This is a genomic window from Eubacterium maltosivorans (genome assembly GCF_002441855.2).
GTDB classification, from domain to species: Bacteria; Bacillota; Clostridia; order Eubacteriales; family Eubacteriaceae; genus Eubacterium; species Eubacterium maltosivorans.
Map to the genome: position 1 here is coordinate 167,518 of NZ_CP029487.1, position 115,343 is coordinate 282,860.

At 50.4% G+C, this 115,343-nt stretch carries 99 protein-coding genes (2 of these 99 only partly in view); 79 read left to right on the plus strand and 20 right to left on the minus strand.

What is annotated here, in order from left to right; genetic code table 11:
• The 4 genes in view from CPZ25_RS00925 to CPZ25_RS00940 are tightly spaced (at most 35 nt apart) and all read left to right on the plus strand, a layout consistent with a single transcriptional unit that may run on beyond the window.
• Positions 1–521, plus strand: the 3' portion of a protein-coding gene (locus CPZ25_RS00925) for a DeoR/GlpR family DNA-binding transcription regulator (protein ID WP_058695044.1). Its footprint begins 244 nt before the window's first position; the window shows 521 of its 765 coding nt (coding positions 245–765); its start codon lies off the left edge, out of view; it ends in the stop codon at positions 519–521.
• A gap of 12 nt (positions 522–533) precedes the next feature.
• Complete coding sequence (locus CPZ25_RS00930) at positions 534–1,832, plus strand: four-carbon acid sugar kinase family protein (protein WP_096919387.1); 1,299 nt, start codon at positions 534–536, stop codon at positions 1,830–1,832.
• Between the two features lie 4 nt (positions 1,833–1,836).
• Positions 1,837–2,856 carry a 4-hydroxythreonine-4-phosphate dehydrogenase PdxA gene (pdxA, locus tag CPZ25_RS00935; protein WP_096919388.1) on the plus strand — a complete coding sequence of 340 codons (1,020 nt, stop codon included), beginning with the start codon at positions 1,837–1,839 and terminating at the stop codon, positions 2,854–2,856.
• A 35-nt stretch (positions 2,857–2,891) separates the two neighbouring features.
• Entirely contained in the window at positions 2,892–3,554 is a 663-nt protein-coding gene (locus CPZ25_RS00940) for a cyclase family protein (RefSeq protein ID WP_096919389.1), read from the plus strand.
• 54 nt (positions 3,555–3,608) lie between these two features.
• Here CPZ25_RS00940 and CPZ25_RS00945 read toward each other — a convergent pair whose 3' ends face one another.
• From CPZ25_RS00945 to CPZ25_RS00960, 4 genes are all read right to left on the minus strand, one after another.
• Positions 3,609–4,832, minus strand: coding sequence for an FprA family A-type flavoprotein (locus tag CPZ25_RS00945; RefSeq protein ID WP_074616157.1), 1,224 nt, complete (start codon positions 4,830–4,832; stop codon positions 3,609–3,611).
• A gap of 3 nt (positions 4,833–4,835) precedes the next feature.
• The gene (locus CPZ25_RS00950) at positions 4,836–6,758 is read right to left on the minus strand and encodes an acyl-CoA dehydrogenase family protein (protein WP_096919390.1); all 1,923 of its coding nucleotides are present in this window, start codon (positions 6,756–6,758) and stop codon (positions 4,836–4,838) included.
• A gap of 82 nt (positions 6,759–6,840) precedes the next feature.
• Entirely contained in the window at positions 6,841–7,245 is a 405-nt protein-coding gene (locus tag CPZ25_RS00955; RefSeq protein WP_074616155.1) for an RrF2 family transcriptional regulator, read from the minus strand.
• Between the two features lie 404 nt (positions 7,246–7,649).
• The gene (locus CPZ25_RS00960; RefSeq protein ID WP_058695039.1) at positions 7,650–8,171 is read right to left on the minus strand and encodes a hypothetical protein; all 522 of its coding nucleotides are present in this window, start codon (positions 8,169–8,171) and stop codon (positions 7,650–7,652) included.
• Positions 8,172–8,391: 220 nt separating this feature from the next.
• Here CPZ25_RS00960 and CPZ25_RS00965 point away from each other — a divergent pair, with 220 nt between their 5' ends.
• From CPZ25_RS00965 to CPZ25_RS20295, 6 genes are all read left to right on the plus strand, one after another.
• Positions 8,392–8,904 (plus strand): HDIG domain-containing metalloprotein, encoded by a 513-nt coding sequence (locus CPZ25_RS00965; RefSeq protein ID WP_058695038.1) that lies wholly within the window; start codon positions 8,392–8,394, stop codon positions 8,902–8,904.
• Positions 8,905–8,949: 45 nt separating this feature from the next.
• The gene (locus CPZ25_RS00970; RefSeq protein WP_074616153.1) at positions 8,950–10,155 is read left to right on the plus strand and encodes an isocitrate/isopropylmalate family dehydrogenase; all 1,206 of its coding nucleotides are present in this window, start codon (positions 8,950–8,952) and stop codon (positions 10,153–10,155) included.
• Positions 10,156–10,283: 128 nt separating this feature from the next.
• Positions 10,284–11,771, plus strand: a complete 1,488-nt coding sequence (gene pap, locus CPZ25_RS00975) for a polyphosphate:AMP phosphotransferase (RefSeq protein ID WP_096919391.1) — start codon at positions 10,284–10,286, stop codon at positions 11,769–11,771.
• A 282-nt stretch (positions 11,772–12,053) separates the two neighbouring features.
• Positions 12,054–15,590 (plus strand): pyruvate:ferredoxin (flavodoxin) oxidoreductase, encoded by a 3,537-nt coding sequence (gene nifJ / locus CPZ25_RS00980; RefSeq protein WP_096919392.1) that lies wholly within the window; start codon positions 12,054–12,056, stop codon positions 15,588–15,590.
• A gap of 146 nt (positions 15,591–15,736) precedes the next feature.
• On the plus strand, positions 15,737–17,218 hold the full coding sequence (locus CPZ25_RS00985) for an NADP-dependent glyceraldehyde-3-phosphate dehydrogenase (RefSeq protein WP_096919393.1): 1,482 nt from the start codon (positions 15,737–15,739) through the stop codon (positions 17,216–17,218).
• Positions 17,219–17,492: 274 nt separating this feature from the next.
• On the plus strand, positions 17,493–17,660 hold the full coding sequence (locus tag CPZ25_RS20295; RefSeq protein WP_013379836.1) for a hypothetical protein: 168 nt from the start codon (positions 17,493–17,495) through the stop codon (positions 17,658–17,660).
• A gap of 49 nt (positions 17,661–17,709) precedes the next feature.
• On the opposite strand, the gene CPZ25_RS00990 is transcribed toward CPZ25_RS20295, so the two are convergent.
• A complete protein-coding gene (locus CPZ25_RS00990) occupies positions 17,710–18,906 on the minus strand; it encodes an aminotransferase class III-fold pyridoxal phosphate-dependent enzyme (RefSeq protein WP_096919394.1) in 1,197 nt (398 codons plus the stop codon).
• A gap of 139 nt (positions 18,907–19,045) precedes the next feature.
• The gene (locus tag CPZ25_RS00995; protein ID WP_013379838.1) at positions 19,046–19,261 is read right to left on the minus strand and encodes a DUF1858 domain-containing protein; all 216 of its coding nucleotides are present in this window, start codon (positions 19,259–19,261) and stop codon (positions 19,046–19,048) included.
• A gap of 169 nt (positions 19,262–19,430) precedes the next feature.
• Between CPZ25_RS00995 and CPZ25_RS01000 the strand changes: the two genes are divergently transcribed.
• From CPZ25_RS01000 to CPZ25_RS20300, 6 genes are all read left to right on the plus strand, one after another.
• Positions 19,431–19,706, plus strand: coding sequence for an HPr family phosphocarrier protein (locus CPZ25_RS01000; RefSeq protein ID WP_038354235.1), 276 nt, complete (start codon positions 19,431–19,433; stop codon positions 19,704–19,706).
• A gap of 106 nt (positions 19,707–19,812) precedes the next feature.
• Positions 19,813–20,568, plus strand: coding sequence for an adenosylcobinamide-GDP ribazoletransferase (gene cobS, locus CPZ25_RS01005; protein ID WP_096919395.1), 756 nt, complete (start codon positions 19,813–19,815; stop codon positions 20,566–20,568).
• A 5-nt stretch (positions 20,569–20,573) separates the two neighbouring features.
• Positions 20,574–22,478: a YgiQ family radical SAM protein gene (locus CPZ25_RS01010; RefSeq protein ID WP_243129329.1), complete on the plus strand. Its 1,905-nt coding sequence runs from the start codon at positions 20,574–20,576 to the stop codon at positions 22,476–22,478.
• Entirely contained in the window at positions 22,444–22,830 is a 387-nt protein-coding gene (locus CPZ25_RS01015) for a metal-dependent transcriptional regulator (RefSeq protein ID WP_013379842.1), read from the plus strand. The genes CPZ25_RS01010 and CPZ25_RS01015 overlap by 35 nt, the downstream gene beginning before the upstream one ends.
• A 99-nt stretch (positions 22,831–22,929) precedes the next feature.
• Entirely contained in the window at positions 22,930–24,264 is a 1,335-nt protein-coding gene (gene rlmD, locus CPZ25_RS01020; protein ID WP_096919397.1) for a 23S rRNA (uracil(1939)-C(5))-methyltransferase RlmD, read from the plus strand.
• A 487-nt stretch (positions 24,265–24,751) separates the two neighbouring features.
• Complete coding sequence (locus CPZ25_RS20300; protein WP_167495130.1) at positions 24,752–25,774, plus strand: GNAT family N-acetyltransferase; 1,023 nt, start codon at positions 24,752–24,754, stop codon at positions 25,772–25,774.
• 48 nt (positions 25,775–25,822) lie between these two features.
• Here the strand turns inward: CPZ25_RS20300 and CPZ25_RS01030 are convergent, their stop codons facing one another.
• The gene (locus CPZ25_RS01030; protein ID WP_058695029.1) at positions 25,823–26,029 is read right to left on the minus strand and encodes a hypothetical protein; all 207 of its coding nucleotides are present in this window, start codon (positions 26,027–26,029) and stop codon (positions 25,823–25,825) included.
• Positions 26,030–26,233: 204 nt separating this feature from the next.
• Here CPZ25_RS01030 and CPZ25_RS01035 point away from each other — a divergent pair, with 204 nt between their 5' ends.
• The gene (locus CPZ25_RS01035) at positions 26,234–27,670 is read left to right on the plus strand and encodes an MFS transporter (protein WP_096919398.1); all 1,437 of its coding nucleotides are present in this window, start codon (positions 26,234–26,236) and stop codon (positions 27,668–27,670) included.
• A 57-nt stretch (positions 27,671–27,727) separates the two neighbouring features.
• On the opposite strand, the gene CPZ25_RS01040 is transcribed toward CPZ25_RS01035, so the two are convergent.
• Positions 27,728–30,925, minus strand: coding sequence for a UvrD-helicase domain-containing protein (locus CPZ25_RS01040; protein ID WP_096919399.1), 3,198 nt, complete (start codon positions 30,923–30,925; stop codon positions 27,728–27,730).
• Between the two features lie 196 nt (positions 30,926–31,121).
• On the opposite strand from CPZ25_RS01040, the gene CPZ25_RS01045 reads away from it, so the two are divergent.
• From CPZ25_RS01045 to CPZ25_RS01170, 26 genes are all read left to right on the plus strand, one after another.
• On the plus strand, positions 31,122–34,160 hold the full coding sequence (locus CPZ25_RS01045) for a bifunctional diguanylate cyclase/phosphodiesterase (protein WP_083336993.1): 3,039 nt from the start codon (positions 31,122–31,124) through the stop codon (positions 34,158–34,160).
• Positions 34,161–34,171: 11 nt separating this feature from the next.
• On the plus strand, positions 34,172–34,687 hold the full coding sequence (locus tag CPZ25_RS01050) for a C-GCAxxG-C-C family protein (RefSeq protein WP_058695026.1): 516 nt from the start codon (positions 34,172–34,174) through the stop codon (positions 34,685–34,687).
• Positions 34,688–34,791: 104 nt separating this feature from the next.
• The gene (locus CPZ25_RS01055) at positions 34,792–36,099 is read left to right on the plus strand and encodes an HdeD family acid-resistance protein (protein ID WP_243129330.1); all 1,308 of its coding nucleotides are present in this window, start codon (positions 34,792–34,794) and stop codon (positions 36,097–36,099) included.
• 108 nt (positions 36,100–36,207) lie between these two features.
• A complete protein-coding gene (locus CPZ25_RS01060; RefSeq protein ID WP_096919401.1) occupies positions 36,208–36,900 on the plus strand; it encodes a tetratricopeptide repeat protein in 693 nt (230 codons plus the stop codon).
• Between the two features lie 10 nt (positions 36,901–36,910).
• The gene (locus CPZ25_RS01065; RefSeq protein ID WP_058695023.1) at positions 36,911–37,120 is read left to right on the plus strand and encodes a hypothetical protein; all 210 of its coding nucleotides are present in this window, start codon (positions 36,911–36,913) and stop codon (positions 37,118–37,120) included.
• 77 nt (positions 37,121–37,197) lie between these two features.
• Positions 37,198–38,046, plus strand: a complete 849-nt coding sequence (locus CPZ25_RS01070; protein WP_096919402.1) for a class I SAM-dependent methyltransferase — start codon at positions 37,198–37,200, stop codon at positions 38,044–38,046.
• 132 nt (positions 38,047–38,178) lie between these two features.
• The gene (locus tag CPZ25_RS01075; protein ID WP_074616139.1) at positions 38,179–39,093 is read left to right on the plus strand and encodes a YitT family protein; all 915 of its coding nucleotides are present in this window, start codon (positions 38,179–38,181) and stop codon (positions 39,091–39,093) included.
• A gap of 9 nt (positions 39,094–39,102) precedes the next feature.
• Positions 39,103–40,185, plus strand: coding sequence for an FAD:protein FMN transferase (locus CPZ25_RS01080; protein WP_096919403.1), 1,083 nt, complete (start codon positions 39,103–39,105; stop codon positions 40,183–40,185).
• 98 nt (positions 40,186–40,283) lie between these two features.
• The gene (locus tag CPZ25_RS01085; protein WP_058695019.1) at positions 40,284–40,775 is read left to right on the plus strand and encodes a hypothetical protein; all 492 of its coding nucleotides are present in this window, start codon (positions 40,284–40,286) and stop codon (positions 40,773–40,775) included.
• A gap of 148 nt (positions 40,776–40,923) precedes the next feature.
• Positions 40,924–41,013 (plus strand): K(+)-transporting ATPase subunit F, encoded by a 90-nt coding sequence (kdpF, locus tag CPZ25_RS21130; RefSeq protein WP_074616136.1) that lies wholly within the window; start codon positions 40,924–40,926, stop codon positions 41,011–41,013.
• Positions 41,010–42,695, plus strand: coding sequence for a potassium-transporting ATPase subunit KdpA (gene kdpA / locus CPZ25_RS01095; RefSeq protein WP_096919404.1), 1,686 nt, complete (start codon positions 41,010–41,012; stop codon positions 42,693–42,695). Before kdpF ends, kdpA begins: the two co-directional genes overlap by 4 nt.
• 17 nt (positions 42,696–42,712) lie before the next feature.
• The gene (gene kdpB / locus CPZ25_RS01100; protein ID WP_096919405.1) at positions 42,713–44,773 is read left to right on the plus strand and encodes a potassium-transporting ATPase subunit KdpB; all 2,061 of its coding nucleotides are present in this window, start codon (positions 42,713–42,715) and stop codon (positions 44,771–44,773) included.
• 10 nt (positions 44,774–44,783) lie between these two features.
• Entirely contained in the window at positions 44,784–45,356 is a 573-nt protein-coding gene (locus tag CPZ25_RS01105; protein ID WP_074616133.1) for a potassium-transporting ATPase subunit C, read from the plus strand.
• 91 nt (positions 45,357–45,447) lie between these two features.
• Positions 45,448–48,171, plus strand: a complete 2,724-nt coding sequence (locus CPZ25_RS01110) for a sensor histidine kinase (protein ID WP_096919406.1) — start codon at positions 45,448–45,450, stop codon at positions 48,169–48,171.
• Entirely contained in the window at positions 48,161–48,856 is a 696-nt protein-coding gene (locus CPZ25_RS01115; protein WP_058695014.1) for a response regulator, read from the plus strand. The genes CPZ25_RS01110 and CPZ25_RS01115 overlap by 11 nt, the downstream gene beginning before the upstream one ends.
• Before the next feature lie 241 nt (positions 48,857–49,097).
• Positions 49,098–50,303, plus strand: coding sequence for a BaiN/RdsA family NAD(P)/FAD-dependent oxidoreductase (locus tag CPZ25_RS01120; RefSeq protein WP_167495131.1), 1,206 nt, complete (start codon positions 49,098–49,100; stop codon positions 50,301–50,303).
• Positions 50,296–51,867, plus strand: coding sequence for an NAD(P)/FAD-dependent oxidoreductase (locus tag CPZ25_RS01125; protein WP_096919408.1), 1,572 nt, complete (start codon positions 50,296–50,298; stop codon positions 51,865–51,867). Before CPZ25_RS01120 ends, CPZ25_RS01125 begins: the two co-directional genes overlap by 8 nt.
• A gap of 121 nt (positions 51,868–51,988) precedes the next feature.
• Positions 51,989–52,201 (plus strand): hypothetical protein, encoded by a 213-nt coding sequence (locus CPZ25_RS01130; RefSeq protein ID WP_074616129.1) that lies wholly within the window; start codon positions 51,989–51,991, stop codon positions 52,199–52,201.
• Positions 52,202–52,542: 341 nt separating this feature from the next.
• Complete coding sequence (locus tag CPZ25_RS01135) at positions 52,543–53,259, plus strand: isoprenyl transferase (protein ID WP_074616128.1); 717 nt, start codon at positions 52,543–52,545, stop codon at positions 53,257–53,259.
• 13 nt (positions 53,260–53,272) lie between these two features.
• Complete coding sequence (locus tag CPZ25_RS01140; RefSeq protein WP_058695008.1) at positions 53,273–54,076, plus strand: phosphatidate cytidylyltransferase; 804 nt, start codon at positions 53,273–53,275, stop codon at positions 54,074–54,076.
• 12 nt (positions 54,077–54,088) lie between these two features.
• Complete coding sequence (locus CPZ25_RS01145; protein WP_058695007.1) at positions 54,089–54,907, plus strand: M50 family metallopeptidase; 819 nt, start codon at positions 54,089–54,091, stop codon at positions 54,905–54,907.
• 287 nt (positions 54,908–55,194) lie between these two features.
• On the plus strand, positions 55,195–56,259 hold the full coding sequence (ispG, locus tag CPZ25_RS01150) for a flavodoxin-dependent (E)-4-hydroxy-3-methylbut-2-enyl-diphosphate synthase (protein ID WP_058695006.1): 1,065 nt from the start codon (positions 55,195–55,197) through the stop codon (positions 56,257–56,259).
• A complete protein-coding gene (locus tag CPZ25_RS01155) occupies positions 56,260–60,369 on the plus strand; it encodes a PolC-type DNA polymerase III (protein WP_096919409.1) in 4,110 nt (1,369 codons plus the stop codon).
• A gap of 475 nt (positions 60,370–60,844) precedes the next feature.
• Positions 60,845–61,741, plus strand: a complete 897-nt coding sequence (gene garR / locus CPZ25_RS01160; protein WP_096919410.1) for a 2-hydroxy-3-oxopropionate reductase — start codon at positions 60,845–60,847, stop codon at positions 61,739–61,741.
• 9 nt (positions 61,742–61,750) lie between these two features.
• On the plus strand, positions 61,751–63,184 hold the full coding sequence (locus tag CPZ25_RS01165; protein ID WP_058696401.1) for a four-carbon acid sugar kinase family protein: 1,434 nt from the start codon (positions 61,751–61,753) through the stop codon (positions 63,182–63,184).
• Positions 63,185–63,355: 171 nt separating this feature from the next.
• Positions 63,356–64,021: a cyclase family protein gene (locus CPZ25_RS01170; RefSeq protein WP_058695003.1), complete on the plus strand. Its 666-nt coding sequence runs from the start codon at positions 63,356–63,358 to the stop codon at positions 64,019–64,021.
• A 65-nt stretch (positions 64,022–64,086) separates the two neighbouring features.
• Here the strand turns inward: CPZ25_RS01170 and CPZ25_RS01175 are convergent, their stop codons facing one another.
• The 8 genes from CPZ25_RS01175 to CPZ25_RS01210 form a co-directional block, all read right to left on the minus strand.
• Positions 64,087–64,809, minus strand: a complete 723-nt coding sequence (locus CPZ25_RS01175; RefSeq protein WP_096919411.1) for a FadR/GntR family transcriptional regulator — start codon at positions 64,807–64,809, stop codon at positions 64,087–64,089.
• Positions 64,810–64,939: 130 nt separating this feature from the next.
• On the minus strand, positions 64,940–65,566 hold the full coding sequence (locus tag CPZ25_RS01180; protein ID WP_058695001.1) for an ABC-2 transporter permease: 627 nt from the start codon (positions 65,564–65,566) through the stop codon (positions 64,940–64,942).
• Between the two features lie 11 nt (positions 65,567–65,577).
• Complete coding sequence (locus CPZ25_RS01185) at positions 65,578–66,213, minus strand: ABC-2 transporter permease (protein WP_096919412.1); 636 nt, start codon at positions 66,211–66,213, stop codon at positions 65,578–65,580.
• On the minus strand, positions 66,210–67,076 hold the full coding sequence (locus tag CPZ25_RS01190) for an ABC transporter ATP-binding protein (protein ID WP_096919413.1): 867 nt from the start codon (positions 67,074–67,076) through the stop codon (positions 66,210–66,212). Before CPZ25_RS01190 ends, CPZ25_RS01185 begins: the two co-directional genes overlap by 4 nt.
• The gene (locus tag CPZ25_RS01195) at positions 67,076–67,453 is read right to left on the minus strand and encodes a GntR family transcriptional regulator (RefSeq protein WP_058694999.1); all 378 of its coding nucleotides are present in this window, start codon (positions 67,451–67,453) and stop codon (positions 67,076–67,078) included. The genes CPZ25_RS01190 and CPZ25_RS01195 overlap by 1 nt, the downstream gene beginning before the upstream one ends.
• A 92-nt stretch (positions 67,454–67,545) precedes the next feature.
• Complete coding sequence (locus tag CPZ25_RS01200) at positions 67,546–68,385, minus strand: ATP-binding protein (RefSeq protein ID WP_096919414.1); 840 nt, start codon at positions 68,383–68,385, stop codon at positions 67,546–67,548.
• Positions 68,382–69,074, minus strand: coding sequence for a helix-turn-helix domain-containing protein (locus tag CPZ25_RS20640; protein ID WP_096919415.1), 693 nt, complete (start codon positions 69,072–69,074; stop codon positions 68,382–68,384). Before CPZ25_RS20640 ends, CPZ25_RS01200 begins: the two co-directional genes overlap by 4 nt.
• Positions 69,075–69,699: 625 nt before the next feature.
• Positions 69,700–70,830, minus strand: coding sequence for a glycerol dehydrogenase (locus tag CPZ25_RS01210; RefSeq protein ID WP_096919416.1), 1,131 nt, complete (start codon positions 70,828–70,830; stop codon positions 69,700–69,702).
• Between the two features lie 148 nt (positions 70,831–70,978).
• Between CPZ25_RS01210 and CPZ25_RS01215 the strand changes: the two genes are divergently transcribed.
• The 12 genes from CPZ25_RS01215 to CPZ25_RS01270 all read left to right on the plus strand — a co-directional run bounded on the left by CPZ25_RS01215 (position 70,979) and on the right by CPZ25_RS01270 (position 84,635).
• Complete coding sequence (locus CPZ25_RS01215) at positions 70,979–71,542, plus strand: GNAT family N-acetyltransferase (RefSeq protein WP_096919417.1); 564 nt, start codon at positions 70,979–70,981, stop codon at positions 71,540–71,542.
• Positions 71,543–71,601: 59 nt separating this feature from the next.
• A complete protein-coding gene (locus tag CPZ25_RS01220; RefSeq protein WP_074616119.1) occupies positions 71,602–72,369 on the plus strand; it encodes a DeoR/GlpR family DNA-binding transcription regulator in 768 nt (255 codons plus the stop codon).
• A 184-nt stretch (positions 72,370–72,553) separates the two neighbouring features.
• Positions 72,554–73,123, plus strand: coding sequence for a glycerol-3-phosphate responsive antiterminator (locus CPZ25_RS01225; RefSeq protein ID WP_083336992.1), 570 nt, complete (start codon positions 72,554–72,556; stop codon positions 73,121–73,123).
• Between the two features lie 15 nt (positions 73,124–73,138).
• A complete protein-coding gene (locus CPZ25_RS01230; RefSeq protein ID WP_096919418.1) occupies positions 73,139–74,287 on the plus strand; it encodes a uroporphyrinogen decarboxylase family protein in 1,149 nt (382 codons plus the stop codon).
• A gap of 33 nt (positions 74,288–74,320) precedes the next feature.
• The gene (locus CPZ25_RS01235) at positions 74,321–75,865 is read left to right on the plus strand and encodes an FGGY-family carbohydrate kinase (protein WP_096919419.1); all 1,545 of its coding nucleotides are present in this window, start codon (positions 74,321–74,323) and stop codon (positions 75,863–75,865) included.
• Positions 75,866–75,884: 19 nt separating this feature from the next.
• Positions 75,885–76,517 carry a cobalamin B12-binding domain-containing protein gene (locus tag CPZ25_RS01240; RefSeq protein ID WP_096919420.1) on the plus strand — a complete coding sequence of 211 codons (633 nt, stop codon included), beginning with the start codon at positions 75,885–75,887 and terminating at the stop codon, positions 76,515–76,517.
• A 531-nt stretch (positions 76,518–77,048) separates the two neighbouring features.
• Entirely contained in the window at positions 77,049–78,542 is a 1,494-nt protein-coding gene (locus tag CPZ25_RS01245; RefSeq protein WP_096919421.1) for an FGGY family carbohydrate kinase, read from the plus strand.
• A 213-nt stretch (positions 78,543–78,755) separates the two neighbouring features.
• On the plus strand, positions 78,756–80,477 hold the full coding sequence (locus CPZ25_RS01250) for an FAD-dependent oxidoreductase (protein ID WP_058694987.1): 1,722 nt from the start codon (positions 78,756–78,758) through the stop codon (positions 80,475–80,477).
• Positions 80,474–81,718 (plus strand): NAD(P)/FAD-dependent oxidoreductase, encoded by a 1,245-nt coding sequence (locus tag CPZ25_RS01255; RefSeq protein WP_096919422.1) that lies wholly within the window; start codon positions 80,474–80,476, stop codon positions 81,716–81,718. Before CPZ25_RS01250 ends, CPZ25_RS01255 begins: the two co-directional genes overlap by 4 nt.
• 6 nt (positions 81,719–81,724) lie before the next feature.
• Entirely contained in the window at positions 81,725–82,090 is a 366-nt protein-coding gene (locus CPZ25_RS01260) for a DUF1667 domain-containing protein (RefSeq protein WP_058694985.1), read from the plus strand.
• An 11-nt stretch (positions 82,091–82,101) separates the two neighbouring features.
• The gene (locus CPZ25_RS01265) at positions 82,102–83,511 is read left to right on the plus strand and encodes an FAD-binding oxidoreductase (protein ID WP_074616114.1); all 1,410 of its coding nucleotides are present in this window, start codon (positions 82,102–82,104) and stop codon (positions 83,509–83,511) included.
• Positions 83,508–84,635 carry an HAD family hydrolase gene (locus CPZ25_RS01270; protein WP_096919423.1) on the plus strand — a complete coding sequence of 376 codons (1,128 nt, stop codon included), beginning with the start codon at positions 83,508–83,510 and terminating at the stop codon, positions 84,633–84,635. Before CPZ25_RS01265 ends, CPZ25_RS01270 begins: the two co-directional genes overlap by 4 nt.
• Before the next feature lie 15 nt (positions 84,636–84,650).
• Here the strand turns inward: CPZ25_RS01270 and CPZ25_RS01275 are convergent, their stop codons facing one another.
• Both CPZ25_RS01275 and CPZ25_RS01280 read right to left on the minus strand, forming a co-directional pair.
• Positions 84,651–85,805, minus strand: coding sequence for an FtsW/RodA/SpoVE family cell cycle protein (locus CPZ25_RS01275; protein ID WP_096919424.1), 1,155 nt, complete (start codon positions 85,803–85,805; stop codon positions 84,651–84,653).
• A 128-nt stretch (positions 85,806–85,933) separates the two neighbouring features.
• Entirely contained in the window at positions 85,934–87,151 is a 1,218-nt protein-coding gene (locus CPZ25_RS01280) for an iron-containing alcohol dehydrogenase (RefSeq protein ID WP_058694981.1), read from the minus strand.
• A 151-nt stretch (positions 87,152–87,302) separates the two neighbouring features.
• Here CPZ25_RS01280 and CPZ25_RS01285 point away from each other — a divergent pair, with 151 nt between their 5' ends.
• The 14 genes from CPZ25_RS01285 (at position 87,303) to fabZ (ending at position 100,354) form a co-directional block, all read left to right on the plus strand.
• On the plus strand, positions 87,303–88,109 hold the full coding sequence (locus tag CPZ25_RS01285; protein ID WP_096919425.1) for an amidohydrolase family protein: 807 nt from the start codon (positions 87,303–87,305) through the stop codon (positions 88,107–88,109).
• A 437-nt stretch (positions 88,110–88,546) separates the two neighbouring features.
• The gene (abc-f, locus tag CPZ25_RS01290; protein ID WP_096919426.1) at positions 88,547–90,034 is read left to right on the plus strand and encodes a ribosomal protection-like ABC-F family protein; all 1,488 of its coding nucleotides are present in this window, start codon (positions 88,547–88,549) and stop codon (positions 90,032–90,034) included.
• A gap of 131 nt (positions 90,035–90,165) precedes the next feature.
• On the plus strand, positions 90,166–90,387 hold the full coding sequence (locus tag CPZ25_RS01295) for an acyl carrier protein (protein WP_013379911.1): 222 nt from the start codon (positions 90,166–90,168) through the stop codon (positions 90,385–90,387).
• A 45-nt stretch (positions 90,388–90,432) separates the two neighbouring features.
• Complete coding sequence (accB, locus tag CPZ25_RS01300; protein ID WP_058694978.1) at positions 90,433–90,882, plus strand: acetyl-CoA carboxylase biotin carboxyl carrier protein; 450 nt, start codon at positions 90,433–90,435, stop codon at positions 90,880–90,882.
• Positions 90,879–92,243, plus strand: a complete 1,365-nt coding sequence (accC, locus tag CPZ25_RS01305; RefSeq protein ID WP_096919427.1) for an acetyl-CoA carboxylase biotin carboxylase subunit — start codon at positions 90,879–90,881, stop codon at positions 92,241–92,243. The genes accB and accC overlap by 4 nt, the downstream gene beginning before the upstream one ends.
• Positions 92,227–93,096, plus strand: a complete 870-nt coding sequence (gene accD / locus CPZ25_RS01310) for an acetyl-CoA carboxylase, carboxyltransferase subunit beta (RefSeq protein ID WP_096919428.1) — start codon at positions 92,227–92,229, stop codon at positions 93,094–93,096. The genes accC and accD overlap by 17 nt, the downstream gene beginning before the upstream one ends.
• The gene (locus CPZ25_RS01315) at positions 93,096–93,902 is read left to right on the plus strand and encodes an acetyl-CoA carboxylase carboxyltransferase subunit alpha (protein ID WP_058694975.1); all 807 of its coding nucleotides are present in this window, start codon (positions 93,096–93,098) and stop codon (positions 93,900–93,902) included. Before accD ends, CPZ25_RS01315 begins: the two co-directional genes overlap by 1 nt.
• Positions 93,903–93,904: 2 nt before the next feature.
• Entirely contained in the window at positions 93,905–94,843 is a 939-nt protein-coding gene (locus tag CPZ25_RS01320; RefSeq protein WP_096919429.1) for a beta-ketoacyl-ACP synthase III, read from the plus strand.
• A 207-nt stretch (positions 94,844–95,050) separates the two neighbouring features.
• Positions 95,051–95,959, plus strand: coding sequence for a nitronate monooxygenase (locus tag CPZ25_RS01325; RefSeq protein ID WP_396133273.1), 909 nt, complete (start codon positions 95,051–95,053; stop codon positions 95,957–95,959).
• On the plus strand, positions 95,943–97,028 hold the full coding sequence (locus CPZ25_RS01330; RefSeq protein ID WP_096919431.1) for an NAD(P)H-dependent flavin oxidoreductase: 1,086 nt from the start codon (positions 95,943–95,945) through the stop codon (positions 97,026–97,028). Before CPZ25_RS01325 ends, CPZ25_RS01330 begins: the two co-directional genes overlap by 17 nt.
• Complete coding sequence (fabD, locus tag CPZ25_RS01335; RefSeq protein WP_096919432.1) at positions 97,025–97,942, plus strand: ACP S-malonyltransferase; 918 nt, start codon at positions 97,025–97,027, stop codon at positions 97,940–97,942. Before CPZ25_RS01330 ends, fabD begins: the two co-directional genes overlap by 4 nt.
• Positions 97,943–97,956: 14 nt before the next feature.
• Positions 97,957–98,694 carry a 3-oxoacyl-[acyl-carrier-protein] reductase gene (fabG, locus tag CPZ25_RS01340; RefSeq protein WP_203226625.1) on the plus strand — a complete coding sequence of 246 codons (738 nt, stop codon included), beginning with the start codon at positions 97,957–97,959 and terminating at the stop codon, positions 98,692–98,694.
• Positions 98,691–99,926: a beta-ketoacyl-ACP synthase II gene (fabF, locus tag CPZ25_RS01345; RefSeq protein ID WP_096919433.1), complete on the plus strand. Its 1,236-nt coding sequence runs from the start codon at positions 98,691–98,693 to the stop codon at positions 99,924–99,926. Before fabG ends, fabF begins: the two co-directional genes overlap by 4 nt.
• A gap of 2 nt (positions 99,927–99,928) precedes the next feature.
• On the plus strand, positions 99,929–100,354 hold the full coding sequence (gene fabZ / locus CPZ25_RS01350; RefSeq protein ID WP_058694969.1) for a 3-hydroxyacyl-ACP dehydratase FabZ: 426 nt from the start codon (positions 99,929–99,931) through the stop codon (positions 100,352–100,354).
• A gap of 46 nt (positions 100,355–100,400) precedes the next feature.
• Here fabZ and CPZ25_RS01355 read toward each other — a convergent pair whose 3' ends face one another.
• On the minus strand, positions 100,401–101,723 hold the full coding sequence (locus tag CPZ25_RS01355) for a GHKL domain-containing protein (protein ID WP_167495132.1): 1,323 nt from the start codon (positions 101,721–101,723) through the stop codon (positions 100,401–100,403).
• A gap of 234 nt (positions 101,724–101,957) precedes the next feature.
• On the opposite strand from CPZ25_RS01355, the gene CPZ25_RS01360 reads away from it, so the two are divergent.
• The 7 genes from CPZ25_RS01360 (at position 101,958) to CPZ25_RS01390 (ending at position 112,546) form a co-directional block, all read left to right on the plus strand.
• Entirely contained in the window at positions 101,958–104,594 is a 2,637-nt protein-coding gene (locus tag CPZ25_RS01360) for a valine--tRNA ligase (RefSeq protein WP_133067080.1), read from the plus strand.
• Between the two features lie 90 nt (positions 104,595–104,684).
• Positions 104,685–105,389, plus strand: a complete 705-nt coding sequence (locus tag CPZ25_RS01365) for a response regulator transcription factor (RefSeq protein ID WP_058694967.1) — start codon at positions 104,685–104,687, stop codon at positions 105,387–105,389.
• Positions 105,379–106,398, plus strand: a complete 1,020-nt coding sequence (locus CPZ25_RS01370; RefSeq protein ID WP_058694966.1) for a sensor histidine kinase — start codon at positions 105,379–105,381, stop codon at positions 106,396–106,398. Before CPZ25_RS01365 ends, CPZ25_RS01370 begins: the two co-directional genes overlap by 11 nt.
• Positions 106,399–106,570: 172 nt before the next feature.
• A complete protein-coding gene (locus CPZ25_RS01375) occupies positions 106,571–107,560 on the plus strand; it encodes an efflux RND transporter periplasmic adaptor subunit (protein ID WP_167495133.1) in 990 nt (329 codons plus the stop codon).
• Positions 107,550–108,278: an ABC transporter ATP-binding protein gene (locus tag CPZ25_RS01380; protein WP_058694964.1), complete on the plus strand. Its 729-nt coding sequence runs from the start codon at positions 107,550–107,552 to the stop codon at positions 108,276–108,278. The genes CPZ25_RS01375 and CPZ25_RS01380 overlap by 11 nt, the downstream gene beginning before the upstream one ends.
• On the plus strand, positions 108,265–109,521 hold the full coding sequence (locus CPZ25_RS01385) for an ABC transporter permease (RefSeq protein WP_058694963.1): 1,257 nt from the start codon (positions 108,265–108,267) through the stop codon (positions 109,519–109,521). The genes CPZ25_RS01380 and CPZ25_RS01385 overlap by 14 nt, the downstream gene beginning before the upstream one ends.
• Positions 109,522–109,858: 337 nt before the next feature.
• Positions 109,859–112,546, plus strand: a complete 2,688-nt coding sequence (locus tag CPZ25_RS01390; protein ID WP_096919437.1) for a calcium-translocating P-type ATPase, PMCA-type — start codon at positions 109,859–109,861, stop codon at positions 112,544–112,546.
• A gap of 47 nt (positions 112,547–112,593) precedes the next feature.
• Here the strand turns inward: CPZ25_RS01390 and CPZ25_RS01395 are convergent, their stop codons facing one another.
• Positions 112,594–113,124, minus strand: coding sequence for a DUF4364 family protein (locus CPZ25_RS01395; protein ID WP_074616098.1), 531 nt, complete (start codon positions 113,122–113,124; stop codon positions 112,594–112,596).
• A gap of 87 nt (positions 113,125–113,211) precedes the next feature.
• Here CPZ25_RS01395 and CPZ25_RS01400 point away from each other — a divergent pair, with 87 nt between their 5' ends.
• The 3 genes from CPZ25_RS01400 to CPZ25_RS01410 all read left to right on the plus strand — a co-directional run.
• Positions 113,212–113,904, plus strand: a complete 693-nt coding sequence (locus CPZ25_RS01400; protein WP_096919438.1) for a 4Fe-4S double cluster binding domain-containing protein — start codon at positions 113,212–113,214, stop codon at positions 113,902–113,904.
• A 23-nt stretch (positions 113,905–113,927) separates the two neighbouring features.
• Positions 113,928–114,605: a DUF975 family protein gene (locus CPZ25_RS01405; protein WP_096919439.1), complete on the plus strand. Its 678-nt coding sequence runs from the start codon at positions 113,928–113,930 to the stop codon at positions 114,603–114,605.
• Positions 114,606–114,708: 103 nt separating this feature from the next.
• A protein-coding gene (locus tag CPZ25_RS01410) for a DUF512 domain-containing protein (protein WP_243129331.1) crosses the window boundary here: on the plus strand, positions 114,709–115,343 show its start. Its footprint extends 664 nt past the window's final position; the window shows 635 of its 1,299 coding nt (coding positions 1–635); its start codon is at positions 114,709–114,711; its stop codon lies off the right edge, out of view.

The following is a 115,343-nucleotide window of genomic DNA, read 5'->3' on the forward strand; positions in this document are numbered from 1 at the left end:
TCGCCAGGGAAGCCGAAAAGCTGGTGGAGGACGGACAGACCATTGTGCTGGACGCCGGCACCACCAATATGGAGCTGGCCCTGCTGCTGGCCCGCGGCACGAAGCAGATCAGCGTGGTGACTGATGATATCCTCATTGCCGCCAGACTGCTGGAAGCGCCCCTTGTGGATGTCCACTGTACCGGCGGCCATGTCCAGAAGGATGTGGGTGTCTGTCTCGGCGGGCACGCCGAAGCCTTTTTTGAGGGTATTAACGCAGACATCGCCTTTCTGGGCGCCAGCGCTGTGGATGTGGAAAAGGGCGTGAGCTCGCCGTCCATGGAAAAGGCGGCGCTGAAGCAGCAGATTCTGGAATGTGCCAGAGAAAAGGTGCTGCTGTCCGACAGCTCAAAGTTTGGCCGGGTCAGCTTTGCCAAAATCTGCGGGATTGACCGCTTTGACCGGATCATAACCGACGCGGGGCTGGACCCCGAGACAGAAGCGCGGCTCTTAGAGACAGAGATCGAATGGATTAAAGCATAAGGGGGAGAGCAGATGACAAGGGCAGTAATCATCGCCGACGATTTGACTGGGGCCAATGTGACCGGGGCTTTGCTCAGGAAAAACGGCTACCGATTCGCGACCTTTCGGCACGGCGCGGCTGTCGGGCCCGGGGTATTATCAGACTATGACGCTGTGGCGGTCAGCACAGACAGCCGGGGCATCGAGCCGGAGGCAGCCTACAGCAAGGTAAAAAGCACAGCGCAGGCCTTTTTGCTGCCCGCGGGCTGCTTTTATCAAAAGCGGATCGACAGCACTTTGAGGGGCAACATCGGTGCCGAAACCGACGGGCTGCTGGACGCCCTCGGCGGCGAAGCTGTCGCCCTTGTCTGCGCGGCTTATCCGGATGTCAAGAAGTTGGTGGCCGGGGGCTACCTTTTAATTGAGGGAAACCTGCTGGAGCGCACCGGGGTCGGCAAGGACCCCAAGTGTCCGGTAACCCTGTCATCGGTCCGGGCGATTCTGGAACAACAAACCCGCTACCCGGTCGGCACTGTTGGTATGGATGTCGTGTCCAGGGGAGCAGGAGCTATCCAGGGAGAAGCGGAAGCGCTTATCCGGCAGGGCACGCGGATCATCAGCTTTGATGCGGTGGCGGGAGAGGACATCACTGCCATTGCCCAGGCGGGCACATCCCTTGGCCGTCCCTTTATCACGGTGGACCCCGGGCCGCTGACATTGGCCTGCCTGAACGCGGGAAAAAAACAGCGCACCCGCAAACGCGTGCTCATGGTCATCGGCAGCGTGGTGCCCATTGTCAGGCAGCAGGCCGAAGCCTTTGAGGCCTTTTTCAAAACCGGGCTGGTGCAGGCCGATGTGCTGGCCCTGCTGGATGAAAACCGCAGCGCCGCCGAAAAACAGCGGATCTTCAGCGCTCTGGACGCGTGCGCGCAGCACAGCGATTTTGTGGGCGTAATGACCGCCAAAAGAAAAGAAGACGTGCTGGACTTAAGGGAAACTGCCGAGCGCTTCGGCTGTAATGTCGAGACCCTGTCCGAACGCATCGGGGCAGCCATCGCCGAGCTGGCCGCCACGTATCTCGAGGCCCACAGCCGCGAGATACAGGCCCTTTATACCAGCGGCGGGGACATTACCCTGGGCGTGTGCGAAGCCCTGGAAAGCGTGGGTATCTGCGTGCTGGATGAGATCGAGCCCTTTACCATGTACGGAGAGCTGATCGGCGGCCCTTACAGCGGCCTGCCCATTGTGACAAAAGGCGGACTGGCCGGAAGGGTGGATACCCTGCGAAACGCCATGTCCTATTTACAGATAAAACTAGCCGAAAAGGAGTAAGAGTATGAAACCAATCATTGCAATACCTATGGGAGACGTGGCGGGCATCGGACCGGAGATTACCGTCCGTGCTCTGGCCGATAAGATGATACAGGAGATTGCCCGCTGCGTGGTCGTGGGCGATAAGGACGTGCTGGAGGACGCCATCCGCGTAAGCGGTGTGGACTTAAGGATTAACTGTATCGAGGAGCCAGAGGACGGCGACTATACGCCTGGTGTCCTAAATCTCATCGACCTTGACAACATCGATATGAACACCCTTAAAATCGGAGAAATCCAGGCCATGACCGGACAGGCGGCCTATGAGTATATCAAAAAAGCCACAGAGCTGTGCCTTGAGCATAAGGCGGACGTGCTGTCCACCACAGCCATCAACAAGGAGTCCCTGAAGCTGGCAGGGGTGCCCTATATCGGACACACCGAGATCGTGGGCGCGCTGACAGGGACAAAGAACCCGCTGACCATGTTCCAGGTCCGGAACCTGCGGGTGTTTTTCCTCACGCGCCACGTCTCGCTGAGAAAGGCCTGTGATTTGGTGACAAAGGACAGCCTGCTCACCTTTATTGACGACTGCGTAAAGGCGCTGCAGGTGCTGGGCGTCGAGAGCCCGAAAATCGCCGTGGCGGGCTTAAATCCCCACAGCGGTGAGCACGGCCTGTTCGGAACCGAGGAGGTAGACCATGTGATCCCCGCGGTTCGGGAGGCAAAGGCCAGGGGCATTGACATCGAGGGCCCCATCGGCGCCGATTCCGTCTTTTACCAGGCTTTAAACGGCCGCTACGACGCGGTGCTCTCCCTGTATCACGATCAGGGGCACATCGCCACAAAGATGGTGGATTTTGAGCGCACCATCTCCATCACCAACGGGATGCCGATCCTCAGAACCTCGGTGGACCACGGCACAGCCCTGGACATCGCGGGCAAGGGCATTGCCAGCCCGGTCAGCATGATTGAGGCCATCCGCCTGGCCGTCGAGTACGCGCCCAATTTTAAGCGCGAATCCCAGAGTTTGCAGGCAGTGTAAGCATTGCAAAAATATATTTAAATACGGGGGTATTTATGATGCAGAAGTTTGAAAAAGTGTTTGACATGTCACAGCCGGTATTTCACAATTGTCCGGGATGGCCCACCTATGAGCTCACAGAGGTGACCTATGAGGCCATTAACCCCAAGGACGGCTTTACGGCGGAAGTCTTTAAGATGAACGCCCACACCGCCACCCATCTGGACGCGCCCTTCCATTTTTTCCCGGAAGGCAAAAAGATTGATGAAATGCCCATTGAAGGCTTCCAGGGCGAAGCACTGATCATTGACCTTCGGGGCATTGCGCCGGATACAGGCATTACCAGCGAGCACCTGAAACCCTACGCGGACAAAATCAAGGAGGGGGACATTGTCCTCATGAACACAGGCTGGTGCAAGAAGAGAGCCATGACAAGGGAATACTATTACCAATGGCCTTACCTCACTGGCGAAGGCGCGGAATGGCTGCATGAAAAAGGTGTGAAGGGTGTTGGCATCGACGGTCTGAGCATTGGCGGATGGGGACCGGATAAGGGGCCGCAGCCCCATGTGGTTCTGCTCTCAAAGGAAGTATGGCTCTTGGAAGAAATCGACTTCCCGGATGAAGTGATGGATTACGAACGGGTTTACTTCTGCTGCTTCCCGCTCAAGCTTCAGGGCTTTGGCGGCGCACCGGCAAGAGCCATTGCCATGGTGTAAAACCGGAGATACAAAAAGATCGGCGCAAAATTGCGCCGATCTTTTTATAATGTCTTATGCTTCGGGTGTTTCCATGGATTCCAGAATCGCGTCCACAAGTCTGTCAAGCTCTTTGGTTTTTTCGGGGTGGAGGGCAGAGGCCATGGACAGGCGGTCATTGATGACAGTCATATCTTTTAATTCATTTTCGACAAATTCCTGCATCAGATCGCCGGAGCAGGGAGCCCAGGAGCCGTTTTCCACAATGGCCACGGTGCGGTTCTGCACGTTCAGGGCCTTCATATCCATGAGGAAGTTATGCATGGCCGGGTAGATGCCGAGGTTGTAGGTCGTAGAGGCCAGAACCAGGTGGCTGTACTTAAAGCTTTCGGAAATGAGCTGGGACACATGCGTGGAGGACACATCATACATGACCACATTGGTCATGCCCCTTTCACAGAGACGCACAGCCAGGGACTGGGCGGCGCTTTCCGTATTGCCGTACATCGACGCGTAGGCGATCATCACACCCTTTTCCTCCGGCACATAGCGGCTCCACAGATCGTATTTTTCGATAAAATACATCAGGTCTTCGCGCCAGACTGGCCCGTGGAGCGGACAGATGAATTTAATCTTGTCCAGAATGCCGGCGGCCTTGCCCAGCAGCAGCTGCACATGGGGGCCATATTTTCCGACGATATTGGTCAGGTAGCGGCGGGCATCGTCAAGCCAGTCGCGGTCAAAATTCACTTCGTCAGCAAAAAGCTTGCCGTCCAGAGCGCCAAAGGTGCCAAAGGCGTCGGCGGAGAAAAGGGCGCCGTTTGTCACGTCAAAGGTAACCATGGCCTCGGGCCAGTGCACCATGGGCGCGAAAACAAAGGTGACGGTGTGCTTGCCGAAAGAGAAAGTATCGCCCTCCTCTACGACAATGCAGTCATGGTCGTCGACATGAAAGCCGAACTGGCGCATAAACAAAAATGCTTTTTCATTGCTGATAATCTTAATTCCCGGGTAGCGGATCAGGATTTCCTCAATGCTGGCCGCGTGGTCAGGCTCAAGATGGTTGATGACAAGGTAATCCAGGGATTCGCCGTCTAAAACAAACTCAAGGTTTTCCAAGAGCTGGCGGCAGGCCGACCAGTCCACTGTGTCAAAGAGTACATTTTTTTCATCGCGCAGAACATAAGCGTTGTAGCTGACGCCGCGCGGAATGGGATAAACATTTTCAAACAGGGCCAGGCGGTGGTCATTGGCCCCAACCCAGATCAGATCCTCGGTTACATTTCTAACTGCATACATTGATTAAGCCTCCTTTTTGGCGATAATAAATTCAGATTTTTCTGCGCCGCACAGCGGGCAGACCCAGTCTTCCGGAACATTTTCAAACAGTGTTCCAGGAGCGATGTCGTTTTCCGGATCGCCCAGATCGGGATTATATTCGTAGCCGCAGCCGCCGCAGATGTAGGTTGGGCCTACGGGCGTTGGTTTTGGAGCCTTTGGCCGTTTAATCTTGACCATTTCAGGGGCTGGTTTTTTCTCGCCGGTGCCCAGGGCTTTGGCCAAAACAGGCAGCACCTCGTTCACATCGCCCACAATGCCGTAGTCACAGTTTTTAAAGATTGGCGCATTGCCGTTACTGTTGATGGCCACAATGGTGGAAGCGTCCTTGATCCCTTTGAGATGCTGGATGGCGCCGGAGATACCGCAGGCGATATACAGGTTGCCTGCAAACTTCTGTCCTGACATTCCCACATAGCGGTTGAGGGGCACGTATTTTAAAGTCTCCGCTACCGGGCGGGAGGAGCCGATGGCAGCCCCCGCAGCCTTTGCCAGATCCTCGATGAGCTTCATGTTTTCCTTGTCGCCAATGCCAACGCCGGCCGAAACCACGCGCTCAGCGTCGACAATAGGGGTGTCCATGGGAATCCCCACAGAGAAATCATAGCCGTCCTTTTCAAGGGCTACGACGAGGGCGTCGACCTTTGCCTGGATATCGCCGTCCTTCAGAATAATGTGCTTGCGAACGCCGGTGATGGGCGCGGGTTTTTTAGGCGCGCTGCCGGAGCCGCCGGCCTTTTTTGGGGGCTTTCCCAGAATGTGGGAGGCGATGACCACACGCTGAATTTCGTTGGTACCCTCATAGATGGTTGTGATCTTAGCGTCGCGGTACATCCGCTCAACCTCCATGCCCTTCAGGTAGCCGGTGCCGCCGAAAATCTGCAGGGCGTCGTTGGTGACTTCCAGAGCAATATCGGAGGCATACTGTTTAGCCATGGCGGATTCCATGCCGTAGGGCTCGTGGTGTTCCTTAAGCTCGGCAGCCTGGTAGACGAGCAGGCGGGCTGTCTGCAGCTTGGTGGCCATGTCCGCGATTTTAAAGGAGATGGCCTGCTGGAAGCCGATGGGCTTGCCAAACTGGACACGCTCTTTGGCGTAGGCCACTGCTTCCTCAAAAGCGCCCTGGGCGATTCCCAGCGCCTGGGAGGCAATACCGATCCGGCCGCCGTCCAGGGTTGCCATGGCAATTTTAAAGCCCTGGCCCTCCTCGCCTAAAAGGTTTTCCTTGGGAACCTTCACATCATTGAAAACCAGCTCGGCAGTGGAGGAGGAGCGGATCCCCAGCTTGTCGTAGTGATCCCCAAAGCTAAAGCCTTCCCAGCCCTTCTCTACAATAAAGGCGGAGATGCCGCGGGTCCCGATATCGGGTGTAGTGACCGCGAAAACAACGTAGGTGTCGGCTTTTGGCGCGTTGGTGATGAAAATTTTATTGCCGTTTAGCAGGTAGTGGTCGCCCTTGTCGATGGCGGTGGTTTCAGTTCCGCCGGCATCGGAGCCCGCGTTTGGTTCTGTCAGGCCAAAGGCGCCGATTTTTTCACCCTTACACAGAGGAATTAAATATTTCTGTTTCTGCGCTTCGTTTCCAAAAGCGGCGATGGGCCAGGTTCCCAGCGAGGTATGGGCCGACAGGATAACGCCGGTTCCGCCATCGACGCGGGAGAGCTCTTCAACCGCGATGGCATAGCTCAAAACATCAAGACCCTGTCCACCGTATTCCTTTTCAAACGGGATACCCATGACGCCCATTTCGCCAAGCTGCCTGATGGCTTCGTCCGGAAACATATTTTCCTTGTCCATCATGAAAGCATGGGGCTTCACTTCTTTTTCAGCAAACTCACGAATTTTCTTGCGCAGGGCTTCATGCTGCTCGGTCGTTTTAAATAACATTATAGATCCTCCTTGAAATATAAATGAATCAATACCTTATATTGGATAATTTTTATCCAATATTGCCGAAAAAACCATGCGGTCACCCGCATTTTAAAATTTCTTCTAAGCTGCTGGCCTTCAATCGGTCGTTGAGCTCTTCCTGGATAACCATGAGGTGATTATGAAAACAACAGCTGCCATGTTTTTCACACCATTCGCAGCGATACCCCGATTCCATACAGGGGGACAGAGAACAGCTTCCATCGATGGCGCACATCAGATCATACAGGGAGATGGCGCGGGTGGGCCTGTTAAGGCTGCATCCGCCTTCGCTGCCGCGGGCAATGCTCACCAGATCAGCGCGTTCCAGTTTCTTGATGATCTTGTAGGCAAAGGCTTTCGGAATCTGCTCCTCGTCAGAAAGCTGGCTCACAGAACGGCGTTCACCGTCGGCCAGGGAACGGACAAGCCTCAATGCATAATCGGTTTCTCTCGTAATCAGCACTAATGTAATCCTTTCAAATTTATAAACTCATTATAGCAATGTGGATAAAAATAGTCAAGTATAAAAAATTGTCATTTTCTTATCGAAAAGTGGGGTGGAGTAGAAGTGATATGAAGCGGCGCAGCCGAGACTGCGCCTTTTATCCAGATAAGAAAAAAGGGCCAGGCGCTTTGGGAAACGGCCGGGAATTTTGCCGCTTTAGTGGAACAGCCGGACACCAGCGAGATAAAATGCCGACTTTAGTGAGGAAGATATCATTGTGAGTGCAGTGCCCGCAGGCCGCTTTTTTCTTCCTTAGGTAAAAGACTCCGTCTCTTGGGATAGACAAATGGAGAATGGAATTCTACATTCTCCATTTAAAAATTACTTTCTAACAATTTATATCCATTCCAGGTTTATTTCAGTCATGCCAGCGGTGTGCAGGGGCAGGCGGTCAGCCGCTCATCGTCTGGCTCGATGGCCTCGCTCACACTGATGGGGTTTTCAAAATGCAGGGCGCCGCCGCAGACGTCGGCATAAACGGTGAGCACGACCATGCCGTCGCCCTCGGGATGCCTGGTATCGTCGCAGATACCGCCCATACGGCAGCGATCCGTCACGTTCAGCTTAAAGTTCTCCGGTATAATCACATTCACGCCGCCATTTCTCACCTCAATGTCCAGGTCATACTGCTTTTTATCGGCCTTCACCTGGGAGAGGTCAACGCTCATGCCGCCGCAGAACACGCCGATCTTCATATCCTGCATGGGCACGTCGCCCACAATTTTATTTTTACCGCCGCAGATCACGCACTGGTCCAGCGCGTTTCCGGTCTTATCCATGCTCTCCTCAAAATCATGGCCTTTTTTCAGAACACAGGCAAAAAAGGCTGTGGAGGCGGCAAAGGTAAAGGCCGCGGTGCCGAGTAACAGGTCCTTAAATTTCATGTTAAATCTCCTTGCATATGGTGTTATGATTAATGATAGCACCTTTTTCTTTAAATTAAAATAGGGGCGCGGGATTCTTAACCGATTTAAGCGAAGATGATGATGAAAACGTTGCTGTATACAATTTTTAATCTAAAATTAAAAAAGTGTGGTATAATAAGCTCAAAGCTTTATTCAGACAGAGTAAGCAAAATAATAAAGAATGTGAGATGCAAAACATTTGGAATACATTTATAAAAGAAAATACAGTGAAGAATTTCTGGAAATCGTAAGCGACATCATCGATCATCCGAAATTTCAGGAGCTGAGAGATATCGACCATCACGGCAACGGGCTTTACGCGCATTCGGTGGCGGTTGGTTACAACTCATACCTCATTGCCAAAAAGCTGGGCCTTGACTATGTCTCGGTGGCGCGGGGCGCGCTGCTGCACGACTTCTTTTTCCAGGACTGGCGCGATAATGAGAAGGACGGCAGAGGCCTTGACCGCATTCGCCAGATGCACGGCTTTAGCCACCCCAAGACGGCCCTTAAAAATGCAAGAAAATATTTTAACATCAATGATAAAGAAGCGGACATGATTGTCAAGCACATGTTCCCGCTTACCATTACCCCGCCCATGCACCGCGAGAGCTGGGTGGTCACGGCAGTGGACAAGGGCGTCGCCATTAAAGAGATGGTTTGCGAGCATACTCCGCGCAAGCTGTACTACAAGTTAAGATTTCAAGACTAGCCTGGCTTAGTTTTATAAATAAAATAGAGATTCTGGAGGAAGACATTGGGTTTGAAACATTTAGAAGAGATTGAAAAAGCAAAAGCACATTTTGGTAAAATTCTGGAAGAGCAGTTCGCGCGCATCGACCGCATGAAGGCCGAAAGCGAATTTGTCGACTACGCGTCTAAAGATCAGATCGTCATCGGGATTGTGGGCGGCGACGGCATCGGCCCTTTCATTACCGCGGAAGCCGAAAAGGTTCTGGCGTTTCTGCTAAAGGATGATGTGGAAAAGGGACGGGTTGTCTTTAAGGAAATCGACGGCCTGACCATCGAAAACCGCGCAGCCTGCGGCAAGGCCATCCCGAACGATGTCCTGGCAGAATTAAAGGAATGTGACGTTATTTTAAAAGGACCAACCACCACCCCGAGAGAAGGGGATAAATGGCCGAACATCGAGAGCGCCAACGTGGCCATGCGCCGCGAGCTGGACCTGTTCGCCAATGTGCGCCCGGTTTCAGTTCCCGAAAAGGGTATTGACTGGACCTTCTACCGTGAAAATACCGAGGGCGGCTACGCGGTCGGCAGCAAGGGTGTCCATGTCAACGACGACCTGGCCATCGATTTTACCGTCACCACCCAGGAGGGCTCAGAGAGAATCATCCGCGCCGCCTTTGACTACGCAAAGAAATCCGGTAAGAATAAGGTGACAGTGGTCACCAAAGCCAATGTCATCAAAACAACCGACGGCAAGTTTTTAGATACCGCCAAGGCCATCGCGAAGGAGTACCCGGAAGTGGAAATGGACGACTGGTACATTGACATCATGACCGCCAAGCTGGTCGATGAAAAACGCCGTTCCCAGTTCAAGGTGATGGTACTGCCCAACCTTTACGGCGATATCCTGACCGATGAGGCGGCCGAGTTCCAGGGCGGCGTTGGCACCGCGGGCTCTGCAAACATCGGCAAGCGCTACGCCATGTTTGAAGCCATCCACGGCTCAGCGCCGAGAATGGTTGACGAGGGACGCGGCCAGTACGCAGACCCGTGCAGCATTATCCGCGCGGCCGGCATGCTGCTCGAACACATCGGCTATATGGACGAAGCCAGAAAGCTCCAGATGGCGCTGGACATCTGCGGCAATTTTGAGAAGAAGCTGGTCATCACCGGCCGCGATACCGGCGCCACCGGTGCGGAATATGCCGAATACCTGATGAATACCCTTTCTCAGGATAATCTGGAAGAAGTGTTTAACAGCTATCAAAAATAAATCAGCATTTGAGAAAAGACTTGTTTAGACGAACAAGTCTTTTTTAGTCGGTTTTTATATAAATTTTAGGTTGGCCGTATATAATAGAAGTGATCGTGCAATAAAATCCCGATGAAGGAGCGATGCGTATGCTCGAAAAATTAAATCTTGATATGGAAATTGAAAAAGCGGTTTATAAGGAAGAAAAAGATGCCCTCTCCCTTAAGCTGGGCGCCCTGCAGCGCCGGATAAAGGAGCTGGGCATACCGGTACTCATTATTTTTGAGGGCTGGGATGCTGCGGGCAAGGGGACGCTGATCAACGACCTGATGATCCCGCTGGACCCCAGAAGCTTTGTGGTATACAACGCCATCCGGCCCAACGATGATGAAATCAACCGGCCCCTGCTGTGGCGCTATTGGACCAAAACGCCGGAAAAGGGACGGATGGTCCTGTTTGACCGCAGCTATTACAGCGATCTGGTTCACCGGCCAAAGCTGGACAAGGGCGAGCTGAAGCGGCTTCTCCACCAGGCCAATGATTTTGAGCAGGTCCTGGCACAAAACGGGACCGTCATCATCAAGTTTTTTATCCACATCAGCCAGAAAGAACAGAAAAAGCGTTTTGAGAAGCTGGAGGAAAACCCGTCCACCAGCTGGCGTGTGACCGAGGAGGACTGGCGTGAGAATAAAAACTACGATAAGCTTTATAAAAAGCTCAACCACGCGCTGGAGGCCACCGACACCGACTGCGGCCCGTGGACACTGGTAGAGGGACACAATAAGGATTACGCCTGCCTGAAAATTTACAATACCCTTGCGTTCCGGCTGGAAAAGGAAATCGAGAAAGTAGAGAACACGGAAAAGCCAGTGCTGCAGCCTCTTATCTCTGCCGGGGACGATCCTTACCGCACCCCGGTGCTGGAATCTGTGGACATGGACAAAAGCATGGACCGGGAGACTTACAGGGAAGAGCTGAAAAAATGCCAGAAAAAGCTGCGGGATCTCGAGTATCAGATCTACAGCCGCCGCATACCTGTTATTATCGGCTTTGAGGGCTGGGACGCCGGAGGCAAGGGCGGGGCCATCAAGCGCCTCTGTGAAAACCTGGACCCCAGAGGCTACCGCGTTTATCCCACTGCCGCGCCCACCAGCGAGGAGCTCTCCCACAACTGGCTCTGGCGCTTCTGGAAAACCGTGCCCAAGCGCGGGCATTTCAGTATCTATGACCGCACCTGGTACGGCCGGGTAATGGTCGAGCCCATCGAGGGTTTCTGCACAGCCGACGATTACAGAAGAGCCTTCCGGGAGATCAACGATTTTGAGCGGCAGCTCACAGACTTTGGGGCAGTGGCGCTCAAGTTCTGGATGAACATCAGCAAGGACGAGCAGGAAAAACGCTTCAAGGAAAGAGAAAACGACCCGGACAAGCAGTGGAAGATCACCGATGAGGACTGGCGCAACCGCGAAAAATGGGACGCCTATGTGGTGGCTGTGGACCGGATGCTGTTAAAAACCTCCACCGAAAACGCGCCATGGATCGTGGTGGAGGGCAATGACAAGTACTATGCCCGGATCAAGGTGCTGAAAACCGTCATCGGGGCCATCGAAAAGAAAATAGCAGAGCTGGACGCCTGAAAAGTGAAAAAAAGCGCTGTTTTAAGCGCGGAGTGAAAAGAATGGCGCTGAAAACCTGTTCAAAACAATGGAGAAGCGTCAAAATTTGTCAAAAAAATACCCGAAATCAAAATTTTACCTGTCAATTTTTTAACAGAGATTTCTGCACGAAAAACAGGACAAAAAATTATCCGAAAAGGTGTGTATACACCCTAATTGAATTGTGTTATAATCGATGAAGGTAAAAATTTGTTATACACAATTAATACATTTTTAAATGCTTAATTTCTAAGGAGGAATATCATGTCCAAAACAATGATGACAATGGATGGGAACCAGGCTGCTGCTCACGTGGCATATGCCTTTACTGAAGTAGCCGGCATCTTCCCAATCACCCCGTCTTCCCCAATGGCTGAACACGTTGATGCCTGGTCTGCACAGGGAAGAAAAAACATTTTTGGAGAAACCGTCAAAGTATCTGAAATGCAGTCTGAAGGGGGCGCCGCTGGTACAGTCCACGGTTCTTTGGCTGCCGGTGCTTTAACAACAACCTTTACAGCTTCTCAGGGTCTTTTATTAATGATCCCGAATATGTATAAAATCGCCGGTGAATTATTACCAGGCGTATTCCATGTATCTGCCCGTACTCTGGCTGCTCACGCTTTATCCATCTTCGGCGACCACGGCGACGTTATGGCTTGCCGCCAGACTGGTTTTGCCATGCTGGCCACCGGTTCTGTACAGGAAGTCATGGATTTAGGCGGCGTTGCGCATTTAGCTGCCATCAAATCAAGAATTCCGTTCTTACACTTCTTCGACGGCTTCAGAACCTCTCACGAAGTTCAGAAGGTTGAAGTCATGGATTATGAAGCTTACAAGAAAATGGTTGACTGGGATGCCATTCAGGCTTTCAGAGACCACGCTTTAAATCCGGAACACCCTGTAACAAGAGGAACCGCCCAGAACGGCGACGTCTTCTTCCAGGCGCGTGAAGCCTGCAACAAATTCTACGACGCTGTTCCAGACATCGTTGCAGAATACATGGACAAAATCTCCGCGGAAACCGGCAGAGAATACCATCCGTTCAACTACTACGGCGATCCGGATGCTGAAAACATCATTGTCGCAATGGGTTCTGTCACAGACTGTATCGAAGAAACCATTGACTACCTGGCAGCACAGGGCGAAAAGGTTGGTGTATTAAAAGTACACTTATTCAGACCTTTCTCTGAAAAATACTTCTTTGAAGCATTACCGAAAAATGTTAAACGCATCTGTGTCTTAGACAGAACAAAAGAACCTGGCGCACTCGGCGATCCTTTATACCAGGATGTCTGCACCATTTTCTACGGCAAGGAAAACGCTCCTTTAATCATCGCCGGCCGCTACGGCTTAAGCTCCAAGGATACCACTCCTGGCCAGATCAAGGCTGTTTACGACAACCTGAAATTAGACACACCGAAAGATAAATTCACCATCGGTATTGTCGATGATGTTACCTTCACAAGCCTTGAAGTAACAGATAACATCCACACTGTTCCAGAAGGAACCAAGGGCTGTAAATTCTGGGGTCTGGGTTCTGACGGTACCGTCGGCGCCAACAAAAACTCCATCAAAATCATCGGTGACCACACCGACTTATACGCTCAGGGCTATTTTGACTATGACTCCAAGAAATCCGGCGGTATCACCGTTTCCCACTTAAGATTCGGTAAACAGCCGATCAAGTCACCATACCTGATCGTTAACTCTGACTTTATCTCCTGCTCGACACAGGCCTATGTACACCAGTATGACCTGTTAAACGGGCTGAAAAAAGGCGGCACATTCTTGCTGAACACTGTTTGGTCAGTCGATGAGCTGGGCGAACGTCTGCCGGCAAGCATGAAACGCTACATGGCTGAAAATGATACACAGTTCTATATCATTAACGCAACCAAGGTTGCAGAAGAAATCGGTCTTGGCCGCAGAACCAACACCATCATGCAGGCAGCTTTCTTCAAACTGGCCGACATCATCCCAATTGACGACGCGGTTAAGTTCATGAAAGAAGGAATCATGAAATCCTACGGTAAGAAGGGTGACAAGATTGTCAATATGAACTACGAAGCTGTTGACGCTGGTATCAACCCGGATATCTTAACCAAGGTAGAAATTCCTGCTGACTGGGCAAACGCACAGGACGAAGCCGTAGAAGTTAAAGACGAACCAAAATTCGTTAAGGAAATCCTGCGCCCGGTTAACCGTTTCGAAGGCAACAGCATCCCTGTTTCCGCTTTCGTCGACAATGAAGACGGTACTTACATGGCTGGTTCTTCCGCTTATGAAAAACGTGGTATCGCTGTAAATGTACCACAGTGGATTCCGGAAAACTGTATCCAGTGTAACCAGTGCTCTTTCGTATGCCCGCACGCTGCGATCCGTCCTGTATTAATGGACGAAGCTGAAAAAGCCGCTGCTCCAGAAGGCTTTGACAGCATTAAAGCCAATGGCAAACAGTTCGATGGCTTACAGTACAGAATCCAGGTGAGCGTATTAGACTGTACAGGCTGCGGCAACTGTGCCGACGCATGCCCGGCTAAGACAAAAGCTCTGGAAATGAAACCTCTTGAAACTCAGGAAAATCAGGTTGCCAACTGGGAATATGCAACAACGGTTCCAGTTAAAGACGACCGCATGAATAAATACACCGTTAAGGGCAGCCAGTTCTGCCAGCCGCTGCTTGAATTCTCCGGCGCCTGTGCTGGTTGTGGTGAAACACCATACATCAAGGCTGTTACCCAGTTATACGGAGACCGCATGATGATCGCCAACGCGACTGGCTGTTCCTCAATCTGGGGTGCATCCACACCGTCCACACCATACTGCAAAAACGCTCAGGGCCAGGGTCCTGCATGGGCAAACTCCTTGTTCGAAGACAATGCAGAATATGGCTTCGGTATGTTACAGGCAAGCAACAAGATCAGAGAAACCATCGCGAACTATCTGACAGCCATCGCGGAAACTGCACCTGAAGCAGTAAAAGCAGCTGCGAACAAATGGATCGAAAACAAAGACGACGCAGAAGGCTCTAAAGCAGCAGCAGCAGAATTAAAAGCCGCTCTGGAAGGCTACTCTGTAGATGACCAGGTACTGGCAGATAAACTGAAATTCGTTAAGGACAACGCAGATCACTATGTCAAGAAGTCCGTATGGGTATTCGGTGGTGACGGCTGGGCTTACGATATCGGATACGGCGGTTTAGACCATGTATTAGCCTCCAAGGAAGACATCAACGTATTCGTTCTGGATACAGAAGTTTACTCCAACACTGGCGGCCAGGCTTCTAAATCTACTCCGACCGGCGCCGTTGCACAGTTCGCAGCATCTGGCGAAAGAATCAAGAAAAAAGACCTTGGTATGATGGCAGCTACCTACGGCTATGTATATGTTGCCCAGGTTGCCATGGGTGCTGACAAGAACCAGTATATGAAGGTTTTACAGGAAGCGGAAGCTTATCCGGGTCCATCCCTGATCATTGCTTACGCGCCATGTATCAACCACGGCATCAAGGGTGGTATGGGCCGTACCCAGTCTCATGAAGCAGATGCTGTTGCATGCGGCTACTGGCACTTATACCGTTACAACCCAATGCTGAAAGCCGAAGGCAAAAATCCATTCACACTGGATTCAAAAGAACCAGACTTCAGCAAATTCCAAGATTTCATTAACAGCGAAGTTCGTTACACCTCATTACGTTTAAGCTTCCCAGAAGTTGCAGACCAGTTATATGCAAAAGCTCAGGAAGAAGCCGAAGAACGCTATGCAGGTTACAAACGCATGGCTGCGCAGGAATTCTAATCCAGGCTAAAAGTACAAAGCCCTCGGACTCCATATGGAATCCGGGGGCTTTTTTATAGTTATTGTGGGTACAGATAAGGTTTTGCGTTTGTCCATTCTCCAAAAGGGTATCTTATAGAGAGAAATACCGAAAGGAGAGAGAAAATATGTTTTTTGACAGAATTTTTGATATAAATGATAAGGATGAACGCGTCTATAAGCGCTACCTGAATGGAGAATGGACAGGCGGCAATGATGAGGGCCAGACCCTTGCCATCAAATCGCCCATCGACGGTTCTCTGGTGGGCAGGATACCGGCCATGAGCAGAGACGAGGTGGACGAGGCCATTGCCAGCACAAAGGACAGCCTTCAGGCATGGGCCGAAATGCCCATCTATGAACGGGCCGAAATTTTCTATACCGCAGCGGACCTGTTTGAAAAGCATCTGGATGAGATGACAGAGGTGCTGGTGCGGGAAGTCGCAAAGGATCTGTCCTCAGCCCGCTCTGAAATTGAGCGTACCGCGGACTTTTTGAGATACACTGCCGACGTGGGAAAAAGCATGGCCGGCGAGGCCATCAGCGGCGATAATTTTCCCGGCGGCACCCGCAACAAGATTTCCTATGTAACGAGGGTGCCTCTTGGCACAGTTCTGGCCATTTCACCCTTTAACTATCCGGTAAATCTGGCCATGTCCAAAATTGCTCCGGCGCTTATCGGCGGCAACACGGTGATTTTAAAGCCCGCGACCCAGGGAGCCATCAGCTCGCTGTATCTGGTGGAAATCCTCAACCGGGCCGGCCTGCCAACCGGCGTGCTGAACACGGTAACCGGCCGTGGCAGTGAAATCGGAGATTATGTGGTCACGCACAAGGGAATTAACTTTATCAACTTTACGGGAAGCACCGAGGTGGGGCGCCATATCTCAAAAATATCCGAGATGGTGCCACTGCTTCTGGAGCTTGGCGGTAAGGACGCCGCAGTGGTTTTACCCGACGCGGATCTGGATTTTGCGGCCGATAACATTGTGTCCGGCGCCTTTTCCTATTCAGGACAGCGCTGTACGGCGGTCAAGCGGATTCTGGTACAGGAGGAAGTGGCAGACGAGCTGGCCGAAAAGCTGAAGGCGCGTGTCGAAAAGCTGAACGTCGGTGATCCCTGGAAAAACGCCGCGGTGGTTCCGCTTATTGATGATCAATCAGCGGATTTTGTCCAGGGACTGGTGGATGACGCGCTCGACAAAGGGGCAGAACTGCTGACCGGCAATAAACGTGAGAAAAACCTGTTTTACCCAACCCTTTTAGATCATGTGACTAAAGACATGGAAATTGCCTGGGAAGAGCCCTTTGGCCCTGTTTTACCCATTATTCGGCTAAAGAGTGTGGAGGAAGCCATCGAGATCGCAAACGCCTCAGAATACGGCCTTCAGTCCTCTGTTTTTACCAATAATATCAATCAGGCCTTCTACATTGCCAACCACCTGGAGGTGGGGACCGTACAGATTAATAATAAAACCGAGCGCGGCCCGGACCATTTCCCGTTTTTGGGTGTAAAAGCCTCAGGCATGGGCACCCAGGGTGTAAAATATTCCATCGAGGCCATGACAAGACCAAAGGCTATGGTGGTTAATATTCAGAAGATCGATTAAGAATTAAACAAAAAAATATCATTTAATATTGAAATTTTATCCGGATTTTGCTATAATAGCCTCAAGCAAAGCATACCAACGGAAGAATGCCCCGGGCAGACTGCTCCACCGCAACTGTGAAAGTCAGATACGTGTTTTGCCAGTTTCGCGTGGAAGCATCAAAGAGGTAAATTTTGAAGAATCTCCACCGAAAACAGGTGGAGGTTCTTTTTTTAGCCCTTCCGGCGGGCCGGAGCCGGGCTGTGAAAATATGAGATGATAGCAGGAGGTAAACATGGATTTTTACAAGGTAGTGACGGCCAATGACCGCAAGTCATTTGAAAAGCAGCTGAATGAAGCCCATGAGGAGGGCTACCATATCAATAAGGACGGCATACAGGTCAACACCAACGGGGTAGGTCTGAACCTGATCTATACGGCAGTCATGTGCCGGAAGTCCTGAGCGGGGATAAAATGAAGCGAGCCCGGCACAGTTTTGTGCCGGGCTCTGATTATGCGGGCTGGTTAAAAAAGCGTTTGAAGTTTTCGACAATCTCATCAATGTTTTTTTCAGTAATGATGAGCGGCGGGTAGATCATCACAAACTGAGGAACCGCCGCGAATTTTTTTACAAGAATTCCCTTTTCCTTCATAAACTGCACAAAGCTGTCTGCGACCGATTCCTTTTTAAAATCAATGAACAGGATCAGCCCTTTGCCTTTAATGCTGAACTTCCGGCCGCAATTGGCCTCAAGGGCCCGCAGCTTACCCTGGAATCGGGTACCCAGCGCCTGGATCTTTTTCGACAAATTTGAGGATTCCATGAAGCCGAGGACAACCTTCAGCATGATATAATTGGGCACATCCTCCAGAACCACCCGGGATTCCTGAATGGCGAAAAGCTTGTTGATCCGCTTTGTCATGGACACAAAGTGTACGGAGCGGTGATTGTACAGGCTGCCGTTATAGACGAGCACATCGGGCTGGATGTCGTAGAGCTTATAGGAAAAAATCGGCCCGGTCCGGTAAAAACCAGCGGTGGAATCATCCCAGATAATGGGAATGTTAAACTTGGCGAGCAGATCCAGGACCGGCTCCAGCAGGTCTTTTTTTGCGATGGAGGCGTCGCTTGTGATAATGGGGTTGATGATACAGCCCGCCAGCGCGCTCCGGTGCTTTTTAAGAATAAGCTTGATGGTTTTGAGCTCCGGAAAGACCGTATTTTTGATACCGTCGATGTTGACCTTTGGGTCGTCGGCGATGAGCTCCTCGAATGAATAAATCTGTCCGGCAAACTCTTCAGGGAAAAGCCCGGGGAGTTTTTCAAGACAGAGAAATTCCGTCTTGCCGCGTTTGGAGGACAATGCCTTGAGCAGACGCGGGTAAGGATTCTCAGAGCTAAAATAGGTTACGGCCAGCTTTTTAGGCAAGTGCGGCTTAAGCTGCGCGTCCAGGTCACTCAGCAGAGACGCCAGATCCACAGGTTTATTCTCCCGTTGGTAGTCTTTAACCATGGCGTTAATATCCCGGTTAATGGTGGGGTTATTATAACCGCAGCTCCAGAGCAGACTGTCTGTGTAAAAGCTGAGGTACATATTTTCATCGGTGTCGGTCAGAGTTTGAAGGCTTCCCTTGGAAATATCAACAATCCCGTCGAAGGAATCCGTCAATTCCGCATTAAACATTTTTTTGGTTTCGTTTTTGCTCATGTTTACCTCCCTCTAAATAGAACTAACCTTATTTTCCCTTAAAACTAAGAAAATGACAAGTGATTTTAATAAATTCCGGAATAACCTGAAATAAAAAAGCGGCGTCCTTAAAAGAACGTCGCTTTTCTTAAGAATTAAATTATTTGGTCGCATCAACAGCGTTTAACGCGTCGTTAATGGAACGAACCATTGCTTCCGGGTCAATGCCGTGGGCAAGACATCCCTGTTCAATATTTTCAAAACGGGCAGCCATGCAGCCAAAGCAATGCATTCCGTATGCCTGGAAAACCGGCACAGAATCAGGATATTTTTCAACGGCTTCTAAGATGCCCATATCTTTTGTTACTTTATCCATATTGTTCACCTCCAAATGGTTATTATAATCATACTATACCCCTATTATATAGTTTGAAAAAGATTTTGGCAAGAGTATAAAGAAAAAAGAAAGCCAATTACTTGAAAAAAATAAGAGGCCGTTGTATAATAGACATGATAGGGGAATTTTCTATAAAGGGGTGTATAATGTGATAACCGACAAAGTAGTGGTACAAAACCGTGCTGGACTCCACGCAAAGCCAGCATCCTTATTTGTACAAACGGCCAATAAGTTCAAGAGCGAAATTTACATCAGTAAAGGCTCAACACGTGTAAACGCTAAAAGCATTATGGGTGTAATGATTTTAGCTGTTCAAAAGGGCGATGAGATCGTAATCGAAGCCTCGGGCGATGATGAAAAGCTCGCGGTCGAAAAGTTAATAGAACTCATTAATAATAAATTCGGTCTGCCCGATGAATCTTAACAAAATGTAAACTAAGAAAAGTATGGATGGGTTCATTCATACTTTTCTTTTGTTAACGCGGCGTTACCGCGCTTTTTTACGATCTTATGACAACAAAGGAGTTTTTATGCGCAAAATACTGATCGCCATTTCCTTTTTTACCCGCTTTCCCATAAAGCTGAAGGATGTGAGCGAGGAAGAATTTTATGATTCAATGATTTTTATGCCGCTCGTGGGCCTTCTGGTTGGAGCGATCCTGTTCGCGGTCTCCTGGGTGTTATCCTATATTCATGTCATCCAGCTGCAGGCCCTCTTTACCATGATCGTCTATATCTGGATTACCGGCGGTCTGCATCTCGACGGCTTTGCCGATACGGTGGACGCCCTGTTCTCAGCCAGAGACCATAAGAAAATGATGGAGATCATGAAGGACAGCCGCCTGGGTTCTTTTGGGGCCATTGGCCTGATCCTGCTATTTCTGACCATCTGGTCCTGCTATACGGTCATTCTGCCGGAAAACCTGCTGATTCTGATCCTCATGCCTGTTATCGGGCGCTACTGCGCCATACAAACCTGCTGCTTCTCAACCTACGCTGAGGGCGGCGGCGGACTGGGGCGCCGGATTGTCGAGATGACCAAGCCCTGGCATGTGGTGCTCTATCTGGTGCTGATCCTGCCCTTTGCCTGGTTTGCCATTGGGCCGGTGGCCTTCTTTGCAGCGCTGGGAACCATGGTCATCGATTTAGGGCTCATGTTTTATTTACAGCGTAAAATCGGCGGCATCACCGGCGATACCATCGGCCTGACCATCGAGCTGACCCAGACCATTTTTCTGGTGGTTCTGGCGGTTATTCAGGCGAATTGGATGCTTCTGGCAGCGTGATGACCATGAAAAATCAATGTTTACCGACCAACCGGCAGGAAATGTGTGACCGTGGCTGGCAAGAGGTTGACTTTGTCCTGGTCACAGGGGACGGCTATGTGGATCACCCCTCCTTTGGGGCGGCGGTGATCTCCCGGGTGCTGGAAAGCCATGGCTACCGGGTGGGCATTATCGCCCAGCCCGACTGGCACAGCGCCGGGGCCTTTGAGGTCTTTGGCCGCCCGCGCCTCGGCTTTATGGTGACAGCCGGGAACCTTGATTCCATGGTCAGCCACTATACCGTCAATAAAAAGAGGCGGAAAAAAGATGTGTATACGCCGGGAGGCGCTGCCTGCCGGCGGCCAGACCGGGCCACCATTGTCTACTGCGGCAAAATACGGGAGACCTATAAGGATGTTCCGCTGATTATCGGCGGGATCGAAGCCAGCCTGCGGCGTTTTGCTCATTACGACTACTGGCAGAACAAGGTGCGGCGCTCGATTCTCTTTGACAGCCGGGCCGATCTTCTGGTCTACGGCATGGGCGAAAAGGCCATTGTCGAGATTGCGGACAGCCTTAATGCCGGCATTCCGGTATCCGAATTAAACTACATTAAAGGTACAGCCTGTATCATTAAAGAAATGCTTTCGGATTGTGTGGAATTGCCGGGCTGCGAAGCGGTGACCGAGGATAAAAAGGCTTATGCCGAAGCGGCAAAAGTCATTCATGGGAGCAATGATCCTTTTAACCCAAGGCCATTTATCCAGGCGACCGGCAACCGGTACCTGTGCCAGAATCCGCCGCAGATGCCGCTGACCGAGGCAGAGATGGATGAAATCTACGGGCTGCCCTATACTTTCCGCCAGTGCGAAAGCTCGCTGGGGGACGGTGTAATTCCAGGAATCGAGGAAATAAAATTCAGTATTACAGCCAACAGGGGCTGTTTTGGAAATTGTCATTTCTGTGCCCTTGCCATTCATCAGGGGCGGTATATCCAAAAGCGGAGCAAGGCCTCCATTGTGGCCGAAGCAAAACGCATGATTAAAGATCCGGATTTTAAGGGCTATATCCATGATATCGGCGGTCCAACCGCTAATTTCAGAAATCCGGCCTGTGAAAAGCAGAAAACAAAAGGCGTCTGCCGGCACAGGGAGTGCCTGTTTCCCAAGCCTTGTGAGAATCTGGACACGGACGAAAGTGAATACCTGGAGGTGCTGCGGGCAGTAAGGCAGCTGCCGGGCGTCAAGAAGGTGTTTGTCCGCTCTGGCATTCGTTACGACTTTCTCCTGAAAGACAAAAATAAAAGCTTTTTTAAAGAACTGGTGAAATACCACGTCAGCGGACAGCTGCGGGTAGCGCCAGAGCATGTGGCGGGGTCTGTGCTCCGCAGCATGGGAAAACCGGACTTCTCGGTTTACGAACGTTTTCACCGGGAATTTGTCCAGTATGATAAACAGTTCAAGACCAATCAATTTGTGGTTCCTTATTTTATAACCGGCCATCCAGGGTGCACCCTGAGCGACGCCATCACCCTGAGTGAGTACATCCGGGATCATGGCGCTGTGCCCGAGCAGGTGCAGGATTTCTATCCGACGCCGGGCAGCATCGCCACAGCCATGTATTATACAGGCTATAATCCCTTTACCATGGAGTCCATGCATATTCCAAAGGATAGGGAAAAGCTGATGCAGCGCGCGTTGATCCAGTACAATCGGCCAGAGAACTATAAGCTGGTTCACGAGGCTTTGATAAAGGCCGGCCGGAGAGACCTGATCGGCAGCCACAAAGGGGCGCTGATCCCCGAAAAACCCCGCGGCGCAAAAATGGCCAAGGGAAAGGCCCCAGAGAAAAAGCCAGGAACCAGAGGTAAAAATAAAAGAAAAAATGGTGGTAAAAATGGAAATGGAAAAAAAACTGACCGAATCAATTGAAGACTATATTGAAACCATATATTTGGATTTTTCGCAGGATAACCGGGGCGTCCGCATCACCGACCTTGCCCAGGCCATGGGGGTGAGCAAGGCCAGCGCCAACGACGCTGTCAAAAAGCTGAAATCCCTGGGTTATGTAGAGCATGAGCGCTATGGCCAGATCTATCTGACCGACAGCGGCGAGGCCATGGGCATCAAAATCTATGAAAAACACTGTATTATTACCAAGTTTTTAAACCAGGTTCTGGATGTCAGCCCTAAGGTGGCAGAAAACGACGCCTGCTGTATCGAGCATATCATCAGCGATGAAACCTTTGAAAAGATGAAAGCTTATCTGAAGGATAACGAATAAAAAAGACCGTGCCGTTCACCGAGAGCGGCGCGGTTTTTTATATGACAGACCAGGCATTTTCTGTTACAATAATCCTAACCGAGAAAGGAAAAGAAACCATTGAAGATAAAAGAGAAAATCACCATCGTGTTAGAGGATATTACCCACAGCGGCGAAGGCGTCGGCCGGGTCGACAATATGATCGTATTTGTGGACGGCGGCGTGCCGGGCGACACAGTGGAAATTGAGATAACCGCCATCAAGAAGACCTATATGACCGGAAAAATAATAAAATTGATTGCCCCCTCCGGGACACGGCAGGAGCCGCCGTGTCTCTATTTTGGGCGCTGCGGCGGCTGCCAGCTCCTGCAGGTGCAGTATGATGCTCAGCTTGCCATCAAGCATAAAATCGTCACCGACGCACTGGAAAGAATCGGCGGGATTAAGGACGTTCCGGTAAACGCCGTGATCGGCATGGAGGTGCCGTACCGCTACCGCAATAAAGCTCAGTTTAAAATCAGCGGTAAAGGCGTGGGCTTTTTCGCCAAGAGAAGCCATCAGATCGTCCCCATCGAAGACTGCCTGACCCAGCCCGAAAGCTGTGCACAGGTCATAGAAACCTTTAACGCGCTGCTGAAAGATGGCTGCTTTGAGCTTTACGACGAGCAGCAGCATACAGGCTTTCTGAGAGGAATTGTCCAGAGAACCAACGAGCAGGGCGAAAATATGATTGTGATCGTGGGAAACGGAAAAAAACTCAAGCATAAAGATAAAATCCTGCAAGCCATTACCGAGAGAATTCCAGATGTGCGTTCCATCTACCTGAATGTCAATACCACCAGAGGGAATGCCGTGCTGGGCAGAGAAAACCACCTGCTGCTGGGCACACCGCAGATCGAGGAACGCATCGGCGACCTGAGCTTTCTCATCTCGCCCAATTCCTTTTTCCAGGTCAATACCCGCCAGACAAAGGTGATGTATGATCTGGTGAAAAGGATGGCCGCCTTAACCGGCACCGAAACGCTTTTCGACCTTTATTGCGGCACAGGCACCATCGGCCTGTACCTGGCCCGCGAAGCCGCCCAGGTCTATGGCATCGAGATCGTGGAAAACGCCGTCCTTGACGCCCAGGAGAACGCCGAGCGCAATCAGATCGAAAATATCAGCTTTATCCAAGGAAAATCCGAAACAGAAGCCCCAAAACTGGCAGACGAAGGCGTCCACCCCGATGTCATTGTCCTCGACCCGCCCAGAAAAGGCTGCGACCCCGCACTCCTGGAAATGATCAAAAACCTGGCCGTCCCCAAAGTCGTCTACGTTTCCTGTAACCCTTCCACCTTGGCCCGCGACCTGAAAATAATGCGTGAGTATGGGTATCAGGTGCAGGAAGTTCAGCCAGTGGATTTGTTTCCTGGGACGGGGCACGTTGAGACGGTGGTCAAACTTTCTAGGTAAATAGCAGGTTTTTGCAGTTTGACTATAAAAAAGCGTCCTCCGTCCACCATTTGTCCACGCGAGTTTATTCATTGTTTAAAACAAAATGGAGAAATAAATTGATTAAGTTCACAGATTTTATAAAAGTTCCTGATGAAAAAAAGACGAAAGTGAAGTTTCATATGAATGCTGGGGACTGCAAAAAGCCAGCATGGGATTTATTACTCGAAGATAGTATAGAATGAATAAGCATGAATGGCTGGAAAACAAAGCATCCAAACAATAATGTTAATTATTCAGAATGCTTAATTGCTTTTGCTCAATATTACCCATATGAACCAGAATACTTTATTTTTGGAGAAATGTATAAAGTTGAAAAAATTCAACCAGAAGTTTTTAATGCCCCGGGTATATACTAACATTAATGGATGATTATCAAGAATATAGGGAAGGGCTAATAATTGAAAGAGTATCTATGCACAATCTTACCCAACAGAAAGGACACCTCATGGAAAACTTAACACTCATCCCACCCACAAAAGCAAATAAAACTGCAATACTGGCGTTCAAAAATGAATTTTTTCAAGCCGGCGAAAGAGTCATCAACGGCAGCGCGCTTCTCGATCAGATGGATTATGAGGAGTGGCTGGAAAACATTAGAAGAAATAGAGATTTTCAAACAGTGCGGGAGGACTGGGTGGTGTCCTCGACGTTTTTGGCAGTCCGTGAACAAGATCAGCGGATTGTGGGGATTGTTGATCTTCGTCACAGCCTGGGTCAGCCCTTTCTTGCGGAATACGGGGGACATATTGGCTATGCTGTCCGCCCTTCGGAGCGCGGGAAAAGCTATGCGGTGCAGATTTTATCGCTGGCGCTTGAGGCGGCTCAGAAGCTGGGGCTTGAGGCAGTGATGCTGGGTTGCTACGCGGATAATATGGGATCAATCAAAACGATGCTGAAATGTGGTGGTGTATTAAAAGAGGAGAAGCCTTATATTGATGGAAAGCCCATGTGCATTTATTGGATTACCATCAAGGCGGGACCTATCCGCAGGCTCATACAAAAAGATATGGAACGTGCAGCGGAAATCGTCAACCATTGCTGGAAAACCACTTATGCGGGCTATGTGGACCCTGTGCAGCTCGATGAAGTGTGGTGCGGCAAACGCAGTGAGGCCATTAAAGACGAATTCCGGACAAACCAACTGGAGAATTACGTGTTCGATGAAAAAGGAGTGAAAGGCGTACTCTCCTGTGGTAAAAGCGCAGATGCGGATAAGCCCGGGGCCTTTGAGCTCTGGCGGATTTATGTTGATCCGGCGTTTCAGGCGCAGGGGATTGGCAGTAAGCTGCTGGCGTTTGGAGAAGCGCTGGCAAGAGAACGGAATTATCAGGAAATGGTTATCTGGGCCTTTGAAAAAAATGAAAATGCCTGTGCGTTTTATAAAAAGCATGGCTACAAACCGGATATTACGCAGCATCTGGGTGAAAACTTTAATGCTGAGGGTCTCAGATTTATAAAATCATTATAAAAAATCCCCTGTCGATAAAGGCAGGGGATTTTTGCTTTGACCAGTTAATTAATTTTCAGCTTTAACGGCTTCCAGCACCTCAGCAATACCGGTTGCACCCCATTTTACACAGTAAGGAATCGAAAAAGATTCATCATGAAACGCATTGAGTGCGTCCAGCGTTTCCGGGGACAGCTTGGACATAATGGCTTCTAGGGCTTCAAAATGTTCATTTATTTCTTTAAGACGGACAGTGTCATTTTCTTTGATTTTCACAAAGTTACCTCCTGAAAGTGTTTAGCGATACTTTTCTTTTCTTTATTTTAACACGGTCTGCCTAAAACCTCAATGGCAGGCGGCCCTAAAATTTTTCAGAATTTGTATGATAGAATGTTGTTTCAAAAAGGTATATACTATTAAAGAAAAAAGAATCCAAAAGAATGAATCAAAAGCGCGATTTAACAGAAAAGGGATGAATAAATGAATAAAAATAGGACGTATAGTAAGTGGAGTATTTTGTTCACTGTGCTGATTATGACTTTTATGGTAACGCTGGACGGGAGCATTGTGAACGTGGCGCTTCCGGTTATGTCGAGTGAATTGAATGCGAGTATGGGTGATATCGAATGGGTAGCCAGTATCTATCTTGTGGTCACCTGTGCCACGATTTTGATTTTTGGCCGATTAGGTGATATGATCGGCAAGGTTCGGATTTTTCAAATCGGGGTCATTCTCTTTACCATTGGCTCGCTGCTGTGCAGTATTTCCGGTACACTCCCGCTCTTAATTGGCGCAAGGGTGGTGCAGGGACTGGGCAGCGCGGCAGCCCTCGCCAACAATCAGGGAATCATTACAGAGTCTTTTCCGCCCGATGAGCGGGGAAAAGCCCTTGGGTTTGTCAGTACCTTTGTGGCGCTTGGGAGCATGACCGGCCCAACCCTTGGCGGGATGATCCTCACAGTGCTTCCTTGGACTTATATTTTTTTGATCAACATACCGGTTGGCGTGCTCTCCTTTTTAATCGGCCTGAGAACGCTGCCGAATAAAAAACCGGCAAAGCCAGGACGTCTGGACGCAAAGGGCTCGGTTTTGCTGCTGCTTTCAATACTGTTGCTGTTCGGCTCGTTTACCTTGCTGCAGAATGGTGTCAGCCTGCCGATTATCATCGGCATTATTGCCGGTGCGGTTTTTCTGGTATTATTTATCGTGGTTGAAAAGCGGATGGATGATCCTCTGGTACCCATCGGTATTTTTAAAAACAAGATGTTTTCCCTGAATCTTTTTACCATGCTGACAGCATTTGTCGCCATTGGGGCAAACAATATTATCATGCCCTTTTATCTCCAGGACGCCCGGCAGTTCAGCCCTGGAATGGCGGGACTTTTGATGACAGTTATCCCGCTGATCACAGCGGTCATGGGCCCCATCAGCGGCACCATGTCTGACCATATCGGCAGTGAGCTGCCAACCATGATCGGCCTTATCTTCACGACGATTGGTCTGGCACTGATGACAATGCTCGGCATTGATACCACCATAGCGGTGATCATTCTCTTTCTCGCGGTTATCGCGGTGGGAAGCGCCTTGTTCCAGTCTCCCAACAATTCTCTGGTTATGGGCAGTGTCTCCAGGGATGAGCTGGGTCTGGTAGGTAGTCTGGCAGGCCTGGTGAGGAATATGGGCATGTCAGTGGGAATCACGGCTGGTACATCTCTGCTGTACAGCCGGATGAGTGATATGGCGGGTTACCGGGTCACGAATTATATTCCTGGCCACCCGGATATCTTTTTATACGGCCTGCGGTCGGTTTACATCATGCTGGCGGTTGTTGTCTTCGTCGGGGCTTTGTTAACCATTATCCGCTTTGTCTATGCAAGGAGGCAGGAGAGAAAACAAGCTGCTCAACAGGAAAAATAAAACAGAAAACCGGTGGATACAAGTATTTGAACGTATTCACCGGTTTTATTAATGCGCTCAGGATAAAAGATCGGTAAGGCTGATTTGTTTTCCTTCATTTGGATTCTGGAGTTTCCCGGCGGATTGGCGTTTCAGCATAGCCTCTGGCAATTCGTTTAGAAACGGCGAAGGCTCTGACGAAGTTGTGAGGATCAGCTCATCTTTGGCCCGGGTCATCCCGACAAAGAACAGCCGGCGTTCCTCCTGAATATCCGAAGATAGCTTGCCAACCTCCAGAGGCATCATGCCTTTTTTTGCGCCGTAGAGGAATACGATGGGGAATTCCAGCCCTTTGGAACCGTGGAGGGTCATAAGGGTAACCGCGTCTGAGGTATAGGTTTTATTCGCACTTCTTTTCAGATCGCCTTCTTCTCCAAAGGTCAGTGTATCCATGAACTCAGCCAGCGTTTTGTAGAAAACGGTCATATCCAGAAATTTTGCAAAAGACTTGTTTTCATTCAAGCCGAGCTCGGCAGCCCAGTCTTCTAATAGCTTTTGCGGTTTTGCGCGCTTTACTTTGGGCAGATATTTTTCCTTCAGATAGACATAGGGGCAGCGGCTGGTGTCAATCTGATCCGGTGTGTTAATCAGGATTTCTGCTGTTTCTTCCGGGAGATCCCAGAGAAGCTTCAGGCACATTCTGAGAGAAAGCTGGTCTTTGGGGTCAAGAAGTGTCCGGAAGAAGCAGACGGTTCCCCGGACATTGCGATCTGTGAGAAAATCATCTCTGCCAGTGATAACATAGGGAATCCCCTCTTTTTTAAGGCAGGTTTCGAGCATTTCGGCCTGTCTGTGCGTACGGTAGAGCACAGCAATATCTGAAAAGCTGCGCATGGTCTGGCTGTCCTGCCGGTTATCGGCGGTTTCGGTGTCCAGCATGTCGATCCCCCCAATGAGCCGGTTGATTTCACGGGCGACAAAAATCCCCTCCGACAGCTCGCTGGGAGCGCTCACCAGTTTGAGCGGTGTTCCCTTTGACTGGAAAGGCTGTATCTCACGCTGGGCGCCCTCGTTGTGATTGATGACCTGACAGGCTGAGGTGACAATTTCCGGAGTGGAACGGTAATTGTGCACAAGCCGGATGGTCTGGAGCTCAGGGTAATCTGCACTCAGGCGCTCAAAGCATCGGGCGTCTGAGCCGCGAAAGCCATAGATGGACTGGTCGGGATCACCGATAACAAAAAGCTCTCGGCCATCGCGGTTCCATGATTTGATAAGCTCATATTGGATGGGACTGATGTCTTGAAACTCATCGACTAATAAAAAGCTGTAGTGGTTTTTACGGATGCTGTTTTTATCTTCGGATTCCAGCATTGCCAGCGTTTCGGTGAGAAGATCGTCAAAATCCAGGACAGACAGTGCTTTGAGCTGCTGGCCGTAATAATCGAAGGCAGCTTCTGAGAGGACGTTTGATTCCCTTGACAGGCCGGTTTTCAAAAGAGAGACTTCCTTCAGAAACTGCTTTGCGGAAAGGGTCAGGCCAAAATGGCGAATGGTTTCTTCTACGGTTTCAAGGGTTTCAAAGGCGTCGGCCAGCGTAAAACTTTCGCGGTGCTCCTTTAAGATTTTATTGCACAGGCTGTGGAAGGTTCCGATGTTTACCTGTCTGGCAGCGCGTTTTCCCAGCTCTTTCTCGAGCCGCTCACGCATTTCGGCGGCGGCTTTGTTCGTAAAGGTGACGGCAGTGATCTCCGTTGGCTTAACGCGCCGTTCATTGAGTAAATGAAGGATACGGGAAACCAGGGTTTTTGTTTTTCCGGTTCCCGGACCTGCGATGACGGCGATGGCTCTCCGCGCGGTTATAACAGCTTCCAGCTGCTCTGCGTTTAGCGATTCTGTCATAATGGGATGCGGAGGCTGGGCTGCTTCGGGTTCTTCGGGTTTGCCTGCGGCAGGCAGCTGCTTTGCGGCCTTTTCTTTCCGGGGCATCTGCGCCAGTTCTGAAGACGCAAAGAGGCTGACCTGACCGTCAAGGGCATTTAGCTCGGAATCGTCAATAAGTTTGACCTTTCCGTATTCGCCGTCATAGCCAGGTGTCCGTTCGACTTCGCCTTTTCTGAGGCGGTTAATGCCTTCTGAAATGAGAAAACCCGCTGCTTTTTTGATATCTTCGATGGGCGCTTCGCGAAGAATTGAAAACTCTGACCCCAGCTTTTGCAGCATTTCCATGTAATCTTTTTGCACTTTCATACTGGCTGCCGAGCGTCCTGTGGAGGCGGCGATGACCTCGGGCAGGGGCACCAGGCTTTCATAAGGCTGGGCATTTTCAAGCTGATAACCATCCTCCCGGTCCGCGAGCTGTTCGACACGGTGAGAGACGCCGATGGTCAGTTTTCTGCCGCAGACCGGGCATTTTCCATTATAGGGCTCCGCTTCCTTTGGGCTTAAACACAAATGGCATTTCCGGTGTCCGTCATAATGATACTTGCCTTCTTCAGGAAAAAACTCAATGGTTCCTGCCAGTCCCTTACCTTCCTGGATCGCGCCGGAGAGCCCTTCATAGCTGAGCTCTATGTCCATTAAATTGGCTTCCCGTCCCAGCTTGGCAGGGGAGTGGGCGTCGGAATTCGAGATGAGCTGATAGCCGTCGAGGGCGGAAAGCCGCCAATTCATAGGAGGGTCGGAGGATAAGCCAGTTTCCAGCGCGTGGATATGGGGCGTCAGGTCCTCAAAGCATTCTTCGATGGTATCAAAACCTGAGAAAGCGCCAAAAAGCGAAAAATGCGGCGTCCAGATATGGGCGGGAATATAGATAGCCTCTGGGCAGGTTTCGAGCATGATCTCCAAAAGGTCGTGACAGTCAAGCCCCAGTATAGGCCGTCCGTCGGAGTGGATATTGCCGATAGCTTCCAGCTTTTTGGAAAAGAGCTCGGCAGATTCAAGGCTTGGCAGCAGAATGACGCTGTGCACCTTGCGCACCCTGCCGTTTTTTTTGTAGATTGAACTGATCTCGCCCGTGATGACAAAACGCGGGTCGGCCTTGACGCCTGCGGTATCGTCCTTTAAGCGAAAATCTTTTTTTAAAGTATAGAGGCCTGATTCGGCGGGCTCGAGTTTTTCCTTTAATTCTTCCCGCCACGCCGGATGGGTGAAATCTCCGGTTCCGAGAATATCAATTCCTTTTCTTCTCGACCAGAGATCCAGATGTTCTGGAGTACACTCCTTGCTGGTGGCTCTTGAGTAACGGGAATGTATATGTAAATCTGAAATAAACAAAATGATCACCTGCTTCTAATTAAGATATGCTTAATTATAGCCTTTTTCCCCTGAATGTACAAGGGAGTAGAGACTGACAGCCTATAGCTTTTTTATTTTGTCAGCTTTTATTCTTTCTTAGTAAATGTTATAATAGAATTAATTTAATTGTAAACAATTAAAACAGAGGATGAAGATAAATAAGGATGTGAATCCAATGGACAAACGACAAAAATATAAAGAACGTTTATTACAAATTGATCAGGATTTATTTGAGCTTAAGCCTTTATTAATCGATAATAAAACCCTAAAGGAAAACACCGATTATCTGGCAGATTTTTTAAAGCGTTATCTACCCATAAACCAGCTGGCGCTAGTGCAGATAACCAGTGAAGGCGGTATAAGGGAAAGGGCTTTCTGGAAAAACGACCGGAATGAGGATTTTTGGCTGTCTGTTATTCATGATTGTATGGATAAGTGGCAGAATGAAAAAGACAGCCTGTCTGATTTTGATAAAATGGAGTCAGGTATCGAGAAAGCCTCTGTCTATGCTTTGTTTCCAGTAGCCTGTGAGGACAGGCTGGCAGGTGCTCTGCTGGTGCAGAAGCCTGAGCAGACAGGCATGTGGAAGGAAGAGGAGATTGCCCTTCTGGAATTAATGGCCTCCACGGTCAGCGTGACGCTGATTAACCGTGCCCGTTACGAGGAGTATGCCCTTCAGGGATATGTTTTCAATGAGCTGATGGACAATACCAGCACAAATATCTATGTCACAGATGTTGAGACCAATAAAATACTTTTTATGAACAAGGCAATGCAGAAATCTTTTGGAATCGAAAAGCCAGAGGGAAAAATCTGCTGGCAGGTTCTTCAGAAAGGGATGGACGGGCCCTGTCATTTCTGTCCAGTGCCGGGGCTTTTGAAAGAAGAGGACGAGCACCCCTCAGTTGTATGGGAGGAAGAAAACACACGAACCGGCATTACCTACAAAAATTATGACAGCTTTATGCAGTGGACAGACGGGCGCACTGTTCACTTCCAGCAATCCGTTGACAACACAATAACCAGGCAGCTTGAAAAGGCTGCCGCCACCGACGAGCTGACCGGGCTGCTGAACCGGAGGGCTGGAAAGCTGGCGCTGGACCATACACTCAGCCAGGCGAAGCGGGATAAGCTCCGGGTGATTGTGGGCATGTACGATGTCAACGACCTTAAGCAAGTCAATGATACCTACGGGCACGCAGAGGGCGATGTTTTACTGAAAACTATTTCCGGGAATATTAAGGAATGCCTGGCGCCGCAGGATTACATATTCCGGCTGAGCGGCGATGAGTTTATCATTGTTTTCAAAGATACCGATCTCGCGGCTTCCAAGGAAAAGGTCTCTCAGGCCAGAGGGCAGATACAGCTTTTTAAGGAAAACAATCAGAAGCCCTATGAGATGAGTTTCTGCTGTGGTTATGAGGAGGTTGAGCCCGAAGACCACCGAACCATCACTGAGATTCTGACCAGCGTCGATGAGAAAATGTATGAGAAAAAAAGGCTGTTTCACATTCAAAAGGCAGAAGAAAAATACCGGAAGGATGGCGAGAAGCAAAGCCGGACAAAGACCTTCAGCTATGATAAGGAGCACCTTTACGATGCCCTGGTCCAGAGCACCGATGATTACATCTATGTGTGCAATATGAAGACAAACACCTTTCGTTACCCCAAGGCCATGGTGGAGGAGTTCGATCTTCCCGGCGAGGTAATCGAGAACGCCGCGGCCGTTTGGGGAGCCCGTGTTCATGATCTGGATAAAAAAGCCTTTCTTGAATCAAATCAGGAAATAACAGATGGCCGGACAGACTGCCACAGCGTCGAATATCGCGCCAGGAACCGCAAGGGTGAGTGGGTCTGGATGCGGTGCAGAGGACATCTGGAACGCGACGAAGCCGGAGAGCCGACACTTTTTGCCGGCATTATCACAAATCTGGGCAAGAAAAATAAAATAGACCATCTGACCGGGCTTTTTAACAAGTTTGAATTTGAGGAAGAAATCGAGCGGTTGATCAGCACAAAGCCGGATCAGCCCATTGGAATAATGGTTCTGGGAATGGATGAGTTTAAGCGTATTAATGACCTTTATAACCGGAGCTTTGGCGACGAAGTCATACGGATCACCTCCCAGAAGATACAGACCTTTCTGCCGCCGGATGCCACCGTCTACCGGATGGATGGTGACGAGTTCGGCATTATTCTCAGAAATGGTACGGCGCATGGCCTGGAAAACATTTATGCGAAAATATACCAGGCGCTTAACCATCAGCAGGAGTTCAACGGTAAAAAGTTTTACTGTACGCTTTCTGCCGGATGCTCGCTTTACCCGTCAGACGGCAGAACTTATCTCGATTTGATTAAATATGCAGGGTATTCCCTGGAGTACGCTAAAAATAAAGGTAAAAACCAGATTGCCTTTTTCTCGGAAAAAATCCTGATTGGAAAGACCCGCCAGCTGGATTTGACAGAGCTGCTGCGCGAGAGCGTGGAGCGTGGCTTTAAAGATTTTGAGGTTTATTACCAGATGCAGGTCAATGCTGATACTAGAGAAATAAAAGGGGCGGAGGCGCTGGCGCGCTGGAAATGTGAAAAATACGGGCAGATACCGCCAGACCAGTTTATACCGATTCTGGAGGAAAGCGGCCTTATTATGCCGGTTGGCAGATGGATTTTTGAACAGGCGCTGGACGCCTGCGCCCATTGGATAAAAAAAGACCCGGATTTTGTCATCAGCGTTAACCTGTCCTACGTCCAGCTTGAGGACGCCGGGTTTATCGATTTTATGGAGCAGGCCGTGCTGAACAGTGGCGTTCCCCCGGCTAACGTGGTAGTAGAGATGACAGAAAGCTACATTGCCTCTAATATTAACCGGGTCGAGGGGATTTTTGACCGAATTCGCAGCTTCGGCATGAAAATCGCCATGGATGATTTTGGAACCGGTTATTCCTCGCTGGGAATCCTGAAAAAGATTCCGGCAGATATTGTGAAGATTGACCGGATATTTGTAAGGGATGTTCAGACAAGCCATTTTGATCTGACCTTTATAAAATTCATTGTGGAGCTGTGCCATGATGTGGGTATTGAGGTCTGTCTGGAGGGGGTGGAGACAGAGGACGAATACGAGGCTGTAAAGCCTCATGACGTTGATTTTATTCAGGGATACCTTTTTGGAAAACCTGTGCCGGAAAATACTTTTGAAGAACAAAATTTTAGTTAGGGAGTGGAAAAATGGATGATCAGGAAAAAAAGGATCAGATTTTCAGTTATGCGGTTGAGAATTTTAAAAACGGATTAAACTGCGCGGAGTGCGTTTATGACGCGTTGATCAGGGCAGATGTGCTGGAGGCTGCGCCCGAAACAAGAGCGATGTGCACAGGCTTTGGCGGCGGCATCGGGCTCAGCGGTTATACCTGCGGAGCGCTTTCCGGAGCGGTCATGGCAAACAGCGCCATATATGGCCGGCCTGATCCATGGGCAGTGCCGGATGAGGAAAGAGGCCATGAGGTGGCGGCTAAGTATTACAGGCGCTATAATAAAATGGTGCACGATTTTGAGGCGGCGAACGGAGGCGTGCTCTGCCGGGATATCTGCTCAAAATACGAGGACTGGCACAGCAAAGACCGGAAAAAGGCATGTCTCAAGCTTATCGGCGCCGCGGCGGTGATGGCTTATGAATATTTACAGATGCCGCAGGAAGAAGCCTTTGAATTACCTTACGGTGAAAACATGGGAGAAATGAAGTAAAAAAATAATTGCCCTGTCTTAAATTCTTGAAGAAGTCTTGAAGAAATGACAGGGCAGTTTTATTGTATAATGGATTTTATAAACTTATTATTAAGGGGAGCATTATGCATACGTTAAAGAATGTCGCGCCAGTGGTCTGGATCGTCATCGCTGTTTTGGTTTTGTGCGGGGGCGTGGTCCTTATTTTTAATACGACTCTGGCTTGGAGTATCATCGAATGGAGTGTCGCCGCGCTGATTCTGGCGGTTGGATTGATTTACCTGTTTTCGGTTTTTATTAAGACAGCGGAGCATAGGCTAAAAGCCCTTGGTCTTGGGGCACTCTGTGTTTTGGGCGGCGCCGCGCTGTTTGCCATGCCGCGTTTAATCGGCGGCACCTTTGGTCTGGTATCTGCGGTTCTGGCCATTATTATTGGCCTACTGGTGTTGCTGAACGCCTTTAAGCTTCGAAAAGACGGAGCAGGCTGGGTAGGCACGCTGATTACGGCGGCCGCTTATCTTGCCATTGGCTTTGCCATGTTTTTTGCGGAATCAGGAGGACGCTTGTTCAGCGTGCTGCTGGGCCTGTATTTCGTGGTTTTTTCCTTTAATATTTTTGGGGACGCGTTGGTTTCCCTGATGGGAAATAACACTGCGGCTCAGAAATATAAAAGAAAGGTCCGCGTTCCGCTGCCGACTTTTATCGCAGCTTTTTTGCCGATGAAAATGCTGAGGACGGTCAATCATCTGGTTGAGGAAGCCCCTGACGAGCTGCTGCTGGTCGAGCAGCCTGAGCAGCGGCATGAACCAGATATGGAAATCTATATTCATACGCGGGAAGGGTTAATCCCGGGTATGGGACACGTGGATATCGCTGTCGGTGATCAGGTATATACCTATGGAAATTATGATGACGCCACCTGGAAGATGGGAGGCTTCTTTGCCGATGGCGTAATGGTTGAAATGGACCGCGAGACACATATACGTATGTCGCTGGAGGTTGAGAAAAAAGTCCTGATGGTGTATGGCCTTGCCCTGAAACCAGAGCAAAAGAAAGCTATTTTGGAGCGTATCGAAGCGTTAAAGGCGGATATGATTCCCTGGGAGCCACTGGCGCAGCGGGCAGAAAAGGGTGAAATCAAAGGAAATCCAGAGGATTACCAGGATGTTGCCAGCCAGACCTACCAAAACTCCAGAGGACGTTTTTACAAATTTAAAAGGGGGAACCCTTTTAAAACCTATTACGCGGTTGGTACAAATTGCGTAAAGCTTGCAGACAGTATTGTCGGCCAATCGGGGATTGATTTGCTAAAGGTAAACGGGATCATCACTCCCGGCACCTACCTCGATTATCTCGACAGCCTGTACGAACGTGGGGACTCCATTGTGGTCACCCGAAAGCTCTATCGTCCGGAAAACAGCGCCGGTAAATAGAGAATAAAGCAAAATTCAAGGTTTCAGACTGTTTCCGGGTCTGGGTTTTGATTTATTTTCTTTTATACGTTATAATAGCACTATTATAATGTTAAGTGGGGAATAAAAATGCAGTGGACTGAGAAGGATTATCGAAAGATGGACACTGCCATCAAAAAAGGATATGAGTTTTTTTCAGAGAGCCCTGAAAAATCCGTTAACTACTGGTGGCAGGTTTGGACTAAAATTAATAACTATAACCAGAAAAACGACAGCCGCAGCTTTTATAATGCGCTGGACGGCTGGTCTGGCTGGGATACGTCGCCCCTTACGTGGATGACTGATTTTGAGGATGCTTTTGTCAATTATGGCCGGCTGGATCAGCGGATTACCTACTGTGAGACCATGCTTCAAAATTATGACGATATCAGCAATGTCAGCCGGCGGATTATCAATAATACGCTTGCCTCTGCTTATCTGGAAAAGGGAGACCTTAAAAAGGGCGACGCCTTTTACAGAGAGCTGATGAAAAATCCGGAGAGTGACCTGACAGTGTGGGTCGATTATGCCAAAACCTTTACGAACGGGGTAAGACAGGAGAATGATTTTGGGAAGGCGGCACGCATTCTGGAGGAAGGCGAAAAGCGCTTGAAAAACCATGAGGTCAGCCCAATTGGCAGCAATGACCTTTACAGCGCTTTGGCGGATGCCTACGAGAAACTGGATATGCCGGACAGGGCTGATGCCACCCGGTCAAAAATAAAGGGCGATGCAGCTAAAAAAGAATCCTTTTTTACAAGGCTCTTTAAAAAGAAAAAATAGGAGAACTAAAATGACAGAAGAACGATTCAAAGAGATATTAGATGCCTTTTTAGGCGATCCTGATTTAATGGCGAATGTAAATGTAGCGCCGACCTTTGAAGCCGGCTATGAACTGGTTGCGGAAAAGCTGCCGGGATTAGGCCTGGAGGAATTTACAGAAGCCATGAACATGCTCCGTCAGGTAATGCTGGCAAACGCAGGAAATACCAATGTTCAGTAATTTTTGAAAGATCAGGAGGCCTTCGCTTGTGAACGAAGGTCTTTTTTATTTAGAAGAAAGATGAAGAGAGGAAAAAATTGTACGAAAAAATAATGAATTTTGTCCGGCAAAAGCCTGAGGCTTACGCGCCGTGCACCTCAAAGTTTTGGGATGACCCGCACATTTCCAAACAAATGCTTAAAGCCCATCTGGAGCCGGAGATCGATTCGGCCTCCAGAAAGCACAGCTTTATAAAAAAATCTGCCGAATGGATCGCGGAGTTGAAAGAGCCTGGGGAAAGCAAGCTCCTGGACCTTGGCTGTGGGCCTGGCCTGTACACGGATTTGTTTGACGCAAGCGGCTTCACCGTTACAGGGATTGACATTTCACAGCGCTCCATTGAATATGCCAAATCCCAGGCGGCTTTAAAAAGGAAGCGCATTGAGTATCGATGCCAGAATTATCTGGAGATCGACTATCTGGAGGCTTTTGATGTGGTTACTCTGATTTACTGTGATTACGGCGTTTTATGCCCTGCCGACCGAGAGCGGCTGTTGAAGAAGATAATGAGAGCGCTGAAGCCAGGAGGGCTCTTTATATTAGATGGCTTCACAGAAAAATTCTGGCAGGATGTCCCGGTGAAGCAGGAGATTTCATATCACGAGAGCGGCTTCTGGTCACCAGACGCTTATGTATGCCTGAGCAGGAATGCGCATTACTCCGAAACCAAAAACACGCTGGAGCAGAGCATTATCATCACAGCGGATGAGTGTCGGTGCTTTAATATCTGGAACCAGATCTTTACAAAAACTTCGATGAATCAGGAATTAATCGGCGCTGGATTTGATACAATCACGTTCTTTGACGATGTGTGCGGAAAGCCTTTGTCAGAGGATAGTAAGACAATCTGCGCAGTAGCCGGGAAAGCGCAGGCTTTTAAGAGATGAGATAAGGATCTTGTCTCTTTTTTATTACATAAAAGTAGATATAAAGAAAACTTTAGGTCGATGGGGTTTTCGCGTCACGGGTAAAATGTTATAATCGAGAGCAGTGAGTTCAAGAATAAAGGAGACAGTAGGATGAAGACAGAATTAAATAAAAAAGTGCCCTTTGGGGGATGCTCGTTAAAGGATTTTGGCATGATCGCAGTCGGATCATTTTTGTTATCGCTGGGGATCAGCTGGTTTGCGGACCCGGCCGGACTGGTCGTTGGGGGCATCAGCGGCCTCGCCATTGTTGTGAAAGCGGTCACCGAGAGCTGGTTTGGCTTTGCGGTGCCCCTTGCGGTTACGAACCTTGTCCTCAATGTGCCGCTGTATCTCATCAGCCTGAAGCAAAGAGGGTTTGGGTTTATACAAAAATCCATCTACGCGGTTTTATTGATGACACTGTTTTTGTGGGTGGTCGAGTACATTCCCAATATCTTTGATTTCAAGGATGATCTATTGCTGGCGGCGCTGGCGTGCGGTGTGTTATCCGGCGTCGGTATCGGTATGGTCATGCGCGTCAATGGAACCACTGGCGGCACGGAAATGCTGGCAGCCATCGTCAAGTACATCCACCCTCATTTTCCCATTGCCAAACTGATTTTTTTTATTGATGCGGCAATCATTGCTCTTGGCTTTTTCATTTTTGGGCCGGAGCGGACTGTCTATGCGGTCATCAGTGTTTATGTATGCTCTAAAATTATTGACGGCATGCTGGAGGGCGTCCATTTCGCCAAGGAGGCTTTGATTATCAGCGATAAGAGCAAGGAAATATCTGAAGCGATTTTTGAGTATTTGGATCGCGGCAACACGGGTATCCCAATCAAAGGGATGTATACCGAGGAGCAAAGGGAAATGCTGATGGTGATTGTCTCGCAGAAGGAAGTCGTTCAGCTGCGCCAGATTGTGACAGCCATTGATCCCAGAGCTTTTTTGATTATCGGAGATGTCCACGAGGTGCTGGGTGAAGGTTTTAATGAAGACTACGATGAGCTGAGCCTGAGCTAGGAGGGCGCTATGAAGAGGAAATACATTAAACCGGCCGGACTGCTGATGGCTGTCTGTATGGCGGTCACAGGACTGGCGGGCTGCGGGAAAGAAAAAGTGGCAACCCGTACCGATTTTGCGCTGGATACAGTCATCACCATCGCGGCCTATGGTCAGTCGGCTGAAGGAATTTTAAAGGAGCCTTTTAACCGGATACGTGAGCTTGACGGCAAGCTCAATGCATTTTCAGAGGACAGTGAGATTTCTAAAATTAATGCTGCCGCTGGTCTGGAGCCGGTGGCAGTGTCGGAGGATACCTTTAACGCGGTGAAAAAGGGGCTGGAGTACAGTGAGAAGACAGACGGCGCTTTTGACATCACCATTGGCCCGCTGGTGGATTTGTGGAAGATTGAAGCGCCGGGAGAAGGGGTTGTGCCTGAGCAGTCTGATATTGACGCGGCCAGAGCGCTTGTGGATTACCGGAAGGTGGTTTTGGATGAAGCGGCTCATTCGGTGTTTTTGAAAGATCCGGGAATGAAGATAAACCTTGGAGCCATCGCAAAAGGCTACATCGGTGACGCGGTAAAGTCTGTACTGCAGTCGGAGGGGGTAGAACGGGCCATTATTAATCTTGGCGGCAACGTGGTGCTGCTTGGCGGAAAGTCAGACCGCGAGCCCTTTACGGTGAGTCTGGAAAACCCTGAAGACCCATTGAGTAACGGCAGTATCAGTGATGCGTCGACCCTTGGGGTTTTAAGAGAGAGGAAGAATTCAATTGTTACCTCAGGGGATTATGAGCGCTACTTTATTGGGCCGGACGGTAAAAGATACCACCATATTCTGGACCCCAAAACAGGATATCCTGCGGAGTCAGGCCTGCACCAGGTCACGGTGATAACGGACGTATCGGCCGATGCTGATGCGCTGTCGACCTCTTTCTTCGTGATGGGTCTGGATCAGGCTATGGCTTATATCGGCGAAACGGAAGGCGTCGAGGCAGTTTTTGTGACGACAGATAACCGCATTGTGGCGACAAAAGGGATGGAGGATGCCTTTATCTTTGATGAGCAGAATTATGGGAATCAGTATACTCTGGAATTTACAGAACCTTGATTCTTAATACGCATTTATTAACAGAACCTTTATGAGCTTTTGAATATAATAAGAGCTGAAAAGAGAAGCCATGGGATGTGGTGGAAAAGAGGGAAAAAATGAATGCAGAATTTACAGAAAAAGCGGTTACAAAAAAGATAAGCAAGTGGCAGACAGCCTGCCAGGCTTTTGCCGGAACACAACCGGAGGAGCTGGCGGCTATAGCGGCGCTGTGCTATAAAAATGATGACACCGAAAGGGGGCAGGCAGTCTATAGACAAGTATGCCGGTATTACCCCAATGCGGAAGGCTTTTTTCAAAACGTCGAATACAGGCGGATCGGCTATAATGAAAAAACTGGCCTGAGCGGCATAAATTTTGATGGAAACATCATAAGAAAAGGCAGTGTGGACGCTGTGCAGAACTATTTTCTGGCTCTTGGCCATGCGTTTCCGGATGCCTGCATACTGGCAGAAAAAACCGCTGGTATACCCGGGCATAAAATAGAAGTGATCTGCAAAAATGGTGAAGTTATCGGGATGGTCACTCTGGTGCTGGAGCAATCCGTTATTTCTGAAAACAATATAAAAGAGGCCGCCTTAACAGCCTAAAAGGGAGATGAAAAGAGTGATTTTCATCTCTCTTTTTTATATAGCAGGGAGATCGTAACGAAACATTAATGGCATTATATACTTTCTTTACACTATCTTTATTTCGGTGCGGGTATAATGCTAACATCGAAAGGGGTGGAGAAGTATTATGGAAATAATAACGATCGCTACAGGTATTCTTGGGTTGGGATTAATGGGGTATCTGTTTTATGTTTTATTCAAAGGTGAGAATTTATGAGCAGCGCGATCATTCAGGATATTATCTTTCTCGTCTGTGTCATTGGGCTTGGGGCTCCTATAGGAAAACTGGCTTATAAAATTATGGAAGGTGGAAAGATAAAGTTTTTAGGCTTTTTAAGACCTGTAGAGCTTTGTGTGTACAGAGCGATGGGTGTCGACGAAAACAGAGGAATGAGCGGCAAACAATACGCCACTTCCGCCCTCCTGTTCAGTCTTTTTGGTTTGATCTTTTTAATCGCTCTGCTGATGTGCCAAGGGTTTCTTCCCTTTAACCCTGAAGAACTGCCGGGATTGAGCTGGGATCTGGCCTATAACACTGCGGCAAGCTTTGTGAGCAATACAAACTGGCAGGCATACAGTGGTGAGACAACTCTTTCCTATCTGTCGCAGTTTCTTGGACTAACGGTTCAGAACTTTGTGTCCGCGGCAACAGGCATTGCGGTTTTGTTTGCCCTGATCAGGGGGTTTATCCTCAAAAAATCAAAAACTATCGGGAACTTCTGGTGTGATCTTGTAAGAACGGTTCTGTATCTGTTGCTGCCACTGTCCTTGATTGTTGCCATCATCCTGATGTCTCAGGGCGTTGTACAGACACTGGCGCCATACGCTCAGGCCGCGCTGCTGGAGGGCGGCGGTTCTCAGGTAGTCCCTCTGGGGCCGGCGGCCAGCCAGATTGCCATCAAACAGCTTGGCACAAATGGCGGCGGTTTCTTTGGCGTTAACTCAGCCTTTCCGCTGGAAAACCCAACGGCTATTTCTAACTTTGTAGAATGCTGGGCGATCATCGTCATTCCGGCGGCTTTATGCTTTACTTTTGGAAAAGCCGTAAAGGACAGTAAGCAGGGCCGGAGCATTTTGACCGCCATGACGCTGGTGTTTATTATCGCGCTCACCTTGACCACCATGAGTGAATACAATCTTGGTCCGCAGTTCAATAATGTGGCGGCTTCTGCCAGCATCGAAGGAAAGGAGGTCCGGTTTGGCGCAGGAGGTTCAGCGCTTTGGGGAGTGACCACCACAGCGGCCTCCAATGGATCGGTGAACGCAATGCACGACAGCTTTACACCGCTTGGCGGTATGTTTCTTATGTTTATGATGCAGTTGGGAGAAATTATCTTTGGCGGCGTCGGATCTGGGCTTTATGCGATGCTGGCCTTTGCCGTCCTTGCGATTTTCATCGCGGGGCTGATGGTTGGGCGTACACCGGAATACCTTGGCAAAAAGATAGAGCCTTTTGATATGAAAATGACCTGTACGATTATTCTGGTCCCGCCGCTGCTCATATTGGGTGGTACAGCGATTGCCACCATGATGCCGCAGGCATCTGACTGGCTGACAAACAGCGGTGCACATGGATTTTCAGAAATCCTTTATGCCTATACCTCTGGCGGGGCAAACAATGGGAGCGCTTTTGCGGGCTATGCGGCCAACAACGTGTTTAACAATGTGATGATCGGCTCAGAAATGCTGCTGGTACGCTTTATTCCAATGGTTGCTGTGGTTCGCCTTGGCGCAAATCTGGCGTCAAAGAAGGCAGTGCCCAAAAGCGACGGTACACTCAGTACCACTGGCCCCATGTTTGTGGGACTGCTGATCGGCGTTTTTCTGATCATCGGCGCGCTTAGCTTCTTACCGGCACTGGCCCTTGGACCAATTGCGGATTACTTTACCATGTTATGATGTGAAAAGGTGAGAAAATGAAGAAAAAAAGCATGTTTAGCAAAGACATCATGAAGGACTCACTTGTCCAGTCTTTAAATAAATTAACGCCGCGCGTGCAGATCAAAAATCCGGTCATGTTTGTGGTATACCTCGGAGCCATCCTCACATCGGTTTTATTTGTTCTGTCATTGTTTGGCATCAGCGATGCACAAAGCGGTTACACCTTCGCCATTGCCATTATTTTGTGGCTGACAGTTCTTTTCGCCAATTTTGCCGAAGCGCTGGCGGAGGGCAGGGGACGCGCCCAGGCAGAAAGCCTGAGGAGCAGCCGGAAGGATGTAATGGCGAGAAAGCTAAAAACAGCGGATGTTAATGCTGATTATGTGGAGGTTAAAGCTTCTGAACTAAAGAAAGGCGACATCTTTCTGGTAAAAGCCGGAGAACAGATTCCTATGGATGGTGAGGTTATCATTGGCGCGGCATCAGTAGACGAGAGTGCCATTACCGGGGAATCGGCCCCGGTAATCCGTGAGTCAGGCGGGGACAGAAGCGCTGTCACGGGCGGTACCTCGCTGGCCTCTGACTGGCTGGTGGTTCGTGTAACGGCCGAATCGGGAGAAACCTTTCTGGACAAAATGATCGCCATGGTAGAAGGTGCTTCCAGAAAGAAAACACCCAATGAGGTTGCCCTTCAGATTTTGCTGGTAACCCTGACCATTATATTTTTAGCCATCACGATTACGCTGTTTCCTTTTTCAGGATTTGCCGCGGCGCAGACCGGGCAGGGCGAAGCGGTCTCAATTACCAACCTTGTCGCTTTGCTGGTCTGTCTGGCGCCAACCACCATCGGGGCGCTGCTTTCCTGTATTGGGATTGCGGGAATGAGCCGGTTAAACCAGGCTAACGTGTTGGCCATGAGCGGCCGTGCCATTGAAGCCGCAGGCGATGTGGATGTTCTTCTTTTAGATAAAACAGGCACCATTACCCTCGGCAACCGCCAGGCCAGTGAATTTTTGCCGGTAAAAGGTGTAAGTGAGGAGGCGCTGGCCGACGCGGCGCAGCTGGCATCCCTGGCAGATGAAACACCTGAGGGCCGCAGTATTGTGATTCTGGCTAAGAAAAGATTTAATATCCGCGGGCGGGATATGGAAAAGCTCAACGCAGATTTTGTGGAATTTACAGCCAAAACCCGTATGAGCGGCATCAACTATAACGGTAATGTCATTCGGAAAGGCGCGGCAGACGCCATAAAAGAGTATGTGATGATAAAGGGCTACCCATATCCGGATGAGTGTGAAAAGATTGTCGAGAATGTCGCCAGTCAGGGAGGGACACCGCTGGTAGTGGCTAAAAATGGCCGCGTGCTGGGGGTTGTCCACCTGAAGGATATTATTAAAAACGGCGTTAAAGAAAGGTTTGACGACCTGAGAAAAATGGGGATTAAAACCATTATGATCACTGGAGATAATCCCATGACAGCCGCGGCCATCGCAGCTGAAGCGGGTGTGGATGATTTCCTGGCAGAGGCAACCCCGGAAACCAAGCTAGATTTAATCAGGGATTACCAGTCCAGGGGTTATCTGGTTGCCATGACCGGTGATGGCACCAACGACGCCCCCGCGCTTGCCCAGGCGGATGTGGCCGTCGCCATGAACACTGGTACACAGGCCGCCAAGGAAGCCGGAAATATGGTGGATCTGGACTCCAGCCCCACCAAACTGATTGAAGTCGTACAGATCGGCAAACAGCTGCTGATGACCCGGGGTTCATTGACGACCTTCAGCATTGCCAACGATGTGGCCAAATACTTTGCCATTATCCCGGTCCTGTTCTTTGCTATTTATCCCCAGCTTTCAGATTTGAATTTTATGGGGCTGACCAGCGGCACCAGCGCCATGCTCTCAGCCATTATTTATAACGCGCTGATCATCGTTGCGCTGATTCCTCTGGCCCTGAGAGGGGTCAAGTATCAGGAACAGCCGGCAGGAAAGCTGCTGCGCCGCAATATGCTGGTCTATGGCCTGGGAGGGCTCATCGCGCCCTTTATAGCCATCAAGCTGATTGATATTATCCTAACCGCCTGCGGATTAGTGTGAGGTGAGTGAAATGACTGAAAATAAATCGGTAGTGCGACCGGCCATCGTTGGGTTTTTGATACTGGCACTTATTACAGGCGTGATCTATACCTTTGTGTGCACAGGTATCGGTCAGCTTCTGTTTAACCATAAGGTAAATGGGAGCATCATCAGCGGGACGGCCAATGGGCAGGAGGTATCGTACGGTTCTGAGTTTTTAGCGCAGCCTTTTACAACCCCTGAATATCTGATTGGCAGGCCCTGGAATGACGGAGCCCCCACGAATTTAAACCCGGTAGGTAACGAGCAGGCGGCGCTGGTCCAGGAAAGAATCGACTGGTGGCATGAGCTGGACCCGCAGAATAGAGCAGATATTCCAATGGAACTTGTTACTGTGAGCGGCAGCGGCTATGACCCCGAAATCACACCGGCCGGGGCTGAGTACCAGGTGGCGCGTATCGCGAGAGAGCGCCGTATCAGTGAGGAAAGGGTAAGAGAAATCATCAGCGCCAATACAAAGGATCGAGCTTTTGGCGTGTTGGGCGAGCCAACGGTTAATGTACTAAAAGTAAATTTAGCACTTGATGGTATTGAAACAGAATAATCGTCTATGATAGTATTAAGGGATAGAGGAAGCTCTATCCCTTGAGATACGTTGAGCGATAACAGAGATAAGGTCATAGTGGAGGTAAAACATGGATTTTCGGGATGAACGTCCAAATCCGGAACGTTTACTGGAAGAAATAAACGAGGAAGAACGGCGCAGCAGAGAAGATGAAGAGGGTATCGGGCATCTGAAAATCTTTTTTGGTTATTGCGCTGGTGTAGGCAAAACCTATACAATGCTGGAAGAGGCGCAGCAGCTTTATAAGAAGGGTGTGAATGTACTGGTAGGCTATGTGGAGCCCCATACCCGTCCCGAGACCATGGCAATGCTTGAGGGACTGCCTGCAATCCCGCCTCAGGTGGTGGATTATAAAGGCATCACCCTCAGAGATTTTGATCTGGACAAGGCGCTTGAACAAAAGCCAGAGGTCATTATCGTCGATGAGTTTGCCCACACCAATCCGGAGGGCTTTCGCAATAAAAAGCGGTATCAGGATATCGAGGAGCTGCTGAATGCGGGCATTGACGTGTATACCACTGTCAATGTCCAGCATATTGAGAGCCTGAATGATGTGGTCAGCAGCATTACCGGGATCATTGTCCATGAACGTGTGCCGGATTACATTTTTGATAAAGCAGATAAAATTAAGCTGGTGGACATTGATCCCGAGGAACTTCTGAAGCGTTTTGAGGAGGGAAAGGTCTACGCGCCGGAAAAGGCAGATCTGGCGAAAAGGCGGTTTTTTACCGTTGAGAACCTGAACGCCCTGCGTGAAATCGCCATGCGTAAGGCGGCAGACCGCATTGTCAGCGGCGCCGGCACGAAAAAGAAGAAGGTGCCCTTTTCTAAAATGCTGGTATGCGTGGGGCCGTCGCCTTCGTCGTCGCATTGCATACGGACCACAGCCAGGATAGCCGACGCTTTCCACATTCCGTGGGTCGCATTGTATGTTAAAACCTCAGACCGAACCTATGCGGATATCAGCGAGCGCAAAAACCTGCAAGATAACATGAACTTGGCCGAGCAGCTGGGTGCGGAGATTGTCACCATGCAGGGCGATGATATGGCCATGGTAATATCCGAGTACATCAAGCAGTCTGGGATTACCAATGTTGTAATCGGCAAAGGGAGAAACAAGCCAAATCCTTTTAAAGAGGATCTGGAAGATCAGCTTTTAAGCATGAACCCTGGCATTGAGATACACATTGTGCCGGACAGCCAGGCCGAAAAAAATGGCGGCAGTATTCCCAAAAAGCGGCTGAGCTGGCTGAGTAAGCGCATATTGAGCCTGCATTTTTCATTGAAGGATTTTGGGAAAACCGTTTTGATGCTGTTGCTGGCAACGGTGGTCTCGTTTGGGCTCAGAGACCTTAATCTGGGTGACCAAAACATTATCATGGTTTATATTCTTTCGATTCTGGTGATTTCCAGATTAACCGTTGGATATTTATATGGTGTATGCGCCTCTGTTTTCGGCGTACTGCTTTTTAACTTTTTCTTTACAGAGCCTTACTTCACCTTTAATGCCACCAATCCGACCTACCCGGTAACTTTTATCGTGATGCTCTTGGTAGCATTGATGACGAGTGCGCTGACCAATGGGATTAAGGTTCAGGCCAAAATGGCAGTGATGAATGAAAGACGCACTGAGATTCTTTATGAGCTGAGCAAAAAGCTGCTGATTACCCGCGGCCTTGAGAATATTGTCACGCTAACAAATGAATCTCTGACCTCAATTTTTGAGCGTTCTGTTATTTTTTATACGCAGAATCCAGATGAAAAGAACTGTGGAACTTTTATGCAGGGGCCGGAGCACACAAGCGGCAGCTTCATGCAGTCCAAGGAAGAGGAAGCAGTGGCTCACTGGGTATTTCAAAACAAGAAAGCGGCCGGAAACGGCACAGACACGCTGGTGGGCGCAAAGGGATTTTATATGCCGGTTGTCTCACAGGACAGGGTCTTAGGCGTTATTGGCGTTTCCTGCGTCGAGGAGATGCTTCCGCCAAAGCGGCGGGCATTTTTAAAAATGATCGTGTCACAGGTTGCCATGGCTCTTGAACGGCAGCGGCTTTCTGATGAACAGGGAAAGGCGCGTCTGGAAACAGAAAAGGAAAAGATGCGGAGCAATTTTCTCAGAGCCATTTCCCATGACCTGCGGACACCGCTGACCGGCATCCTGGGCTCCAGCTCGGCGCTGCTCGAAAATATCGGAGAACTGGATATCCCGACGCAGAAAAAGCTTTTGCGTGATATCAAGGATGATTCTGAGTGGATTATCCGCATGGTTGAGAACCTGCTTTCCGTGACGCGCATCGGAGAGGGAAAGGTTGATTTGAAGAAGCATCCCGAGGCGGTAGAGGAGATTGTCGGCGAGGCTGTCGCCATTATCCGCAAACGCTTTGATCATACGGACATTAAGGTTGAGGTGCCGGATACCCTTTTGATGGTATCCATGGACGGCACGCTGATTGAACAGGTCATGATCAACCTGATGGAAAACGCCATAAAGTACGCGGGTTCTCATCCCGTTTTAGATGTAAAGGTGCAGAATTTAGGGACAAAAGCCCGCTTTATCGTGGGTGATAATGGAGAGGGAATCTCCGAGACCATGCTGCCGCATATTTTTGAAGGCTACATGGGTGATGATGAAAAGAGCAGCGATTCACGCCGCGGCATGGGAATTGGTCTGACCATTTGCAAATCCATTGTTGATGCCCACGGCGGTACATTGAAAGCTAGAAATAAACAAGAAGGCGGGGCAGAGTTCAGTTTTGAACTGCCCGTAGAGGAGGATGACAATAATGAGTCATAAAGCGTTAGTACTCTTAGTTGAAGATGAAAAAGGAATAAGGAATTTTATCTCCACAGTTCTCGATGTCAATAATTACCGCGTAGTGGAGGCGAGAGACGGAAAGGAAGCCCTTGAGCTTTTTACTTCGCGGTGCCCGGATTTAATCCTGCTGGATCTTGGACTTCCGGATATGGACGGCATAGAGGTTTTAAAAACCATCCGGGGCTGGTCTGGCATACCGATTATCGTTGTCTCGGCAAGGGGCCATGAGCGCGAAAAAGTCGAGGCGCTCGACCTTGGAGCAGATGATTACATCACCAAACCGTTCGGGACTTCGGAGCTGCTGGCCCGTATCCGCACAGCCATGCGCCATCAGCAGGTGACAGTGGAGGTGCCGGAGAGAACGATCTTTTCTGTGGGGGACCTGACCATTGATTTTGATAAAAGGCTGGTGACCCTGAATGATAATCCAGTCCATTTTACGCCCATCGAGTACAAAATACTTGAGATTTTGACTCAGTATCCTGGAAAGGTGGTCACCTATGATCAGATTATTAAAGACATATGGGGGCCATATACCAATGAGAATCAGACGCTTCGGGTAAATATGGCAAACATCCGCCGGAAAATTGAGAAAAACCCTGCGGAGCCCAAGTATATTTTGACAGAGGTGGGCGTAGGATACCGGTTTGTAGATGAGATATAGGCTTTGAAGAAGCCATTGAGAAACTTCAGAATGCGCTGCGGCGCTCTGAAGTTTTTTTATTATGAGAGCGGCCATACTGCTTTTACCATCGCCTGTTCTTGCGCCAGCTTGTAAAAACAGATATAATATTACACTACAGACCATTGACAAATAAAGGGCTGGCATGGCATCAGCTTTTCCCTTTGCCAGCACAAAAGTCATATTGTCGCAATGGGCTGAAAAAGAAAACAGGTGAATGATCATGAAAAAAAATATGGAGGACCTCATTATTATCGGCGGCGGGGCTGCTGGTCTGGCCGCGGCGGTTACGGCCAAACGTGCCGCGCCGTCTATGCGGGTCACAGTGCTTGAAAAAAAAGATAAACCAGGCAGAAAGCTCAGGGCCACTGGAAATGGCCGATGTAATATCACGAATACAGCCCTGGCGACAGCCCCAACGACCATTGCTTTTTTTGAGTCGCTGGGAATCCCCGCGCGGGAGGACAGCGAGGGAAGGGTTTATCCCTTTTCAGAAAGTGCACCGCGGGTGGCAGATGTTTTTACAGAGCATCTGAAAGCCCTTGGCGTGAATCTGTGGACTAATGCTCCGGTCAGGGGCCTTTTGGTTGAGAAGGGCTGTTTTACTGTGGATGTTGAAAAGGAACAGCTTTTTGGAAAAGCAGTTATTCTGGCCACTGGTGGAAAGGCGGGGCCCTCCTATGGGTGTAGCGGCGATGGATATGCTCTGGCAAAGGCCCTGGGGCATAATGTGACCAAAACACTGCCGGTTTTGACGGGAATTTGCTGTGCGGAGATGCCGGAAGCCTTAAAGGGGATCCGGGTAAAGGGAAAGCTGAGCCTGAACTGCCGCGATCAGGTGGTCTTTTCGGAGCAAGGGGAAATCCAGTTTACCGACTATGGCATTTCGGGTATCTGTGTTTTTAATCTGAGCCGTTATCTAAAATATCTGGGAGAGGAAAAGCTTGAGCCCTATACAATATATCTCGACCTTGCGCCGGAAAGGAGCTTTGCTTCAATGCTTTTTTCATGGCGTCAGGACAGTGTGCTCGGAGGGAAGACCTGCACAGATGTCGTATCCGGAATGATCAAGCCGCCACTGGCGGCGCTGCTGCTTAAGCAGGCGAGTATCAATGAGAAAAGGAAGCTTTCAGAGCTTTCGGAGTCTGAAATATTCATGCTGGATGAACATTTGCACCTTCTGAGCTTTAAGCCAGTTTCCACCATGGGCTTTAAGATGGCCCAATGCACGGCAGGCGGTATTAAAGCCAATGAGGTAGATGAAAAAACACTGGCGTCAAAAATAATGCCAGGTCTCTATTTTGCCGGGGAAATTCTGGATTACGACGGCCCTTGCGGCGGTTATAATCTGGATCATGCTTTCAATACAGGGCGCCGCGCCGCTGAGGCCGCAGCGGCCGCATTCCTGCAGGGAGGCCATCATGTATAATTATCGAATCACCAATATTCGTCTGGAGCTGAACCAGGGCTGGAGCGCGCTGCCTGAAAAGGTGGAGAAAGCCTGTGGCCTCAGCGCTGGAACCCTTGCCGAATCGGACATTGCGGTCCGCAAAGAATCGCTGGATGCCCGGAAAAAAAAGGATATCCACCGGGTGCTCACCCTTGATTTCAAGTATTGTGGAAAGCTTCCTGCGCGTGGTCGGAAGAGAGTGTCAGCTGCGCCAGATCTGAGGCCAAGAGCCATTGCGCCAGGAGAAAAGCCGCTGGCAGGCCGTCCCCTGGTAGTCGGCTTTGGTCCATGCGGTATTTTTGCCGCGCTCTCATTGGCTGAAGCGGGCTATGCGCCCATTGTTGTGGAACGGGGGCGCCCCATGGAACAGCGTGTGGCCGATGTGGATGCTTTCTGGCAAGAAGGAAAGCTCGATCCTGAATCCAATGTGCTGTTTGGAGAGGGCGGCGCCGGAACTTTTTCCGACGGCAAGCTGACCACGGGAATCAAGGATCCCCATATTCATCAGGTGCTTACTTCCTTTGTGGATGCCGGGGCGCCGGAGGATATCGCCTATGCTCAAAAGCCACATATCGGGACAGACATTCTCCGTAAAGTTGTGGTAGCGTTGAGAAAACGCATTGAGGCAGCAGGCGGAGAAATCCATTTTAACACACAGATGACAGGCTTTGAGCAAAATGAGAATGGCGAACTGGTTTCAGTAGAGCTGAAAACCGGAGAAGAGAAATGGAAACACAGCACAAACGCTGTTGTACTGGCCTTAGGGCACTCCGCGAGGGATACGTTCCGCGCTTTAAAGGATATGGGCATCCCGATGGCGCAGAAACCGCTGTCCATCGGGGTGCGTCTGGAACATCCCCAGCGCATTATCGACCAGGCCCAGTACGGCGGTCAGACCGGCCTTCCTCCGGCGAGCTATAAGCTTTCCTGCCGCGCGCAGAATGGACGGGGCGTTTACTCCTTCTGCATGTGTCCGGGCGGTGAGGTGGTGACAGCTTCCACGCAACCGGGCATGGTCTGTGTCAATGGTATGAGCAACCGAAACCGCGACAGCGGTACTGCCAACGCCGGAATTTTAGTAGATGTCCGGACAACGGATTTTCCGTCAACGGATGTTCTGGCAGGCATTGAATTCCAGGAATACTGGGAGCGGCGTGCCTTTGAATATGGAGGCGGCCGGTTTGCGCCGCCAAGATGCAGTTTTGCAGAGTTTCGCGATAATACCGGAAGGGGGCCGGAGGTTGCAGCGTGCCTGCCGGATTTTGCAGCGGAGGCTCTGAGAGAAGCCATACCGGTATTCGGTAAGCGGATCAGGGGCTTTGACTCGGACAAGGCGTGTGTTACAGCTGTGGAAACCCGGAGCTCATCACCGGTGCGTATTCTCAGAAACGATGATTACGAAAGCGCGCTTAAAGGGCTCTACCCTGCCGGTGAGGGGGCGGGATACGCTGGAGGGATCACCAGCGCTGCCTGCGATGGCCTCCGCGTGGCTGAAGCGATTGTCAGAAGGTTTGCGCCCTTTCTGGATAAAGTGAAGCTTTGAAAACATGAATATGAGCCGATAGATAAAAAAAACACATAAGTCGCTTACATTTTATCTTTAATCGCTATGAGGTTTATGCTACACTTAGCTTATAAATTTGTTTAGTGAGGAGATGCTTAATATGTTAGGAAAGAAGCCGATTTTAAAATTTGTCAAGGTACAGGGTGAGGATGCGCCAACCGAATTTCTGGAAATGGAGCTTACTGAGTTCACCTGGCCTAAAGGCGGTGTCGGCATTTGTCCGGTATGCGGCGCTAAAGTAAATGGCAATGGAAAAGACTGGGTTTGTGAAAACGAAGAATGCGGTCTGCATTTAAACGGTCCTATTTTTTAGCAGGTAAAAGAATGCCTCTCGGGGCATTTTTTTAATGTCCGATAAAGTAAAAACCCCTGGTACAATACCAGAGGCCTTTGGGAAATGTGTGAAAATGAGAATTATATAATATAGCACGTTTTACGAAAAATGTAAAGGGCTCTTGGATAAAAAATAACATATTTTTTATTAAGTATAACATTAATATAATAAGGTTTGTTCTACATGGGTAATGGGTATTGAATGTTAACTTTATTTTGAAGCTTAAACAAAAGATAAATTATTAATCTGTCCGAAGTGTTAATTTACAAAAGAGCTCAAATAGATTATAATGTTACAAGATACAATGAATGAGGTGTGACATGGGAATAGAAGACTATAATATATCAGAAGAAAATATGCCGGTGCACGTTGCCATTATTATGGACGGCAATGGGCGTTGGGCCAAACAGCGCAGAAAACCAAGGCTGTTTGGCCATAATGCCGGGATGAAGGCATTGCATAATACGGTGCACCTGGCCTCTGATATGGGAATAAAAATACTGACAGTGTACGCTTTTTCTACAGAAAACTGGAAGCGCAGTCAGGAAGAGGTCGACGGGCTAATGCGGATCGCTGTCGAATATTTTATGAAGGAAATCGCAGAGCTGCACCGCAACCATGTGAAGGTTCGGATCATCGGTGAAAAGAGCCGTCTACCGAAGGATGTTCAGAAATCAGCGGCTAACGCGGAGTCTCTGACAAAGGACAATGACGGTTTGATTTTAAACGTCGCTTTAAATTATGGCGGACGGGATGAAATTGTGCACGCGGTCAGGGAAATTATGGCGGAAGGGACAGCGCCGGAGGATGTGACTGAGGAGATGATCTCAGCCCACTTGTATACAAGAGATCTGCCGGACCCGGATATTATGATCCGGACCGGCGGAGAAAGCCGTCTCAGCAATTTTCTGCTCTGGCAGAACGCTTACACGGAGTTTTTCTTTGATGATATCTGGTGGCCGGATTTTGACGACGACGCCTTTTATAAGCTGATAGAGGCTTATCAGCAGAGAAACAGACGCTTCGGCACGGCTTAGGCGGGAGGTTGAGATGCAAAAGAGAGTATTGACGGCAGTTGTTGGATTGCCTGTTCTTTTCGGTTTGCTCTATCTGGGTGGTTACTTTCTCTTTGTGGCCTGTCTCGTGCTTTCTGGAGTTGCTTTGATTGAATTTTCAGGCGCCTTTAACCGGCAGCTTGAGAACAAGATCAGCCTGCCCTTTGTTGAGATTTTGAGTGTGATTATTCTGGTATCCATGAAGCTGGACTACTATTCGCTGGTTCCGACGCTCATGGTCGTCATGATCATTGTATTCTGTTTTGAAATATTAAATGGAAAAACAGATATTTACCGCGGGATTATAACGTTTTTTGGATTGATTTACATTCCAGTGCTGTTTGGTTATCTGATGATGTTTGAAAATATTAAGCTGGGCATCTACTATATGTGGATGGTTTTTGTCATTGCGTTTTCGACCGATACGGCGGCCTATTTTGTCGGGCGCGCCATCGGTAAAACAAAGCTGGCGCCGGAGATAAGCCCTAAAAAGACCATTGCCGGAGCCGTTGGCGGTTTGATTACCTCGGCTGTCTGCATGGTGCTTTACGGCGTCATCATGAAATTTGGCTTTCAGATGGATCTGCCGGTTTATTTATATGCGGCGGTCGGCTTTGTGGGCTCCATTGCGGGCCAGTGCGGCGATTTGACAGCCTCCATGATTAAACGTAAGATGGGCATTAAGGATTTTGGAAAGATACTGCCTGGACATGGCGGCATTTTAGACCGCTTTGACAGCATTCTTTTTATCATTCCCCTTGTTTATATTTTCGCAACCTACACCGCTGGACTTGCGTGAGGTATTAAAATTATGACTATATTAACAAATGTGTTGATGGTTCTGCTGACACTGCTTATTTTATCCATACTGGTAGTGGTTCACGAATGGGGCCATTTTATCGCCGCCAGAAAGGTTGGCGTTTTCGTCGAGGAATTTTCCATTGGCATGGGTCCGCTGGTTTATTCAAAGCAGGGGAAGGAAACCCAGTTTTCGATTCGGGCGCTGCCGCTGGGCGGCTTCTGCAAAATGCGAGGAGAGGGCGATACTGGTGAGTCGGATGAGGACACAGCGGCAGAGGACGCTGAGGTTCGGGAACCGATCGACCCGGATGATCCCAGAAGCTTCTCCAACAAGACAAAGGGACAGCGCTTTATCATTTTAGTGGCTGGCGCGGCCATGAACATCGTGTTCGCCTTTGTGCTGCTGGTGCTGATTTATCTGTTTAAAGGAGCCAATATTTTACAGGCCTTAGGCCTTGGCCTGGAAACTACAGGCAAATTTGGGATCACCATCTACCAGAGCCTCTATATGCTGGTGACCGGACAGGTGGGGATGAACGATGTGGCAGGCCCTATCGGCATGGTCAGCATGGTGCACGACTTTTTCCAGTATGGAATCATTGCGCTGATGTCTTTTACGGCTTTAATTTCAGTCAATTTGGGCGTCATCAATTTACTGCCGCTGCCGGCGCTTGACGGTGGACAGATTATGATTATCATTATCGAAAAGCTGGTTGGACGGGATCTTGATCCTAAAAAAGCAAACATGATCAATTACATCGGTTTTATGGCCCTGATGCTTTTGGCTGTGGTCATTGCGGTGAATGACGTGATGCGGATAATCGGCTGAGGATTCAGTTGGATATCGTTGTTTGCTGAGAGGAAAAGATTTAGAGAGCAGCTCTTGTAGTTGAAAATGGAAAGTGGAAAGTTTTGGTGCAAATATGCGCTGCACATTTGATTAGATAGCGGCCTGTGCCGCTGTTTAACTCGCTTTTTCGTCAGAAAAAGGGTTCAAAAACGATCCACTATCAACGCTCAATTATCAGCTAAAATCAAGGATACGTTTTGCCCCAATGAAGCAGCAGTGAATTGGGGCTTTTAATTTTGAAAATATTAATAAGTAAGGTGAAAAATATGGAAATACGACGTCATAAAACCAGAGAGGTACCCATCGGAGACCGTATGATCGGGGGAGATCATCCCATACTGATCCAGTCCATGACCAATACAGACACGAGAGATGTTCAGGCGACGGTGCGCCAGATAAAGGATCTGGAGGCTGCCGGCTGCGACATCGTGCGGGTGGCTGTGCCGGATCTGGAGGCAGCCAGAGCCATCGCAGACATAAAAAAACAGATATCCATTCCACTGGTGGCAGATATCCATTTTAATTATGAGCTGGCGCTGGAAGCCATTAAGGGAGGCGTGGACAAGCTCCGGATTAACCCTGGGAACATCGGGGATAAGGAGAAGGTGCGTCTGGTGGTGGAAGCGGCCAAAGCGGCCAATATTTCTATCCGTATCGGGGTGAACGCGGGCTCTTTGGAAAAGGAGCTGCTTGAAAAGTACGGGCACCCCACACCGGAAGCCATGGTGGAAAGCGCTGAAAAACATATCGCTTATCTCGAGGAGCTGGATTTTAACAACATTGTCGTATCCATGAAGGCATCGGATGTGCGTTTTACCATTGACGCTTACACACTTTTTTCTGAGAAATACGATTATCCAGTGCATCTGGGCATTACGGAGGCCGGCGTCCTGCGGACATCGGCGGTTAAATCGGGCATTGGCATTGGCTATATGCTGTTAAATGGTATCGGGGATACGATCCGGGTATCCATCACGGGCAATCCGGTGGATGAAATCTATGTGGCCAGGGATATTTTAAAGTCCATTGGCATGTACCAGAGCGGAGAAGGCATGGTGGAGGTTGTCTCATGTCCGACCTGCGGACGCACAGAGATTGACCTGATCGGCATCGCGGAGGAAATGAACCGCCGACTTGTGCATGTGAAAAAGGACTTGAAGGTCGCGGTGATGGGCTGCGTGGTCAATGGCCCGGGAGAGGGAAAGGAAGCGGATATCGGCATTGCCGGTGGAAAAGGAAAAGGGGTTCTTTTTAAAAAAGGGGAAATTTTTAAAACAGTGGCAGAGGACGAAATCATTGATGCCCTGATGGAAGAAATCAAAAGAATGTAGGTGGACGCCTTGAATCCGATTATACACAAACAAAATGATTTGGAAGAACTCATTAAAAAATACGGGCTTAAGCCCCAGCGTGTCGAGGTGAATTCTGCGAGCCAGGAGCTGGTTTTTACCTTTAAAACCCGAATTCCTGAATGTGACAGCATCTCGGTCCAGAGAGAGCTCGTGGATATTTTTGATTATACCAAGAGTCTGAGCGTTATTATCTCGCCAGAGGATGAGGGAAATAAAGAAACCGGGACGAAGCAGTCAGTCCACAAGCTTATGGAAAATGTGGATTATGACGCGCTGGCCAAAAAGAAAGAGGATGCGCTCAATAAGCGCTTAAAAGTTATAAAGGATACCCCGCCGGCCAAGGCAGGTAGCGGCGCGTCCGGTAAAAAGGATGGCAAAGAGGAGGAAGCCCGAGTGCTGGGCGTTGGCGAAGTGGTTATGGGGGACAGAATCAAGCGTCCGGCCCAGTCCATGGGAGAAATTGACTTTAGTACCGGCGCGGTGCTTGACAGCACCAACATCGTGGTCAGCGGCCGGGTCTTTGGCATTGATTCCAGGGAAATTACTGATAAAACGACCCTTTTTACCTTTAACATTACCGATGAACACGGCAGTGTCTCCTGTAAGATTTTCGCCCGGAAGAAGAATGTGGGCATGATCAAGGAAAATCTGAAAAAGGACCGCTGGTTTAAGGTTGAGGGCAATATCAATTATGATGAGTACTCCCACGAAAAGGTGCTGACACCTAAAAATATGGAGGTGGCCGCAGCGCCGGTAAGGCGTGACAACGCAGAGGAAAAACGTGTCGAGCTTCACCTTCACAGCCAGTACAGCTCCATGGACGCGGTGAGCAAGGTGGCTAAAATTATGAAGCAGGCCAATGATTTTGGTCATGACGCCATCGGTATCACTGACCACGGCGTGCTTCAGGCTTACCCTGAAATGATGTCCCTGAGCAAAAAATACGGCATCAAGGTGCTGTACGGCGTCGAGGGATATCTGGTGGACGATGACCAGTATATTGTAACCGGGGAACAGAACGAAAGCTTTGAAGGCGAATTTGTTTTCTTCGACCTTGAGACCACTGGCCTGATCCCAGGCAAGGACAATATCATCGAGATCGCAGCGGTCAAGATTAAAAACAAGCATATCGTGGATACCTTCTCCAAGATCGTCAACCCGCACCGCCCCATTCCGCCGTTTATCACCAACCTTACTGGGATTACCAACCAGATGGTAGAAGCCGGAGAGGAAGAAGCGGCGGCGGTCAGGGCCTTTCATGAATTTTGCGGCGATCTCATTCTGGTGGCCCACAACGCAAAATTTGATATGGGCTTTATGGAGATTGCGCTTAATGCGCACCATCTGGAGAACAATATCACCTATATTGATACACTCGCCATGTCCAGGACGCTGATTCCAACCATCAACAAGCATAACCTCAAAAAGCTGGCGAGTTATTTTAAGGTAGATATGGGACACCACCACCGGGCTCTGGACGACTCGGTGTGCTCGGCGAAGATTTTCGTCAAGCTCATGGAGCTGGCCCAGAAACAGGATGTGGATGAGGTGGCCGGTCTCAACGGCCTGATGGACGTAGAGCAGATCATAAAATCCGGCGATACCTACCATATTATTATTTACGCCAAAAATCAGGCGGGGCTGAAGGACCTGTACAAGCTGGTTTCCGAGGCGCACATCAATTATTTTTACAGAAGGCCCAGGATACCGAAATCCCTGCTGGCAGCCCACCGGGAAAATCTGATCATCGGCAGCGCATGTGAGGCCGGGGAGCTCTACAAGGCAGTGCTGAAGAATGTGCCCAAGAACCGTCTGGATGAAATCGCTGATTTTTATGATTATTTTGAGGTACAGCCTCTGGGAAATAATGAATATCTCCTTCGGAATGAGACCGTGCACTCCATGGAAGAGCTGGCTGATGTTAACAGGCGGATCATTGAGCTTGGGCGGGAAAAGGGCAAGCTGGTGGTCGCCACCGGGGACGTCCATTTTGTGGACCCCAGCGACGCTTATTTCAGAGAGATTCTGCAGGCCGGACAGGGCTACAAGGATTCCCATGAGCAGCCGCCGCTCTACTACCGCTCGACCCAGGAAATGCTGGATGAATTCACCTATGTGGACCCGCAGACCGCCTATGAGCTGGTGGTTACCAATCCGCGCAGGGTGGCGGAACTGTTTGACGACGTGAAGCCCATACCCGACGGCACCTTCCCGCCCATCATTGAGGGCTCGGATGATGAGATCCGGGATATGGTTTATAAAAAGGCCCATGAGATGTACGGTGACCCGCTGCCAGACATTGTGGAGCAGCGCGTGAAGCGTGAGCTGGACTCCATTATCGGCAACGGCTACTCGGTCCTGTACCTGATCGCCCAGAAGCTGGTGCACCATTCCCTGGAGGATGGCTATCTGGTCGGTTCCAGAGGGTCGGTCGGATCGTCGCTGGTTGCCATGTTGTGTGGGATCACAGAGGTTAACTCACTGGCGCCTCACTATGTCTGCCCGAACTGCAAGCATTATGAGTTCTTTGACAGCACAAAGGTAGGGGTGGGGCCTGACCTTCCCAACGCCGATTGCCCGGAATGCGGCCATCCCATGAATAAGGACGGCTTTGATATTCCCTTTGAAACCTTCCTTGGATTTGAGGGCGACAAGGAGCCGGATATTGACCTTAACTTCTCAGGCGAAAACCAGCCAGAGGCGCACCATTACACAGAGGTGCTCTTTGGCGAGGGCAAGGTCTACCGCGCCGGAACCATTGCAACACTGGCGGATAAGACAGCCTTTGGCTATGTGAAAAATTTCTTTGATGAAAATGGTGTCACCGCGCCGCGAGCAGAGATGGAACGTGTGATTGAGGGCTGCGCCGGCGTTAAGCGTACCACAGGCCAGCACCCCGGCGGGGTTATGGTGGTGCCAAAGGATAAGGATATCTATGACTTTACGCCGATCCAGTACCCGGCTGATGACCGGGAATGCGGCACCATGACGACCCATTTCGATTACCACTCCATTTCCGGGCGTCTCCTGAAGCTCGATATTCTGGGCCATGATGACCCGACCATGCTCCGCATGCTCAAGGATATCACAGGCCTCGACCCGCAGGAGATTCCGCTGGACGACGAAAAGGTCATCAGCCTGTTCACAGGAACCAGCGCCCTGGACCTGAAGGAAGATGATTTTGACATTCCTCTTGGAACCTGCGGGATTCCAGAGTTTGGGACCAACTTTGTCCGCCAGATGGTGCTGGACACCAAGCCCACGGCCTTTTCGGACCTGATCCGTATTTCTGGCTTATCCCACGGGACAGACGTCTGGACCAACAACGCTCAGGACCTTGTGCGTTCTGGAACCGCGACCATCAAGGATGTTATCTGTACCCGTGACGATATTATGCTTGGCCTCATCTCAATGGGACTGGCGCCCAAGGAGTCCTTCAGTATTATGGAGCATGTCCGTAAGGGGAAGGGCCTGACAGATGAAGAGGAAGCTTATATGAAGGAAAACAATGTGCCGGCCTGGTACATTGATTCCTGTAAAAAGATCAAGTACATGTTCCCTAAAGCCCACGCGGCAGCTTATGTTATGATGGCCTTTCGTATCGCTTACTACAAGGTTTACTATCCACTGGCCTACTACGCGACCTACTTCAGTATCCGGGCCAAGGAATTTAATCTGGAAAAGATGACCAACGGTAAGGAGACGGTCAAAAAAACATTGGCGGAAATCCGCGCCCAGGGCAACAAGGCCAGCAATAAGGACCAGCAGCTTCTGACCTCGCTGGAGTTGGCGCTTGAAATGTACTGCCGTGGCTTTGGCTTTAAAAATGTGGATGTCTACGAGTCCCACTACAGCGAGTTCAAAATCGTTGGAAACGAGCTGCTGCCACCGCTTAACGCCATTGACGGACTGGGGGACAAGGCGGCAATGCAGATTTACGAGGAAGCTCAGAAACGGCCCTTTATCTCCAAAGAGGATCTGCAGACCCGCGCCAAGGTCAATAAATCCAACATCGAAAAGCTCGAGCAGTTCGGCTGCCTGAACAGTCTGCCGGACTCCAACCAGATGAGCTTTATGAGTATGTTTTAAGGGCGGGGCTGTTTTGACAGAAGAAAAAGGCGATTGTATGATGCGGAGATAAAGGTTGGGCAATATGAATGGAGAATTGACAATGGGTAATGGAAAATTTTGGTACGCTTTCGCGGTTAGCTCAAGCGATTAAGCTGGCAGCCTGCGGCCGCATCTCATCAAAATGCGACGGCATTTTGCTCCTGTAATTCTCCATTTTCAATTTTCCATTCTCAATTCAAAGGCCTCTTTTTAACACTTTATCGCTTGCTTTTAAGGTTTGTCTGTACTCTGAACACGAGTATCCATCGTGTTCTTTTTTTGTTTAAGATTTCCAAAAAAGACTTGACAAAAAGGGGAAGCGGCTTTATCATTGATTTATGAAAAGCAATACATAGGACGTTCTTCGTTACACATTTAACAAATAGCGTTCTATTAAAAATTTTAGGCATAAAGGTAGGATGACCTACTAAGAAAGCAGAAAAGAGGTACTGAAATGGATCGTATGGTTGGTTTTATCGGACTCGGTATTATGGGAAAACCAATGGCTAAGAACCTGGTTAAAGGTGGATGCAGCCTTTTGGTAAACGATTTGAACGGGGAGGCAGTAAAGGAACTGACAGATATGGGCGCCCAGGCGGCAACCCTGAAAGAGATTGGTGAAAAATGTCCGGTTATTTTCACCATTCTTCCCAACGGCGGAATTGTTCAGTCGGTATTGTTTAGTGCTGACGGCGTGGCCGAGGGGATCAGAGAAGGCAGTGTTGTTGTGGATATGAGCTCTGTGACGCCTACAGAATCGAAAGTCTGCGCCGAAAAACTGGCGCCTCTTGGTGTCGATTTCCTGGATGCGCCGGTAAGCGGCGGAGAACCCAAGGCCATCGACGGGACGCTGGCCTTTATGGTCGGCGGCAAGCAGGAAGCCTTTGACAAGATGACACCCTACTTTGACATCATGGGCGCATCGGCGCTGCTGGTCGGTGAAACTGGCAGCGGCTCTGTGACAAAGCTGGCCAATCAGGTTATCGTAAACCTGAACATCGCAGCTGTATCGGAGGCGCTGGTACTGGCGACAAAGGCCGGAGCCGATCCGGAGCTGGTTTACAAGGCCATCCGCGGCGGTCTCGCGGGAAGCACCGTTCTCGACGCCAAGGCGCCGCTGATGATCGACCGCAACTTTGTACCCGGCGGCAAGATTTCCATTAACCTGAAGGATATTAAAAACGTCATGGCAACCGCCCATGATATCGATGTGCCACTGCCCATGAGCAGCCAGCTCCTGGAAATCATGCAGGCCCTGAAGGTAGACGGCCATCTGGAAGACGACCACGGCGGCATTGTACAGTATTTTGAAAAGCTGGCCGGTGTAGAAGTAAAACGCAAGGAAAAATAGGTGAGTGACATGGCAGAAAGATTAGACGCATCCATTTTAACAACCTTCAAGCCCATTCCGGAAAAAGAGGTTACTGCACAGCTGAATGAAGCCCTAAAGGGCTTTGACCGTAAAATTGTGGTTCTGGACGACGACCCCACTGGGGTACAGACTGTTCACGACATTTCCGTCTATACAGACTGGTCGGTTGACAGCATGCGCAAGGGCTTTGACGAAGAAAACAGTATGTTTTTCATCCTGACCAACTCCAGAGGGCTGACAGCACCTGAGACCACAAAGGCTCACCGGGAAATGGCTGAGAACATTTTACAGGTCGCCAGGGAAACCGGCAAAAAATTTGTCGTGATCAGCCGGAGCGACTCGACCCTGCGCGGGCATTATCCACTGGAACCGGAAATTTTAAAGGACGTTATTGAGGCGGGTTCAGACCAGAAAATTGACGGTGAAATTATCTATCCGTTCTTTAAAGAAGGCGGCCGCTTTACCATTGACAACGTGCACTATGTGCAGGAAGGCGATGAGCTGGTGCCTGCGGGTGAAACCGAGTTCGCGAAGGACAAATCCTTTGGCTACAAGGCGTCTCATCTGGGCGAGTGGTGCGAAGAAAAATCCGGCGGCAAATACAAGGCTGAGGACGTGACCTTTATCGCGCTGGAGGATCTGCGAAACCTGGAAATCGACAAGATTACAGACCAGCTCATGCAGGTGAAGGATTTCAATAAAATTGTGGTCAATTCCATCGACTACGCCGATGTTAAGGTTTTTGCCATCGCACTGGTAAAAGCCATGAATCAGGGTAAAAACTTTATATTCCGCTCAGCTGCAGCCATCACAAAGGTGCTTGGCGGCGTGCCGGATAAGCCCATTCTCAGTCATGACGAGCTGATTTTAACAGAGAACAAAAACGGCGGTATCATCGTTGTCGGCTCCCATGTCAACAAGACGACCGCCCAGCTTGAGGAGCTTAAAAACTCGGACAAGCCCATTGAATTTATCGAGTTTAACCAGCACCGTGTGCTGGAAGAAAACGGGCTGGAACAGGAAGTAGAGCGGGTGGTAGGCATTGTGGAAGCGGATATTAAGGCTGGCAAGACCGTCGCCGTTTATACCCGCAGGGACCGCTTCGACCTGGATACCGATGATAAGGATGAACAGCTTAAGGTGTCTGTCAAAATATCCGATGCGGTGACCAGCATTATCACAAACCTGTCCGTGCGGCCTAACTTTATTGTAGCTAAGGGAGGGATCACCTCCAGTGACATTGGCACCAAGGCGCTGCGGGTGCAGAAAGCGAATGTCATGGGCCAGATCAAGCCGGGGATTCCAGTATGGATGACCGGGGAAGAGAGCAAATTCCCGGGACTGCCCTATGTGATCTTCCCAGGCAATGTCGGCACCAATACCACGCTGAGAGAAGCAGTTGAGACCCTGATGGGGGACTGAAAGAGCAGTGAATAGTGGATAGTTGAGGAATGCTTTCGCCCTGCGGCCGCATATAATCAAATCTTAATCAAATCTGCAGGGCAGATTTGCACCTAAACTATCAACTATTTTAGGATTATTAACGGCCAACGCTGCCGTTTGATAAAATAAAATTTATATGAGGTGAACTTTATGAACATTTTCTTATCCTATCCATTGGACCCGAACGATTTAGCATGGCCAGGCGAACCGGTCATTAAAGTAAGACAGTGTACTGAAATCGGTGATGAAACCCCGTTCAACAGCTTTATGTCAGAGCTGCCAAACCACTGCGGCACCCATTATGATGCGCCGAAGCATTTTAATCCTGACGGGCTGAGAATCAACGAACTGCCCATTGACTACTTTGTGTTTAAGAAGGTACTGCTTTTAGATATTCCGAAAAATGCCTGCGAAGGTGTAACCATCGAGGATTTACAGAAGCATGAGGAAGAAATTCAGCAGGCAGATCTGCTGCTGATCCGTACCGGCTTTGGTGAAGTAAGAAAAACAGATCCCAAGAAATACCAGATGGAAGGCCCATTCCTGACACCGGAAACCTGCCTGTATATGGTCAACACCTACAAGAACCTGAGATGCGTGGGCTTTGACTTCCTGGCAATCGGCTCTCCCTGCAATGATCTGGCAGCGCCGGCGCACCAGAATCTGTTAGGACTGAACACTGAAAAATTCATCACTGCAATCGAAGACATGAACCTGTCCGAATTAAAGGGCAAAATCAATTTTGTCGTTGCCGCTCCGCTGCGCATTGTGGGCGTAGACAGCAGCCAGGTCAGTGTTATTGCAGACTTAGACTAAAAAAGAGCCTCCGGGCTCTTTTTTTGGTGGAAGGTTGAAAGTGGAAGGTGGAAGGTTTTGGACCTTCAATTTTCATTCTCTTTGCTGTGCCAGAAGGTCATGCTCTTTTCCACAGCGGCGTCGATGCTTTTCACATCCTTTTCCTGAATACAGCGGAGGATTTCCTTGTGATAGCCCTCAGCCTTGTCAAAAAGCTCCTGGGTATTGATGGTATCCTCAATGGACAGGGAAAAGATTTCATAGATGCCGTTGACCAGCTTGGAAATATAGGGGTTGCCGCAGATATCCGCAATGGCAACGTGAAACTTGTAATCCAGGTAGGCAGCTTTTTCCTTGTCGCCGCTCTCATAGGCCTTACGGATATCCTTGATGATCTGGCTGAGGTGGACGATATCGCCGTCGGTGGCTTTTTTCATGGCTGTGCGCAGGACCATTTCCTCCATGCACTCCCTGAATTCCACCATATCCGGGTCGCTTTCGGCCTGGAAGATGATGCTGTAGATAATGGGGTTGAACACCGTGGGGGCAATATGGTCGCACACATAGGTGCCGTCGCCGCGGCGGATGTCTACCACGCCCAGGGCGGATAAAATTTTCATGGCCTCACGCAGGGAGTTCCGTCCCACGTTCAGCTCTTCCATGAGCTCAAATTCACTGGGGAGTTTTTCCCCTACTTTAAACTGTCCGGTAGAAATGGCTTTGACGATCCGGTCGATAATCTTGTCAACAATAGAGGAGTTATCAATGGGTGAAAGGGCATTTGCCGGTTTTTTTCTGTCGCTTGGCATAAATTCAAATCTCCTAAGGTCATCTAGTAGGATGTTTGGACATCCTGTTTGCACTTTATTATAACCTACCGGCAATGAATGATCAAATGTTTATTTAAGAATCGGAACGCCTTTCTCAGGACAGCGTGCTCTACAGATCCTTATTCATAAAAATGCGCCTGGAGACCACATAGGACAGGAGGCCAAACGCCAGCACGAACACCGGGGAGCACCAGGCCAGAAGGGTGAGAGTCTGAGCTGAGAGGGGCCTTAGCGCAGGCAGATAGCTGCTGAAGCTTATAAAAATAAGAGTAGGAATCAGTACCACGATCATCAGGACATACCGGGCTTTTTCGACACCGAATTTGTAGATGATTGGCGTGGCGAGCGCGCCGAGAAACAGCGCCACCAAGGCCGAGCACAGGGTGCCGATGAGGATTTCCTCAATGGATACATGGATCATCTGGCCGATAACAAGGCTGAGGGCCAGTGTGATGACCGTGCCAAAGGCGCACAGCAGAAGGATGAAAAGGTATTTGCTTTTTACCAGGTCGGCCCGGCTCAGGGGCAGGGTCATGGCGAATTCGTCCCAGTGGTTGTAGCTGTCATAGTTGAAGCTGCTGAGGGCGCAGATCATGACCAGAATGGCGTTGACGCCTGAGAAAATACTGGTCGAGGCCATGCCAAAGGCCATAAAGATATACAGCACCATGAGCACAGCCAGTATCCTGAAATACCGGCGCATGCCGAGAAATTCTTTGATGATTAAGCCTTTCATTTTTGGTCTCCTTATAAATCTTTTTTCAGAAAGATCAGCTTGGATATTTTATAAGAGCCGATAAAAAACAGAGTGGTCAGGATCGGTACAATATACACGGAAACCGCAGCAATGGTTTCTTTGGCTGGTAAAACGATGCTGCCCCTGTCAGTCAGCAATGAAAAAATATAGCCGAGCAAGAAGGGAACAAACGCGCAGACAATCATCGCATAGCGCGCTTTTTCCAAACCAAATTGATAGATAAGCGGGGTCGTGATCGAAAGATATGCGAGCGCGAAGCTGACCGAAGCAAGGACATTTTTAATGACCGCGCTCAACCCGGCATTGGCAGAATCGTTGATGACCAGGTTGACCAGCACAATGATGAGAGTGAATGCTAAGGATAGTAAAAGCAAAAAGGCATACTTGCTTTTCACCATCTCCAGACGGGATATGGGCAGAGTAACAGCGAATTCATCCCAATGGTTATAGCGGTCATAGCTGAAGCTGTTGAAAGCACAGAATACAACGAGAAGGGCGTTGACTGCTGAGAAGAATGCGACAGAGTGTGTCAGAAGAGCCATGACGATGTATAACGCGAGTAAAATACCGATAAGCTTCAAATACCGGCGCATGGCCAGAAATTCCTTGATGATTAAGCCTTTCATTTTTCATCTCCTTTGGTATAAAACACCATGATATCCTCAAGACTGGGGATATCGACAATCATATCCCGAAAGCGGTTTCTCACGGCCGCGGGGTTTTTGATCAGAGCCTGAACGTCAAAGCTTGAGCGCTGGACGCCCACCACGTCGGTGAGTGCGAGGGATTCGAACTGGCTTGGGCTGCACTTGAGGATGCCGTAGCTTTCGATGAGCGTATCCTTGGCCTCGCTGAACAGAATCTGCCCGTCGTGGATAAAGGTGATATAGTCTGCCACCCGCTCCAGGTCGCTGGTGATGTGGGAGGACATGAGGATGGCGTGATTCTCATCCTCGATGAATTCCTGGAAGATGTCCAGAATTTCGTTGCGCACGACCGGGTCCAGCCCGCTGGTGGCCTCGTCCAGAATCAAGAGCCTGGGCCTGTGGGACAGGGCGGCGGCGATGGAAAGCTTCATTTTCATCCCCTTGGAGAGGTCCTTAAGCCGCTTGTCTGCAGGAAGCCTGAAGCGGGAGAGGAAATCCTCGAACAAGGCCTTATCCCAGGTTTTGTAGATATTGCCCATAATTTTCGTGATCTCGGGCGGGCGAAGGTCGTCGGGAAAGTTCTGGTCGGCAAAAACGACGCCCAACTCTTTCTTGATGTCTTTTTCATTCTGCGCGGCGTCCATGCCCAGAATCTGCATGTCGCCGCTGTCGGGGTGGATCAGGCCCAGCAGTGCCTTGATGGTGGTGGTTTTGCCGGCGCCGTTTTCTCCAATAAAGCCCATGATGCTGCCTGAGGGCAGATTAAAGCTGACGTCCTTCAGGGAAAAGCCGCTGTAGTGTTTGCTGAGGTTTTTAATTTCGATGGCGTTTTGAGTGTCCATTAGCTGTCTCCTTTGTAGAGTAATGTGATGAGTTCGGTGAGCTCGGAAAGGGTGAGGCCACAGCCCTGCGAGAGTTCAACGGCCTGTTCCAGGAGTTCTTGTATCTGGCGGTAGTTTTCTTCGCGGATGAACTCGGTGTTTTTCTGGGCGACAAAGCTGCCCTTGCCCGGAGCGGTCTCAATAAACCCGTCCTGCTCCAGATCGGCGTAGGCCCGCTTGGTGGTGATGACGCTGATGCGCAGCTCCTTTGCCAGAACCCGCATGGAGGGCAGGGCATCGCCGGGCCTTAGCTCGCCTGTAATGATCTTATTTTTAATCTGCGTGGTGATCTGTTCATAGATCGGCTTTCCACTGCTGTTGCTGATGATAATATCCATGGATGATCCTTTCAAAAGTTATACTGTATATATACGATATATACAGTATATACTCGCTTGAAGGACTTGTCAAGAAAAATTTTGCTGCGTGCTCAGCCCCTGCTTTCCGGAGAAAGCAGTTTACGCGCCAGTTCGGTCTTTTGCTTCTGACGGGCGGGGCGCTGGCTTTGCCCCTCGAAAAGCATGGGGCTGCACATTTCATTGATACGGTCGTAAATGCGGCGCTGAGCCATGTTTTTGGGATTTTTGAGCTGCTCGGGCGTCAGGTTGGTGGTGATGATGGTGGGCTTTCCGCTTTTGTAGCGGGCGTCGATAAGGTTGTAAATCTGCTCCAGGGTAAACTCACTCTGGCGCTCGATGCCAAAGTCGTCAATCAGCACCAGGTCATAGGCGGCCAGGCGGTCGTAGTACTGGCTCCGGCTCCGGTCGCTTTCAAACTCGCCGGGCAGGTCGTCTCTCAGGCGGGTGAGGCTGGTGCCCAGGACATTGTAGCCTTTGTCGTTCAGGACGTTGACGATGCAGCCGGCCGTAAAGGTCTTTCCGGTGCCCACATCGCCGTAAAACAGCAGGCCGATATTTTCACTGCAGCTTGTATCAAACTGGGCGACGTATCGCTTTGCTTTTTCGATGGCGCCAGGGCAGGCGCCATTGTCGGCCTCAAAGGTCATTCTGCGCATGGCGGGGTCCTGAATATGGGAGACCTTCCGTTGTTTTTTTCGTTCGGCTTGCTGACGGGCCTTAAAGGCCTGGTCGCGCTGGTCGCGGGCTTCGGTTTTGCACTGGCACAGGCAGGACACCTTTTTTCTGACGTGACCAAAAACCACCCATGTCTCCATGGGGGTGTGGCAGAGGGAACAGTGCTTAAGTCCGTCCACTTCATAGAACTCCTGGCTGCCGGCGTTGGGATTGGGGATTGTGGCTTCAAAATTCACAGGCTTTCTCCTTTGCTTGCGGTGTAATCTGGAATGGGGCTGTCTGGCTGATTTTTGTGCTTTTCCGCGTCCCGGCGGTAAAAGCTGAGAATGGTATGATAATGGCTTTTGTAGCGCTTGCTGGCGGTTTTTGGGCCAATCTGGCCAATGTACTCGTTAAGCCGGTCGATGTAGCGCAGGGTGTCGGGCTCTCCCAGACGTTCGGTGAGCCTTGCGCGCTCGTCGGGAGTGAGGGTGACGAAGTCGCCATAGCACTCTTTGAGTTGGTCTGGTTTGCTTTGGTTTGGTTTATTTAATGTGTCCGGTTTGCTGTCCGATTTACTATCCAGTTTGCTATCCAGTTTGCTGTCCGGTTTGCTATCCAGTTTGCCGTCTGGTTTTGTATCCTTTTTTGACATGCTGCCGGCTTGTGTCAGATCAATGAGCTGGTAGGTACCGCATTGGTCCCTGCGTCCATTGGTATAAGCCAGAAAACCGCCTTCACAGAGCTCCTTCCGTGCAACCTGCATCCGTGTCAGGCTGAGGCCGCTGAGCCCGCAGATTACGGAATTGGCCGCGGTAAAGCGGTCTGGGAAATACAGGTCGTTAGCGTATTCCAGAAGAATGGCATAAAGGGCAATGGCGTTTGATGAAAGCGGGCTGGCCAGTCGCTTTCTTCGGTAGGCGTTGAGCTGTTTGAGATAATCCATGTTTTTCCTCCTTTTGAGATGCTTCTACTACATACATACTTTTTTTGACAAAAATATCAACGGTTTGTTTAACGGAATTTCAAATAAAATGAAATTTTCAATCATAATAAAAGAATAAAAATGATTTAATGCCAAATGGGCAACTTTTTTTGTTCAGTTTATTCTTGTATACATAGGGGCAAATGCAGCTCCTACTATGAACATACCGAATTTTCTGAAATTGGGCGACACCTTTAAGAAATAATTCCTTTACCCTTATTTCACGTGTAGAAGCCTCTATTCATACAATGGAAAAAAGGAGGCGGATTTTACCGGATTTTGTTCAAAAAAAGAAAAAACTGGATATAATAAAAAAAAGACCGCGTAGAGCGGTCGCAGACTGTCGAAAAACTTTATCATGAGAACATAAAGCGTTAAAAAGAGGGATGTTTAATGGAGAATGGAAAATTGAGAATGGAAAATGATTGAACCCTTTTTCTGTCGAAAAAGCGATTGAAACAGCGGCCTTTGGCCGCAAATCCAATCAAAATGCGCAGCATTTTTTTCCTCTAATTCTCCATTCTGCATTCTCAATTCTCCATTGAAACAGCCTCTGGATTTAACCTTGAATCACGCGCTCGATTTTTCACACACCCGTACTCAAGCGCTCAGCCTTCCATCCCCGGCCCATTGCGTCAGCGGCCAGGATGGCATTATAGATGATTTCGGAGTTGACGGTGACAGGCTCGGCGACAATGTGCCTGGCCTTTGCGGCGCGCTCGGCTACCCGGCGAAGATCGGTCTCCATACTGGCCTCCAGGCCGATTTCGGCAAGGGTGACGGGCAGTCCCACACTGGTGGAAAAGGCCAGGACCTCCTCGATCTCCGCTTTCGGGCGGTTTTCGAGCACCAGCTGGCACAGGGTGCCAAAGGCTACGATCTCACCATGGGTGTAATTCCGGCAGGCCTCCACGGCAGAAAAGCCGCTGTTCAGTGAGTGCGCCCCTGCGCAGCCCACACATTCCACGCCCAGTCCGCTGAGCAGGGTGTTGGCCTCGATGATATTTTCCAGGGCCTCGGTACAGGCGCCGGCTTCGGCAGCCTGCTTAGCCTTCAGGCCGTCCTCAAGCAGCACCTGGTAGCACAGCTCAGACACTGCCATGCCGGCCAGGGTGGTGCGGTAGCCCTTGCCGATGCGGTTGGCGGTATTGGATTCCTGATGCGCCCGGGCCTCAAAATAAGTGGACAGGGCATCGCCCATGCCGGATACCAGCAAACGGACAGGCGCCTTAGAGACGATTTTGCTGTCGACCAGAATGAGGTCGGGATTGCGTTTGAAGTAGATGGTCTCAGCGTGGACACCCTCCTCGGTGTAGGTAACTGAGAGGGCCGAGGTGGGCGCATCTGTGGCGGCTGAGGTCGGAGCGATGACAATGGCTGCCGAAGCCTTGATCCCTGTGTATTTGGCGGCGTCGATGGTCTTGCCCCCTCCGATTCCCACGACAACATCGCTGCTGTAGCCTGAGGCGATGGCGGCCAGGCGTTCAAGCTCTGTGATAGTGGTTTCACCGCCGAATTTGACCGATTCGATGACAGCGCCGGCCGTTTCAAACTGGTCCTTTAAGGCAGGCGAAAGGGTATCGTAAAAAAACGGGTCAATGATGGCAAGCACCTTTTTTCCGTAGTCGGCTGTATAGTCCTGAAGGCGCTCAAGCTCGCCGTAGCCCTGAATGTAGCGGCTGGGGGAGCCAAATGCGCGCGTGGTGGATGTAAGCATGTGTAAAAACCTCCTGATGTAAATGAATTTGGGAGTATTATACCATATTGCCAGGGAGAGGCAAAGTCTGAAGCGCCATCTTCAACCTGGCACTTTTCACTTTAAGGGAATCCTGTTATAATAAGCTAAAAGAAAGTGAGGGATTCATATGAACCATCAGGGAACGCGCAAAATTGAAACCGGGCGACTGGTGCTGCGTCAGTTTTCCATTGACGACGCAGATGCCATGTACCTGAATTGGGCGGGAGACCCGGAAGTCACCCGTTTTTTAAGCTGGCCCACACATGAGAGCGTGAAAGCCTCCCGTGCGGTCATTGAGGAGTGGCAGAATAACGCCATCCTGCTGGACGATTATAACTGGTGTATCACCTGCAGAGAAACCGGCGAGCCCATTGGAAGCCTCGGCGTTGTCCGGATCGATGAGGCGGCAGAGGCTGTGCATGTGGGCTACTGTATCGGCCGTAAATACTGGAACCAGGGGCTTACCACAGAGGCCCTGTCAGCGGTGATTGGCTTTTTCTTTGAGGAAGTGGGCGTGAACCGCGTCGAGGCTCTGCACGCTGTTGAAAACCCGGCGTCCGGAAGGGTTATGAAGAAGTGCGGCATGACGAAAGAAGGGGTGCTCCGGGAATACAATGTGAACAACCATGGCCTCTGCGACGCCGTGATTTACAGCATTTTGTGCCGCGAATGGCAGAAAGCAGCGGGCTGAACCCTTGCAGAGCCATGAAAGAAATGGTATAGTGTTGGTAGAAAAGGGCGGTGAAGTGAATGCTGCATGTAGAACGCAGAAAAGAAATACTCAATAAAATCCTGAAAGAGGGTTCCGTAAAGGCTGACGCGCTGGCAAAAAAATACGAAGTAGGCGTGCCGACCATCAGGAGGGATTTAAAATACCTGGCAGAGGAGTACGGCATTGAGCTGACCTACGGGGGCGCCTATGCCAAGGAAAGCCTGGCCAGCCAGACCACTGTGGAGATGAACATTGCCCAGAAGAAGCTGCAAAACCTGGATGAAAAACGGATCATCGCGCAAAAGGCGGCAAAGCTGATCAAGGATGGGGATACCATCGCGCTGAACTCAGGCAGTACGGTTGAGCTGGTTCTCGATTACCTGGAGGATATGAAAAGCCTGAACGTCATAACCCTGTCGCTGAATGTGGCCCTCAAGGCCTCCACAGTAAAGGGTGTGAATGTCTTTATGCCTGGTGGGCGGCTGCGCAGTATTTCCGGTGCTTTTTATGGAAAGGATGCGGACGATTTCCTCAGGAAGTTTAACATTGACAAGGCCTTTATGGGTGTTTTGGCTGTTTCCATCCCCAAGGGCGTGACCCACAGCTCGCTGGAAGAGATCGAGGTTAACCAGACCCTGGCCGAGATCAGCCAGAAATGCTATCTCATGGCCGACTACACCAAGTTTGACAAGATATCTCTGGCCAAGATGTTCGACCTTAATATTTTCGAGGCCTTCATCGTCGATGGTAAAGAGCCGGAAATTTACAGGGAATACGCCCGTAATAACGGGATTGAGATTCTGTAAATCGTAAAAATAATTTTAATATCAGAAAAGGCTATTGACATCGATTTATAAACATGCTATTATTGAATAAATTAATACGTATTGGTTTGAGATTGTAGAAACCGCAATAAATAAATGGGAGTGCTCTCCTGTTTGTTTATCGCGGTTTTTTTCTATCTTAAATCATTGGAAAGAGGCCACTCCAATGATCACTAAGGAACAAATGAAGACTTTTAAAGCATACCCGGTTATTGCCGCTGTGCGGACGCCAGAGAATTTCAGGCAGGCCCTCGAGTCAAAAGTGCGGGTGCTGTTTATGGTAGGAGGCGATTATTTTAAAGCAGAAAAGCTGATTAAGGAATTTAAAGAACGAAATGGACTGGTATTCCTGCACATGGACCTGATTGAAGGCATTGGACGGGACATCGGCGGCATTCGATACGCGGTGGAGCACACCGGAATTGATGGCGTCATCTCGACCAAAAGCCATATTCTGAAGCTGGCGGCTAAGGAAAATCTGATCACCGTGCACCGGATTTTCCTCATGGACAACCAGGCGCTGGAAAGCGGCATTAACCTGTTTAAGGCGTCGAAGCCGGATATTATCGAGCTGACGCCAGGGCTGATCCCGCGGATCGTGCGCAAGGTAAGCAATGAATTTGATCAGCCTGTGATCACAAGCGGGCTGGTTTCAAAGCCGAGCGACGTTAAAACAATGATACAGGCAGGCGCCATGAACATTGTGTGCAGCTGCGAGGCGCTTTGGAATTTGTAAAAAGGAGAGACAAGAATGAATTCGAGAGAACGTGTGATGGCAGCGGCCAGCCACCAGGAGCCCGACCGGGTGCCGGTGGATATGGTCCTGACCATTGATGTATACAGAGATATGAAAAGACTGCTGAAGATGGACCATCTTCCAGACACACCCAGAATGGGCCACTGGACCGATGTCCAGATGCCGCTGGAGATGATCCAGGCGCTGGATCTGGACATGTACTACATTTCGCCAAGATCGGCCAAATCAGCCCATTCCAGACAATTTGAGGATGGCAGCTTTACCGATGAATGGGGCTGTTATTGGAAAAAGACCATGATCGACGGCGGACATTTTTACTTTGAGCTGCAGAACCCGCCTCTGGCCGACGCCACTATCGAGGATCTGGAAAGCTACGACTGGCCCGACCCCACCGATCCGGCGCGCTACCAGGGCCTGCGCGAGGAGATGCAGATGGTCCGGGACAAAAGCGACCTGGCGATTCTGGCAAAATTTGCCGGCGCTGTCTTCGAGGTGGCCACCTATATGCGCGGTCACGAGCGCTGGTACCGTGACCTCATCAACAATCAGGAATTTGCCCACGCGCTGCTGGATAAAGTCTGTCAGATACAGAAGGAAATCGACCGTGTCTGCATCGACGCGGTGGGTGAATACGTGGATATTCTGCGCCTGAGCGGCGAAGATCTGGGCACACAGGACAGCCCGCTCATTTCACCAAGAACCTTCCGGAAGGTGGTAAAACCCCATCTCGAGGAGCTCTGGGTGAGCGCGAAGACAGAGCTGCGGAAGAAGAATCCCAACGGCAAGGTCATGCTTCACAGCTGCGGCTCGATCCGCCCCTTTATCCCGGATCTCATCGACTGTGGCATCGACATTCTGGACCCGGTACAGCCGGGCGCCAACCACATGAACCGTTACGAGCTGAAACAGGAATTCGGTGATAAAATCGTCTTTCACGGCAACATCGATATTCAGAAAGTACTGCCCTTTGGCACAAAGGACGAGATCACCCAGGAAGTGCGCGACGCCATTAAGGCACTGGCGCCAGGCGGCGGCTTTCTGCTGTCACCGGCCCACAATGTTCAGAGCGATGTGAGCGCGGAAAATCTGGTGCATATGATCGAATGTGCCCACGAATTCGGCGTTTATCCCATTCAATTGTAAGCGAATAAAAAATAATTTTTGGAGAGAGTAGAGATGAAAAATTATATTAGTGGAATCGATATCGGAACAACCGGCGTAAAAGTGATTATTTTTGACATGGAGGGCGCCACTGTCAGCAGCGCTTACCGTGAGTATCCCTGTACCTTTCCGCAGTCGGGATGGGTAGAACAGGACGGGGAAATGACCTGGCAACAGACTTGCGAGGCCACCCGGGAAGCCATCGCCAAGGCAGGCATTGATCCTGCGGAAATCCGCGCCATCGGCCTTTCCACCCAGCGCTGTACCTTTACCCCGGTGGATGAAGCCGGCATGCCTCTGCGGTCTGCCATCTCCTGGCAGGACAGCCGTTCCTTTGAGGAATGTGAAGAGATCAGCAGCCTGGTGGGCGCGGAGCGTTATTATGAGATCACCGGCCTGCCGGTAGGCACGACCTGGTCAGTCAGCAAGATCATGTGGATCAGGAAACACCAGCCGGAGATTTATGCGAAAACTTATAAGTTTGCCATGGATCAGGAGCGTATTTTAAACAAGCTCGGCGCAGAGGGTTACTTTGAGGACTGGTCCAATGGGTCCCTGCAGGGGCTGATGGACATCAAAGCCTTTGAGTGGAGCGATGAGCTGATCGAGGCTCTGGAGCTTGACAAATCCAAGCTGCCGACCCTGGTGCCGTCGGGCAAGGTCGTTGGAAAAATATCAAAAGAGAGCAGTGTGCTCACAGGTTTTGCCGAGGGAACGCTTCTGGTTTCAGGCGGCGGCGACCAGCAGTGTGCCGGTATTGGCGCAGGTGCGGTGAAAAAAGGTACCATTGAGGTAACCATTGGCACCGCAGGTGTCACCCTTGCTTATATGGACGAGCCCATCTACGACGGCAGCATGCGCCTGCCGTGCTCAGCCCATACGGTTGCGGGCAAGTGGGAAACAGAAGGCCTGCAGAACGCGGCCGGAAGCTCCCTGAAATGGTACCGGAACGAATTTGCCGTACCAGAGATAGAAAAAGCAAAAGCTCTGGGAGTTGACCCTTACGATCTGATCAATGAACAGGTAGAGGGGATACGCCCCGGCAGCGACGGGCTGATCTGTATCCCGTACTTTGCCAGCTCGGCAGCGCCGAACTGGGACCCCTTTGCCCGCGGAACCTTTATCGGCCTGACCCTGGGCCACAGCCGGCAGGCCATGGCGCGGGCCATTATGGAAGGCGTTACCTACGAAACTCGCGAGATCATCGACCAAATGATTACAAACGGTGTCGAGGTTGATGAGATTGTGCTGAGCGGCGGCGCCGCAAAATCCGACGTCTGGAACCATATCCAGGCAGACATTTACGGCAAGTCCTGCAGTATTCTGGCCGTAGAAGAAGCCACAGCGCTGGGCGCAGCAATTCTGGCGGCCGTGGGAGCAGAGCTCTACGCAAACGTGCGTGAAGCCGTTGCCCATATGGTGAAGATTGTGGCGGTTTGTGAGCCCGATATGCAGCGGCACGCGCTGTATAATGAATATTTTGAAATATACAAGGATGCCTACCAGGCGCTGAGAAAGGCAGACGTCTACGAACGCCTGGTGAAACTGGCATTAAAATGAGAAAACAGAGGAGACAAGAATGAATATATTGGATCAGATTAAGAATGCAGTTTATGAAGGTTTAGAGGACGATACGCCGTCCCTGGTGCAGACTGCAGTGGACGAGGGAGCCAGTCCACAGGCTGTTCTGGATACCATGATGGCAGCCATGGAGATGGTGGGAGAGGAGTTTAAAAACGAAGAGATATACATACCGGAGGTGCTGTGCTCGTGCTACGCCATGCAGAATGGGTCAGAGGTGCTGAAGCCGCTGCTCACTGAAAACCAGCAGACAGCCGCCGGAACCATTGTGCTGGGAAGTGTAAAGGGAGATATGCACGATATTGGTAAAAACCTGGTAAAAATGATGTTTGAGGGCCGCGGCTTTAAGGTAGTGGATATTGGCATCGACGTGCCTGAGGAGCGCTTTGTGGAGGCCGCTGTACAGGAAAGAGCGGACATCGTGGCCTGTTCTGCGCTGTTGACCACCACCATGCCCGAAATTCCTAAAATCGTTAAGGCTTTTGAGGATGCGGGCGTTCGGGAGCAGTTTAAGATTATGATTGGCGGAGCGCCCATTACGCAGGATTTCTGCGATAAAACAGGCTGTGACGCCTTTGCCAAGGACGCGGGAAGCGCCGCCGAGACAGCCGTACAGATCTGTAGTCATTAACAGAATTTAAGCACACTGTGGAGACCAGTGTGCGGATACGGTTGGCAAAGTCGTTCATGAGCTGCAAAGAGAAGCATGAAGCTTTGAGAGTTGAAAATTGAAGGTGGAAAGTGGAAGGTTATGGAACGTTTTCGCTTTGGCTCAAGCGATTTAAACAGCGGCCTTTGGCCGCATTCAATCAAATCGGCCAAAGGCTGATTTGAACCTGAACTTTCAACCTTCAACTATCCACTTTCAACTTAAAAAGCCTCTTTATTAACGTTTTGTCTCCTAATATTAAAGTTTGACTATACTCTGAGCACGCTGTTGGAGACCAGTGTGCTTTTTTAATTGTAAAATTTGCAAAATTTAAAAATAAGTTGACAAACAACCAAAAAGCATATAATATTAACATAAAGTCAATACAAAATACATAAAAAGTGAATATGTAAAGCATTTACAAGCGAAAGAGGAAAGGAGGTTTCTGACACCGTAGCTGAGCATAAGGAAGACAACTGAATAATCATTTTTTGAGGAGTAAAGGAGTAAAAAATGAAAAACTATGTTTTAGTCATTGACGAAGGAACAACTGGTACCAGAGCGCTGATTTTTGACAGGGAATTTAATATTGTGTCCCAGTGCTATGAAGAATTCACACAATACACACCGAGCGAAGACAAGGTTGAACACGACGCCATGGAAATTTACGACAAGAGTGTTCGGATGTGTAAGGAAGCCATGCTGTCAGGCGGCGTGGCGCCAGAAGAGATCGCCGCCATCGGCATTACCAACCAGCGGGCCACATGCCTGGTATGGGATAAAAACACCGGCGTGCCGTTATACAACGCCATTGTCTGGCAGGATAACCGCACCGCGGCCCTGTGTCAGGAAATCAACGACAGTGAATGGGGAGAAAAAGCCCGCAAAGCCACAGGCTGGACAGTAGCGCCGGTTTATTCCTCTCTCATGCTGCACTGGTATCTTGAAAATGTACCGGAGATCAAAGAAAAGATCGAATCCGGCGAAGCGCTTTTCGGCACCATTGACACCTGGCTGATCTGGAAGCTGACCGGCGGAAAAAGCCATGTGGTCAGCTATTCCAACGCATCTGTTATGGGGAGCCTGGATCTCCAGACAGGTAAGTGGTACACCGAATTTTTAGACTATCTGGGCATCTCAACCGACATTTATCCAGAGATCGTTAACGACTCCGGCAATTACGGTGCCACAGATCCAGATATTTTCGGAGCCGGGATTCCCATCTGCGGTGCCATTGCTGACCAGCATGCCGCGCTTTACGCCCAGGGCTGCCGTTCCAAGGGGACCTGCAAGATCACCAACGGTACAGGCTCATTCTTAGACATCAACATCGGCGGCGAATGTGTCGTCTCAGACCAGGGCTTAAACACAGTTATCGCCTGGAAGATCGGGGATGAGGTGAGCTATGCGCTGGAAGGCTTTGAAGCCGTCACAGGCTCAGCGGTCCAGTGGCTGCGCGACGGCCTTCAGGTCATCGGCAAATCCAGTGAATCTGAGCCTCTGGCGCGGTCCGTTGAGGACTCTAACGGGGTTTACTTTGTTCCCGCACTGGCAGGCCTCAGCGCACCCTATCACGATCCCTACGCCAGAGGCACCATTTTTGGCATCAGCCGCGGAACCACCAAGGCCCATATTGTACGGGCCACACTGGAGGGGGTCGCTTACCGCCTAAAGGATATTCTGGACGTTGTCGAAAAAGAATCCGGCGTAAAGATGACCGATATCCGTATTGACGGCGGCGCCTCCATGAACGATTTGCTGGCACAGCTCATGGCAGATATGCTTGACGCCCGTGTCGACCGTCCTCTATCCGTCGAAGCCACCAGTCTGGGCGCAGCCGAAATGGCCGGCCTGGCAGCAGGCCTCTGGACCGAAGCCGATTTCGACAAGTCTCTTGAAATCGACAAATCCTTTGAGCCGGCCATCACATCGGAAAAACGCGAAGAGCTGTACGCAGGCTGGCGTGAAGCCATCGAGCGCTCCATCGGCTGGCGCAAGCAGGCATAGGGACGAGTAAAGGAATAAGCAAAAGAGGTAGAGGTGAAGGGGAAAAGGTGGACTGTTTAAGTTTTAGTGGATAATGGTTAGTTGACAGTGGATAGTTACGGAACGCTAACTATCCACTATCCATGATCAACTGTCAACTCAAAAGTTCACCATTCAGTCAATTTTGCCGATACCTTGGAATAATGATTTTAAGAGATGAAAGGAGAGACAATCGTGTCCGATTGTGTTGCACAATTTTATCAGAAACTAGAGGACGATCCGTCATTAAAGCATTATAAAATTGAAGCCAGCGCCGACGCGCGCGGGGTCATTACCCTGACTGGCGAGGTGGATGTCTGGCAGCATGTTGTTGATATTGGCCACGCGGCTGGAAAGAGCGGCGTAAAAGGGGTTGTCAATAAGCTGACCGTTAAGGGGGCAAAAACTGCTCCGAGAGACCGGACAGAGGCTGTAAAGAAGGCTGAGACCACCGGTGTGATCGGCCAGGCCGATATTGTGGTCATTGGCGCGGGGGTAACTGGCAGCGGCATCGCCAGAACTCTGTCTAAATATAACAAGCGCATTATCGTGGTGGAAAAAGCCTCAGATGTGTCCGAGGGAACCTCCAAATCAAACAATGGGATGATCCACTCAGGTTACGACTCAAAGGCAGGCTCCCTGAAGGCCCTGCTCAATGTAAAGGGCAATGCCATGTACACTAAATGGCAGGAAGAACTTCACTTCAAAATGAACCGCTGCGGCTCCTTTGTCGTAGGCTTTGACGAATCAGACGACGCCTATCTGGAGCAGTACTATGAGCTGGGAAAAAAGAACGGTGTGCCTGGCATTGCCATTTTAAGCGGCGACGAGGCCAGAGCCATTGACCCGGCCGTCAACCACGATGTCATTAAGGCCCTGTGGACCCCCTCGGCAGCCTATGTTGAGCCCTACGAGGTGGTTGAAGCCCTCATGGAAAACGCCATTGACAACGGGGCAGAGCTTATGCTGAACACAGAGGTGCTGGGCTTTACCAGACAGGGCGGTCGGATAAGCGGCGTGGTTACCGACAAGGGGATCATCGAAGCAGCCTGTGTTATCAACGCCGCAGGCCTGTATGCCGACGAAATCGCAGAGCTGGCAGGCGACCGGTTTTACACCATTCATCCGCGCCGGGGCACCCTGGTGATTCTGGATAAAAAAATCGGCAAAACCACCAACAAATGCTTTATCGGCACACCGCCTAAAAACTTTACCAAGGGCGGCGGCCCGACCCAGACACCTGAGGGAAACCCACTGTGGGGCCCCTCAGCCATCGAGGTGCCGGAAAAAGATGATTTGGCAGTGGACGAAGAGGATGTGCGCTTTGTCATGGAAAAGGGTAAGCACCTGACCGAAGGCGCCTCCGAAAAAGACATTATCACCTATTTCAGCGGCTGCCGTGCATCGAATTATATTGAGGACTTTATCATCGAAGCGTCTGAGGTACTTGATAATTTCATCCATGTCGCTGGCATTCAGTCCCCCGGGCTGGCATCTTCACCAGCCATCGCCGAACGGGTCGAGGGAATTTACAAAACGCTTCACCCAGAAGCCACCGTGCGTGAGGATTATGACCCTATTCGTCCAGAGCACAAGGCCTTCAGGGATTGCAGCCTGGAAGAAAAAGAAGCGCTTATCGCCAAAAATCCGCTGTACGGACATGTGATCTGCCGATGTGAGACCATCACAGAGGCCGAGATCGTTGACGCCATACACGGTAAAATACCAGCCACAACTGTGGACGCGGTGAAGCGCCGCACCAGAGCAGGCATGGGGCGCTGCCAGGGCGGCTTCTGCGGCCCGAGGGTTGTTGAGATCATTGCCAGAGAACTGGGGGTCGCGCCTGAGGAAGTAACCAAGCGCGGCGCAGGATCAGAAATGCTGACCACAGCGTCCAGAAAGGGGGAGGAAGAATGAAGCAGATAAAGACAGACTGCGCCATTATCGGCGGCGGTCCCGCAGGACTGGCAGCAGCCGTGGAAGCCCATAAGGCAGGACTTGACACTTTGATTATTGAACGGGACCTTTCCCTTGGCGGTATTCTGCAGCAGTGTATCCACGACGGCTTCGGCCTGCTGCGGTTTAAACGCCGCATGACAGGAGGCCAGTACGCCCAGGCTTTTATCGACGAGGTCGAGACCAGTGGGATCGGGGTTAAACTGGATACAATGGTGCTGGAGATCCGTCCGGATAAAACCATTTACGCGGTCAACGAAAAGGATGGCCTGCTCGAGATCAAGGCAGGGTCGATTATTCTGGCCATGGGCTGCCGTGAACGCACGCGCTCGCAGGTTATGATCTATGGAACGCGCCCCGCCGGGGTGCTGACTGCCGGAGCGGTCCAGCGCTATATTAATATGGAGGGCTATCTGCCTGGTAAAAAGGCTGTGATTTTAGGCTCTGGCGACATTGGCCTCATCATGGCAAGGCGCATGACCCTTGAGGATATTGAGGTAAAAGGCGTCTATGAGATCATGCATACCGAGGGCGGCCTGACCCGAAACATCGTCCAGTGTCTTGAGGATTATGACATTCCCCTGCATCTGGGCACTACCGTGACCAAGATCCACGGCAGGGAGCGGATCGAGGGTGTTACCGTGGCAAAGGTGGATGAAAATCTGAAGCCCATCGAAGGAACCGAAGAATATATTGACTGCGACCTTCTGGTGCTGTCTGTTGGCCTTATCCCAGAAAATGAGCTCAGTGAACAGCTGGACATTGAGATGGACCCGAGGACACGCGGCCCAGTGGTGGATGAACAGATGATGACCTCGGTCCCGGGTATCTTTGCAGCGGGCAATGTGGTCACCGTGTTTGACTTGGTGGATTATGTCTCCCAGACCGGGGAGATGGCAGCCCGCGGCGCAGTCCGCTATCTGAAGGGTGAGCTTGAGACGGGCAGCTGCCGGGCCGTAGAAGCCGGGGATAACATCAGCTTTGTAGTTCCCCAGAAAATAAGCGGGACAGCTGGAGAGGTGCCGGTGTTTATGCGGGTCAGAAAGCCCGACGAAAAGGTAAGGCTGGTATTCAGCCAGGATGGGCAGTCCCAAAAGCTGAAAAAACACGCGGTGGTCAAGCCGCCGGAAATGGTCTGTGAGGTCATTGATCTTGGCAAAACAACAGACGGCCCCATCTGTATCAGCGTGGCAAAGGAGTGATGGAAAATGGAAAAAAGAAATTATACCTGTATTGTCTGCCCCAAAAGCTGTAAGGGAGAGCTGACAGTCAAGAATGACGGGACCTTTGAAACCACAGGCTTTGACTGCAATAATGGGAAAAAATACGCGGTCAATGAGTATACCGACCCCAAACGCATGCTGACCACAACCGTTAAAATAGAAAATGGCATTTTTAACCTTCTGCCTGTGGTCAGCAGTGAAGAGGTCAGCAAAAAAAGGCTCAGAGACTGCATCCATACCCTTTACAGCATTACGGTCAAAGCACCGGTCAGAGCTGGAGACGTGGTCGTTTCGAATATTTTGGACACGGGTGTTGACATTATAGCGGCACGTGACATTAAAGCAAAGTAAGGAGAATATTAATGAAAGAAAATATTGAAGGTTTTTTGAAAGCGGTTCAGGAAGAGCTGCCAGAGGTTACAGTACTCCGCCGTGAGGAGGAACGCCTTATCTATGCCCACGGCTGTTATCCCAGAGAATATAAATGGCTGCTTCAGGGGCCTTACAAGGTTCTGCCAGAAGCCATTCTTATGCCTGAAAACACCGATGAGGTCAGCCGGATCATGGCGCTTTCTCAGGAGTACAGTGTCGGGATTATTCCCTTCGGCGGCGGCTCTGGCATCGTGGGCGGCAGTATCGCCGAAAACCATGAAGTCATGCTGGATATTAAAAATCTCAAGGAATTTGAAATCAATCCTGTCAATTGTACTGCCGTGGGAGGCGCAGGTCTGACCGGTGCAGATTTTGAGAATATGCTGAACGAAGCGGGCTATACCTGCGGCCAGTATCCGCAGTCCTTCCAGAGCGCAGTGCTGGGCGGTATGGTCGCCACACGCGCGATTGGGACCTTTTCAACCAAATACGGTAAAATGGATGATATGGTCAACTCCCTTGAGGTGGTGCTGCCAAATGGCCATGTGCTGAAAACGCACAAAACACCTAAGGCATCAACCGGACCAGAACTGGATCAGTTGTTCCTTGGCAGCGAGGGCGTATACGGGGTTGTCACCAAGGTGGAAATGAAAATTTATCCAGTAGCCGAAAAGCGCTATTTTGAAGCCTTTACCTTTAACCGTACCGAGGACGGCCTTGAGGCCATCCGCCAGTTTGTCCAGAACAATGTGCACCCGGCAGTGGTCCGCCTTTACGACGAAGAGGAAAGCATTCCTAAAATGGAAAAATACGGCTTTGAAAAAGGCCACGTTTTTCTGGTCATTGGCTATGAAGGCCTGGAAAAGCAGGTGGATCTTGAGCGGGAATACGTTCACCATTACTGCGCTTTGAATGGTGGTGTACCTAAGGGAGCGAAGCCAGGCTATGACTGGTTCCACTCACGTTTTTCCACGAAAAAAATGTTGGACCACGACGCCATGAAGGGCGGCACAGCCGACGCCATCGAGGTGGCAGCCCCCTGGGACTGCATCGCCGATGTGTGGCGTGAAATGCGCAAAGCCCTTGAGCCAATGTGCAAAAGCGTTGACTGCCATTTTTCACACGTATACCATACCGGCGCCAGTGTTTATGTCATTTTCCACGCCCAGACCGGCGGGGATGACTTTGACGGTGAAAAGCGCTACATGGAATGCCTGGATACCGCTATCCGGACCAGCCTGAAATACGGCGGCAATGTCTCCCATCACCACGGCAGCGGCAAAGCCAAGGCTGAATACCTACCGCTTGAGCACGGCGAAGCAGGGATCGAGGTCATGCAAAAAATCAAGGACGCCCTTGACCCCAAGGGATTAGTGAACAAAGGAGTACTGGGATTATGAGAGAATTTACATTAGAACATTACGAAGACAAGCTGAACCATCAGGTGATCCATATGGATCAGGCCGTGTGCTATTGTCCGGAATTCCGGGCGAGCCACATGCTCCACGACTATCCCTCCCGTAAGCTGCAGCTGGCCCGGGCGGTCTTCAAGAACGAAATGGCTCCCAACGATTACATTGCAGAGCTGGTATTCCAAAGTATTCTGTCACGCCAGGGAGAGCGCTGGCAGAACTTTGGCGAAAGCCCTGAGGATTTGACAGACGTCATGATCCTCTGCCGCGAGCTGATGCTGGAAAAAGGCTTTGGAACCCAAACTGCCGAGTCGTTTAAAGATACCCTGAAGGCAGGCGGTGGACATATCCTGAAAACCGACGCGGCGGCGCTCAGACAGTGGCAGGAGGCTGTTCCGGTGCTTGAAGGCAGCAGTAACTTTCTCTTTCTGGACGACGCTACAGCCGCCCTCGCCGCTGACAGCGCATCAAGACTGGGGCAATGGTTCAGGTCAAGAGGGATTGCTTTTGAGCCTGAAATCGCCCCGGTTTTTGCAGGCTGGGAATACTTTGCTTACGGCATGGTGGAAGAAGGGATTAAATACCTGGAAGGCCTGATCAGCGGGCTTCAGGAAAAAGGAATAGAGGTAGTTTATACCCTTTCGGGCCAGACAACCTATCTGCTGACACAGTTTGCAGAAAAGCTGGGGATCAGCGTGCCTTTCCAGGTCGTTTACCTTCCCAACGAGCTGAAGCTGTTGAAAATCGAGGCACCCTCTTACTTTTACGGCGGCAGCTTCAACTGCCGTTTCCTGAGAAACGGCCAGGCCCTCAATGCGCTTGCCATCAACAATGACGAGACGCCAATCGCTGCCAGTATGGAATTTTTACCGCTGTTAAAGGCAGACAAGCGCGTCAATGTTTTAAATATCTGGCAGAAACCACTTGGCGCGGAGTATCATCTGACCGGCTTTGACGCCGAGATGGCAGACCGTATCCAGAAAGATGCCCTCGCGGATATTGAAAAAGCCGGAGCAGAGCAGATTGTCGTCTTTGAGCCCTATGCCTATGCGGCGTTAAAGACAGCGATGCCCGACAAGACAGTCCTTTACTACCTTGAATGTTTACAATAAAAAAGAAACAGCTTCTCAGAGTTTTTCAGAGAAGCTGTTTCTTTTTACGCTCAGAATAAAGCCTGCACAGAGAAAAGCACCCATAAGTGAGGAGCCGCCGCTGCTGAAGAATGGGAGAGGCAGCCCAATGACCGGCATCAGCTCAAGGTTCATGCCAATATTGATCACCGTTTCAGCAAGAAAAAGGGTAAAGACACCAATGGCAATGGTACGCCCCCTGAAATCATGGCTTCTTACGCCGATGGACAGGGTTTTATACAGAATGGCGGCCAGCAGTAAAATCAGAACCGCACAACCCGCAAGACCCATGACCTCAGCCAGATGGGAAAAGATAAAATCATTATTGGCGGCGGGAATATAAGTCGTATCGGGTTTAAAAAGGCCCAGACCAAAGAGCCCGCCTGCCTTAATGGCGGCCAGTCCCTGGTTTTGCTGGTATAGAATGGACCCCAAAGTCAGACTGTCCAGCCTTCCGGGGGCAAAAACAGCCAGTATGCGCGCCCTCTGGTAACCAGCCATCAGGTGCCAGACCAGAGGAGCAGCAGCCAATGCCGCAGCCGCAGTGCCGATAAAATAGCGAAGCTTGTGCTTAACCGACAAGAACATGACCAGGCCCGTGACAAAAAAGACCAGCGCAGTGCCGTCGTCACCCTGAAAGTGAATCAGAATAACGGGTGCCAGCAGATGGGCGATAAGGCCGCCGACTGCCAGGGGGCTGTCGGTATGGCGTACTGTGTACAGATGAAGGGAAAAGGTCAGGATAAAGCTTGATTTTGCCAGCTCGGTGGGTTGAAGGGCCAGGCCGAAGGGCAGGCGTATCCAGCAATAGGCGCCGGTATCGCCGGGGCTTATGCCAAAAGGGCCGGCACGCAGAAAGGTCAGCAGCACCAACAGCCAGATCACAGTTGTGTAGCTTATCCAGAGCGGTGTCATCCGGTGATAATCAATACGGCTTATGATCAGAGCGCAACAGAGACCTGCTGCCACAGCCAGCAGCTGGATCAGGGCTACACGATATTTTACAAGAAATTCCCAGAAGCTGGGAGCAGGGGCAGGGGACACGCTGTTGCACCACGAAAGGAGCAGTGTGACAGACAGCAGTGAACAGGCTGCTATCAACAGAAGATAAAAACCATCGGTGTCTCTGAAAAATGCTTTAAGCTTGGTCATGCCGCGCCTCCTCCCTTTTATGGTTTAGTTTACGCCTGAATACTTGTAAAAAACTGTAATTTATTTAACGCTTCAGAAAAAATCAATAAAAAAGCAGGCAATTTATATGCCTGCTCACATTTGTTTCTTTAGTCCGGCTGCTCAGGAGTAACCAGTTCTTCAAGCATAGCGACACATTCGTCATAATCCATGATTTTGGGGACAGGGTAGGTCGGGTTGGCTTCCTTGAGCACACGCCTGGCGAGCTCAGGAATATCCTCAATGCGAAGCGCATCAATGGTTTCAGGAATCCCCATATTGGCGTTCATTTCCTTAATCCGGTCGATAAAGCGATAGGACAGAATCTCCTCGCTGTCCCAGGGTTCGCCAAGGCCGGCGCACAGGGCAAGCTCTGAAAGCTTTTTCTGGGCAGCCTCTCTGGAAAATTCCAGGATATGCGGCAGGATAACCGCGTTGGCAAAGCCGTGGGCCACGCCGTAAAAGCCGCCTAAATTGTGCGCGATGGCGTGGACATAGCCCACATAAGCCCTGGTAAAGGCAAGGCCTGCGTCAAAGGAGGCGACAGACATATTTTGGCGAAGCTTCAGGTTAGAGCCATCTTTGTAGACAGCTTCCAGATCGCGCATGATCACCTCGGTAGCAGCCAGAGCCTTTTCCTTGACAAAGGGCGCGTCATAGTGGCCGATGTAAGCTTCGACCGCATGGGTGAGCGCGTCCATGCCGGTGCTGGCAGTGAGAGCCGGCGGCAGGCCGACCATGAGCTCAGGGTCCAGCACCGTTGCCAGCGGGACGAGCTTAGGATCGTTGATCGCAAATTTTTCATGATTTGAGGTATCCGTAATAACCGCACAGACGGTGGCCTCAGAGCCGGTGCCTGCCGTGGTGGGAACGGCAAAAAACGGCGGCAGACGATGGGTCAGCTTAAACAGACCCTTCATTTTTGGAATCGGCTTGTCATTGGTGACCTTGGCAGCTACGATTTTAGCGCAGTCCATGGAGGAGCCGCCGCCAAAGGCAATAACGCCGTCGCAGCCTTCGGTATAGTAGGCTTCCAGACCGTCATAAATATTTTCGAAGGTGGGGTTAGGCTGAACGCCATCAAATACAGCGTAGTCGATGCCGGCCTTTTTCAGGGCTTCAAGAAAGCCGTCGAGCAGTCCCATCTCCATTAAAGGTTTATCAGTAATAACGAGCGCTTTGTGCACATCACAGAGCGAAATAATTTCCGGGAAGCGTTTGACCATTCCAGGGCCCACCAGGCTTGGTGGAATGGGGAGCTTGAGTACGTTTAATACACCTTTCATCATAATATGCGATGTCCGGTACGGAATCGTCATCAGGTTCATAAGATTCACTCCTTCACTTTGTTATAGTCTCATTTTAAACGCTAAAAGAGTGCGGGTCAAGGAGAATTAAAAAACAGTTAAAAATATTGGGATTGCGGCAAGGAAAAATCAAGGTTATAATAGGTAGAAAAGATTAACCGAGGTGAAAGTTATGTTAATAGATACACATGTCCATCTGTTTCCGGACAAGCTTTGCCCGAAAACCATTGAAAAGCTGGCAAAGACCGACCCTAACCATCATCTGACCTATTATGGCGACGGGAGCCTGGACTGTGCAGAAAAAAATATGAAGGAATGGGGCGTTGATCTGGGCGTTATGCTGCCCATCGCTACCAACCCGCACCAGCAGAAAAGTGTCAACGATTTTGCGGCCTATGTCCAGAATCACAGCGATGCCTTTATCAGCTTTGGCACCATCCATCCCGACGCGCCGGACTATGTCCAGGAGCTCGACCGCATTGTGGAAATGGGATTTTACGGGATCAAGCTCCACCCCGATTACCAGGGCTTTTTTATCAATGAAAAGCGACTGTACCCGATGTACCAGGCCATCAGCGACCGAAAGCTGCCGGTGGTCTTTCATACCGGGTATGACCCCATCTCACCCGGCTGCATCCATGCCACGCCAGAGGCCGTAGTGGAAATGGCCCGGGAATTTCCAGAGTTGACCATTATCGCCGCCCACACCGGCGGCCTGTATTTTGGTAATCCCCCACAGGATATTTACCTTGATACCCCCAACGTAACCTTTGATACAGCCATTGCCTCCTATACCTTTGAGCCTACAGTTTACAGACGTCTGATCGACATCTACGGCGCCGAACGCTTTATTTTTGCCACGGACAACCCCTGGGGAGACGCGGCCAAGGATTTGGTATTTCTTGAGGCAGTGGGTCTGACCCGGGATGAAAAGGAGATGATCTGCCACGAAAACGCCGAAAGGCTCATTGGAATTTGACAGACCGTGTTGACAGCAGCCCAAAATGCTGTTATAATGGCTTCGAAATCTAAAAAAGAACAGGAGATGTGAAGATGCGCAATTTTTCTTGCTAAGTATTTTAATATGGAAGTGTGCCAGTCCGCTTTGCCGGGGTTTTTTGGTGTGCTTCAGCAAGAAAGATAACGATCTGATCGCTCATAAAATATAGACAGAGGAGACAGACAAATTCTGCCCGTCTCGATATGTCAGGATACTTTCCTGATGATATCTGTGCATTTTTTGAACCGCAAGAAGGTTATTATACTTTCTTGCGGTTTTTTGACGTTTGATGTTTCATCCAAATTTGCCAGAGCAAATCCGATAGCGAACAAGAAGCATTAGCGGATGAAACGAACAGATGATGCGAAGAGAGGCTTTTACTGCATCATGTGATCATTTTTATCAGGAGGTTAAGTATGTCTTTAATAAATGTATCAAACCTGACTTTTGGCTACGATGGAAGCTACGATACGATTTTTGAAAAAGTATCCTTTCAACTTGACACCAACTGGAAGCTGGGCTTTACCGGGCGCAATGGTAAAGGAAAAACTACTTTTTTAAAGCTTTTGATGGGCCAGTATGAATACAGCGGTACTATTGCCGCTTCGGTTGATTTTTCTTATTTTCCCTTTAAGGTTGGGCAGAGCACGCGCAATACCATCGACGTGGTAGACTCACTGAGTGGGAATTATGAATTCTGGGAACTTCAGAGGGAGCTTTCCATGCTGGAGGTGGACTATGATGTCCTGTACCGTCCCTTCAGCACATTAAGCCAGGGAGAGCAGACCAAGGTGCTGCTGGCGGTTCTCTTTATGAGGGAAAACCAGTTTCTGCTCATTGATGAGCCCACCAACCATCTGGATATGGCATCCAGGGAGCTGGTTGGACAGTATCTGAACACCAAGCACGGGTTTATTCTGGTCTCGCACGACCGTTATTTTTTAGATCAGTGTGTGGACCATATTCTTTCCATTAACAATACGAACATTGAGGTGCAGCGTGGAAACTACTCCTCATGGGTGGAAAATAAGGAGCGCCAGGATCAGTATGAGATGAGCGAAAATGAAAAGTTAAAAAAAGAAATAAAGAAAATGACCACGGCAGCCAGACGGACCGCCGGATGGTCGGACGCTGTGGAGAACACAAAGAAAGGCGCAAGCCGTAAACTGGTGGCAGGTCTGAAGCCAGACCGTGGCTACGTTGGCCATAAGGCCGCTAAAATGATGAAGCGCTCGAAAGTGACAGAGGCCAGAAAGGAGAAAGCCATCGCGGAAAAGTCAAAGCTGCTGAAAAACATTGACTGGGCCGATGAGCTTGCCATCAAAACCCTGAGCTATCCTAAAAACAGGCTGGTCGAGGCCAGAGGGCTGTCCGTCACCTATGATGGAACAGCGGTTTTTGAGAATGTCAGCTTTGATGTAAACCGGGGCGACCGGGTGGCCCTGTGCGGTAAAAACGGATGTGGAAAATCCAGTATTCTGAAAGCAGTTCTGGGCGAAAAAATCCCCCACAATGGTGAACTCATTGTCGGAACCCACCTCAAATATTCCTATGTTTCTCAGGACACCTCCTTTCTGGCCGGTAGCCTGAGAACCTATATCCGTGAAAACGGTCTTAACGAGAGCCTGTTTAAGGCCATTCTCAGAAAGCTGGGCTTTTCCAGAGAGCAGTTTGACAAAGGCCTTGAGGCCTACAGCAGCGGGCAGAAAAAGAAGGTGCTGCTGGCAGCAAGCCTGTGCAAACCGGCCCATCTCCATATCTGGGACGAGCCGTTAAACTTCATTGACGTGCTGTCCCGCATACAGATCGAGCATTTGATCTGCCGTTATGAGCCGACAATGCTTTTTGTGGAGCATGATCGCATGTTTATGGAAAATGTGGCGACAAAGGTGGTGGCACTGTAATCTGCCTTAAAAATATTTAAGAATTCAGAATGAAATCGTAACCTCAAAATATTTTAATATAAAACTATTTACAATTGGAAACATTTCGGATATACTTTTAACCTGTAAGTAATTTTAAGGAGGACGTAATTGTGTTAGAACAGGTTAAAGAAATTATTGTAGAAGCGATCAATGTAGATGAGGACTTAATCGTGCCTGAAGCAAAACTGCAGGAAGACCTCGGCATTGACTCTTTATCTGCCGTAGAACTGGCCATGGAACTTGAAAACGCATTTGATATCCGTATCGAAGACGACGCATTGGCAAATTTAAAAACGGTTCAGGATATCCTGAACATCGTTGAAAATAAATAAGGAGCCGGGGAGCAAGCTCCCCGGCACCCACAGGCAGGTAAACGGATGAACATTAACGAACTTGAAAAAATAGTCCAGATCTTTGACAGCTCTGCCCTTTCAAAAATGGAGCTGCAGAGCGGGGACGTTACCATAAAATTAGAAAAAGGAACAGAGTGTGCCGCGGCGTCTGCTGCGCTGGCTGTCAAGGAGCCAGTGGCCGCGGCTGCGGTGCCTGAAGCCAGTGTGGATGAGGCTGGCGAGGAGGCCAAGGGACATTGGGTAAAATCGCCGCTGGTTGGCACCTTTTACCGCTCCAACATCAAGGACGGAGAACCGCTGGTAAAGGTAGGGGATACCGTCAGGAAGGGAGACCTTCTGTGCATTATTGAGGCCATGAAGATGATGAATGAAATCCGCAGCGACCGCGACGGCGTCATTACAGCCATCAACGTTGAAAATGAAACCATGGTGGAATATGACGAAAAAATCATTTGTATTGGAGAGGCCCAATGATTGAACGTATTTTAATCGCTAACCGCGGAGAGATTGCCGTCCGTATTATCCGGACCTGCAAGGAAATGGGCATCGAAACAGTGGCGATTTATTCGACAGCAGACAAGGACGCGCTCCATGTGCAGTACGCTACCAAGGCGGTGTGCATCGGCGGCCCGAGATCTGATGAAAGCTATCTGAATATGCAGCGTATTTTAAGCGCCGCCTGTCTCACCGGCTGCGATGCGATCCATCCGGGTTTTGGGTTTCTATCTGAAAATCCAGCCTTTGCGCGTCTGGTTGAACAATGCGGGCTTATTTTTATTGGCCCGGACGCCGATGTCATCGAGATGATGGGCAACAAGGCAAGAGCTAAGGAGACCATGATCGAGGCAGGGGTGCCTGTTATTCCCGGTTCCAGAGGTGTGGTAGAGCTGGACGAGGCCTTTCAGGTTGCCAGGGCCATTGGGTTTCCTGTGCTCATTAAAGCCAGAAGCGGCGGCGGCGGACGCGGTATGCGCGTCGCGGAAGCTGAGGAAGATTTTATTGATGCCTACACCACCGCCAGGGCAGAGGCGAGGACCGCCTTTGGCGACGACGGTGTTTATGTTGAGAAAGTCGTGCAGAGTGCCAAGCATATCGAGGTACAGCTTCTGGCCGACCATTACGGCAATGTCCTGCATCTTTTTGAGCGGGACTGCTCGCTGCAGCGCCGCAACCAGAAAATTGTTGAGGAAGCACCCTGCTGCTGTCTTCCAGAAAAGATACGGGAGGCTATGACCGCCGATGCGGTCAAGGCCAGCCGGTACGTGGGCTACAACAGCGTTGGAACCATTGAATTTCTGTGGGACGGCGCAGAGCGTTATTACTTTATGGAAATGAACACCCGCATACAGGTTGAGCACACCATCAGCGAAATGATCACAGGTATCGACCTGATCAAGCAGCAGATCCGCATTGCGGATAAGAAGAAGTGTAACCTGAAGCAGGAGGATATCCGCTGTCTGGGCCACGCCATCGAATGCCGGATCAACGCCGAGGATGTGAGCGCCGATTTTGCCCCAAGACCAGGACATATCAGCTTTCTGAACCTTCCGGGAGGCAGGGGGGTGCGCGTGGATACAGCCATCTACAACGGCTATGACATCCCGCCCTATTACGATTCCATGATTTTAAAGTGCATCACAAACGGTGAATCCCGTCTGGAGGCCATTAAAAAAATGCGGATCGCTCTGGAGGAACTGATCGTTGAAGGTGTTCCCAACAATGTGGAATTTTTATATGTGCTGATGCATGAGCCGGAATTTATCAAGGGTCGCTTTGACACCGGCTATGTCGATACCTTTGTACAGGAGCTGAAGGATAATGGAACAATCGTTTAAGGAAAGAAAAAACAAGCTGACACTGTTCAAGACACTGCGCCACGCCATCAAAGACAAGCAGGGACGTGACATACCGGACAACGTGTTTATTACCTGCCCGAAGTGCAAAGCAAGCACCCCCTCAGAATCGCTGATGCACGACCTGTATGTCTGTCCCGAATGCGGCTACCACTACAAGCTCAGCGCCAGAGAAAGAGTGCGCCAGGTCTGTGACAAAGGGAGCTTTTCAACTATTGATAAAAATCTGGTCAACCCAGATACCGACGCTTTTCCAGGCTATACAGAAAAAATTGATTCCTGCCAGCGCCAGACGGGTATGTCCGAAGCGGTGCTGACCGGCATTGGAAAAATCGGGGGCAGAAAAACAGCTGTAGCTGTAATGGACAGCCGCTTTATGATGGCCAGCATGGGCAGCGCCGTGGGTGAGCGGATCACGCGCTTGATCGAGCTGGCCACCAAAAAGAGGCTGCCCCTTGTGATCTTCTGCGCCTCTGGCGGCGCGAGGATGCAGGAGGGAATCATCTCCCTTATGCAGATGGTTAAAACCAGCGCCGCCCTTGAGCGATTTGCGGAAGCCGGCGGTTTTTACCTGAGTGTTCTGACCAATCCGACCACCGGAGGCGTCAGCGCCAGCTTTGCGACGCTCGGGGATATTCTCATCGCTGAGCCGGATAGCCTTATCGGCTTTGCTGGCAAGCGTGTGATTGAGAATACCATCAAGGAAAAGCTTCCAGAGAATTTCCAGAAGGCAGAGTTTTTACTGGAAAAGGGCGCCATTGACGCCATTGTGCATCGCAGCCAGATGAAATCAACCATCGAAAAGCTGCTGGACTTACATGAGAGGAGAGGCTGATGACAGAGGAAAAACAACAACTGACTGCATGGGATAAGGTGATGATGGCCAGACGGCCGGAACGCACCCGCGCTCAGGCCTATGTAGACGCGCTGTTTGACGGCTTTATGGAGCTGCACGGCGACCGGCTGTATGGCGACGATCAGGCTCTTCTGGCGGGCGTCGGCTTTTTTCATGGCCAGCCAGTTACCATTCTGGCTCAGAATAAAGGAACCAACCTTCAGGAAAACCTTGACCGCAACTTTGGAATGATGAACCCGGAGGGATACCGAAAGGCGCTGCGGCTTGCGCGGCAGGCGGAAAAATTTAAACGGCCGGTCATCACCTTTGTGGACACCTCGGGTGCTTATCCAGGCAGAGGAGCAGAGGAGCGGGGACAGGCCTCGGCCATTGCCGAATGCCTTAAGGTTTTTTCGGACCTCAGGGTGCCGGTGCTGTGCCTGGTTATCGGTGAGGGCGGCAGCGGCGGCGCTTTAGCCCTGAGTGTGGCAGACCGGATTTATATGATGGAGCATGCGGTATACTCGGTGCTGTCTCCTGAAGGTTTTGCGAGCATCCTTTGGAAGGACGATTCCCGCGTGCAGGAAGCGGCTGAAGTCATGGAGCTTACCGCCCAGGATCTGCACCGCAAGGGCATCGTAGATGAAATCATCAGTGAACCGGCAGATGGTGTGGAGCAGTGCGTGGATTTCGTCATCTCACAGATGGACGCCCTGATTGAGCGTGACCTCAAGGCGTTGGGGCGGAAAAAGACAATGGAGCTGACAGCAGAACGCTATGAAAAGTTCCGGAAAATAGGAGCTTAGTAATGGGAATACAAATATTATCAAGTGCTTTTTCCGTACCGGAAAATTGCGTGACCAATGTTGATCTGGCTAAAAAAATTGATACCAGTGATGAGTGGATCAGGAGCCGTACCGGAATCGGCGCGCGTTTTATCGCAGAACATGAAACAACCTCAGACCTGGGATGTGCGGCGGCTGCCAAAGCCATTGAGCGTTCCGGGCTGAAGCCGGAGGACATCGACTGCATTGTCACCGCGACCTTTACGCCGGAAAATTTCACGCCTTCCTGTGCCTGCCTGATTCAGGAAAAACTTGGAATAAGAGAGCTGCCCGTTATGGCCTTTGATGTCAACGCCGCCTGTTCCGGTTATCTCTATGCCATGAATGTCGCTTCAGCCCTGCTGGAAACAGGACAGGTAAACCATGCCTGTGTGGTGGGAACTGAGGTGATCTCCAACGTGCTGGATTGGGAGGACCGGAGCACCTGCGTGCTTTTCGGAGATGGCGCCGGGGCTATGGTGTTAAAGGCGGACCCAGCTAGGCAGTCCTGTTTTTACGCAGCGGCCAGAGGGGATTCCTCAGGGGCGCTGGAGACAAAATCGCTGCCAGTGCATATGCCGGTAACCATGGATGGCAATGCGGTTTTTCGCTTTGCAACAAAAGCCATGTCGGAGGCAGTGGACAGGGCCCTGGAAAAATCCGGCCTTACCATCGCCGACATTGACTGGATCATCCCGCACCAGGCCAACATCCGCATCATTGACTATGTGGCGAAAAAGGCCGGAATCGACCGGAGCAAGGTTTATGTCAACATTGACCGTTACGGCAACACTTCCTCTGCCAGCATTCCCATCGCCTACGCGGAGATGAATGAAAAGGGTCTGCTGAAGCCCGGCATGAAGGTGATCATGGCTGGCTTTGGCGCAGGCTTTACCTGGGCTGGAGCTTTAATTGAAATTTAAATGTAGAATTGAGAATTGAGAATTGAGAATGATGGTACAAATATGCAAAGCAGATTTGAATATAATCAAATCGGCCAACCGATTTGTTCCTGAATTTTCCATTTTCCATTCTCCATTCTCCATTGTTATATCTTATATGAAGTAACAAGGAGTATAAAATTGATCAATCAACTACTAAATATAAAATATCCCATTATCCAGGGCGCAATGGCGAATATCGCCACCCCGGAATTTGCGGCAGTGGCCTCAAATGCCGGCTGTCTTGGCATCATCGCGAGCGGTTCCATGACGGGTGAGGAAACGCGCGCGGCAGTCCGCCGCTGCCGTGAGCTGACCGACAAGCCCTTTGGCGTCAATGTCATGCTGATGAACCCCTGTTCCGATGATATCATGGCGGTTTTAATCGAGGAAAAGGTTGCGGCGGTAACCACCGGTGCAGGCAATCCGGGCAAATATCTGGACGCGCTGAAAGAGGCTGGTGTTAAAGTTTTTCCAGTGGTGGCAAGTGTTGCACTGGCCAAGCGGCTGGCACAGAACGGAGCGGACGCCATCATTGCTGAAGGAACCGAATCCGGCGGACATATCGGTGATATTACCACTATGTCCCTCGTCCCGCAGGTAGCCGCAGCAGTGGATGTCCCTGTGATCGCAGCCGGTGGCATCGCTTCCGGCAGACAGCTGAACGCTGCCCTCTGCCTGGGCGCAGAGGGGGTTCAGATTGGAACCTGCCTGCTTTTGGCTGAGGAATGCCCGATCCACGAAAACTATAAAAAAGCAGTGATCAAGGCAAAGGACCGCGATACGGTTGTGACTGGCAGAAGCCTGAACGCACCGGTTCGTGTTCTGAAAAATGCCATGACCACAGAGTACCTGAAAATCGAGCGTGAAGGGATTGAGCGGGAAGAAATGGAGCGCCTGACGCTGGGCTCCCTGAGAAAAGCGGTCGTGGAAGGCGATGTGAAAAACGGCTCCCTGATGATGGGCCAGGTTGCAGCCATGTGTAAAGAGGTTAAGCCCTTTTCACAGATCATCGACACGCTTTTGGGAGAAGCGGCAGAGGAAAAGAAAGTCTTTGAGAAAAGAAGCCAGGAACTGATCTATGATACAGAGTGTTAAGATTAAAGATAAGCTTCTTGAAATCCCGATTATTCAGGGTGGTATGGGCGTTGGCGTTTCGCTTGCGAATCTGGCGGGCAATGTGATGAAAAACGGCGGCATGGGTGTTTTGTCCATGGCTCATCCGGGCTATCGGGAACCGGACTTTTTAGGAAACAATCTGGCCGCCAATATCCGTGGCTTTGCAGGAGAGGTAAAAAAGGCGCGTGAGATCGCGGACGGCAGAGGGCTTTTAGGCGTTAATATCATGGCAGCCCTCAAAAACTTTGAGACCTATGTGCGGGCTGCGGTAGACGCCGCAGTGGACGCCATCATCGTTGGGGCCGGGCTGCCTCTGGAGCTTCCTAAATATGTGGAGGATGACAGCATCGCCATTGCGCCTATCGTGTCCAGCGGCCGGGCTGCCAGACTCATTTTAAAAGCCTGGGACAAGCACTACGGGCGTACCGCTGATTTTATTGTCATTGAAGGGCCCCTGGCAGGCGGGCATCTTGGATTTAAGGAAGCCGACCTGCTTGAGGGCAAATGCCAGCCCCTCGAGCAGATTCTCGCGGATGTTAATCGGGAAACCGCCGCCTTTGAAGAAAAGTTCGGCCGGAAAATCCCTGTGTTTGCAGCAGGCGGTGTTTACGACGGAGCGAATATTGCCCGTTTTCTGAAGCTTGGTGCAGACGGGGTTCAGATGGCGACCCGGTTTATTGGTACCTATGAATGCGACGGCGTCGACGCCTATAAGGCCGTACTGTTGAACGCAGAAGAAGAGGATATCGAGATTGTCAAAAGCCCAGTCGGCTTTCCGGGGAGGGCTGTAAAGACAGCTTTGATTGAGCGGCTGTCCCGAGAGGGGCGCATTCCGCCAGTCAAATGTGTGGATTGCCTGAAGCCCTGCGATCCGGCCAGGGCGCCCTATTGCATTCAGCGCGCCCTGGTATCCGCCGTCTCCGGCGATACAAACAATGGCCTGTTCTTCTGCGGGACTAACGCGTATCGTATGAAGGTGCTGACCAGCGTCCGGGAGATCATGGAAAGCTGTATGAATGAAGCCAACGCATTAATGGAGGAAAGATGAAAACTGCATTTTTATTTGCCGGACAGGGTGCCCAGAAAGTGGGCATGGGAAAGGATTTTTACGATGCCTTTCCAGAGGTCCGGGATTTTTATACAAATAACGATTTGGATTTTGACCTGGCCAGGTGCTGCTTTGAAGGGCCAGAGGATATGGTCAATGATACCGCCTATGCCCAGAGCTGTCTGCTGATCACATCCTATGTGATGGCGTACTGCCTGAAAAAAGCAGACGTTATCCCTGATATTACCGCAGGGCTGAGCCTTGGCGAGTACACAGCGCTGACCTACGGCGGCGCTTTTACGCTGGAGGACGCTCTGAGGGTAGTGCGCAAAAGAGGCCAGCTCATGGCCCACGCTCTGCCGAAGGGGACTGGCATGATGGCCGCTGTGCTTGGAGCTGACGCTGAAACCATCCAGCAGGCCTGCACAGACGCCTCTGATTTAGGCGTCTGCGAGGTGGCAAATTATAACTGCCCGGGACAGATCGTGATCAGCGGGGAGACCCCGGCGGTAGAGAAGGCCAGGGCGCTGCTTCTTGAACGCGGCGTGCGGCGTGTCATGCCGCTTAACGTCAGCGGCGCTTTTCATTCCTCATTACTTCTGGAGGCTTCAAAGGAGCTCGCTGATTTACTGGATACGGTTGAGATCAAAACGCCGTCGGTCCCGGTGGTTTCCAACGTGAGCGGCGATGTTGAGACAAGGCCTGTGAGAGATGTGCTGGTGCAGCAGATCCATTCCTCAGTCTATTTTGAAAAAGGCATCCGCCGCATGATCGAGATGGGCTTGGACACCTTTATCGAGGTGGGCCCAGGTAAGGCCTGCAGTAGTTTTGTCAAAAAAATCGACCGGTCCGTTAAAGTGATGAACGTGGAAAATTTGGAAACTTTTGAAGCAGTCTGTGAAGCGCTTCGTTAAATCAGGAGATGAAAATGGAAAAGAAAACAGCATTGATCACCGGTGCCAGCCGGGGAATCGGCAGAGCCATCGCTCTGAATCTGGCAAAGGAGGGCTATAATATAGCCATCAATTACAACGGAAACGCCGAAAAGGCCACAGCCGTTAAAGAAGAATGCGAAGCCTTGGGCGTCCGTGCCATGACCTGCCAGTGCAACGTGGCTGACAACGCAGCGGTCAAGGCCATGGTGGACCAGGTGGCCGCCGAGTTTGGAACCATCGACGTGCTGGTCAACAATGCCGGCATCACCGATGACGCGCTGATTTTGCGCATGAAGGAAGAATCCTTTGACCGGGTCATCGACACAAATCTCAAAGGCTGCTTTAACTGTACTCAACATGTATCCAAGGTAATGCTGAAGAAAAAGAAGGGAAAGATCATCAACATGGCCTCTGTGGTCGGTATTGGCGGCAACGCTGGACAGGCGAACTATGCGGCCAGCAAGGCGGGGGTCATCGCTCTGACAAAGACAACTGCCAAGGAATTCGCCTCCAGAAATATTACCGCCAATGCCATTGCGCCGGGCTTTATTGAAAGCGATATGAGCGGCGCTTTGTCCGAAAAGGTACAGGAAGAGATCATGAGCCAGATTCCGCTTAAGCGCTACGGCACGCCTCAGGATGTGGCCGACCTGACGGCTTTTCTGGCAGGAGATAAGAGCAATTACATAACCGGACAGGTATTCAGTATTGATGGAGGTATGAGCATATGAGACGTGTTGTGATAACAGGGTTGGGCATTGTCTGCCCGATTGGAAACACCCTTGACGAAACATGGGAAAGTGTAAAGGCAAACCGCTGCGGCGTGGGCGAGATCACCGCATTTGATACTAGCGACTATAAGGTGAAGCTGGCCGCTGAGGTCAAGGATCTGGACACTGAGCAGTATTTCAGCAAACGTGAGATGAAGTTTAACGAACGCTTTACGCAGTTTGCCCGAATTGCGGCCAAGCAGGCCTATGCGGACGCAGGTCTTGAGGATGCGGATATTGAGCGCGACCGTTTCGGCGTCATTGTAGGCTCAGGCGTCGGCGGACTGCGCAAGATTGAGGAATCCACTGAAACATTAAACAGCCGGGGACCGGGAAGGGTATCGCCGTTTTTTATCCCTATGGCCATTGTCAATCTGGCGCCGGGGAACATTGCCATTGATTTACAGGCAAAGGGTATCTGCTCCAGCAGCGTGACGGCCTGCGCTTCAGGAACCAATTCCATCGGGGAGGCCTTCCACCGCATTCGTTTCGGTTACGAGGACGTTATCGCGGCCGGCGGCAGCGAGTCCACCATCACGCCTCTCGGCATTGCGGGCTTTCAGTCCATGCGTGCGCTTTACAGCGGTAATGATCCCAAACGCGCGTCTATCCCTTTCGATAAGGAGCGCAGCGGCTTTGTCATGGGCGAGGGCGCCGGCATCCTGATGCTGGAGGAGCTGGAGCACGCAAAGGCCAGAGGCGCAAAAATTTACGCCGAAGTCGTGGGTTATGGTGCCAGCTGTGACGCCCATCACATTACCGCGCCTCTTGAGGACGGCAGCGGCGCGGTGAAGTCTATGGAAAATGCGCTGAAGGATGGGGCGCTGAAGGTTAGCGATGTGGATTATATCAACGCCCACGGCACCAGTACAGCTTTGAACGATAAAGGCGAAACAGCCGCGGTAAAGGCGCTTTTCGGGGCCTGTGCCAAAGAACTGATGATTTCATCTACCAAGTCTATGACCGGGCATCTGCTGGGCGGCAGCGGGGCTGTAGAGGCTGTTATCACCGTTAAGGCCCTTCAGGATGGCTTTGTACCGGCTACCCTGAATTATCAGGTGCCCGATCCCGAATGTGATCTGAACGTGGTGCCAAATGAAGGAGTAAAAAAAGATATTCGCTGTGCGATCTCCAACTCCTTTGGATTTGGCGGACACAACGCAACCCTGGCGTTTTCGAAATGGGAGGATTAAAAATGCTTTTAAATTCAAATCAGATACAGGAAATTATACCACATCGTTATCCCTTTTTACTGGTAGACCAGATCATTGAGATGGAGGGCGACCATGTCGTGGGTGTCAAATGTGTCACAGCCAATGAAATGCAGTTTATGGGACACTTTCCACAGCAGCATGTCATGCCCGGCGTTCTGGTCATTGAAGCTCTGGCCCAGGCGGGCGCGGTGCTGCTTCTGTCAAAAGAGGAAAACAAGGGCAAAATCGCGCTGTTCGCGGGCATCAACAAGGCCCGTATTCATCGCCAGGTCATTCCCGGAGACAAGCTGACTCTGGACGTCACCTTTAAAGGGTTCCGCGCAGGTATCGGCTTCGCGGATGCGCTGGCGACTGTCGACGGTGAAAAAGCTGTGAAATGTGAGCTGATGTTTGCGGTTCAGCAGTAATAAAAAGGGCCATTCCCGGATATTCCAGGGAATGGCCTTTTTGGGGTCAGGAAGTTTGTCTTTTTTCAGGTTCTGGGCCAGGTAAAATCATCTGCATGCGAAACCAGCCGTTTTTGCATGAAAATTGTAAATAGCCACGGTACCGCGAAGCGAAATCAGAAATACTCTGAACACCATAGCCATGCCCTTTCTCTGAGCTGACAGGCTTTCCATCTGCGTCAAAGGCTACCTCGTTGCCACAGGTGTTGTCAATTGCCAGAAAATATTGTGAGTGCTGGTGTGTGCCGGTAATCTGGATGATTTTTTTCGTGTTTGCCGCCATTGCTTTGCAGGCGTTCCAGGCATTTTCAATGGCGTTTGACAGCATGACGGAGAATTCTGTAATATCGACCTGTTCTTCAGACGGCGTCTCCAGAAGGATTGTCAAGTCGATCTTTTCCCGCTCCATTTTTTCTGCGAAAAAAGACAGTACGCCGTCCACGATGAGCTCGCCGGTATAACTCTGGAGCTGTCCGCTGTTCTGTGAGGTGTCGAGGCGTCTGTCCATTGAATCGGCCACCTTTTTAATGGAGTGCCAGTCCTTGTTTATGATACAGGTGTTGACCAGCTGTGCGTAGTGGCGCATATCGTGGCGGTACATTTTTATCTGCTCGTCCATTTCCTGGAGCGTGGCGGTGTGCTTTTTGATAAAAGATGTCTGCATCTGGAGGAGGGCATAGCTTTTTTCGATCTGGTAGCGGTCCTTTATTCCTTTAAATACAATATAAAAGGCAATGTAAGCGCAGACGACAGCAATGCACATCAGAAGTGCCTGCGGCTGCATTTCCGGGTGCTGGTACAGCGGACCCGGAACCATGATGATCATTGCGAATACAAAGCTGAAGGATATCGGTACGATCATCAGCCACCACCATTCGCTGTGGATATCTCTGAAAACCTCCAAAAATGGCTTCCTGAAAAATAAGTACAGAAGCAGCGCGGTAAACAGAAAAACAAGCAGTTTGATAAGGATATGAATCTGGGCGGTTGAGTAAAAAATGGTATCGCTCAGGGTATCGCTGATAAAGATGAACAGGCAGGCGCTGAAAAAATTGAACAGCATTCTGCCGTCAAAGCGGCGATAGATCAGAAAATAGAAAAGGCCGCAGAAAATAATATTGAAAACTGAGATCGACGATTTGGCGGACTGGATGGTCTCAGCGCTGAATACGATAAGCATATCGGCGAGAAGCAAAAAGAGGATAAAGAGCAGAACCATCCACCGGGTAGCCTTTTTTGAAAAACGCCATCCATCCGACAGAATACTCATATAAATAAGCCCTAAGGGTGAAGATACCATGCTTTCCATGACAGCGATCACTTTATCCATTTCCAATTTCCTTTCCGTAGACAAATCCTCAGACATGACAGCGCTGGGCTGTCTGATACGTCTGTTTTAAATATACGACAGGAAAGCGTTGTTGTCAAATCCTGATTTTACAACTAATTTTCAGTCCACCCTTTTAAAATAGCCGATGGTTTGGTATAATAATAAAATATCGAAAAAATTTATCGCGGTTTAAAAACATTAGCATAGAGAGAGGTAAGCAGATTGAAAAAAGAAATGTCAAAAGTCTATGATCCGAAGGACGTAGAAAGCCGTATATATGCCTGGTGGCAGGAAAAGGACTATTTTAAACCGGAGGTTCATCCCGACGGAAAATCTTTTACCATTGTGATGCCGCCGCCGAATATTACCGGACAGCTGCACATGGGCCATGCCTTTGACGACACCCTTCAGGACGTACTCACCCGGTTCAAAAGAATGCAGGGCTATGCGGCGCTGTGGGTACCGGGGATGGACCATGCCAGCATTGCCACCGAGGTAAAGGTTGTTGAAAAAATCCGTAATGAGGAAGGCAAAACTAAGGAAGAGCTTGGCCGTGAGGAGTTTCTAAAGCGTGCCTGGGACTGGGCTTTGACCTATAAAGACCGTATCCGTGAGCAGGTTAAAAAGCTTGGTGCTTCCTGTGACTGGGATCGTGAGCGCTTTACCATGGATGAGGGCTGCAGTGAGGCTGTCAAGGAGACTTTTGTCCGTCTGTATGAAGAGGGGCTGATTTACAAGGGGAGCCGTATCATAAACTGGTGCCCGGACTGTAAAACCGCCCTTTCCGACGCAGAGGTAGAGTACGCCGAGCAGGCAGGCCATCTGTGGCATATCCGTTATCCCATCGCAGGCAGTGACGATTACGTTACCGTCGCCACGACCCGTCCGGAAACCATGCTGGGCGATTCCGGTGTGGCAGTCAATCCAAATGATGAACGTTATAAGGAACTGGTAGGCAAAACGGTTATCCTGCCGCTGGTTAACAAGGAAATCCCGGTCGTTGCCGATGATTATGTGGATATGGAATTTGGAACCGGCGTGGTCAAGATGACCCCGGCCCATGACCCCAATGACTATGAGGTCGGAAAACGCCATAACCTTGAAGAGATCAATGTCATGAATGAGGACGGCACTATGAATGAGCTGGCCGGAAAATATGCGGGCATGGATCGTTATGAATGCCGCAAGGCGGTTGTGGAGGACCTTAAGGAGCTTGGGCTGCTCGAAAAAATCGAGGACCACATCCACAATGTCGGCGAGTGCTACCGCTGTGGCACTACCGTTGAAACCATGACCTCTGAGCAGTGGTTTGTAAAGATGGAGCCGCTGGCAAAACCAGCCATTGAGGCTGTCAAAAACCGTGACACACAGTTTGTGCCCGACCGCTTCAGTAAGATTTACTTTAACTGGATGGAAAATATCCGCGACTGGTGCATTTCGCGTCAGCTGTGGTGGGGACACCAGATTCCTGCCTACTACTGTGATGACTGCGGAGAGATGGTTGTCGCCAAGGAAATGCCGGAAGTTTGCCCGAAGTGTGGAGGCGAACACTTTACCCAGGACGAAAACGCCCTGGATACCTGGTTCAGCTCTGCCCTTTGGCCATTCTCAACCCTGGGCTGGCCTGAAAAGACGCCAGATCTTGACAAATTCTACCCCAATAACGTGCTGGTCACAGGCTATGATATCATCTTCTTCTGGGTCGCCCGTATGATCTTTATGGGGCTTTATAACATGGGTGAGGTTCCATTCGCCGATGTCTATATCCACGGCCTGATCCGTGATTCTCAGGGCCGCAAGATGAGCAAATCTCTGGGCAACGGCATTGACCCGCTGGAAATCATTGAGCAGTTCTCCGCAGACGCGCTGCGCTTTTCAATCATCACAGGGAATTCAGCGGGGAATGATATCCGCTGGCAGGACGAAAAGCTGGAAGCCAGCAGAAACTTTTTAAACAAAATCTGGAATGCCGCCCGCTTTGTGCTGATGAATCTGGATGAAAATATCATGGATCGGCAGGACGTCGCGCTTGCCAATCTGGAAAATACTGATAAATGGATTCTGAGCCGCATGAACGATGTTGTACGGGATGTGACACAGAACATGGACAAATACGAGCTGGGAATCGCCGCCCAGAAAGTTTACGATTTTGCCTGGAATGAATACTGTGACTGGTACATCGAGCTGGTAAAACCAAGACTCTACGGCGACGATGAGACTACCAAGGCAGCGGCTCAGTACACCCTGAACCTGGTACTGACCAACATCCTTAAGCTGCTGCATCCGGTCATCCCGTTTATCACCGAAGAAATTTACGGCTACCTGCCAGACGCCGGCGAAGCCATCATTGTGTCCGAATGGCCGGAATACGACGAAGCCCTGCAGTTTAAGCAGGATGAGGAGGATGTCCGCTTCCTGATGGCATGCATCAAGAGCATTCGGAATATCCGCTCCGAGATGGATGTGCCAAACTCCAAGAAAACGCAGCTCTTTGTCATCACAGACAATGCGGCGCGTGGGGAGCTGATGCTTAAGTCCTCCGTTTATTTTGAAAAGCTGGCCTCTGTCTCCGGTATCTCCGCCATTGTCAAGGAGGAGGTTCAGGAAAACTATGTGAGCGCCGTTGTTGAAGACGCAGAGCTGTTCCTTTCTATGGACGAGCTGGTAGACAAAGAAAAGGAAATTGAGCGTCTGAACGGCGAGAAGGCCAAGCTTGAGAAAGAGCTGGAGCGTGTGGACAAAAAGCTGTCCAACAAAGGCTTTACAGATAAGGCGCCTGAAAAGGTCGTGGAGGGCGAGCGTGAAAAACAGCGAAAATACCAGGAAATGCTGGATAAGGTGCTGGAACGCCTGGCCTATTACAATCAGTAAGAAAATAAAACAGAACAGGGCGGAAGGAGACTTCCGCCTTTTCTTTAAGGTAAAGTTGTATTTGTTGCCGACTAAATGAAAGGAGTTCCCATGAACGAAGAAGGAAAGAAACGGATTTTGATTGCAGACGACAATCAGGATATTTGCGAGCTGGTAGAAATTCTGCTGACAGCAGAAGGCTTTGAGGTCGTTCAGGCTAAAAACGGTCAGGAGGCAGTGGACAGGACGGATGATTCCATTGATCTGATCATACTGGACGTCATGATGCCCCAGAAATCTGGCTATAAGGCCTGTTCAGAAATCAGGGAAAAAACACGGGTGCCCATTCTGTTTTTGACAGCCAAGGACCAGGATTCCGACAAGGTGATGGGGTTCTCTGTGGGCGGTGATGACTACCTGTCCAAGCCCTTCTCCTATACCGAGCTGGTATCCCGGGTCAAGTCTCTCCTGAGGCGTTATTACGTGTACCAGGGCAGCGCGCCGGCAGAAAAGAGTAACAGGCTGGTGATACGTGATCTGGTGCTGGACAAGGATGCGCAGAATGTCGAGATCGGCGGAGAGATCGTCACCCTGACCGATATTGAGTACCGGATACTGGAGCTTATGATGGACAACCGGAAAAAGGTTTTTTCTGCTCAGAATATTTATGAAAGCATCTGGAATGAGCCCTATTTCTATTCTGCCAACAACACAGTCATGGTGCATATCCGGAACCTGCGTAAAAAGCTCAAAGATAACTCTCAGGAGCCCCAGTACATCAAGACCGCCTGGGGAAAGGGCTATTATGTTGACTAAGCAGGAGGAAAGCATTTTTCGGTCAAAGCTTGGGCTGACCGTCATGAAATACTTTGGTGTTTCCTTTGTCATCGCGTTGGCTTCAGGTGTTGTTACCACGCTGCTGCTGACCTGCTTTATCCGTGAGAACGGTATCTCAGAGGAGACTGTGGAGCTTTTGTCCTACATGGTGACCATCGCGGTGCTCTTTGTTGTGTTTTTAAAGCTGTTCCATAAAAAAATCCGTTACATTCATACCCTGGAGCACGGCATTGAGATTATAGAGGGGGGCGGGCTGGAATACCCCATTCCAGTAGAGGGCAACGATGAGCTGACCGCTCTGGCCATTCAGCTTAACGATATGCGGCGGACACTGCAAAAGCAGATAAACGAGCGTGAGACAGCAATCCGTGAAAATCATGAGATGGTCACAGCCATATCCCACGACATCCGGACGCCGCTTACCTCTGTAATCTGTTATCTGGATCTCATCAGAGACGGCAAGGTCAAAAGCCCGGAGGAGGGGGCTGTTTATATCAACAACGCGCTGGAGAAAGCCTATCAGATCAAAAACCTCACCACAGCTCTCTTCAGCCATTCGGTGGCCGAAAACGAGGAGGTTATGTTTCATTATGAGCTGATCGACGGTAATGAGCTGCTGGCGCAGGTCTTATCGGAGAGCGTCTTTTTGCTGGAAGAAAAGGGCCTGACCGTCAAGGTGAGAGACAGCATCGAGGAAGGGTTTGCCATCAATGTGGATATTCAGCAGTTCCGGCGCGTTTTTGACAACCTTTGCTCCAACGCCCTGAAATATGCCGACCCTAAGCGGCCCATCTGCTTTGATGTTATGCTGGAGCCGGATACCCTGCGGATTATCCAGACGAACCAGGTGCGAAAAAACAGCGGCGGCGAGAGCTTTGGCATTGGACTGAAAACCTGTGAAAAAATTGCGGAACGCCATGAAGGAACCTTTAAAAGCTGGATTGAGAAGGGTGAGTTTGTGGCGATCTGGACTTTGCCTTTGTATTAGCCGAAATACCGGCCCTGTACGGCTTGAGGTTGTTTTTCAACCTTGCACCGCAAAAAGAACATATGAGGCACGATTACATAGAAAATATTAATAAAATCTTTAGAATTCATCCCGAATTTCTTCATGTTTTTATGTTAAAATGATTCACAACAAAACAAATAATGGAGGCACCATGAATAAGAAAAAAAGTATCATTATTACGCTTGTCATACTGGCAGTCGTTGTCGTAGCGCTGGGCGTCTGGGCCTGTACGCGCACCAGCCAGCCGCAGGCAGCCGCTGTCAAAACCACGACACTTGAGAAGACCAACCTTCAGAGAACAGTCTCGACCAATGGTACGGTTGAGAGCACCTACGTAGAGCAGATCAGCAATATGACTGGTATCCCCGTGTGGGATATCGACGTATCGGTGGGCGAATGGGTTGAAAAAGGCGACCGTCTCTGCCGCCTGTACGATGAAAAAAGCGATACCTGGGAACGTGTGGAAGCCACGACCTCCGGTACGGTGACGGCCATTAACGCCCAGAATGGCGCTCCGGCCAACGGTGTGCTCTTTACCATTGAGGATACCAACAGCCTGCGTGTGGTCACGAACATCAAGGAAGCCGATGTGGGAACCGTACAGCCGGGAATGAAGGTAAGCATCAAAACCGACGCGACCGGGGACAAGGAATACACTGGCACCGTGCAGAGCATTGCACCTACGGCTGTCAGGCAGTCCAGTGCTTCCGGCACCGGGGCGACAGCTGCCGCCTCTACAGGCAGCCAGAATCCGGAATTTGAGGCCCGGGTCAGCATTGATTCTGACATCAGCGGCCTGTTGATCGGGATGAAAGCGCGCCTTAATATCATCGTTGAGGAAAGAAACGGCGTTTACAGCGTTCCCTTTGATGTGCTGACCACCAATGCGAACAATGAAAGCTGCGTGCTGGTAGCCGCCGACCCCAAGGACGGCGTCTACACTGTGAAGGAGGTGCCTGTCACAACCGGGACAGAAACGGACTTTGCCATTGAAATTTCAGGCGACCAGCTGACAGACGGCATGCAGATCATCACCGACATCGACAAGGTTAAGGCCGGCGATTCTGTCACACTGCAGCAGAACGGTGACAGCGTCACAGCCCAGGCAGATACTGCTCAAGGAGACACCAATGCGCAATAAGATCATTGAGATGAAGGGCATTGTGAAGCGCTTCTATGTGGGTTCGCCCAATGAGCTTGAAATCCTTCATGGTCTTGATCTGGAAGTCTTAGAGGGCGAGTTTATATCCATTATCGGGGCATCAGGCTCAGGCAAGTCCACGCTGATGAATATTATCGGCGCTCTTGACCGGCCCACAGAAGGCGAGTATTATCTGGATAAGCTGCTCGTCAGCACCATTAAGGACAGCGGGCTCTCAAAGATCCGTAACCAGAAAATCGGCTTTGTGTTCCAGACCTTTAACCTGATTCCGCGTTCCACGGCGCTCAATAATGTGGAGCTGCCCATGCTGTACGCGGGCATGCCCAAGGCGGAACGCCGGGAGCGGGCAGAGGAGCTGCTGGCCCTGGTGGATATGTCGGACCGTGCCAAGCACCGTCCTAACGAGCTTTCCGGCGGACAGAAGCAGCGTATCGCCATCGCCCGAGCCATGGCCAATAATCCATCCATTATACTGGCAGATGAGCCCACCGGCGCGCTGGACAGTAAAACCGGCCGCATGGTCATGGATATTTTTCACGAGCTGCATGAAAAGCAGGGTAAAACCATTATTTTGATCACCCATAATCCGGAGCTGGCCGATGAAACTGAGCGGATTATCACCCTGAGCGACGGCAATATCGTCGGCACCCGTGCGGGCACCGGAGTGAGATTGGAGCGGCACCATGAATTTGCTTGAAAATATTAAACTGGCCCTGGAAGGGCTGCGCGCCAACAAAATGCGGGCGCTGCTGACCATGCTGGGGATTATTATCGGGATCGCCTCGGTCATTGCCATCACCTCCCTTGGCGACGCCATGTCCAATACCCTGAACGAGACACTCTCCAACGTGGGTGGCCGTAACATTCAGCTGTACGTTATGCCTAAGGATGTGGACGGCACCTACTCTAACAGCGACGAGGACAACATCACCGATGAGATGATCGAACGCTTCAGAGAGCGCTACGGTGATGAGATTGAAGGCCTTGAGATCAGCAATAACGTCGGGGCGGCCAAAACCGTCGACGCGATTCCGCAGCAGGAGATGAAAATTACTGGCGTTAACCATGATTACTTTACGGTTGAGAACATCAAGATTGTCCAGGGACGCGCCATCAGCGACCGGGACACCGATGGTGAGAAGAACGTCATTGTTATTTCCAGTATCATGAAAAAGAATTTGTATGGCGAGGGCAGCGATCCTATCGGTAAAGAGATAAAGGTGGAAACCACCTATGGAACCGAGAGCTTTTACGTTGTAGGGGTTTATCAGGATCCCATGGAGGACGCGACCCAGAGCGCCATGATGGTGGCGATGGGCGGCAGCGGCCGTTCGACCGCTTATATCCCTTACACGACAGCCAAAAATATTACAAATGATACGACCAAGGGCTACAGCATGATTATGCTCATGGCCTCGCCGGACGTCAGCTCGACAGAGCTTGCCACCAAAGCAGCAGCCTATTTCAATAAATTCTATCCTCAAAACAGCAACAGCAAGGTAGAGGCTCAGAGTATGGAAAGCATCATGAAGGAAATGAACACTGCCATGTCGCAGGTATCTATGGCCATCGCGGTTATCGCGGGCATATCGCTGCTGGTCGGCGGTATCGGGGTTATGAATATCATGCTGGTATCTGTTACCGAGCGTACACGGGAAATCGGGGTGCGCAAGGCTCTGGGAGCCCCCAACAGTGCAATTCGCATACAGTTTCTGGTCGAATCTATGATTATCTGCATTATCGGCGGTATTTTGGGGATTCTGCTGGGTGCGGGCTTTGGCGCCCTCGGCGGCCTGCTGCTCAAAACTACGGTTGTGCCGTCTCTTGGCTCCATTGCTCTAGCTGTGGGCTTCTCCATGGCCATCGGCGTGTTCTTCGGGTACTACCCGGCCAATAAAGCCGCCAAGCTCGACCCCATTGAGGCGCTGAGATACGAATAACGAAGCAGATGCATTTTACAGAGAAAGCATTCCGAGTAAAGGATAAAAGCTTTCTTTGCAAAATGCGACGCTGAATCCGTTTTTGACTAGATTTTATCTTTACTTCCTGTGGTTAAAGTGCTAAAATAGAATAAATTAATTAAATAAAAGCACCCTGAAGGGGAGTAACTCAACCATTAAGGAGCTGCTTAGTCGTCATTTCGAGCGAACGCTCCGGCTAAGCATCAAGCGTTATACTTGAGAGTAAGACCTTTATTTCTAATTTCGCGTTTGTCTTTGGGCAGGCGGGGTAACTTAGAGATAAGGGTCTTTTTATTTATAATTCAAGGAGGACAGAATGACAAACGAAGAAAGCAATAAGTCAAGGGAATCTTTCTTACTATCCGTATCGGAGACCGAGAAGGTCTATGATACCGACGTGCGCACCGGGCTCAGCGACGCCCAGGCCGCTGTGCGGCAGCAGACCTATGGAAAGAACAAAATGGCCGAGGGAAAGCGGAAATCACTGCTGCGGATGTTTTTAGAGCAGTTTAAGGATTTTCTGATTTTGGTACTGGTGGCTGCCGCGGTCATATCCGGTTTTCTGGGGGAAATCAGCGATGCCATTTTAATTTTAATTATTGTTATCCTCAATGCCGTCATTGGGATGGTACAGGAAAATAAGGCTGAGAACTCCATGGAGGCGCTTAAAAAGCTGACCATACCCGAAGCTAAGGTGCTGCGAAACGGCGTACAGACAGTTATTAAAGCCGAGAATCTGGTACCTGGGGACGTAGTCTACCTGGACGCCGGGGACAATGTGCCTGCGGATGGCCGGCTCATCGAGGCCGCAGCCCTGCAGATACAGGAATCTGCCCTGACGGGGGAATCGGTGGCGGTTGAGAAGAACCTCGCTGATCTGAGCAACCCCGAGACGCCGCTGGGCGACCGGCTCAACTCTGTTTATATGAGCAGCACGGTAACCTACGGCCGCGGGAAATTCATTGTGACGAAGACCGGCATGGACACAGAAATTGGCAAGATCGCCGGCATGATCCAGGGCACGGTATCCATGCAGACGCCGTTGCAGAAACGGCTGACAGAGCTGGGCAAAATCCTGGCAGTGGGCTGTCTGGGCGCGTGCATTGTGATTTTTTTTATCGGCCTGGTGCGGGGCGGCGATATGCTGGAAATGTTTATGACCGCTGTCAGCCTGGCTGTGGCGGCTATTCCAGAGGGCCTGCCCGCCATCGTTACTGTGGTGCTGGCCATGGGCACCCAGCGGCTGGTGGCTAAGCACGCCATTATCAGAAAACTGCCCGCGGTCGAAACCCTGGGCGCAGCATCGGTGATCTGCTCAGATAAAACAGGGACCCTGACTCAGAATAAGATGACCATCAAAAAGGTCTATGCCAATGACGGGATTGTGAGCGCCGAGGATATCAAGGATGATGGCTTTACCGACAGTGAGCGCCTGGTCGTGCGGATCGGCCTGCTCTGCAATGACGCTTCCATTGTTACAGACGACAGCGGCGTGAAGGAGATCGGTGATCCCACTGAGGTGGCCATGGTGGCCTATGCGGCCAGTCTGGGCTATCAGAAGAACGAGTATCTTGAAAAATATCCAAGGGTCAATGAAATCCCCTTTGATTCGGACCGCAAGCTCATGACCACCGTGCATAAGGACGGTGAGCATTATTACAGCTTCACCAAGGGCGCGCCGGATGTGCTGCTGAGCCGTTGTGCAAATTACCTCAAAGGAATGGGGAGCATCCCCTATGAAAGTGCGGCCATGCCATTTGACGCAGAAGCCAGAGCTGAGGTGGAAAAGGCCAATGAAACCCTGTCTGACGATGCCTTCCGTGTGCTGGGCTTTGCCTATAAACGCTATGACAGCGAGCCTGACGTGACCATGGAAGAGCTGGAAAATGATATGACCTTTGTAGGCCTGACGGGTATGATCGACCCGCCGCGCGTGGAGGTTAAGGGTTCTATCCATGAGTGCCATACGGCTGGCATTAAAACCGTTATGATTACCGGAGACCACAAGAACACTGCGGTCGCCATCGCGAAGGAGCTGGATATCTATGGAGAGGACAGCGTCGCCCTGTCCGGCACAGAGCTCAACAGCATGTCGGATGCGGAGCTTGAGGAAAAGATCGACCATGTGGCTGTGTATGCCCGCGTGTCGCCTGAGCACAAAGTGCGGATTGTGGACGCCTGGCAGAAAAAAGGCGCGGTGGTCGCCATGACCGGCGACGGGGTCAACGACGCTCCGGCGCTCAAGAAGGCCGATATTGGATGCGCCATGGGCATTACGGGCACTGATGTGTCTAAGGAGGCGGCTGAAATGATTCTGACAGACGATAATTTTGCCACCATCGTCTCTGCGGTCAAGGAAGGCCGTGGGATTTATGAGAACATCAAGAAGGCAGTCCACTTCCTGCTGTCCTGCAATATCGCCGAAATCCTGATTTTATTTATCGCCACGCTCATCGGCTGGATTCAGCCTTTGCTGCCTGTGCACATTTTATGGATCAACCTGATAACGGACAGCCTGCCCGCACTGGCTCTGGGGGTTGAGAAGAACGATGACGACATTATGGAAAAGAAGCCGAGAGATCCCAGGGAAAGCATTTTTGCCCACGGACTGGGCGGACGTATTATTTTCCAGGGCGTTGTGCTGGCAGCCATCTCGCTGTTTGTCTTTAATTATGGATACGCCCACTTTGGCCTGGACGAAGGCCGTACCATGATATTTGCGGTTCTGGGTTTATCCCAGCTGACCCATGTGCTCAATGTCCGGTCTGAGAGCAAATCCGTGTTCAGCAGACAGTTTTTCACCAACCGGTACCTGTGGGGCGCGATTCTGATCTCGGCAGTCCTGCAGCTGGCCGTCATTCTGATACCGGCCGCCCACCCGCTGTTCAGCGTGACCTTCCTGAACCCTCAGGAATGGCTGATCATTGTGGCCGCGTCACTGGCGCCGCTGGTGGTTGTGGAAATCACCAAGTTTATCGGACGATTTGTACACCGGGATAAATAAAAATAAAGCCCGCAGACAATACATGCCTGCGGGCTTTTCTATTCAGGCTAAGAGCTCTGGGTGAGCAGCTTGATGATGGAAGCGTAAAGGTTCTGAGTGTCATTTTTCCAGTTGTCACAGATATTCAGCGCCTGCTTCTGGGATGGCGTGTTGATGTTCAGCTCCATCAGGACAATGTTGTTTTCATGGAGCTTGAGCTGTACCTGGTAATCGCCGTCGGTATTTTTGATGTAGTTGCCGATGACCTTGACCTCTCTGAAAATGCGGTCCCTGTTCTGTGAAATATAAAGCTCCAGCATTTCACGGATATAGGCAGGAATGTCCTTTTCAAAAATATTCAGGGTCTCCCGCCCCTTGGCGGTGATGGCGACCACGGTTTTATCATCATCCATCTGGTACAAGCGAATAAAGTCATCCTCGATGAGGTTGTCGATGTAGAGCTGAATATCAAAATAGCTCATTTGCAGGTTTTCAATAATGATAAAGGCCACTTGCTCGCGGGTGATGCCGGTTTTGATTTTATTGAGTACGTATAGTATAATAAGCTTATCTTCAGCCTGATGTTGAGTGTTAAGCACGCGATGAACCTCCCTTGGAAAAATTGAAGTTACCCTATCATTATAGCATAGATTTAAAAACAAATGTGGTAAAAGGAGAAGATTTTTATGAATCCATTAAATGAAAAAATAGAGGCTCTGGGAAAGGGGCTCGGGGCGGCGCAGGTTGGCTTTGCGGATTTGAGCAGCCTGGAGAATGGGCTAAACCTGGGCTATCCCGGCGCCGTGTCGGTGGTGGTGCGCCTTTCTAAGGGGATTTTGGCCCAGATAGAGGACGCGCCCACAGCCACCTATTTCAGCCATTACCGCATTGTCAACCGCCTGATCGACGAGATTACCCTGAGGGTGGCACTGGCCCTTGAGGAAGGGGGTGCGATGACGCTGGCTGTTCCGGCCTCCCAGTCGCTGCCCTCTGTAAAGGGCGAAAACCCATACCGGGGGCTATTCGCTCACAAAACTGCAGCGGTCCTTGCCGGCATGGGGTGGATTGGTAAGAGCGCCCTGTTCATCCACAGAGATTACGGCCCCGCAGTGCGGCTGGGAACGGTGCTGACCGACGCACCGCTTGATACTGTGGCAGTCCTAGCGGAGAGCGAATGCGGCAGCTGCCAGGCCTGTGTGAAGGCCTGTCCGTCCATGTCCATCGAGGGAAAGCTCTGGAAGCCGGGTATGGAGCGCAGCTATCTGTTAGACGCCCACAGCTGCAGCGAGCATATGAAGGAAGCTTATCAGCACATTGGCCGCGGCTCGGTCTGTGGTCTGTGCATGGTGAGCTGTCCGCATTTCAGGAAAAACCTGTGAGTGCGCCTAATAAGGAGAAATAAATGAGAAACATGACAAGTCAGGACATGAAACTGTCCGCTAAGGTACAACTCAAGGGACACTGGGGAGCGGCTGTTTTGATCATGTTCATCACATGGCTGGCCATCGCCGGAGTACCGACCATCATGCTCCTGCTGGAAAAAGTGATTTTTAACGTGGATTTAAACGCGGAAGTTTATGACCGGGTTTCAAACATCGTATCCTTTGTTTTGGCAGGACCGCTGTCCTACGGGGCCTCGCGTTTTTATATGAACCTGTACCACGGCCGGGAGGCAGGAGTGGCAGATCTTTTTACAGGTTTTAACCGTTTTGGCAGGTGTTTTTTAGCCAGTCTGGCCATGGGCATCCTGACCTTTTTATGGGCGCTGCTGCTCATTATTCCTGGGATTATTGCGGCCATCAGCTATTCCCAGACTTATTACCTGCTGAACGATTATGAGACGCTGTCCTTTATGGACGCCATCACCCTGAGCAAGCTGATGATGCGGGATTACAAGCTGGAATATTTTCTTCTGTGCCTGACCTTTATCGGATGGTGGCTCCTGGTCGTTGTGACGCTGGGCATTGCCATCATCGTGGTGGGGCCTTATCTGAATGCTACCTTTGCCAATTTTTATATGGGGCTGAAAGAAGAACGGCAGGAAATTATCGATCGTTTTATGGCTGGGAATCAAAACTAAGCTTTCCAAATAAGGGGAAAGTATGATATAATAAAAAACTGCGCTGCAGGCCTTTGACGAAGGCCTTGAATATAGAAGAAAAATAGATTAAGTGAGAAAAACAGTGGGTAAATTTAAAATAGAGGGTGTTGCCCCGGGCAGCATCTTTGAAGAACTGGAAATTGAAAAAGGCGACACATTGCTCACCATCAACGGAATGCCTGTGGCAGATATTATGGACTACCGGTATCTGCAGGCGGATGAGCAGCTGATGATCGAGGTGGAAAAGCCCGACGGCGAGATCTGGGAGCTGGACGTGGAAAAGGACTTTGAGGAGGATCTGGGGCTGGTGTTTGACGAAAACATGCTGGAAACCCGAACCTGCAAAAACAACTGTGTTTTCTGTTTTATCGACCAGATGCCGCCGGGAATGCGGGAAACCCTGTACGTCAAGGATGACGACGAGCGCCTGTCCTTTCTGCTGGGCAACTACGTCACCCTGACCAACCTGACCGAGGCGGAAATAGAGCGCATTGTGCGCTACCGGATCATGCCTATTAATATCTCGGTGCACACCACTAACCCGGAACTGCGGTGCGCCATGCTGCACAACCGCTTTGCCGGGTCGATCATGGAATCCCTGCGGTATTTTGCGGATAACGGCATTGGCATGAACGGGCAGATTGTGCTGTGCCCAGGCTATAATGACGGCCATGAGCTGAAACGGACGCTGAAGGACCTGATGGCCTTTTATCCGCA

Coding starts and splice junctions, on each gene's coding strand:
- CPZ25_RS00930 (WP_096919387.1), top strand. CDS start 534: ATGACAAGGGCAGTAATCATCGCCGACGATTTGACTGGGGCCAATGTG.
- pdxA (WP_096919388.1), top strand. CDS start 1,837: ATGAAACCAATCATTGCAATACCTATGGGAGACGTGGCGGGCATCGGA.
- CPZ25_RS00940 (WP_096919389.1), top strand. CDS start 2,892: ATGATGCAGAAGTTTGAAAAAGTGTTTGACATGTCACAGCCGGTATTT.
- CPZ25_RS00945 (WP_074616157.1), bottom strand. CDS start 4,832: ATGTATGCAGTTAGAAATGTAACCGAGGATCTGATCTGGGTTGGGGCC.
- CPZ25_RS00950 (WP_096919390.1), bottom strand. CDS start 6,758: ATGTTATTTAAAACGACCGAGCAGCATGAAGCCCTGCGCAAGAAAATT.
- CPZ25_RS00960 (WP_058695039.1), bottom strand. CDS start 8,171: ATGAAATTTAAGGACCTGTTACTCGGCACCGCGGCCTTTACCTTTGCC.
- pap (WP_096919391.1), top strand. CDS start 10,284: ATGCTCGAAAAATTAAATCTTGATATGGAAATTGAAAAAGCGGTTTAT.
- nifJ (WP_096919392.1), top strand. CDS start 12,054: ATGTCCAAAACAATGATGACAATGGATGGGAACCAGGCTGCTGCTCAC.
- CPZ25_RS00985 (WP_096919393.1), top strand. CDS start 15,737: ATGTTTTTTGACAGAATTTTTGATATAAATGATAAGGATGAACGCGTC.
- CPZ25_RS20295 (WP_013379836.1), top strand. CDS start 17,493: ATGGATTTTTACAAGGTAGTGACGGCCAATGACCGCAAGTCATTTGAA.
- CPZ25_RS00990 (WP_096919394.1), bottom strand. CDS start 18,906: ATGAGCAAAAACGAAACCAAAAAAATGTTTAATGCGGAATTGACGGAT.
- CPZ25_RS00995 (WP_013379838.1), bottom strand. CDS start 19,261: ATGGATAAAGTAACAAAAGATATGGGCATCTTAGAAGCCGTTGAAAAA.
- cobS (WP_096919395.1), top strand. CDS start 19,813: ATGCGCAAAATACTGATCGCCATTTCCTTTTTTACCCGCTTTCCCATA.
- CPZ25_RS01010 (WP_243129329.1), top strand. CDS start 20,574: ATGAAAAATCAATGTTTACCGACCAACCGGCAGGAAATGTGTGACCGT.
- CPZ25_RS01015 (WP_013379842.1), top strand. CDS start 22,444: ATGGAAATGGAAAAAAAACTGACCGAATCAATTGAAGACTATATTGAA.
- CPZ25_RS20300 (WP_167495130.1), top strand. CDS start 24,752: ATGGAAAACTTAACACTCATCCCACCCACAAAAGCAAATAAAACTGCA.
- CPZ25_RS01035 (WP_096919398.1), top strand. CDS start 26,234: ATGAATAAAAATAGGACGTATAGTAAGTGGAGTATTTTGTTCACTGTG.
- CPZ25_RS01045 (WP_083336993.1), top strand. CDS start 31,122: ATGGACAAACGACAAAAATATAAAGAACGTTTATTACAAATTGATCAG.
- CPZ25_RS01050 (WP_058695026.1), top strand. CDS start 34,172: ATGGATGATCAGGAAAAAAAGGATCAGATTTTCAGTTATGCGGTTGAG.
- CPZ25_RS01055 (WP_243129330.1), top strand. CDS start 34,792: ATGCATACGTTAAAGAATGTCGCGCCAGTGGTCTGGATCGTCATCGCT.
- CPZ25_RS01060 (WP_096919401.1), top strand. CDS start 36,208: ATGCAGTGGACTGAGAAGGATTATCGAAAGATGGACACTGCCATCAAA.
- CPZ25_RS01065 (WP_058695023.1), top strand. CDS start 36,911: ATGACAGAAGAACGATTCAAAGAGATATTAGATGCCTTTTTAGGCGAT.
- CPZ25_RS01075 (WP_074616139.1), top strand. CDS start 38,179: ATGAAGACAGAATTAAATAAAAAAGTGCCCTTTGGGGGATGCTCGTTA.
- CPZ25_RS01080 (WP_096919403.1), top strand. CDS start 39,103: ATGAAGAGGAAATACATTAAACCGGCCGGACTGCTGATGGCTGTCTGT.
- CPZ25_RS01085 (WP_058695019.1), top strand. CDS start 40,284: ATGAATGCAGAATTTACAGAAAAAGCGGTTACAAAAAAGATAAGCAAG.
- kdpF (WP_074616136.1), top strand. CDS start 40,924: ATGGAAATAATAACGATCGCTACAGGTATTCTTGGGTTGGGATTAATG.
- kdpA (WP_096919404.1), top strand. CDS start 41,010: ATGAGCAGCGCGATCATTCAGGATATTATCTTTCTCGTCTGTGTCATT.
- kdpB (WP_096919405.1), top strand. CDS start 42,713: ATGAAGAAAAAAAGCATGTTTAGCAAAGACATCATGAAGGACTCACTT.
- CPZ25_RS01105 (WP_074616133.1), top strand. CDS start 44,784: ATGACTGAAAATAAATCGGTAGTGCGACCGGCCATCGTTGGGTTTTTG.
- CPZ25_RS01110 (WP_096919406.1), top strand. CDS start 45,448: ATGGATTTTCGGGATGAACGTCCAAATCCGGAACGTTTACTGGAAGAA.
- CPZ25_RS01115 (WP_058695014.1), top strand. CDS start 48,161: ATGAGTCATAAAGCGTTAGTACTCTTAGTTGAAGATGAAAAAGGAATA.
- CPZ25_RS01120 (WP_167495131.1), top strand. CDS start 49,098: ATGAAAAAAAATATGGAGGACCTCATTATTATCGGCGGCGGGGCTGCT.
- CPZ25_RS01125 (WP_096919408.1), top strand. CDS start 50,296: ATGTATAATTATCGAATCACCAATATTCGTCTGGAGCTGAACCAGGGC.
- CPZ25_RS01130 (WP_074616129.1), top strand. CDS start 51,989: ATGTTAGGAAAGAAGCCGATTTTAAAATTTGTCAAGGTACAGGGTGAG.
- CPZ25_RS01135 (WP_074616128.1), top strand. CDS start 52,543: ATGGGAATAGAAGACTATAATATATCAGAAGAAAATATGCCGGTGCAC.
- CPZ25_RS01140 (WP_058695008.1), top strand. CDS start 53,273: ATGCAAAAGAGAGTATTGACGGCAGTTGTTGGATTGCCTGTTCTTTTC.
- CPZ25_RS01145 (WP_058695007.1), top strand. CDS start 54,089: ATGACTATATTAACAAATGTGTTGATGGTTCTGCTGACACTGCTTATT.
- ispG (WP_058695006.1), top strand. CDS start 55,195: ATGGAAATACGACGTCATAAAACCAGAGAGGTACCCATCGGAGACCGT.
- garR (WP_096919410.1), top strand. CDS start 60,845: ATGGATCGTATGGTTGGTTTTATCGGACTCGGTATTATGGGAAAACCA.
- CPZ25_RS01165 (WP_058696401.1), top strand. CDS start 61,751: ATGGCAGAAAGATTAGACGCATCCATTTTAACAACCTTCAAGCCCATT.
- CPZ25_RS01170 (WP_058695003.1), top strand. CDS start 63,356: ATGAACATTTTCTTATCCTATCCATTGGACCCGAACGATTTAGCATGG.
- CPZ25_RS01175 (WP_096919411.1), bottom strand. CDS start 64,809: ATGCCAAGCGACAGAAAAAAACCGGCAAATGCCCTTTCACCCATTGAT.
- CPZ25_RS01180 (WP_058695001.1), bottom strand. CDS start 65,566: ATGAAAGGCTTAATCATCAAAGAATTTCTCGGCATGCGCCGGTATTTC.
- CPZ25_RS01185 (WP_096919412.1), bottom strand. CDS start 66,213: ATGAAAGGCTTAATCATCAAGGAATTTCTGGCCATGCGCCGGTATTTG.
- CPZ25_RS01190 (WP_096919413.1), bottom strand. CDS start 67,076: ATGGACACTCAAAACGCCATCGAAATTAAAAACCTCAGCAAACACTAC.
- CPZ25_RS01195 (WP_058694999.1), bottom strand. CDS start 67,453: ATGGATATTATCATCAGCAACAGCAGTGGAAAGCCGATCTATGAACAG.
- CPZ25_RS20640 (WP_096919415.1), bottom strand. CDS start 69,074: ATGGATTATCTCAAACAGCTCAACGCCTACCGAAGAAAGCGACTGGCC.
- CPZ25_RS01210 (WP_096919416.1), bottom strand. CDS start 70,830: ATGCTTACATCCACCACGCGCGCATTTGGCTCCCCCAGCCGCTACATT.
- CPZ25_RS01215 (WP_096919417.1), top strand. CDS start 70,979: ATGAACCATCAGGGAACGCGCAAAATTGAAACCGGGCGACTGGTGCTG.
- CPZ25_RS01220 (WP_074616119.1), top strand. CDS start 71,602: ATGCTGCATGTAGAACGCAGAAAAGAAATACTCAATAAAATCCTGAAA.
- CPZ25_RS01225 (WP_083336992.1), top strand. CDS start 72,554: ATGATCACTAAGGAACAAATGAAGACTTTTAAAGCATACCCGGTTATT.
- CPZ25_RS01230 (WP_096919418.1), top strand. CDS start 73,139: ATGAATTCGAGAGAACGTGTGATGGCAGCGGCCAGCCACCAGGAGCCC.
- CPZ25_RS01235 (WP_096919419.1), top strand. CDS start 74,321: ATGAAAAATTATATTAGTGGAATCGATATCGGAACAACCGGCGTAAAA.
- CPZ25_RS01240 (WP_096919420.1), top strand. CDS start 75,885: ATGAATATATTGGATCAGATTAAGAATGCAGTTTATGAAGGTTTAGAG.
- CPZ25_RS01245 (WP_096919421.1), top strand. CDS start 77,049: ATGAAAAACTATGTTTTAGTCATTGACGAAGGAACAACTGGTACCAGA.
- CPZ25_RS01255 (WP_096919422.1), top strand. CDS start 80,474: ATGAAGCAGATAAAGACAGACTGCGCCATTATCGGCGGCGGTCCCGCA.
- CPZ25_RS01260 (WP_058694985.1), top strand. CDS start 81,725: ATGGAAAAAAGAAATTATACCTGTATTGTCTGCCCCAAAAGCTGTAAG.
- CPZ25_RS01265 (WP_074616114.1), top strand. CDS start 82,102: ATGAAAGAAAATATTGAAGGTTTTTTGAAAGCGGTTCAGGAAGAGCTG.
- CPZ25_RS01270 (WP_096919423.1), top strand. CDS start 83,508: ATGAGAGAATTTACATTAGAACATTACGAAGACAAGCTGAACCATCAG.
- CPZ25_RS01275 (WP_096919424.1), bottom strand. CDS start 85,805: ATGACCAAGCTTAAAGCATTTTTCAGAGACACCGATGGTTTTTATCTT.
- CPZ25_RS01280 (WP_058694981.1), bottom strand. CDS start 87,151: ATGAACCTGATGACGATTCCGTACCGGACATCGCATATTATGATGAAA.
- CPZ25_RS01285 (WP_096919425.1), top strand. CDS start 87,303: ATGTTAATAGATACACATGTCCATCTGTTTCCGGACAAGCTTTGCCCG.
- abc-f (WP_096919426.1), top strand. CDS start 88,547: ATGTCTTTAATAAATGTATCAAACCTGACTTTTGGCTACGATGGAAGC.
- accB (WP_058694978.1), top strand. CDS start 90,433: ATGAACATTAACGAACTTGAAAAAATAGTCCAGATCTTTGACAGCTCT.
- accC (WP_096919427.1), top strand. CDS start 90,879: ATGATTGAACGTATTTTAATCGCTAACCGCGGAGAGATTGCCGTCCGT.
- accD (WP_096919428.1), top strand. CDS start 92,227: ATGGAACAATCGTTTAAGGAAAGAAAAAACAAGCTGACACTGTTCAAG.
- CPZ25_RS01315 (WP_058694975.1), top strand. CDS start 93,096: ATGACAGAGGAAAAACAACAACTGACTGCATGGGATAAGGTGATGATG.
- CPZ25_RS01320 (WP_096919429.1), top strand. CDS start 93,905: ATGGGAATACAAATATTATCAAGTGCTTTTTCCGTACCGGAAAATTGC.
- CPZ25_RS01325 (WP_396133273.1), top strand. CDS start 95,051: ATGGCGAATATCGCCACCCCGGAATTTGCGGCAGTGGCCTCAAATGCC.
- CPZ25_RS01330 (WP_096919431.1), top strand. CDS start 95,943: ATGATACAGAGTGTTAAGATTAAAGATAAGCTTCTTGAAATCCCGATT.
- fabD (WP_096919432.1), top strand. CDS start 97,025: ATGAAAACTGCATTTTTATTTGCCGGACAGGGTGCCCAGAAAGTGGGC.
- fabG (WP_203226625.1), top strand. CDS start 97,957: ATGGAAAAGAAAACAGCATTGATCACCGGTGCCAGCCGGGGAATCGGC.
- fabF (WP_096919433.1), top strand. CDS start 98,691: ATGAGACGTGTTGTGATAACAGGGTTGGGCATTGTCTGCCCGATTGGA.
- fabZ (WP_058694969.1), top strand. CDS start 99,929: ATGCTTTTAAATTCAAATCAGATACAGGAAATTATACCACATCGTTAT.
- CPZ25_RS01355 (WP_167495132.1), bottom strand. CDS start 101,723: ATGGATAAAGTGATCGCTGTCATGGAAAGCATGGTATCTTCACCCTTA.
- CPZ25_RS01360 (WP_133067080.1), top strand. CDS start 101,958: ATGTCAAAAGTCTATGATCCGAAGGACGTAGAAAGCCGTATATATGCC.
- CPZ25_RS01365 (WP_058694967.1), top strand. CDS start 104,685: ATGAACGAAGAAGGAAAGAAACGGATTTTGATTGCAGACGACAATCAG.
- CPZ25_RS01370 (WP_058694966.1), top strand. CDS start 105,379: ATGTTGACTAAGCAGGAGGAAAGCATTTTTCGGTCAAAGCTTGGGCTG.
- CPZ25_RS01375 (WP_167495133.1), top strand. CDS start 106,571: ATGAATAAGAAAAAAAGTATCATTATTACGCTTGTCATACTGGCAGTC.
- CPZ25_RS01380 (WP_058694964.1), top strand. CDS start 107,550: ATGCGCAATAAGATCATTGAGATGAAGGGCATTGTGAAGCGCTTCTAT.
- CPZ25_RS01385 (WP_058694963.1), top strand. CDS start 108,265: ATGAATTTGCTTGAAAATATTAAACTGGCCCTGGAAGGGCTGCGCGCC.
- CPZ25_RS01390 (WP_096919437.1), top strand. CDS start 109,859: ATGACAAACGAAGAAAGCAATAAGTCAAGGGAATCTTTCTTACTATCC.
- CPZ25_RS01400 (WP_096919438.1), top strand. CDS start 113,212: ATGAATCCATTAAATGAAAAAATAGAGGCTCTGGGAAAGGGGCTCGGG.
- CPZ25_RS01405 (WP_096919439.1), top strand. CDS start 113,928: ATGAGAAACATGACAAGTCAGGACATGAAACTGTCCGCTAAGGTACAA.